Raw genomic sequence first — 113,235 nt, 5'->3', positions numbered from 1 at the left:
CCTCCGATGCGGGGGTCCGCGAACGGCTTGCACACCTCGTCCGCGACGTCCCGGGCCCAGATGGTGTCGGAGTCGACAAGCGCGACCAACTCGGTGCCGGCCGCCCGCCATCCCCGGCGCAACGCGTCCCGTTTTCCCGGTACGTCAGTGATCAGCACCTGTACCGGGTAGCGGGCGGCGACCTCCTGGCAGTCCTCGTCGGAGACATCGATGACGAGGATGACGTCGACCCTGTTCGCCAGCCAGGACTCGATCGCGGTGGCGAATACCTCCGGATCCTCCTGGTACACCGGTACGACCACGGTGATCGGCAGCCGGTGGTCGTTCAGCACCGGCTTGTACAGCACTGCGGGGACCCGCCGCACGAGCCAGCATCCCCACCGAACCAGGCCGAGCACACCGAGCGGTGTGCCCAGCACGTAGTAGTAGAAAGGGAGCGTCATGCCGTCGTGATGCCGGCTGCCGCCTTTCCGGCGGCTTCGACCTCCTGCTTGACCACGCTCTCGAGCCGGTCGTTCGTCTCGACCACGGCTCGCAGCAACGGCATGTCGACCCCGATCGTGCTGGAGTATCCGAGGAATCCGCAGGTGTCCTTGGGCAGGCAGACTCCGCCGTAGGGGGCGCCGCCGCGGATTCCGTACTGCGGGTTGGTCGAGCCTTCGGCGGACTTCGCGACCGTGGCCGCGATCGGGTCGAGGTCGAGGCCGAGCTTCCGGGCGACGAGCCACATCTCGTTCCAGAAGCTGATCTTCGTGGCGTTGAAGATGTTGTGCGCACATTTGACGAGCTCGGCCTCGGCCGGGTCGGAGAACGTGCGCATCTCGCCGCCGAACGGTGCGAGCAGTTCGCGCAGCCGAGCCACGGTCTGCGGGTCCCGGCTGGCGATGACGGTCATCCACGGGTGGCTGAAGTCCTCGGCCGCGGAGACGGCGCGCAGGAACTCCGGGTTCGAGGCCAGGCGGAACCCGTCACCGGCGGTCATACCGGAGTTCTCCTCGAGCACCGACCGCACCAGTCCTTCTGTGGTGCCGGGCTCCACCGTCGACCGCACGACGACGGTGTGCTGTGCGCTCGACGCGGCCAGGGCTCGACCGACGGCGGCGGAACCCGCCGTGAACGCCCCCAGGTCGTAGCCCCACCCCGCGTTCGGCGTGGGCAACGTCAGGAAGATGAAGGAGTCCGGCTCGGAGGTCAGGTCCAGCTCCGTCCGTGCGTCCAGGCCCTGAGCCCGCAGGTCACGCACCCGTGGCACCGAGGTGTCAATGAATGTCACTGTGTTTCCGGCGGCCAGGAACCCCATACCTGTCGCTGTTCCGACGACGCCGGACCCCACGACAAATACCCTCGACGGCTGCATTTCGCACGCCTCTCGCTCGCACCATGATCGATCACGTGATCGAGTAAGAGTGTGCAGACCGGATCGAACGTGTTGCACGCCGGTGCCGGGTCGCCACGGGCGCGCTCAATCGAACCGTGTGGCGACTCGACCGAGTTTTCCCAGCTCAAAGGCTTGTCTATATGTCGCTTTTAGCGCAGTGCTGTTACTCGATGACGAGGTGTATACCAGCGGCCTACGTCAAGAGTGACCAACGCCATTCGAAATCCGGCTCGTTCTGAGATGAAACTGTTCGGGATCGGAAACGCTTATGCGTCGATAGATCATTGCTGGGCAGATTTGTACCCCCTTTCTCATCTCATTGATCCGTGCGGAGCATTCCTCCCACGTTCGGAGGCGGTCTGCGTGTCGCGAAGGAAGGGGTGATCTGTCCGTGATCACGCAACGGGCTGTGGGATGTGCCTGATGTCCGGCCCGATCCTCCTCGGCCTCCCGCGGTGCCAGGACCTCGACGATCCCTCCGGCGGCCAGGACGGGACCGCTCCTGTGTCCGACGCCTCGTGGGCCCGCGCGATCTGCGATCGCACTCTGCGCCCCTCGCGATCCCCAAGTTCGCCCCATCCCTCTACCGGAGCCGGACGATGTTGCCGAGACGCGCGAATCCTCGCGATCCGGTCCGCGGTACAGCGCTGCTGTCGGCGGCTGTTGCTGACGTGCCCACCTCGGGCGCCTGCGGTGGCGACACCGGTCGACGAACCGCCCGAAGCGTGCATGGGGGCTATGACATCCACGCTGCCCAGGATTCCCGGTCAAATGCCTCACAGCGCACATATGGCGAAGGTTTTCGCACGCTTCAGGATCATTCGACAGCGTGGCATGTTTCGCCACCTCGAGAAGTGTCAGCGTTGATCACGAGTCGAATTCGGTGAATGTGCCGGCGGCTCGCCCGCAAGTTCTCCTCGCTCGACCACATCAGCGGTGGCCGCGCGATCTGGAATGTCGTGACCACCTCCTACCCGGGCGACGCCGTGAACTTCGGCGGCGCCTTTCCGGAGAAGACCGACCGCTACAAGCGTGCACGGGAGTTCGTCGAGGTCTGTAAGGGGCTGTGGGACAGCTGGGCCCACGACGCCTTCCCGCAGGACAAGACGACCGGCCAGTTCCTCGACTCCGGCCGGGTGCACACGCTGACCACCACGGCGACAACTTCACCGTGCGCGGTCCGCTGAACCTCGCGCGCAGCCCGCAGGGCTACCCGGTGCTGTTCATGGCGGGCCAGTCCGAGCCGGGGCGAGAGCTCGCCGCGCAGCTCGCCGACTGCCTGTTCTCCGTGGCGCAGACCAAGGAGGCGAGCATCGAGGTCGTCCGCGACATCAAGGGCAGGATGGCCGGGTACGGCCGCGAGCCGCACGAGCTGAAGATCATCCCGGGCGTCCGCGTCAAACGTCGCGCAGTCCCGCGACGAGGCACTCGCCCTCTACCGCGAGCTGAACGCTCTGGTGTCGCCCGCGCTCGGCGTCCAGTACCTGTCGAGCATGGTCAAGGAGGATCTGGCCCCGTATCCGCTCGACGGCCCGCTGCCCGACCTGTCCGCCGAGGTCGACGGGATCACGAGCCGCAGGCAGAGCGTGTGGGCGATGGCGTCACGGGAGGGCCTCGCGATCCGCCAGACCTACCAGCGGCTGCTCGCCGCCGGCGACACCCCGCCGTTCACGGGCACCGCGGCCGAGGTCGCCGACGAGTTGGAGGACTGGTTCCGCTCCGGGGCGTGCGACGGGTTCATGGTGAGGGTTCCGACGCTGCCGCTCGGGCTCGAACGGGTCGTCGACCTGCTCGTGCCCGAGCTGCAGCGACGCGGGATCTTCCATGACGACTACTCGGGGGCGACGCTGCGGGAGGAGCTCGGCCTGCGGGTGCCGGACAACCCGCACTTCACGCCTCGGACGGCGGGCGCCGGGAGCGCCAGAGCAACCACGCGAAGTACGGCGTGCCGATCAGCGAGGTGAGTGCGCCCGCAGGCAGCTGGGCAGGCGCGATGACGGTGCGGCCGACGGCGTCGGCGAGCCCGACGAGCAGCGCGCCGAGCAGAGCGGCGACCGGGAGCACACGGGCGTGCCGGGCCCCGACGAGGGCGCGCGCCGCGTGCGGGGCGACGAGTCCGACGAACGCGAGCACGCCGATCGCGGCGACGGCGGTGGCGGTGAGCAGCGCCGCGGCGCCCAGCAGGAGCACCCGGGTCCGGGAGAGCCGGATGCCGAGCACCTGCGGGGTGTCGTCGTCGACCGCGAGGAGGTCGAGCTCGTTGCGCCGGCCGACGAACAGCGCGAGGAGCAGCACCAACGCGCCGACCACGGGCAGCACCTGCGGGAACGTGCGCCCGTACGTCGAGCCGGCCAGCCAGGTGAGCGCCTTCGTCTCGTTGAACGGGTCGGTGGACACGATCATCACGGTGATGAGCGCCATGGCCCCGTAGGAGACCCCGACGCCGATCAGGACGAGCCGGTCGGACGCCATGCCGCCACGCACGGCGAGCCCGAACACGAGGGCGGCGGCGAGCAGCGCACCGAGCGCGGCGCTGCCGGCGAGCGTCCAGACCCCGACGGCCGGGACGATCGTGATGACCGCGACGGCCGCGACCCCCGCACCGCCGCTGACGCCGAGCAGCGCGGGCTCGGCGAGCGGGTTGCGGCACACCGCCTGCACGGCCGTGCCCGCCACCGCGAGCGCGGCCCCCGCGAACAGGGCCGCGACCACGCGCGGCACCCGCGTGTCCAGCACGAACGTGGTGATCGGGCCCGCGCGACCGGTCAGCCAGTTGAGGACGTCGCCTGTGAGCAGCATCGTGTCGCCGAGCAGCAGCCCGCCCACCGCCACCACCGCGGTGGCCGCGAGCGTCACGGCCGTGACGACGAGGAATCCCGTGCGGTCGCGCAGCCGCCCCGAGTGTGCGGCGGCGACCTGCCGCACCGGGCCCGACTCGCGGAACCGGCGGGCCACGGCCACGAGGACGACCGCGCCGAAGAGGGTGGTCACCACCCCCGTCGGCACCTCGACGCCGCCCTGCCCGCCGAGCACGAGCCGCACCAGCACGTCGGCCGCGAGCACCACGCCGACCCCGGCGAGCGCTGCCATGGGCAGCAGTACCCGGTGCCGGCGCAGCCCGGGCACCAGCGGCGCGACGAGCCGGAGCACGGCAGGCGCGCACAGGCCCACGAAACCGACCGGGCCCGCCACCGTCACCGCGGAGGCGGAGAGCAGCACCGCGAGCACGTTCACGAGCACGCGGGTGCGGCGGACCGGGACGCCCAGCACCGCGGCGGTGTCGTCGCCGAGCCCGAGGACGTCGAGCCTGCGGCCGAGCACGACGAGACCGGCGAGGCCGAGCAGCACGACCGGGCTCATCCGGGCCACCGCATCGAGCCCGGTCTGCGCGAGCTGGCCGCTGCCCCAGGCGTAGAGCCCCGAGGTCTCCTGTGAGAACAGCAGCAGGAGCACGCTCGTGAGCGAGAAGAGCGCGAGTGCGACCGCGGACCCGGCCAGCACGAGCCGGGTCGGGCCCGTGCCGCCGCCCGACAGCGCGAACACGAGCGCCGCGGCGGCGAGACCGCCCGAGAACGCGACGAGCGCCGACAGTTCGATGGGCACGGCCAGGCCGAACGCCGCGACGGCGACGACCGCGAAGTACGCGCCCGCGTCGACCCCGAGGGTGTCCGGCGACGCGAGCGCGTTGCGGCTGACGGACTGCAGCGCGGCGCCTGCCGCACCCAGTGCCGCCCCGACCACGAGGGCGGCGAGCAGCCGGGGCACGCGCGAGGCGACCAGGACCGCGGCGGTGCCGTCGGTGCCCGACCCGGTGAGCAGCGCCAGCAACTGGCCGACACCGACACCCGATGTGCCCTGGGTGAGGTGCACGGCGCCGAGCAGCAGCACCGCACAGACACCCACCACGGCAGCGGCGGCGACGCGCGACGGCACCGCGCGCGGCGCCGGCAGCGGGTCGGCGGAGACCTCCGAGACCCCGGCCCTGCTCACCGCCTCAGCCGGCCAGTGCCGCGGTGACGGCGTCGACGTACTGCCTCATCGACGCAGGCCCGCCGAACATCCAGATCCCGTCCGGAAGCCGGGTGACGTTGCCGGCCTGCACGAACGGCAGCGACGCCCACACCGCGTTGCCCGCGAGTCCGTCCACGAAGGGATCGGGGCCGTCGGCGTCGTTGGCGTAGTAGATGAACTCGACGTCCCCGAGCGTGGTCAGCCCTTCGACGTCGGTGGTCGCGAGGCCGTAGTCGCTGTCGCCGGTGAGCGGCCACGCGTTGACGAGGCCGAGCTCCTGCGACACGGACTCGACCAGCGATCCCTCGGTGAACGGGCGGATCGAGAGACGCCCGCCGTCGAGGTAGCCGTCGGCGAAGGCGAACCGGCGCCCGCCCAGCCCGGCCGCCGTCAGCCGCGCGGCGCCGTCTCCGAGCGCGGTGTCGAAGTCGGCGAGCTGGCGCTGCGCGGCAGCCTGGGTGCCGGTCAGCGTGGCGACCAGCTCGACGTTGCGGCGCATCTGGCCGATGCTGTCGGAGGCGTCGGCCGGACGCACGAGCACCACGGGCGCGATCGCCTCCAGCTGCGTGACGGCGCCTTCGGGCAGGTCGGTGGTGGCGAGGACGAGGTCGGGACGCAGGCCGGCGATCGCCTCGACGCTCGGCTCACCCCGCACCCCGACGTCGGTGACCTCGCCCTGCAGCGGTGCGGCCTTCACCCAGTCCGTGTAGCCCTTGACGTCCGCAACGCCGACCGGCTTCACGCCCAGCGAGACCAGGTGCTCGACGACGTTCCACTCGAGCCCGACCGGCCTGGTCGCCGGGCCGTCGAGGGTGACCTGCCTGCCGCGCCCGTCGGTGACGGTGATGGGTGCACCGCCGCCCGCGGTGGGTGCGGAGCCCGCGTCGTCCGGTGCCTCCGTGGTGCCGCAACCGGCGAGGAGCAGTGCGACCAGGCCGGTCACCGCCACCCATGGACCGCGCCGCCAGGATCGTCTCATCTGGTGTCCTCCCCACTTCCCGCTGTCGCGGTTCCCTTCCTGCGCGTGCTGTGCCGGCCCACCGGCCGGATGCGCAGGGACTCCGTCACCGGGTCGTGGTCGACCGCGACCTCGATCCCGTAGGCCGCCGTGAGGATCTCGCCGGTGAGCACCGCCTCCGGTGGGCCGGCGGCGCACACCCGCCCGTCGGCGAGCAGCGCGACCTCGTCGGCGACGGCCGCGGCGTGCTCCAGGTCGTGCAACACCACGCCGATCGCCACCTGGTCGTCGTCGGCGAGATCGCGCAGCAGTTCGAGCATCTCGACCTGGTAGCGCAGGTCGAGGTGGTTGGTCGGCTCGTCGAGCAGCAGGACGCCCGTGTCCTGGGCCAGGCAGCAGGCGAGCCAGACGCGCTGCAGCTGGCCGCCGGACAGCTCGTCGACGGGACGGTCGGCGATGCCGGCCACCCCGGTCGCCTCCATCGCTCGCGCCACCACGGCCGGGCCGGCGATGTCCTCGCGGCCGAACCGGCCACGGTAGGGATGGCGGCCGAAGCCGACCACGTCACGTACCGAAAGCCCGACCGGCACCGGCCGGCTCTGCGCGAGCAGCGTGACGCGGCGGGCGAACTCGCGGCGGGTCAGGGCGAGCGCGTCCAGCGCTTCGGGACCCTCGGGGTCGCCGCCGATCAGGATCTGCCCGCTCCGGGGCGGGTGCAGCCGGGCGAGCGCCCGCAGCAGCGTCGACTTGCCGCTGCCGTTCGGACCCACCAGCGCCGTGACGAAACCGGAGCGCAGCCGGACGCCGGCCCCGTGCACGACGTCGACGCCGTGGTAGCCGAGGTCGAGGTCGACGCCACGCAGCTCAGTGGCCGGCCGGGGAGCGGGGAGCACGAACAGAGGATAGGCTACCTTTACTTGGACGCAAGGGGGGAGTGACCAGGATGCGCACGATCCGTAGTGAGTCCGAGCTCCGCGAGTACGTACGGGATCCCTCGGCCGCGATCGCAGGCAAGGCGATCGATCACATCGACGACGCCTCCGCGCGGTTCATCGCGGCCAGCCCGATGTTCATCCTCGCCACCAGCGGGGCCGACGGCTCGTGCGACGTCTCGCCGCGCGGCGACCCTGCAGGCAGCGTGCTCGTGGTCGACGACAGGACGCTGGCATTCGGCGACCGCAAGGGCAACCGCCGCCTCGACAGCATGCGCAACATCCTCGGCAACCCCGCCGTCGGAATGCTCTTCGTCGTCCCCGGGGTCGGCGACACACTCCGGGTGAACGGCACGGCCCGGGTGGTCGCGGATGCCGCCTACCTCCCCCGGCTGACGGTCGCAGGCGTCACCCCGGACCTCGCGATCGAGGTCACCGTCGACGAGCTGTTCCTGCACTGCACGAAGGCGTTCGCGCGTTCGGCGCTCTGGGATCCGGAGACGTGGCCCGCCGAGAACGACGTGCCGTCGGCCGGGCAGATCGTGCGAAGCCAGCACGGCATTCCGGCCCCGGCCCGGGTCATCGACGCGGCCTTGCGCCACGACGCCCGCGTCAACCGATACTGAGCGGATGGATCACCACGGGAGCGGCGAGCTCCTGCTGCGCTCGGCCCGGGTGGCCGGCCGGATCGTGGACATCACGATCGAGGCGGGCCTCGTGACCGCACTCGGCCCGGAGCTGACCGCATCCCGTGCTGCCGAGGTGGTGCCGCTCGACGGACGGCTCGTCCTGCCCGGGTTGTGGGACAACCACGTGCACTTCGACCAGTGGACGCTGGCGCGCCGCCGGCTCGATCTCGGCTCGGCGCGGTCGGCAGGCGCGGTCGTGGAGCTGGTGGCCCAGCGGATGCGCACCGATCCGCCGGAACCGGACACCGCACTCGTCGGCGTCGGGTTCCGGGACGCGCTCTGGCCCGACGTCCCGCACCGAACCCTGCTCGACCCGGTGACCGGAGCGACGCCCGTCGTGCTCGTCTCCGCCGATCTCCACTGCTGCTGGCTGAACTCCGCCGCCGCGCGGACATACGGATGGGCCGCCCATCCCACCGGGGTGCTCCGGGAGACCGACTGGCACCCCATCATGGAAGACACGAGGAAGGTGCCGGCGCACCTGCTCGACGCCTGGGCGCGGGAGGCCGCGCAGGAGGCGGCGGCGCGCGGAGCGGTCGGCGTCGTCGACTTCGAGGCACCGTGGCAGCTCGACGCCTGGGCCGGCCGGATCTCCCGCGGCTGCACCTCCCTGCGGGTCGTGTCGTCGGTGTGGCCGTCCCATCTCGACGAGGCGATCTCACGCGGGCTGCGCACCGGCGACCCGATCCCCGGATCGGCCGGGCTCCTCACCATGGGCCCGCTCAAGGTCGTCAGCGACGGGTCCCTCAACACACGCACGGCCTACTGCCAGGACCCCTACCCCGGACTCGAGGGAACGGCGCACCCGTGTGGCGTCCTGCTCGTCGCGCCCGAGGATCTCGTGCCGCTGCTGCGCAGGGCCACGGCAGCCGGTATCGACGCCGCGGTGCATGCGATCGGCGACCGGGCCAACACCCTCGCGCTCGATGCGTTCGCCGCGAGCGGCGCACGCGGCCGTATCGAGCACGCCCAGTTGCTGTCCACACCGGACGTCGTCCGGTTCGCCGAGCTCGGGGTCGTCGCGAGCGTGCAGCCCGAGCACGTCGTCGACGATCGTGACGTCGCCGACCGCTACTGGAAGGGCCGGACCAACCGCGCCTTCCCCTACCGGTCGCTGCGGGACGCCGGGGCCGAGCTCGTGCTCGGGTCGGACGCCCCGGTCGCCCCCCTCGACCCGTGGGTCAGCATCGCCGCCGCCGTCCGGCGCAGCGCGGACGATCGCCCGAGCTGGCACGGCGAGCAGGAGATTCCCTTCGACGTCGCGCTCGCCGCGTCGACCGGGCCGGACGGACCGGTCCGTGTCGGCAGACGGGCCGACCTGATCGTCACCGAGGACGACCCCGCGGAACTGGATGCCACGGCGCTCCGCACCTTCCCGGTGGTGGGGACGATGATCGGCGGCCGCTGGACGCACCAGATGGGCCTGGAGCCGCGGTGACCCGGCGCTACGTCCGGCCCTGACCGTCTCCGCCCGCCATGGTCATGAGCCGGACACCGCGGCAGCCTCCGCGTGAGCGGCGCGAGGGTCGTCGGCCGTGGATTCGATGGTGGTACCCGGCGTGTAGAACATCTCGACGACGTCGTGCACCTCGACGTGCCGGTGCCAGTGGCCCTTGGGCACGATGGCGAACTGACCGGCGGTGAGTGGCAGGCGATGGTGCTCGGTGTCGGTGAGGATCTCGACGGTGACGCTGCCGGAGAGGACCATCAGCAGCTCGTCGGTATCGGGGTGGAGCTCCCAGTCGGACCGGTCGAGCCGATCGCCGTAGTACATGCAGAACGCGCCGCCGTTGAACGACGCGAGTTCCCGGAAATCGAATGGCGAGAGGTTTCCGGCGAGGGCAACGGGGTCGTGGCTACGCATTGCCCGATGGTGGGGTGTCTGACGACCGTACGTCTTGTACGAATGTTCCGCAGTGAACCCGGGGCCAGGCTGTGGACGGGCGGCCGGGTGCCGACGGTCGTACGACATCCCCCAGAACCGCAGCGTCCGGCCTGCGCAGCGGGTCGCGTCGTCCATTTCCCGCGCCGGAGGGGCGGAACATTCGTCCAAGGCCCAGACGCGAACTGACGGCGACGGTGGGTCCATGAGTGCCACGGGGCCCGAGGAACGAATCCGGGCGGTGGAAAGGCGCGTCTCGGCCGCCTATGGGCTGTCGATGACGGAGCACGTGATTTCGCTCGAGAACCCAGCGGTTCAGTTGCGGGTTCAGGCCACGGGCTCGGGCCTGCCCGTGATCTACGTCAACGGGATCTCGGCTCCGGGCATGGGGTTCGCACCCCTCGTCGCCCAGCTGCCCGGGCACCGCCACCTTCTGCTCGACCTGCCTGGGCACGGTCTCGCACCGCCCTACCAGTGGCAGGGCCGATCTCTCCGCGAGCTGGCGGTGCAGGTGCTGACGCGGACGGTGGACGAACTCGGACTCGAACGCGCGGCCGTCGTCGGCAGCTCCCTGGGTGGCTTGTTCACGTTGTGGACGGCGATCGACGCACCGGCGCGCCTGTCGCGAGCCGTGATCGTCGGCGCGCCCGCGACAGCGCTTCCCGGAACCCGTGTGACCGCCTCGATGGCGGCGATGGCGTCCCCGGTGCGGGGCCGGGTCGCGCAGCTGGCGATGCGGCTGCCGTCGCCGAGGTTCGTGGCCCGCGCCGCCCTTGCGGAGGCGATCGGGACCCCGGCGGCGCACTGCATGTCCGACGATCTCGTCGACCTCCACCGCCTTCCGCTCCGCCTGCGCGGGCAGGCCGCCTCGTACCGCGCGTTGCTGCGCCGCCTGATGAACGGACCCACCCCGTGCCCCGAGAACGTCCTCACCGATGGGGAACTGGCGTCGATCACGACGCCGCTCCTCTTCGTCTGGGGCGAGCAGGAGAGGTTTCGCTCACCCCAGCTGGGTCGTCCGAGCGTGGCGAAGATCCCTCGGGCGCGGTTGGCGGTCGTACCCGGCGGGCACAACCCCTGGTTCGACGACGTCGCCCGGACCGCGGCGCCGATCTGCGCGTTCCTCACGGCGCCGGAGGAATGAACTGCCCGGTCCAGGCCCGCCCTCACCCCGTGGCGGCTGTTCGACGAGTGAGGACGGACCCGTTCAGCCGGCCGTCGAGGGGAGGTTGCACGACTCGCGCGACACCAGGGCACGGTCGCGGTTCTTGAAGATGCCGATCGTCTCCCGGGTGAACAGCGCCATGAGGATCGCGGCCAGCAACTGGAGGGCGGCGAGGAAGTAGAGGCCGTAGTCGAAGCCTCGGACGCTGGAGAAACCCCCGCCGAAAGCGATCAGCGCGCCCAGCAGGATGGGGGACAGGCCGCCGATGCCCTGGCCGACCATCTGCAGCCCGTTGCCGATGGCCACCGCGCCCTTCTCGCTGGAGTCCGAGGACAGCGAGTACAGCACCGGGTAGATGGCGTTGGTGGCCATACCCAGGAACAGCTGCACGCCGATGAGCCAGCCGAGGCTGATGCCGGTCTGCTGCAGCAGGAGCACTGCCACGGTCAGCCACAGGAAGCAGATGATCAGCGTGTACTTGCGCCCGAGGCGGTCGGAGACCGTCCCCCAGAGGACCTGGCCGATACCACCGGTGATGGTGAAGATCACGCTGTAGGCAGCCACCTGGGCGAAGTCGTAGTGCGCGACGAACGCGAGATACAGCGGGATCCAGAAGTTGATCCCGGTGTAGATCGCCAGTCCGAGGCCGGACGCTATCGCGCTGACCAGCACGTTCGGGTTGCGCAGCGCGCGGCCGACCGCCCCGGGCGCGGACCCGGCCCCGTCCTGGTCGGCCGCGCCGCCGGTGACCGGGACGGTGAGGCCACGGGCGCGGGTGTCCGCCACGAACGCGTCGAACCGGCCCCTGCTCGACGCCCACCAGTAGAAGATCAGGATCGGGACGGTGATCAGCGGCACCAGCAGGAACACCAGGCGCCAGTTCTGGCTGCCGAAGCCGGCCAGGATGACGGCCACCGCCCAGCCGCCGATCAGCGATCCCCACGGGAACGCCGTGTGGTGCAGTCCCTGGGCGAAGCCTCGCCGCTCCACCGGCCACCACTCCGCCACCGCGGTGACCTCGAGCGACTCGCCGGTCCCGCTGAACGCGTTCTTGATCGCCTGCAGGGTGAACAGGCCGGCGAAGCTGTGGGTCAGGATGCCGATCCCGGTGAGCAGGGAGAACACCAGGTAGCCGAGAGCCACCGGCAACTCGCGGAACTTCCGCGCCCAGCCGTGCCCACCCTTGTCGGACCAGACCGACAGGGGCAGGACCAGGACGGACTGGGCAAGGGTGAGGAATCCGGTGAACAGCCCGAGCTCGCCGGGAGTGACCCGGAACTCCTGAACGATGGAAGGTTGGACCAAAAACACCAAGTTCCGCATGATGCCGTTCATGGCGTAAACGAGCCACAACGCGACGAGCACGAGCCAGGAGTATTTGAAACCGATTTTTGCGCGCCGGCGTGAAGGCGCGATCTCGTCAAGTGCCATGCATGCAACCCCTATGTGACATGCCGCGGACAACCCCCCGGCGTCGAGCCGGGGTCGGAGCGTCGCTGCGACGTGGACTTCAAAATAAGCGCGGCGTTCTGCGGCTTGCAATCCCGTACCGCATGGCGAAACGACCTCGGGAAAGGCGTGAACCGCCCGGCACGCTCCGTGCTCGGAATTGCCGGATTTCTCCGTGTCTCAGCCGGCTTGGGTGGTGGGTCGCCTGCCGAGCCGGTGGCTCGCCCGTTCAGCCACGGCGCGCACGGTCCGGCTGAGTGCCTCCACCCCGGTGGCGCGTAGGCGGAACTCGGGGAGCATCACCGACAGCGCGGCCACCGCTTCGCCGGAGGGCTTGCGCACCACCGCGCCGACCGCGCACACCCCCGGGCGGAGGTAGCTGTGGTTCACCGCGTAGCCGGCCTCGCGTGCCTCGACGAGGACCCTCCGGAGCGCCGACGGATCGGTGATCGTGTCAGGGGAGTGACTGGTCAGCTGACCGGTCAGGTACTCGTCGCGCAGTTCCTCGTCCGCGGCCAGGATGGCCAGCCCCCCGGCGACCGCGTGCGGCGGCCAGACCGTGCCGATCTGCGCCACGGTCACGACCGGATGGGACGACGGGATCGAGTCCAGGCAGACCGCGAACCGGCCGGCCAGAACCGTCAGCAGGACCGTCTCCTGGGTTCTGGCGTGCAGTTCCTCCACCGCCCCGCGCAGTTCCTGGCGCAGGTCGATCTCGCTGGATGCTCGCGCACCGGGGATCAGGCAGCGCGAGCCGAGCCGGTAGCGCGAGTCCTCCAGCTGTTCCAGGTAGCCGTTGGCCTGGAGGGTGCGGGCCAGGCGGAACGCGGTGGCCTTCGAGGTGGTGAGCCGGGCGGCGAGCTCGGTGACGCCCAGGGGCGGCCCTTCCGCGACGGCTTCGAGCATCCGGAGGGCGCGCTCAACGGACGACAGGCCCGCCTCGGTTGACGGTGGCACCCCGTCCAGGCTACTCGGGCCGGTAACGGTTGTGGTTAAGCTGCTTGGGACACTTTTAGCATACCGAAGTATGTGAAAGCGGGTGAAATGGACGACTTGCGGCAACTCGTCGGAAAACGCGTGGTTCTCACGGGTGGCGCCACCAACATCGGCCGAGCGACCGCGTTGTTGATCGCCAAGCACGGTGCGCGTCTGGTGATCGGTGATCTCAATGCCGAGGGCGCCGAAGAGACAGTTCGCGCCATCGCCGACAAGGGTGGTGAGGCATCCTTCGTGCACACCGACGTCACGGACGAAGATTCGGTGGCCCGGCTGATCGAGACGAGCGCGGAGCGTCTCGGCGGGGTCGACGTGGCCTTCTTCAACGCGGGAATGCAGCGTTCCGGCCCGGTCACGGAGTTCAGCGCCGAGGACTGGGACGCGCTGTTCCGGGTCAATCCCCGGCACTGCTTCCTGGGGGCCAAGCACGTGGTGCCCCACCTGAGGGCCGCGGGCGGCGGCGTGATCGTCTTCACGGCCTCGCTGGCCGCGGTGAAGGGCGGTCCGGGGCTCACCGCGTACTCGGCCTCCAAGGGAGCGATCGTCGCGTTCGGCAGGGCACTGGCCACTGAGCTGGCCCCGGACGGGATCCGGGTGAACACCATCTGCCCCGGCTGGGTGGACACCCCGTTCAACGATCCCGCCGTCGACTTCATGGGCGGGCGCGAAGCCCAGGACGAGGTCGTCAAGCGGATCGTGCCGCTGGGCAGGCAGGCGACGCCGGACGAGATCGCGTCGGGCGTGCTCTACCTGGCCTCGGACGCGTCCTCGTACATGACCGGCCAGATCCTGCTGGTGGACGGCGGTGTGGCGTAGCGGCCCCCGGGATTGCAGGGGCCGGTGTCGGCCGTGCCCTCAGTTGCCTGCGCCGAGGCTCGACATGAACGCTGGCGGGTAACGGTCGCCGCGCGCCGCGCCCGCCGGCACCGCCTTCTCGATCTCGGCGAGGTCGTCCGCGGTGAGGTTCAGCTCCGCCGCGGGGAGTGCCTCGGCCAGCCGCTCGCGGGTGCGGGCGCCGACCAGCGGCACGATGGTCTCGCCCTGCGCGGCCACCCAGGCGATGGCCAGCTGGGCGACGGTGCAGCCCTTCGTCTCGGCGACCCGGCGCAGCGCCTCCACCAGGGCGAGGTTGTGCTCCACGTTCCCGTTCGAGAACCGCGGGCTGGAGCCGCGGAGGTCGCCGGGGCCGGCAGAGTGGCCGGCGCTCCAGTGCCCCGAGATGTGGCCGCGGCTGAGGACCCCGTACGCGGTCAGGCCAATGCCGAGCTCCCGCAGCGTAGGCAGGATGTCCGCCTCCACCGCGCGGGACACGAGCGAGTACTCGATCTGCAGATCGGCGATCGGGTGCACGGCGTGCGCCCGGCGGATCGTCGCGGAGTCGACCTCCGACAGGCCGACGTGCCGCACGTGCCCGGCGTCGATCATCTCCTTGATCGCGCCCACCGTGTCCTCGATCGGCACCGCCGGGTCCAGCCGGGCGGGACGGTAGATGTCGATGTGGTCGGTGCCCAGCCGGGTCAACGAGTAGGCCAGGAAGTTCTTCACCGCCTCGGGCCGGGTGTCCATCCCGCCGAACTCGGGGCCCGGCCCCCGCCGCACGCCGAACTTGACGCTCAGCGCGTAGCTGTCCCGATCCCGGCCGCGCAGCGCATCGGCGAGCAGCAGCTCGTTGTGGCCCATCGCGTAGAAGTCGCCGGTGTCGATCAGCGTGACGCCTGCCTCCATCGCGGCGTGCACGGTGGCGATGCTCTCCGTGCGGTCGGCCGCGCCGTAAGCGCCCGACATGCCCATCGCGCCCAGGCCCAACACGGAAACGGCCGGTCCGGTGCTGCCCAGGGTTCGTGTCTGCATCGCGTGCTCCTTCGTCGTCGATGTCGACACCCACCCTGTGCCTGCGGCGGGACGTGCGGGAGCGGAGCGTTCATCGTGGGAGAGCCGCTCCCTGGATCAGCTCGCGGGCCGCGAGGAGCATGAGGCCATGGAGCGTGACCAGCTCGCCGACTTCCTGCGCCGCCGCCGCGAGGCGATCCGCCCGGCCGAGGTCGGCATCGCCGACGGCCCTCGCCGCCGAGCCCCCGGCCTGCGCCGGGAAGAGGTGGCCATGCTCGCCGGCATGTCGGTCGACTACGTCGTGCGCCTCGAGCAGGGCCGCAGCAGCCAGCCCTCGACCCAGCTGCTCGGCGCGCTGGCCCGGGCCCTGCGCCTCTCCGACGACGAGCGCGCCCACCTGTTCCACCTGGCCGGCCACCGGCCTCCGCCCGCCGACGGGCTGGCCCGGCTGGCCCGCGCCGGCCTGCTGCGCATGCTCGACCTGCTCGGCGACACCCCGGCCATGGTGCTCTCCGACCTGGGTGAGGTCCTCGCGCAGAACCGGGCAGGCGTCCTGCTGATGGGTGACCACTCCGGTTTCTCCGGCGACCGGCGCTACCTCATATACCGCTGGTTCACCGACCCCGCCGCGCGCGCCATCGGGCCGCCCGACGAACAGGAGTACCGCGGCCGTCAGCTCGTGGCCGACCTGCGCGCGGCGGTCGGCCGCCGATCCGGCGACGCAGAGGTCGCCGGGCTCGTCGACCGGTTGCAGGCCGCGAGCGCCGACTTCCGCCGGCTCTGGGCCGAGCACGAGGTGGCGGTCCGGCGCTCCGACCGCAAGACGTTGGTGCACCCGCGGGTGGGCAGGCTGCTGATGGACTGCGAGACCCTGGTCACCCCCGACCAGGGCCAGCAGCTGCTGGTGCTCACGCCGGCGGACGACGATGCCCGCGAGCGGCTGGAGCTGCTGCGGGTGCTCGGCGTCGAGGAGTTCCCGACCGGGTCTGCGGGCGCGCCGGTGCGGTGACACGGCCGTCGGTGGCGCGACCGGGTGTCACGCGGGCCAGTTCCGCAGGAGGGCATCGAGGGCGTCGAGGATCCGGGACCAGGTCTCCTGGGTGTCGGGGGCGCTGTGGCTGAACCCTCCGCCCATCTCCAGGCTGACGTAGCCGTGGACGAGGCTGCCGAGCAGCCGGACCGCGGCGGTGTGATCCGGTTCCGCAAGGTCGTAGCCGCGCAGGATCGCGCGTGCCATATCCGCGTGCCTGCCGCCTGCGCTGGCCGCCGCCGTCTCCGGGTCGAGCCGCAGCTGGGCGGCGGCGTAGCGGCCGGGGTGCTGCCGGGCGTAGTCGCGGTAGACGTTCGCGTAGGCCGTCAGGGCGTCCTTCCCGGCCCGGCCGGCAAGGGCTGCGGCGAGCAGGTCCGCCAGCTCCTCCAGCGCGAGCAGGGCGATCCTGGTCTTGAGGTCGTGGGAGCTCGTCACGTGCGAGTAGAGGCTCGCGACCTTGACGTCGAACCGCCGGGCGAGCGCCGAGGCGGTGACCTGGTCGAAGCCTGATTCGTCGGCGAGGTCGGCTCCGGCCCGGACCAGACGTTCGATGGTGAGCCCGACGCGTGCCATGGCTGCCCTTTCACGTGGTGTACGCTACCTAAAGCATTTAGGCAAAATACCACGATCTATAGGCAGCCATGAAGCCGCTCACTGAGTCCGACATCCGCTCGTCCTTCGTCAACTGCTCCAAGGGGGAGGCCCAGCGGCTGAAGCTGCCCGTCGGCCTCGACGAGCTGCCCTGGCCGGATCTGGACTTCCTGGGCTGGCGCGATCCGGGCGCTCCCGAACGCGCCTACCTCGTCGCCGAGCACGGCGGCCGCGTGGCCGGCGTCGCCCTGCGTGCCGCGTCCGCGGGTGCGCGTGGTTTCACGGCGCGCAGTATCTGCTCGCTGTGCCTGACCACGCGGACGGCGGGCGGAGTGGTGCTGATGACCGCCCGCCGCTCCGGTGCGGCCGGCCGCGGGGGCAACTCGGTCGGGCAGTACCTGTGCTCCGACCTGGCCTGCTCCCTCTACATCCGGGGACGGAAGCAGTCGGTGGGTGGAGTGGTCCGCGAGACCCTCTCCCGGGACGAGAAGATCGCCCGCACGCTGGCGAACCTCGACGCCTTCCTCGCCACGATCACCCGGTAGGCAGCCCGCGCCCACACTTCTGCACCTTTCGATGGCATCGGGGATCTTCGATCCTTCGCATCTCGTGACAGACCCCGCCGGATCACAGACTTCGGTACATGACGATCTCGGACAGGAGCACACCGGAAACCGACCGAGGGACGCTGCCCGGCGCGCCGCCACGAACGCCCGCGCGGGGCGGGGGAGTGCTCGGGCCGGTGCGGCGCCACCCGCTGCTCAGCTTCTTCGTGCTGGCCAACCTGATGAGCTGGCTGGCCTGGCTGCCGTACATCCTGTCGCAGAACGGGCTCGGGATCTGGAGCTACCGCTACCCCGACGCCCTGGGAGCCAGCCAACTCCTGGGGGTGCTGCCCGGCGCCTACCTCGGCCCGATCGCCTCGGCGCTGTTCGTCACCGCCGTCGCCGACGGGCGGCCCGGGTTGCGGCGCTGGCTCGGCCGGATGTGGCGCTGGCGCGTCCGGTGGCACTGGTACGCGATCACCCTGCTCGGGGTCCCCGCGTTCATGCTGGCCTCCGGGTACGCCTTCTCCGGCGGGCAGATCACCGCGCCGTCGGTGATGGTCATCGCCGCCTACGTTCCCGGCCTGCTCATCCAGATGGTCACGACCGGACTCGCCGAGGAGCCGGGCTGGCGCGACTTCGCGCTGCCCCGCATGCAGCGCCGCTTCGGACCGCTGGCCGGCACCATGATCCTGGGGCCGCTCTGGGCGGTCTGGCACCTGCCGCTGTTCCTCACCGAGTGGGGCGGCTGGCCGGACGCGGACTGGAGCCGCCCGGTGGTCTTCGCCGGGTTCTGCGTCGCCTTCAACATCGTCATGACCTGGGTGTTCAACCGCACCGGCGAGAGCCTGCCGCTGGCGATGCTGCTGCACGTCAGCGTGAACAACTTCGCCTCGATCGTGTGGTCGGAGGTGTTCCCGACCATCGACATCGACCGGGCCCAGCAGGCCATGGCGAGCGGCGCGGTCGTGGCCGCCGTGCTGGTCCTGGTCGGGACCCGTGGGCGCCTCGGGTACCGGGCGCCGGATGCCGACTGAGGCGGCGGTCCCCCGGGGCGGGCGCCGGGCTCAGGCGCTCGGCCCGGAGACGGCGACGACGTGGTTCTGGTAGGCCCAGACGACCGCCTGCAGCCGGGACTGCACGCCGAGCTTGGGCAGCATCCGCGCCAGGTGCGACTTCACCGTCGACACCTCGACGACGAGAGTGCGGGCGATCTCGTCGTTCGACATGCCCTGGGCGAGCAGCAGCAGGATCTCGTGCTCCCGCGGAGTGAGCAGGTCCTCGACGCGCCGGGCCGTCACCGGCTGCAGGCGGCGGCGATGGACGAACTCCTGCAGGATGCGCCGGGTGAGCGTCTGGTCGATGGTGCCCTGACCGGCGGCGACCTGGCGGACCGCGTGGACGATGGCCTCCGGCGGCGCGTCCTTGAGCAGGAACCCCGACGCCCCGGCCTCGAGCGCACCGAAGACGTAGTCGTCGAGGTCGAACGTCGTCAGGACGAGGACCGGCACCTGCGGGTCGGCGTCGGGTGTGCACAGCTCGCGGGCCACCTCGATCCCGTTGCGGCCGGGCATCCGGATGTCGAGGCAGGCGACGTCGGGCACCAGGTCGCGCGCCATCGCCAGTGCCTCGGCGCCGTCGCGGGCCACGCCGACCACCTCGATGTCGGGCTCGGCTCCCAGCAACGCCGACAGGCCGGCGCGCACCAGGTGCTGGTCGTCGGCGATGAGCACGCGGATCATGCAGGGTCCTCCGGGGGCGGCGCGGGCGCGCGCATCGTACTGATCATGTCGTCGACCGGGAGCGTCAGGCGTACCTCCCAGCCGCCGTCCGCGGTGGCGCCGTAGCTGAGGTCGGCTCCCACCAACTGGGCCCGCTCTGCCATCCCGACCAGCCCGAACCCGCCGCCGGGACCCGGGTCGGGGGCGGAGGGAGCGCCGTTGCGCACGATGATCGTGAGCCGGGGGCCCTGCGGGTCGCCGATCTCGACCGTGCACCGGGCACCCGGTGCGTGCGCCGCGGCGTTGGCCAGCGACTCCTGCACCATCCGGTAGGCGACGAGCTGAGCGAGCGGGCCCACTCCCGCGCCGGGCTCGGTGCCCCGCTCGGGCACGACGAGGTCGATCTCGGATCCCGTCGCCCGGCGGGCCTCGACGAGCGCGACCACGGCGTCGAGGCTCTCCACCGGCCGGGTGGCGTCGGCGTCGTCGCGCAGCAGGCCGACCAGCCGCCGCAGGTCGTCCAGGACGGCCCTGCTCTGCTCGCGGACCTGGCGCGCCGACTGTTTCGCCGTGGCGGGGTCGGAGTCGATCTGCCGGTCCATCGCCGCGGCCATCAGCGCGATGCCGGACATGTGGTGGGCGGCGATGTCGTGCAGTTCCCGCGACATCGCCATCCGCTCCTGTGACACCGCGGCCTGCAGCAGCGCGTCCTGCTCACGTCGCAGTGCCTGCACCTCGTGGTGACGGGCTTCGCGGGCGTCCCGCTGAGCGGCGACCACCAGCCCGAACAGCAGTGGCAGCCCGACGACGACGAGGCCCTGCAGCAGCGCAGCGCCGGCCATCATGCCGATGCCCGGTGTGCCGCTGCGGACCTCGTTGAGGAACTGCGCGGTCGCCAGCAGCAGCGCGGTGACCACCAGCGTCACCCACAGCCGGCGGGACGGGCGGGCGACGACGGCGAGGAACACCCCGGCCAGCACGGCGACCGCCGTCAGGCTGAAGGCCCCACCCGGCACCGCCCAGGCCGGCACCAGCGGCACCGCGGCCAGGCCCGGTAGGACCGTCGCGGGGAACCGGCCGACCCACGCCACCGCCACGGCCTGCAGCACCAGCACCGCAGCCACCGTCCACCACCCGGGACCGCCGAGCGGGGGCAGCAGGCCGGCGTCCGGCTCCCCGGCCGTGACGATGGGCAGCGCGAACAGCAGGCAGATCGAGACCAGCCCGCACACCGTGGCGGGCACCGGGTGGAGCGGGGCATGCCGGCCTGGTGCCTGCGCGGGTCGGGACACGGTCGGCCTCCGCGGTGCTGCTCGTCGTCGCCGGGTGGCGCCGTCCGTGATCATCCGGTACGGCGCGTGAACGCTACCCGCCACCTGCCCGCCTCCACCGAAAGTTGGAGACAGGGAACTGCGTACCTCGGACCGATGTGTCCCAGGAGCGTGGCGGACAGGCTGGATCACATCGGACAGCAACGGGGGACACCGTCCCCACGACGAGAGGTACCTCTCATGACCAGCGATCCCGCCACTCCCGGTACGCACAGCAAGGCCTCGGCAGCCCCGGCGCGCGGACTCCCTCGCCCGCTCCTGTGGGTGCTCCTGGTCGTCGCCGTCGCGGCCAACGGCATCACGTCGCTCTCGTCGCTGCCGGTCGCCGTCGGGGCGACGTTCGGCGTGATCGCCCTCGCTCTCGCCGCGCTGCTGGTGCGTGACCACTACCGCCCCTGAACCTGGCGGACGACGAGCGGGCGACGAGATCAACGCAGGCACTACTGCGGTCGGTCGGCGGCGACGTGGAAAAATGCCGTTCGTCGCCTTACCGGGCTGCTCGCGGCCGTTGTCCGCGGCACTCCGCGCGCCACTCGTGCCCCATCCGAAGGAGAATCCCGTGCGTCGCACGTTCCTCGCCGCAGCCGTCGCGCTGCTGTCCGCCGCCATGATCGTCGGCTGCAGCGGCGGCTCCGACGCCACCACACTGCGGGTCGGGACCGAGGGCACGTACAGCCCGTTCAGCTTCCAGGGCCCCGACGGCAAGCTCACCGGCTACGACGTGGAGGTCGCCCAGGCCGTCGGGTCGAAGCTCGGGCGCACCGTCGAGTTCGTCCAGACCCCGTGGGACGCGATCTTCGCCGGGCTGGAGGCGAAGCGCTTCGACCTGGTCGCCAACCAGGTGACGATCACTGACGAGCGCAGGGCCAGGTACGACCTCTCGGAGCCCTACACGGTGTCCGAGGGCGTGATCGTCACCCGCGCCGACAACACCGGCATCACCAGCCTCGCCGACCTGCGAGGCAGGACGACCGCGCAGTCCGCGACCAGCAACTGGGCCGCCGTCGCCCGCGAGGCCGGGGCGAACGTGGAGGCCGTCGAGGGCTTCGTGCAGGCTGTCCGGCTGCTCAAGGACGGCCGGGTCGACGCCACGGTGAACGACACGCTCGCGGTGGGCGAGTACCAGAAGACCACCGGCGACACCGGCGTGAAGGTCGCCGGGAGTACCGGCGACACCAGCGAGCAGGCTTTCGCGGCGCGCAAGGACAGCGGTCTGATCCCCGAGGTCAACCGCGCCCTGGACGAGCTGCGCGCGGACGGCACGCTCGCGCGGATCTCGGAGAAGTACTTCGGTTCCGACGTGAGTGGGCAGTAGTTGGATGCCTCGACCTGGGCGCTGATCGGGCGCAACCTGTGGCCGATGCTGGTCGCCACCGTCACCCAGACGCTCCCGCTGACGGCGATCAGCTTCGCGCTCGGACTGGTGCTCGCATTGTTCGTCGCGCTGGCCCGGATCTCGAAGGTCGTGCCGCTGTCGGCGCTGGCCCGCGCCTACATCTCCGTCATCCGCGGCACCCCGCTGCTGGTCCAGCTGTTCATCGTGTTCTACGCGCTGCCGCAGCTCGGACTGGTGATCGACCCGTTCCCGTCGGCGGTGATCGCGTTCAGCCTCAACGTCGGCGGTTATGCGGCCGAGGTGATCCGGGCGGCGATCCTGAGCATCCCGAAGGGCCAGTGGGAGGCGGCGCAGACCATCGGCATGGGTTACGCGACGACGCTGCAGCGGGTGATCCTCCCGCAGGCGGCGCGCACCGCGGTGCCGCCGCTGTCCAACACGCTGATCTCGCTGGTCAAGGACACCTCGCTGGCCTCGACCATCCTGGTCACCGAGCTGCTGCGGGTCGCCCAGCTGGCGGCGGCGCCGACGTTCGACTTCTTCGCGCTCTACGGGGTCGCCGCCGTCTACTACTGGATCATCTGCCTGGCCCTGTCGTCCGTGCAGAACAGGGTGGAAGCGCGACTGGAGAGGTACGTGGCGCGATGACCGACCTGCTGACCGTGCGGGGTCTGCGCAAGTCGTTCGGCGACCTGCAGGTCCTGCGCGACATCTCGTTCGACGTGCCGGAGGGCACGGTCACCACGGTGATCGGGTCGTCGGGCTCGGGCAAGACCACGATGCTGCGGACGCTCAACGCCCTGGACCGGGCCGACGCCGGCGTGATCGACATCGGATCCGTCTCGGTCGACTTCGCCCAGCCCGTCGACCGCGCGACGCTCGCCCGGTTCCGCTCCCAGAGCGGCATGGTCTTCCAGTCGCACAACCTGTTCCCGCACCGGACGGTGCTGCAGAACGTCATCGAGGGCCCGGTGATCGTGCAGAAGCGGCCCAAGGCCGAGGCGATCGAGGACGCGAAGGTGTTGCTGGAACAGGTCGGGCTGGGGGAGAAGGCCGACCAGTACCCGTACCAGCTCTCCGGCGGCCAGCAGCAACGGGTCGGGATCGCCCGGGCACTCGCCCTCCGGCCCACGCTGATGCTCTTCGACGAGCCGACCTCGGCGCTCGACCCGGAGCTCGTCGGCGACGTGCTCCGGGTGATCAAGGACCTGGCCGCGGACGGCTGGACGATGGTGATCGTCACCCACGAGATCCGGTTCGCCCAGCAGGTGGCCGACCAGGTGCTGTTCATCGACGGCGGGGTGGTGCTGGAGTCGGGGCCACCTGCGCAGGTGCTGGGCAAGCCGTCCCACGCGCGCACCCGGCAGTTCCTGCAGCGGATCCTGGACCCGATCTAGTGTCCCGCGCCGGAAGTCTGGTGCGTATATCGGCGGATCCAGGTTTCTGCCGGGTGCGCCGGTGGACGGTCCTCGTACCGGGTGTACTCGGGCCGGTCGCCGGTGCGGCCGGCGGGGAGCTGGGCCGTCGAGATATGTGGTGGACTTGCGGCGCGGGACACTAGCCGGTCAGCTCCGTTCCGATGTGCGTCGGGACCGCCGAGAGCGCGTCGGTCAGCAACGCGACGAGCGCCTCGTGCTGCACGTCGGCCGACGACCCGACCTCCTCCTCCGACCCGTCGAGCGCCTGGGCGGCGAGGCCGGCCTTGCTGTCGATCAGCTCGGCGATCCGGGCGTCGATCGTCTGCGCGGCGATGATGCGCCACGCGGTGACGGGCTGCGCCTGCCCGATGCGGTGGCTGCGGTCGATGGCCTGGGTCTGCTCCGCCGCGGTCCAGGAGAGCTCGGCGAGCACCAGGTTGGAGGCGACCTGCAGGTTGAGGCCCACGCCGGCCGCGGTCAGCGAACAGACCGCCACGGCCACGTCGGGGTCGTTGACGAAGGCGTCGATGTTCCGCTGCCGCACCGCGGGGGTCTGGTCGCCGCGGATCGACGAGAAGCGGACCCCCTGCTTGGTGAACGTCTCCTCGGCGACGTCCATGACGTCGACGTGCTTGGCGAAGAAGACCACCTTGCCCGCGCTGCGCGCGAGCTGGGCCGCGTAGTCCGCGGCGAGACCGGCCTTCGCCTGGCCGATGCGCCGCATCATGCTGAAGACGTTCTCACCGGTCGTCGAGGTGGTCGCGTCCTTCTGTTCCCACCTGGCCACCTGGCGCACGAGATCGTGGTCGATGCCGTCCACGACGGCACCGGACCGGCGGCCGGCCAGTGCCTCCTCGTACCGCGCCACCATCCGGCGAGCGAGGTCGCGCTCGGCCGCTCGGATGGACCGACCGGCCGGCCCGTCGAGCTCGACGGGGAGGTCGGCGATGCGGCGGGCGGGGATGTCCGCCGCCACGTCGACCTTGCGGCGCCGGACGATGCCGAGATCGACGACGCACTGGCGCGTCGCGGAGTAGAAGCCCGGGTCGGCGGGTGTCAGGCCGGTCTCGTCGAGCGCGGTCATCAGCTCGGCGAGGGGCTTCGTCTCGTCGATCCAGCCGAGGAACTGCCAGATCGCCCGGAAGTCTTCGATGTCGTTGATCAGCGGGGTGCCGGTGAGGGCCATCAGCAGCGGGCGCGCGGTGAAGGACCGGATGCGCTCGGAGAGCGCCAGTACGTTCCTCGACCGTTGGGAAGCCTTGTTCTTGATGAAGTGCGCCTCGTCGACGACCATGCCGCGCAGGCCGAACTTGCCGAGCCATCCCACGTGGCGGTCGAGCACCTCGTAGTTGACGACGACGATGTCGGCGAACCCGTCGATCGAGTCACCGTCGCCGTGGATCACGGTGGCCGAGCGGTGGGGTGTCCACATCCCGGCCTCGCGCGCCCAGTTGGTCTTGACCACGTTCGGCACGACGACGAGCAGCGGGTAGGCGTTGGCGGCCTCCGCGGCGAGCAGCGCCTGGGCCGTCTTGCCCAGCCCCGGCTCGTCGGCGAGCAGGAAGGTCCGGTGGCCTGCTGCGGCCGCGGCGACCACCGAAGCCTGATGGGGCATCAGCTCCAGGTTGCGCGGCGTGTACCGGGAGGTCGGCGCGGGCAGGGCCATGCAGGCCGGGGCTCCGCTGCCGGCGCGCTCGAACGAGCTGAGCAGCGGGCCGATCAGCTCCCACGTGGCCAGCCGGGTCCTACGGGGTGCGCTCGGCCGGGCCGCGGAGGCGTCGGGGGCGAGGAAGGGGTTGGCCAGCTGCCGCGAGATGACCGACCGCGGCATCACGCGGGGCTCGGTGGCGGCGGGCGTCGGGGGCTCCACCGGCGGGAGGTCGTCGGCGCCCGGCTCGATGCCCGCGGTCCTCAGCATCTCCACCTTGAGTGACCGGGCCTCGTCGGAGACGACGGCGTCCTCGGCGAGAAGCGCCAGGAGCGCTGAGTCGCGGACGGCGCTCTTCGCGAGGATCGTGGCGATGCCGTCGAGGCGCTTGAGCTGCTCGGTCCGGTGCGAGTCGCTGCTGTTCTGCTCCGTCCGGACCCGGGCGCGCTCGTCACGCAGCAGCAGCGCGACGGCCTGGAACTTCGTGCGCGTCGCGGGCGTGACCCGACCGCTGCGGAGGGCGGATTCGACCTCCCGGACGGCGCGGGCGAGCACCGAGTTGACGTCGTCGCGACCCTGGCCGCGACGACGGTCGCGCGGGGCGGTACGGCGAGCCCTGGTTTGGGGCTGGCCTCGTCGAGCCACTAACTCCTCCTTCGGGGTGCCCGGCACGGCCACCGTGGCAGCCGTGCCCCGCACAGGCGTGCGGGCGGGCGATGGGCGTCGCGGGGAGTGAGCCGAAGCTGCTCCTCCGTGACGCGACCCGGAACCACGGATCTGCGGGAGATCGATGCCCCGGGGAGTCCGCCCGCGTACGGGAAGGCATGGCCACTGATCATCCACCAGTCGACGGCTGCGGCAGCACCGACCGCGCTGAGCCGGCTGTCGCCGGACGAGCGGCGTCCGCCGGGTCGGTTCTCGTCTCCATCGTAGCCCCTCGCGGGCGGGAGGAGGCGGCGAGCACTCAGGCGAGCGCGACGAGCACGGCAGGGTCACCCTCGAACCAGGCGTTGTCGATGACCAGCCGACGGATCCGCCGGCACTCCCCGTCGCGGACCACGTGTTGCCGAGAGAGCTGACCGTGACGATCGTCGCCCGAAGGGGAATGCGGTCCGAATCGATAGGATGGCGTTGTGAGATATGCGATTGCGATTCCCCAATTCTACTCGGATGGTTCGTTCGACCCGGGTGCTTTCCGGGAGTACCTGGTGCGCGCGGAGGAGGCCGGGTTTCACAGTGCGTGGACCCAGGAGGCCGTGTTCGGCACGCGTCCGCTGCTCAGCCCGATGGAGGTGATGACGTTCGCCGCCGCGTGCACCGACACCCTCCGGCTGGGCTGCACGGTGTTCGTGTCCACGCAACACATTCCGGCGCAGCTGGCGAAGAGCACGAGCAGCGTGGACCAGCTGTCCCGGGGCCGGCTGGAGGTCGGGGTCGGGTCGGGGGGAAAGAACCGGCCGTACCCGGCGTTCGGCATGCGGCCGGAGCGGTACCTGGCCCGTTTCACCGAGGGCGTCCAGCTGATCAAGCAGCTCTGGACGGAGGAGGGCGTCGAGCACGACGGCGAGTTCTGGCAGCTCTCCGGCGCGACCATCTCGCCCAGGCCGTTCCAGAAACCGCACCCGCCGCTGTGGTTCGGCGGCAGCGGGCCGACGGCGCTGCGCCGGGCCGTCGAACTGGGTACCGGGTTCTTCGGCGCCGGCTCGACCCCGACCGCGGTGTTCGCCGACCAGGTGCGGTCCGTCCGGTCGCAGACCGAACGGCCGGACTTCGAGATCGCCAAGCGTGTCTACATCGCCATCGACGCCGACGCGGGCCGGGCGCGGGAGCGGGTCAACGCCGAGCTGACGGCGCTGTACGGCAGCCTGTCGCCCGCCGTCGAAGCGGCCGCGATCGCCGGTACTCCGGCGGACTGCGTGCGCGCGGTGCGCGACGTGATCGAGGCCGGCGCCGAGCTCATCCTGTTCACCCCGCTGTACGACCAGCCCGAACAAGCGGACCTGATCGCCAAGGAGATCATCCCCGCACTGGCCTGAGCCTGGAGCAACCCCACAGGGTGGCCGGCTGCTGCGGCTGCCCGATCGTGTTGGTCAACGTCCCGATCCCCTCGATCTCGAGACGCACCACGTCCCCGGCCTTCGGGAACCGGCGCAACTCCAGCCCGCAACAACCGGGCAGGGTCCCGGTGGACAACACGTCGCCCGGGCCGAGCGACTCCCCGCGAGCGGCGTAGGCCACCGTGGCACCGAGGCCGTGCAGCGGCCCGGCCGTGCTGCTCTGCGCCCACTGCTCGCCGTTGACGAACACGCGCCCGGTCAGCTGCTCGAAGCGGGGCAGCACCTCGTCGGCGGTGACCACGGCCGCTGCGGCCGGGCGAGCACGACGCCGATCTCCAGCTCGAAGTCCAGCACCCGGGTGAACGACGGCCAGGGAACCGTCTCCCGTCGGCGAGCACCGACCGGTGGTTTCCGACGTAGAACTGCGGGTCGCGGTAGTAGTTCGCCTTCGGCCTCAGCGCCGGTAAGGGTTTGCCGGTGAGCTTCTCGAACCCGACGGCCATTGCCCGCAGGGCCGTGATGCCGGTGATCAACCGGCGGTCGCGTTGGCGGCCTCGCCGATCAACTCCGCGACGGCGTCGGGCTGGGAGACGGTGACGGCGTGGGAGGCCTTGATCTCCACGTTGTGCGACTTCGCCCGCTCGCCCATGAAGCGCATGGACTCGGCCGGGATGGCGAGATCCTCGGTGGTGATCAGGTTCCAGGAGGGGATGGTCTTCCAGGCGGTCTTCGTGGCCGGCTCCTCCAGTGCCGCGGCGGCGATGGGCCGCTGGGTGGCTGCCAACAGGGCGGTGACGTCCCGGGGAACGTCGGCGGCGAACACCTTCTGGAACTCGTCCGGCTTGATGTAGAGGTCATTGCCCGTGCCGCGGTCGGCGAGCGGGAAGGGCACGGTGTCGAGGGCGGCGCCGAGCTGGGCTCCGGGGAACTTGCCGGCCAGCTGCGCGGTGCTCTCACCCTGATCCGGGAGGAAGCTGGCGGCGTACACCAGCGCCTTGACGTTCGGGTGACCGTCGGCGGCCTCGCTCATCACCGACCCGCCGTAGGAGTGGCCGGCCAGCACCACCGGGCCGGACACGCTGTCCACGACGCTGCGCACGTACTCGGCGTCGGTGTGCAGGCCGCGCAGCGGGTTGGCGGCGGCGATGACCCGGTAGCCGTCGCCCGCGAGATTCTTGATCACGCCGTTCCAACTGGAGGAGTCGGCGAACGCGCCGTGGACCAGCACCACCGTGGGCTTGTTCGCCTGCGGGGGCTGCTCGGCCACAGCCGGCGGGTTCGGCTGCCGGTCGAGGGTTCTCGGCTGCCGCACCGCCGCAGCCCGTCGTGAGCGCGGCCAGCGCCACACCCGCGGTCAGCGCGGTGAGCACGGATCTGATCATCATCGTGTCGTCTCCGGGTTCGGGACGGCCCTCTGAGCCATCGCGGATGTCGAACGGGTACGGCCTTGCAGCCGGGCGCTGCGGTTCGGCCAGACAGCGACCGCGGGCTCGTCGCGCACGACCCGAGTGCCACACCGGCGCCGTCCCGCTTCCAATGTGCGATATGTTGCATATCGCTGCCCCAGCTTGTCAAGCGGGGTGTCGCGTTCAGAAGCGCCGCCGGGTCCGGACTCCGTTGACCCGAGCCGTCAGTGCCCGGTGGGCGGGTCAGCGCGGTCGTCGGTGAGGACACGGCTGTAGTCGTCGGCGGCCACCCAGGGGCTGACCGCGGCGTGCCGGGTGCCGACCGCGAGATCGCGCCAGAACCGGCCCAGCGGGTTCCCCGGGGCGAAAGCGCTGGAGCCGTTCAGGTCGAGGAGCTTCTCTACCGCGAGTCGGCAGTCCTGCACCGCGGCCATCAGTTGCATCCGTGCGTGGGCGAACTCGACGGGTGAGACGGGACGGCCCCGCTCGGCGGTGTCCAGCACGTCGGCCACGCCGAGCGTGCGTTGTTCCGCGGTGCGGACGAGGTGGGAGGCGTCGGCGAAGGTCTGGCGTGCCGACGGTGACTCGGTCCGGCGCCGGTAGGGGGTGCCGAACACCGGACGTTCGGCCGTCATCAGGGGCTCGACCACCCCGAGCGCCCCCATTGCCGCGCCGAGCAGCGGGGAGACGGTGTGCAGCGAGACCTGCATCCGGCGCGCCGGGGGAGGCGGGAGCGGTGTGCCGTCCGGACCTCGTGGTGGGGTCAACAGGAAGGCGTCCGGCACGAACACGTCGTCGGCCACGAGGGTGTGACTGCCCGTGCCCCGCAGGCCGGTGGCCCCGTCCCAGGTGTGTTCGATCGTCAGTTCGTCCGTGGGCAGCAGCACCAGGTGTGGCCGGCCGGCCGGTTCGTCGTCGAGTACGGCTGTTCCGACCATCGTCCAGGGGGAGTCCAGGCAGCCCGAGGCGTAGGACCAGCGTCCGGTGATACGGGTTCCACCGGGGACCGTCCGGGCGTGTCCGGAGGGTCTGGCGGTGCCGCAGATCGACACGTGCGGATCGGTGTAGAAGGCCTTCTGCGCGTCTGCGGTCATCCACTCGGTGAACATCGACTTGGCGGTCGCCGACACGGCCGCGAGCCACGACGTCGACGGGCATCCGGCGCCCAGCTCAGCGAACACCCGCACCATCGTCCGGTTGTCGGCATCGAGGCCGCCGAACCTGGCCGGAGTGGTCACGGCGAACGCGCCCACCCCGCGCGCCGCGGCGACGCCCTCCGTCGTGGGTCTGCCGCGCTCCTCTGTGGCCGCCGCGTTCGCGGCGAGGACCGCGCGAGCCGTCCGGGCCCGTTCCCACGGATCAGCGGTATCCGCGGTATGGGTGACATGCAGGTCAGTTGACACAATTCTCCTTCAGAAAGAACAGGTCGTGATCGATCACGATCTCGACCAAACCAGCAGTCGGGGGCACGGGACCATGCGTGAGCTGCCCCGGTTCATACGAGTCCGTGCACGTTGCGACGGCACGACCCTGCGATGTCGGTCCCTGCGATGTCGGTTGCCGGCCGGGTGTGCACCTGGGACGCTCGCTCTCCGAATTGATCCGATCGCAGGTACGGAGGGTCCGGCGGACACCGCGCCCGAGCTGTGTGGTCGCCGGGGCTCGGGTGGGGGACTGCTGATGCGCGAGCGGATCTTCGCCCCGCTGCGCGCCCGCGCGTTCCGGTGGGTATGGGGCGGCGAGGGCCTGTCGATGCTCGGCGATTGCGCCTTCGAGGTCGCCTTCATCTGGCTGGTGCTGCAGGAGACCGGTTCGCCCGCGGCCCTGGCCGGGGTCATGCTGGCGCAGGCCGTCCCGCGGGCCGTGCTGATGCTGCTCGGCGGCGCGATCACCGACCGGTTCTCGCCGCGCACGGTGATGCTGGTGTCGCACCTGACCCGCGGGGCCGCGGTCGCCGGGCTGGGCCTCATCGCCGCCGGCGGAGGAGTGGCGGTCTGGCAGCTGTTCGTGCTCGCCGCCGTGATGGGCGCGGCCGAGGCGTTCTTCTGGCCGGCCAGCGGCAGCATCCTGCCGTCGCTGGTGGCCGAGCGCGACCTGCCGCGGGCCAACGCGCTGGTCGGCCTGGCCGAGCAGGTGGCCCGGCTGGCCGGTCCGGTACTGGGTGGCCTCGCGGTCGCCGTGGCGAGCCCGGCGCTGGTGTTCCTGCTCAACGCCGTGACCTTCTTCGTGGCGGCGGCGACGCTGCGGGCCGTGCCGCATGCCCCGCGCGACCCGGCCGGAACGGCGACGTCGGTGGCGGCGATCCGCGACGAGATCGTCTCCGGGTTCCGGTACGCCGGGCGGAGCTGGGAGATCCGGGTCGTGCTGCTGCTGATCAGCGCGGCCACGCTGAGCTACAGCGGGCTGTTCGCGGTGGGCCTGCCGGCGCTGGCCGACACCTTCCCGCAGGGTGCGCTGGCGCTGGGCCTGTTGTTGTCCGCCTGGGGCCTCGGGCAGCTGCTCGGCACGGTGGGAGCCAGCGTCACAGGGCTCCCCGCCCGATGGGGCGTTCTGATCATCGGTGTGACCCTGTGCGAGGGGGCCGCTTTCGCCGGACTGGGCTTCCTGCCCAACCCGTGGGCCGCTGCCGCCCTGCTGGTGGTGCTCGGCATCGGCGTCGCGTACTCCACCGACGTCGCGCTGCCCACGTTCGTCCAGATCCGGACCCCGGGCGAGCTGCTCGGCCGGGTGAACAGCATCCTCAACGCGCCGCGGGTGGTCCTCGAGCCGCTGTCGCTGGCGCTGATGGGGGTTGTGGTCGCGATCGACGTCCGGTGGGGTTTCGCGATGGCTGCCGTGCCGATGCTGGCGGTCGGCTTCACCCTGCTGGCCAGCCGGAACGCCCGGCAGCTGCGCATGCCGGCCGGGCGAACAGGGGCGGCCGCGCCCCCCGTTCCCGTCGAGTCCGAGACGTAGTCGCCGCGAACGCGAACTCCCCTCGCGCGGCTAGCGTTGCGCTGGACAGATGTCGAGCGAGCAAGGGGTCGGTCATCACCGTTATCGCGATCGAGGAGCACTGGACCACGCCGGAGCTGACGGCAGCGCTCGAGGGCCTCCCGGAGGAGCAGCGGGACGACAGCCTGGTGCTCAACGGGATGGGCGACGCCCGCGCCCGGCTCGAGGACATCGGCGACGCACGGATCGCAGCGATGGACGAGCAGGGCATCGACGTCCAGGTCATCTCCCTCGCTCCCCCGGCGACCGGCCCCCTGCGTCCTGCCGACGCGGTCGCGCTCAGCCGGAGAGCGAACGACATCGCGGCAGAGGCGGTCCACCGCCACCCGTCGCGCCTGCGGGCCATGGCCACGCTGCCGATGGCCGACCCGAGCGTCGTCGTGGGAGAGCTCGAGCGTGCGGCCGGGCTCGGTCTCGTCGGCGCCATGGTCTACGGCCGTACGGGTGCGACGGCACTCGACGATCCCGGTTACGACGACCTGTTCGCGGCCGCCGCGGCGCTCCGCCTGCCGATCTTCATCCACCCGCAGATCCCACCGCGCGCGGTCCGCGAGGCCGCGTACTCCGGTTTCGACGAGATGACCGAGCTCGGCCTTGCGACGTTCGGCTGGGGATGGCACCTCGAGGCGGCGGTCGCGGCGCTACGCCTGATCGTCCGCGGCACGTTCGACCGCCACCCCGACCTGCAGGTCGTGCTCGGACACTGGGGCGAGCTCCTGCCCTTCTGGTCCGAACGGACGAACAGCCTGGCTCGCATCGCAGGGCTGCAGCGACCGGTGTCGGAGACCATCCGATCGAACATCCACCTCACGTGCTCCGGCATGCTGAGTCCCGCGCTCCTGCATCACGCGCTCGAGGTCACCACGATCGATCGGCTCCTGTTCTCGACCGACTACCCGTTCCAGCACCCGACTGCGGCGGACCTGTCGCAGTTCCTGGGTGAGTTCGCGAGCGATGAGGACCGGCAGAAGTTCACCGACGGGAACGCGCGGCAGCTGTTCGACATCCAGCTCTGACGAACGGGAATCCGGACGCTCGCCTCATCAGCTGTGTCCGGAGGTGACGCCGGCGAGCAGGTGCGAGAGCAGCTGTGCGGGGGCGTCTTCCTGCAGGAGGTGGCCCGCATCGTCGATCCAGTGCAACTCGGCGTGGGGGATCCGTTCCTGCAACCAGGTGCCGTACTCCGGAGGCAGGATGCGGTCCTCGCGTCCCCAGAGCAGCTTCACCGGCACGGCGATCTCGGCGAGCTTGGCCTCATACGGTTTCGTGTCGGACTCGGAGAGCTGGCGGTACTGCCGGTAGTACGCCGCCTGTCCTTCCGGCCCGAGCCAGGGGGCGAGGTGGGCCTTGAGCACTTCGGGACGGAACCCCAGGTGGGTCGCGTTGTCGAGGTGGCTGGTGACGAGGGACTCGTGCGCGTAGCCGGGGAGCTCGTCGAAGACCTCGGGGTGGGTGCGGATGAGCGCGAACAGACCCCGTTCCCACGCCCCGCCGCTGACCGCGTCGAAGATGGTGAGGTCGCGGTACGTGGCCCCCTCGAGGAGCAGGGCGCGCAGGACGATGGCGCCGCCGATGTCGTTGGCGACAACGCTGGGGCCGCTCAGCTCCCAGTGGGCGAGGAGCTCCACGAATCGTCGAGACTGCGCGGCCAGCGTGAGGTCCTGGCCCTCTCTCTGGTCGGACTGCCCGTAGCCGAGGTGGTCGAAGACGAAGACGGTGCGCTCCAGAGCGAGTGCCGGTGCGATGTCTCGCCAGAGAAACGAGGAGTACGGCGTGCCGTGCACCAGGACCATCGGGTCTCGCCCGTCGCCGAGCCGTGCCCACCGGATGACTCCGCCATCTGTCTCGAACTCCTCGGACAATGTCCAGGTCACCGTGGCTCCTCCCGCCGACAGCGACCGACGCGCTGCTCGTCGAGCACATACCCGCCCGCTCCGCGAACGACACTGGCCCGAGCACCCCCTCAGCGGTCTCGCCGGACGAGCAGGCGTGCGAGCTCGTGCAGGTCGCTGACGGCCGTCGGTTCGGTGCCCGCCCCGCGGCCCAGGACTACGCGATCCTCCTCAACGACCTGTTCTCCTACCAGAAGGAGATCGAGTACGAGGGCGAGATGCACAACATGGTGCAGGTCGTGGAGACGTTCCTGAACGTCGACCGGCACCGCGCTGCCGCGCTCGTCGCCGAGCTGATGAAGGCGCGGATGGAGGAGTTCGAGCTACTCGTCGAGCACGACCTGCCGGCGATGTTCGACGAGCTCGACCTCGACGCAACCGCCCGTGCCGTCCTGGTCGACCGCGTCGCCGGCCTGAAGGACTGGGTCTCCGGCGTCCTCGAGTGGCACCGCCGGTGTCCGCGCTACACGGAGGCCGAGCTGCAGCGCAGCCGCGTGCCGACCACACCGTCCGGTCTCCCGCTCGCGCCGGTCGGGCTGGGCACGTCGGCGGCGCGGGTCTTCGCCGGCAGCGGCAGGTGATCCGGCCGCACACCGAGCGCGGGGTACCGGCGGCCGCCGGGCCGCCGGTACCGCGATCAGGCCGGGCGCTACATCCGGTACCGGAACAGGATCCGGCCCCGGTTCAGGTCGTACGGGCTGAGCTCGACGAGCACCCGGTCGAGCAGCACGATCTTGATGTAGTGCTTCCGGATCTTCCCGCTGATGTGCGCGAGCACCTTGTGCCCGTTCTCGAGCTCCACCCGGAAGGTGGCGTTGGGCAGGCAGTCGACGACGGTGCCCTCGACCTCGATGGCTCCTGCTGCCTTGGTCATGCGCCACGCACCATTTCCACGGCGCTGCTCACGTGCTGCGCGCCGATGCCCTCGAACAGCGCCGTCGCCGCGCTGTTGCGCTCGTCCACCTCGGCCGACGCCGTCTCGACCCCGCCGCGGTGCAGCGCACCGAGCACCTCGCCCAGCATCGCCCGGGCGATGCCGCGACGGCGCAGTCCCTCGCGGACCGCGACCAACCCGATCCGCGCGTGCCGGCGCCGCGCCACCACCCGGACCAGCCCCACGTACCGATCGGCAGCCTCGGCCACCGCGTACCTCGACGGGTCCAGGGGAGCCCCGCCCGGCCGGGCCGGCACCTCGACCGGCATCGAGTCCCAGCCCACGCGGGCGTCGACCTCGGCGCGGACCGCTTCGTACACCTCGCGCAGCGCGGGCTCCCGCGCCGCACCGAGGCCCAGGATCGTCACGTCCGACGGCGCCGGCGCGGCGTCGAGCCCGGTGACCAGGGGGTCGGTGGCGACGAGGTACTCCCGTTCCCGGCGCCGGACGGTGAGCCCTGCCCGCTCCCAGCGGGCCGTCAGGTCGTGGTCGGCCTCGTCGACCATCGTGTACAGCGGGCTCGGTAGGTCCGCCAGCATCGCGGTCGCGAGCCGGTCGAAGACCGCGGCGTGCCAGGTGTCGATGCTGAGGAAGATCCGGCCGTCGGGTCGGCGGGATGCCTCGCCGTGGCCGATCTCCAGGTCGTCCTCCACGGCCCGCCACTGCAGGTCGTCGACCCGGGCGATCACCGCGAGTGTGCCGACGGTCGGGGGTGCGCCCGCACTGAAATGCACGGAGTCCATAGGTTGTGCCCTCTCAGAAGTGCCTGGTGGGAGGCGCTCCTGGCGACACCTACGTCAATCGCCCGATCGGGACGGAGAGGGGAGCACCCACGTGCGTACAGCGAGCATGGGTCTCACCTCCAACGGCCGGGTCGCGATCGCCCGCACGGTATCAGCGCGGGCATCCTCGCCCGCCACGGATTTTTCCGAAGAAAGTTCGGACCGGTCGTCGAAATCCGGTGGGGTCACCCGAAGGACGGGTTGAGGGCCGGATCGACCGGCCCACCGGCAGAGGGACCAGCATGCGACGCATCATCGCCTCGACCTACACGACGCTCGACGGATTCATCGACAACCCGCACGAGTGGTCGCTGTCGTACAACGACCCCGGCGCCCAGCAGTTCGCCCTGGATCTCACTCTCGGCGCGGATGCACTCCTGCTCGGCCGGGTGACGTACGCGGGGATGGCACAGGCGTGGCCGCAGATGGGCGGCAACCCGTACGCCGACCACGTCAACAAGATCGAGAAGTACGTCGTCGCCTCGGAGCCGGTGGACGTCGAGGCCTGGGGTCCGACCAGCGTCATCGCAGGCGATGACGTCCTCGCAGCGGTCGAGCGGCTGAAGCGGGGCGCCGGCGGGGACATCCTGATCTGGGGCAACGGTCGACTGACCGACGCCCTGGCCACAGCCGGGTTGCTCGACGAGTACCGGGTCTGGGTCTACCCCGTCATCAAGGGCAGCGGCGAGCCGCTGTTCCGGCCCGAGAGCCGCACCGGCCTCAACCACGTCGACACCAGGACCTTCGAGTCCGGTGTGGTCGTGCTGTCCTACCGCGTCAACGCAGCCTGAAGGAGAACGAGATGAACACCGAGGTCACCGCCTACATCGCCGGCACGAAGCCCTGGCAGGCAGAGGTCTGCAACGCCCTGCGCGAGACCGTCCACAGTGGTCTGGCGGTCGAGGAGGTACTGCAGTACGGGAAGCCGCATTTCGTGCGTGATGGGCGGAACGTCGCGGTGCTGCACGTTGCCGCCGCTAAGGTCTCGTTCATGGTCTTCGACGCGGGTGACGTCGAACCGGTACCGGGCGTGCTGCGCTCCCTGGGATCCGGCGACCGCAAGGTCGTCGACATCCGGGAGGGCGAGTCCGCCGATCTCCCGTTCATCGCCGATCTGCTGCGCCGCACTGCCGGCCACGACTAGTAGGAGCAACCAACTGTGCGCGTGATGGTGATGACCAAGGGCGACGGTGCCGACGAGAGCAAGGGGCAGCCGACGCCGGAGATGTTCGAGAAGATGCGGGCCTTCAACGAGCAGCTGGTGAACGCCGGCATCATGCTCGGCGGCGAAGGCCTCAAGCCCAGCGGCGACGGAGCGAGGGTCGCATTCTCGAACGAGGGGACCTCGGTCGTCGACGGCCCGTTCACCGAGTCGAAGGAAGTCATCGCCGGCTACTGGATCTGGGAGGTCAGCTCCCTGGCGGAGGCTGTCGAGTGGGCCAGGCGCTGCCCGTTCGACGCCGCGTACGGCGAGACGCAGGTGCTGGAGATCCGGCCGCTGTTCGACATGGCCGACTTCGCCGAAATCGTGGACGGCGAGACCCTCGCCCGCAGCGAGGAGCTGCACGACCGGGCCTCGACCGAGTCGAGGGCATCCCACGGCTGACCGATGGAACTCCGGGATTCGGTCGAGGCGCTCTGGCGGATCGAGGCGCCGCAGCTGATCGCCACGCTCGCCCGACGCATCGGAGACCTCGACATCGCCGAGGACATCGCCTCCGAGGCGTTCGTCGCAGCCCTGGCGCAATGGCCCGTCGAGGGGGTGCCACCCCGACCGGGCGCGTGGTTGATGACGACGGCATGGCACAAGGCGATCGACCGGGCCCGGCGCGAGGAGACGGCACGCACGAAGGCGCCGCTCCTCGTCGCCGGGCAGGACGGCGCGCTTCCCGACGTCAGCGCCGAGGCCCTCGACCCGATCCCGGACGACCTGCTCACCATGGTGTTCACCACCTGCCACCCGGTGCTGTCGCCGGAGGCGCGGGTCGCCCTGACCCTGCGGCTGTTCGGAGGCCTGACCACCGACGAGATCGCCCGCGCGTTCCTCGCTCCCTCGTCGACCATCGGCCAGCGGATCTCCCGCGCGAAACGCACGCTGGCCGGGGCCCGGGTGCCGATCGAGGCACCATCGGCCGACGAACTGCCCGGGCGCCTCCGCGCCGTTCTCGAGGTGCTGTACCTGGTCTTCAACGAGGGCTACTCGGCCTCCTCCGGCGAGAGCGTCGTCCGCGCGGACCTCGCGGTGGAAGCCATGCGGATGGGACGGGTCCTGGCCGGGCTGCTGCCGTCCGAAGCCGAGGTCTTCGGCCTGGTCGCGCTCATGGAACTGCAGGCCTCGCGGTTCCGTACCCGCACCGACGAGAACGGCATCCCGATCCAGCTCGAGCTCCAGGACAGGCGGCGCTGGGACCGCACCCTCATCGATCACGGCCTCGGCATGCTCGACCGCGCGTTCGAGCTGGCCCGGCCGCTCGGGCCCTACTCCCTGCAGGCCGCGATCTCCGCCTGCCACGCCCGCGCCCCCAGTTTCGCCGATACCGACTGGGTGGCGATCCTCGCGCTCTACGACGCACTCGCCCAGATCACCGCCTCACCGGTGGTCGAGCTGAACCGCACCGTGGCAGTTCTCCACGTCGACGGCCCCGAAGCCGCACTCATCGCCACCGAGCCGCTCACCTCCGACCGCAGAATGGCCGGCTACCACCTCCTGGGCGCCGTCCGCGGCGACCTCCTCACCCGCCTCGGCCGCCATCACGAAGCAGCCGCCGAACTCGAGCGAGCCGCCGAACTCGCACCCACGAAGCAAGAGCGACAACTCCTCCTCGACCGCATGGCTGCAGCACTCAGCGTCAACAGTGACTGAGCCCGGCGTCAGGGACGGCCTCGGCCCGGACGAGCTGCGCCGCGCGTTCGCCGATGGCATAACGGCACGAGCGTCGGACCGACGCACCGGTGCGCCGGAACGCTAGGAGCGGAATGTCGTCAGCAGCTGCCGCACCTCCCGGCTGACGCGGTCCGGGTCGACGCCCAGCCCGACCAGGGCCTGCGTTGCGACCGTCTCGCCGTCGCCCTCACGCACGAGGCTGAGCAGGACGTGCTCGGTGCCGACGTAGCTCTGGCCGATCCGCTGGGCCTCGTCCAGCGAGCGCTGCAGCACCTCCCTGGCCCGCGCCCCGAGCGGGACGTCCCCACTCGGCGCCCCCTGTCCCCGGCGGACGATCCGCTCCACCTGCTCGCGCACACCCTCAAGGGTGATCCCGAGTGATTCGAGGACCTGAGGGGCGATCCCGTTGCCCTCGCGCAGGAGGGCGAGGAGGACGTGCTCGGTGCCGACGTGGTCGTGGTCGAGCATCCGGGCCTCGTCCTGGGCCAGAGCGACGACGCGCTGGGCCCGGTCGGTGAACCTGTCCACCCCCTCGAACCCCTCGATCATGGGGAACTCCTCCTCATCCACTGGCACCGAGCGCACGAACAGTTCGAACGCGTCGTCGTGCACGACGAGCCGCGGCCCTCCAGGACCCAGGTCGGGGAACACGCCGTCGAGGTGGTGGGTGACAAGCCGGCTGAGCGCCATGCTGTACTTCGCCGTCGTGGCCGGTCCGGGCATGCGGATCCCGAGCTCGTCGCGGCCGGGCCAGGACTGGACCTCGACGCCCGGTGGCAGCGCGCCCGCCACCGAGTCGGCGTCGGCCATGAGGACCGGGAGCTTCGCGAGCCAGTGCGGCCCGTCCGCGGTCATGCTGTCGGCCGACTGTCGGGGCGTCTCGGCGGCCGGGGTCTTCCAGGCGGTGCCGGCCTGCTCCAGGCCGCGCGCGGCGGCCACTCCGCGCAGCCGGCGCACGGTGTCGTGGAACGACCGGTGCGCCCGGTCCCAGTCGTACCACCGCTCGTCGACGACGTGGCCCTCCCGGGTCTCGGCCTGGGCGTGCGGCACCAGGGCCGACAGCACAACCTGGCCGGCGAAGCGATGGGTGCGCACCTCGGGCCAGGACGTGAGCAGGCTGCGGGCCTCGTCGATCGCCTGGTCCTCGCGGCGGCGCCGGCGCTCCACCGCCTCCGCATGGTCGTGCAGCATCGCCCCGGCGCGATCGAGGTCGTCGAGCGCCCGTAGGACGTCGCGGACACCGAGACCGGCCTGGCGCAGGGTCGTCACGAGCACGGCCTGCTTCACCTGGTGCATCCCATAGGAGCGGTACCCGGTCTGCTCGTCGACCGAAGCCGGTACGAGCAGGCCTTGGGAGTGGTAGAAGCGCAGCGTCTGCGCCGGCAGGCCGGACACGGCGCTGAACTCGCCGATGGAGAAGTCCACGGCTCCCAGCATGGGGCTTGCAGCAACTGCAAGGTCAAGGCGGTGGTGCCGCCGAACTCGCACCACGAAGCAAGAACGACAACTCCTCCTCGACCGCATGCTGCCGCACTCAACGTCACCAGTGACTGAGCGAATCTGCTGACATCTACGAAGGGTGCGCGCCGACGGGGTCACCAGCCGGCCTCGGCCCGGACGAGCTGCGCCGCGCGTTCGGCGATGGCATAGACGGTTGCGTTGGTGTTGGCGGATACCGGGGACGGCATCACGGACGCATCCGCCACCCGCAGTCCGCTCAGGCCGTGCACCCGCAGTTCGGTGTCGACCACGGCGTCGGCGTCGGTCCCGATTCGGCACGTGCCCGCGTAGTGGAAGTAGCTGCTGGTGGTGTCGAGGACGTAGGCGCCGAGGTCCTCGTCACGCCGCCGGTCGGCACCGGGCTCCCACTCCTCGCCCCGCCAGGGGGCGAAGGCGGGCATCTGTCCGAGCTCACGGGCGACGTGCAGGCCGGCGACCACGGCGTCCACGTCGCGGGTGTCGGTGTAGAAGCGCGGGTCGATCAGCGGTGGGGCGCCGGGGACGGCGGAGACCAGCCATATCGAGCCACGGCTGAACGGCGTCATGAGCGACCGCGATCTCGTAACCCTCGCCCCGTCCGGGGCCCGGCGCCGGCTGCTGATGGAGCGGCAGCGATACGGCCATGATCTGCAGGTCCGGACCGGCAAGACCGTCCCTGCTGCGGATCAGGCCCTTGATCTCTCCGTCGTTGCCGTTGGATGGCGGGACGGCCCGGGCCGACCGGTAGACGACACCGGACACCGGATGGTCGTGCAGGTTGGCGCCCACGCCGGGAAGATCGGCAGCCACCGTGATCCCGATGTCTTTCAGGTGGTGCTGCGGACCGATCCCCGATGTCAGCAACACCTGCGGCGCACCGATGGCTCCGGCGGTGAGGACGACCTCGCCATCGCACGGGGCGACGAATGTCTGCGGCCCGACGCTGTACTCGACTCCGAGGCACCGATCGCCGTTCAGGACGACGCGGTGCACCAGTGCGTCGGTGACCAGGTCGAGGTTGGGCCGGTCGAGCGCCGGAATCAGGTAGGCGTCGGCTGCGCTCTGTCGCCTGCCCTCGACGATGGTCATGTCGGTGACGCCGAAGCCTTCTTCTACACCGCTGTTGACGTCGCCGACGATCCGGTGGCCTGCCTGCCGGGCCGCCTCGAGCGCGGCTTCCGCGATCGGGTGCGGCGGAGCTGTCGGCCCGGGCCGCAGCGGCCCGCTGCAGCCGCGTACGGCGGGGTCGCGCCCGACGAAGTGTTCGGTGCGCCTGAAGTAGGGCAGCAGGTCGTCGAACCCCCAGCCCTGCGCCCCGGCGGTGACCCACGCGTCGTAGCTCGACCGGTGCCCCCGCAGAAACGCCATGGCGTTGATCGCCGACGAGCCGCCCAGCCCACGGCCGCGCGGTAACTCCAGGGCTCGTCCGGTGCTCGGCAGGACAACGGTCTTGTCCTGCCAGTCCATCGACGAGCCGATGAGTGCCGACCAGGACTCGGCCGGGCCAACCGCCTCCAGCGGCGTACGGGAACCGGCCTCCAGCAGGAGGACGCGGGCGTGGGGGTTCTCCGAGAGGCGCGCGGCGAGCACACAGCCCGCGGTCCCCGCACCGACGACGATGAAGTCATGACAAGGGGCCAGGGAGTCCACGTATCGGGGCTTTCTGTTCGAGCGCCGGCGAGTGCGTGTCTCCGCGTTCGGGAGGACGAGATTCGTCGACGGCGACACCCGGATGGTCTCCTGACGAGCCTCGGCTCCTTCCCGTCAGACGGCAATAACCCCGGAGAGGTATCTGGCCAGCTCCGGACCGCGCACCGGTCGCAGGTGCCGGCGCCGCTGAGTCGGCAACCGACCTGCTCGGGTCGGCGAGGCCGTTCGCCGGGTCCTTCACGTGGCGATGGATGCGCTCGGTCGGTCGCATCAGGCGGTGGACACAGGGCTCGGTCATCGTCCGCGCGGGCGAGCCTGGGGCGACGGCGCGGTCGGTGTACCGGCAGTCGAGGCCTTCGCCGTTGGTGCGTCCCATCGCGGCCGCGGTGCCGTTCGGCGTGAACCGGTAACAACTCGACGACGCTCCGCGAGTGTGGAGCCGATCACCGAGATAGGAGACACCCCGATGTCCCACCCGAACTACCCGCCTGGGCACCCGCAGAGCGGTTCGGAGCAGCGGTACGGGCTGCCCGACGCGCTCACACCCGAGGAGCGGGCGGCTGCCGAGGCCGCGGTGGCTCGTTTACGCGCCGAGCGGGAGGTCGCCGAAGCGGACGCCAGGGGCCGCGCCGTTGCCGACCCGTACGGGATCGCGCCGCGGCATGGCGGCACTTCGCCGCTGCCGCAGCCTGCGGCGCCGTCGGCGAGGAATGGCCTCGGCTTGGCCGCCGCGATCATCGCGCCCATCGGCATCTTGTTCGGTCTCGTCCCGCTGACCGGGTTCATCGCCGTGATCTGCGCCCTGGTCGCCATCCCGCTCGCCCTTGTCGGCCGGTCCCGCGTCCGCAGGGGCAGGGCCACCAACCGCAAAACCGCGGTGACCGGTCTGGTGCTGGGTGCGGGTGCGTTGGCGCTCGGTGTCTGGGGGATCACCATCGTGTTCGGTGCGGTGGACCGGCTCGGTGATGACCTATCCGGACCGGCGCGCATCGCGGCCCCCGCGGTGCGCGGCCCGGAGCGAGAGCAGCCAACGATCGAGGCCGAGCAGCCCGCCGGCGTCGCTGCGCCGGCGGTCGCAGAGTTCGGACAGCGAGTCACATTCGACGACGGGATCGCCGTCGAGGTCACTGCACCTCAGCCGTACAAGCCGAGCCGGTATGCGGCGGGCAACGACGGCGACCGCGCCGTCACGTTCGACATCACGGTGGTCAATGGATCCGGCGAGCCCTACGACGCCGTGGCGACGGTGGTGAACGCCACGCACGGTGGGCGCCAGGTGTCGAGGATCTTCGACAGCGCGAATGGTGGCAGCGAGAACCCCGCTGGGACGGTGCTGCCCGGCAAGTCGACCACGTTCACCATCGCGTTGTCGCTCGGGGAGGCCGTGGGCGATCTGCAGCTCGAGGTCACCCCCGGTTTCCTTGGCGAGCCGGCCATCTTCACCGCGCAGGTGTGATGTAGCTATAAGGCGACGGCGTGGATCGGCGTCTTCGGGTTCTCGTGGTCGTGGGCTCGTGCCAGAACGCGCTCCACGACGATGACGATCTGCCGGGAAACCTGTTGCTCAGAGAATTGATCTGGTGTCCGAGGGGGGACTTGAACCCCCACGCCCGTTAAAGGGCACTAGCACCTCAAGCTAGCGCGTCTGCCATTCCGCCACTCGGACAAGCTGCGTGACCTCCCGGTCGCGCGAGGAAGAGGATAGCTCACGCGCGCCGAGGCTCCGCGCCGGGACCTCCGGTGGTAGGAAGATCGGCGTGACCAGCCATATCGCAGCCGAGGACGAGGTCGTCGAGCTGGCTTCGGAACTCATCCGGATCGACACCACCAACACCGCCGACCCCGCGACGACGGTCGGGGAGCGGGAAGCCGCGGAGTACGTGGCCGCGAAGCTCACCGAGGTCGGCTTCGAGGTCGAGGTGGTCGAGTCGGGTGGGCCGCGGCGCGACAACGTGATCTGCCGGCTCAAGGGCGCCGACCCGGAGCGGGGGGCGCTGCTCGTGCACGGGCACCTCGACGTGGTGCCTGCCGATCCGTCCGAGTGGTCGGTGCACCCGTTCTCCGGCGCCGTGCAGGACGGCTACGTGTGGGGGCGCGGGGCCGTCGACATGAAGGACATGGTGGCGATGACGATCGCGGTCGCGCGCCGGTTCAAGCGCGACGGCGTGGTGCCGCCCCGGGACATCGTGTTCGCATTCCTGGCCGACGAGGAAGCAGGCGGGAAGCTCGGTGCCGGGTGGCTCACCGCGAACCGGCCCGACCTGTTCGAGGGCTGCACGGAGGCCGTCGGTGAGGTGGGCGGGTTCTCCCTGACCCTCGCCGAGGACCGGCGCGTGTACCTCATCGAGGCCGCCGAGAAGGGCATCGCCTGGATGCGGCTGCAGGCCCGCGGGAGGCCCGGCCACGGGTCGTTCCTCCACGACGACAACGCCGTCACCAAGGTCGCGGAAGCCGTCGCCCGGCTGGGCAACCACAAGTTCCCGCTGGTGCTCACCGACACCGTCCGCGCGTTCCTCGAGCAGATGGCCGAGCTCACCGGGCTGGAGTTCCCGGAGGACGACCTGGAGGGGGCGATCGCGAAGCTCGGGCCGCTCTCCCGGATCGTCGGCGCCACGATCCGCGACACCGCCAACCCGACGATGCTCTCGGCCGGCTACAAGGCCAACGTCATCCCCTCGTCGGCGGAGGCCGTGGTCGACTGCCGCGTGCTGCCGGGGCGTGAGGAGGCGTTCCTCCGCGAGGTGGACGAACTCCTCGGCCCGGACGTGACCCGGGAGTGGGTGACCAACCTGCCCGCGGTGGAGACGCCGTTCGGTGGGCCGCTCACCGACGCGATGGCCGCCGCGCTGCGCACCGAGGACCCCGGCGCCGTGACCGTGCCGTACATGCTCTCCGGCGGCACCGACGCCAAGTCGTTCCAGGACCTCGGCATGAACTGCTACGGCTTCGCCCCGCTGCGGCTGCCACCGGACCTGGACTTCGCCTCGCTATTCCACGGCATCGACGAGCGGGTGCCGGTCGACTCGCTGAAGTTCGGCTGCCGCGTGCTCGACACCTTCCTGAGGAGCTGCTGATGGACCTGACGGGCAAAGCGGCGCTGGTCACCGGGGGGGCGTCGGGGATCGGCGCCGCCGCGGTGCGCAGGCTCGCCGCCGCGGGAGCCGTCGTCGCGGTCGCCGACCGGGACGAGGCCGGGGCGCGTGCGCTCGCCGAGGAGGTGGGCGGGCTCGCCCTGCCCGGAGACGCGTCCGACCCGGACACGATGACGATGGCCGTCGACGTGGCCGAGGACGCGTTCGGGCGGCTCAACATCGTGCTGCTCAACGCGGGGATCACAGCGGGCCAGTCGGGCATCGAGAACCTCGACCTGGCCGCGTACCGCCGGATCGTCGGGATCAACATCGACCACGTCGTCTTCGGGCTGACGGCGGCCGTGCCGGCGCTGCGCCGGGCCGGCGGGGGCACCATCGTCGCCACGGCGTCGCTGGCCGGGCTGGTCGCCATGCCCGGCGACGCGCTCTACACGATGACGAAGCACGCCGTGGTCGGGTACGTCCGCTCGGCGGCACCCACGCTGGCGCCGGAGGGGATCCGGGTGAACGCGGTGTGCCCAGGCTTCGCCGACACCCCGCTGATCGCGAAGGCGAAGGACCGGTTCGGGGACTTCCCGCTGCTCAGCGCGGAGGACGTCGCCGCGGCGATCGAGGCGATCCTCGAGCGCGGGGAGCCGGGGGAGTGCTGGTTCGTGCAGCCCGGCCGCGAGCCCGCGCCGTACGCCTTCCGTGGGGTGCCGGGGCCGAAGAGCGGCACCCCGCCCCCCGAAGACGTGACGTGGAAGGACCACTAGGTAGCCAGGGGAGCACCCCGAGGTTCAGGAAAGCCACTTTCAGGCCCTCCCAGTACAGGAAAGTGGCTTTCCTGAACCGATCGGACCGGGCCGGACCGGGTCAGACCGAGAGTTCGGGGAGCATCCTCGAACTGCGCCGCCGCCGTAGCCACACCTTGCGGACGCCTCCCGGGTAGAGCCGCACGCGCGAGAGCTCCCAGCCGCCGAACTCGGCCTGGATCGCCAGTCGCACCGCCGCGGTCATCCGGGACACGTCACCGGGTAGCTGGACCGGGCGGTACTCCCAGTCCCCGTCGATCGAATCCTCCTCGACCATGCCGGTCGGGCCGCCTCGCTCCACCGGCTCACCTCCCGCCAGCTCGTCCGTCCGACACCCCCACGCCGCGGTGAACACCGGGTGGAATTCCCACACCATAGGCGCGGCCGCCATGCCGTGCCAGGTCCCTGCGACGAGCCGCTGCGGCCCCTCCGCCGGTCATGCAGGCGCGCTCACGTCGTCGAGTGCGGAGCGGATCTCCGCGGGCAGCACGACCGACTCTGCGGCCAGCGACGCCGACAGCTGCGCGGCGTCCCGGGCCCCGACGACGGCGGCGGCCACGCCGGGCCGGTCGCGCACCCAGGCCAGTGCCACCGAGAGCGGGGAGGTGCCGAGCCCGTCGGCCGCCGTGAGAACGGCCTGGACGATCCGGGCCGAGCGCTCGTTGCGCCGCGCCTCCACGTAGGGCGCCAGCGTGGGTGAGGCGGCGCGGGAGTCGGCCGGGGTGCCGTCGGCGTACTTGCCGGTGAGGACGCCGCGGCCGAGCGGCGCCCAGGCCATCAGCCCGACGCCGTGGTGCTGCGCCGCGGGGAGCAGTTCGGCCTCGACCTCCCGGGCCAGCAGCGAGTACTCGACCTGCGCCGACACGGGCACCGTGATGCTGCCCAGCGCGCGCCCGCGCTCCGCCACCGTGGCGAGCTGCCACCCCTTGGGCGCGACGAGCCCGCAGTAGCGGGCCTTCCCGGCCATGACGGCCACCTGCACCGCGGAGAGCGTCTCCTCCAGCGGGACGTCGGCGTCGAAGCCGGGCAGCTGCCACAGGTCGAGGTGGTCGATGCCGATGCGCGCGAGGGTGGCGTCGAGCCCCGCGAGCAGCGCGCCGCGGGCGGCGCCGTCCCCGAGGGGGCCACCGGGCAGTGTCGCGCGGCCGGCGATGACCAGGTCGTCGCGCGGCACGGCGGAGGTGAGCACCTCGCCCAGCGTGGCCTGCGCGGCGCCGTCGCCGTAGCCGTCGGCGGTCTCGACGAGGGTGCCGCCCGCATCGACGAACGTGGCGAGCTGTGCGACCGCGCCGTCGACATCGGTGTCGGCACCCCAGGTCATGGTGCCGAGGCCGATCTGCGACACCTCCAGTCCGCTGCCCCCGACCCGTCGCCGCCGCACGGTAAGAGCCTAGGCGGGGCGCCCAACAGGGTGTCGGTACGGTCCGCGCGTGACTTGGCTCGAAGTGCTCGTTCTCGGTGTTGTGCAGGGTTTGACGGAGTTCCTCCCGATCTCTTCTTCAGCCCACCTCAGGATCATCTCGGAGGTTTTCTTCGGGCGTGATGCCGGTGCAGCGTTCACGGCAGTGACGCAGCTGGGCACCGAGGCCGCCGTGATCGTCTACTTCGCCAAGGACATCGGTCACCTGGTCGTCACCTGGTTCCGGGGCCTGCGCGACCCGTCGGTCCGCAAGACCCCGGACTACCGGATGGCCTGGCTCGTGATCATCGGCACGATCCCGATCGGCCTGCTCGGGGTGCTCCTGGAGGACCAGATCCAGACCGCGGCCCGCAACCTCTGGCTCATCGCCACCACCCTCATCGTCTTCGGGCTGCTGCTCGGCCTGGCCGAGCGGGTGGGCAAGCAGCGCTACGAGCTGAAGCACATGGGCGTGACGGACGGCGTCGTGCTCGGGTTCGCGCAGGCGATGGCACTGGTCCCCGGGGTCTCCCGGTCCGGCGGCACGATCACCGCCGGACTCTTCCTCGGCTACACCCGGCCCGCCGCCGTGCGCTACTCGTTCCTGCTCGCGATCCCGGCCGTCGTCGCGTCCGGCCTGTTCCAGATCCCCGACGTGTTCTCCGGTGACGGGCCGAGCCCGCTGCAGATGACCGTGGCCACCGTCATCGCGTTCGTCATCGGCTACGCGACGATCGCCTGGCTGCTGCGCTATGTGGAGCGTCACAGCATCTACGTGTTCGTCTGGTACCGGGTGGCGTTGGGCGCGGTGCTGTTCGTCGCGCTGAGTGCCGGTTGGCTCGCGGCAACCTGAGAGCCGGCGGCTGTTCCACGTAGGCTCGCTGATCGTGACCACCCTCATCCTGCTCCGCCACGGCCGGTCGGCGGCCAACGCCGCCGGTGTCCTCGCCGGCCGCACCCCCGGCGTGGAGCTGGACGAGGTCGGCCAGACGCAGGCGCAGAAGATGGTCGACCGGCTTGCGGGCGTGCCGCTGGCGGAGATCGTCTGCTCACCGATGGTGCGCTGCGAGCAGACGGTCGCGCCGCTGGCGAAGGACCGCGGGCTCACGCCCGTCTCGGAGCCCGAGCTCGCGGAGGTCGACTACGGCTCGTGGACCGGCGCCGAGCTGAAGACGCTCTTCAAGGAGCCGTTGTGGAAGGTGGTGCAGTCGCACCCCTCCGCCGCGGTGTTCCCCGGAGGCGAGGGCCTCGCGGGGATGCAGGCCCGCGCGGTGGCCGCCGTGCGCAGGCACGGGGCGCGAATCGCCGCCGAGCACGGTCCCACCGCGGTCTGGCTGGCCTGCACCCACGGTGACGTGATCAAGGCGGTGCTGGCCGACGCGCTGGCCACCCACCTCGACAACTTCCAGCGCATCGTCGTCGACCCGAGCTCGATCAGTGTCGTGCATTACACCGACACCCGCCCGTTCGTCGCGCGCGTCAACGACCTCGGCGGCGACGTGGCCGGGCTGATCCCGCCCAAGCCCAAGCGCAGGCGCAAAACGGCCCCCCGCAGCTCCGACGCGGTGGTGGGCGGGACCACCGGCGGCTGAACCCCCGAGGAGGTGCCGAGTGCGCCGCCGTGGCCTACTCTCGATGTCGCCATGTCACGCGTCATCCATGTCTTCCGCCAGCCCGAGCGCTTCGTCGCCGGGACCGTTGGTGAACCCGGCGACCGCTCCTTCTACCTGCAGGCCATCGAGGACGCGCGCACCATCAGCGTCCTCCTGGAGAAACAGCAGGTGTCGGTGCTCGCCGACCGCATCAGCGCGTTGCTCCAGGAGGTGGCTCGCCGCTTCGGCGACGAGGTACCCGACGAGGCGGGCGGCGGCAGCGACCTCGACCCACTCGCGGTGCCGTTGGAGGAGGAGTTCCGCGTCGGCACCATGGGCCTGGGCTGGGACGCCGACTCCCGCTCCATCGTCGTCGAACTGCTCGCCGTCACCGATGAGGAGATCGACGAGTCCGTCGTCCTCGACGACACCGAGGAGGGCCCCGACGCGCTCCGCGTGTTCCTCTCGCCGGTGCAGGCCCGCGCGTTCGCCGACCGCGCCGAGCGGGTCGTGTCCGCCGGCCGGCCGCCGTGCCCCCTCTGCGCCGAGCCGCTCGACCCCGAGGGCCACGTGTGTGTGCGGCTCAACGGCTACCACGAGCGGTCCCCGGTAGCGGACTGACGAAGAGACCGACCTGACGCACGTGGAACCTCGTGACCCCGCTGTGCCGGAACTGCTCCGGCGAGGCCGGATAGAGATCACCGGACGGCTCGTCGACGCCTCCAACGCCACCCTGTTCGGCACGATCACCACCAACGGGCTCGAGGCGCAGTGCGTCTACAAGCCGGTGCGTGGCGAGCGCCCGCTCTGGGACTTCCCGGACGGCACGCTCGCCGGACGCGAGGTGGCGACGTACCTGGTGTCCGAGGCCGCCGGTCTGCACGTCGTGCCGCCCACGGTGCTGCGCGACGGCCCGTTCGGGCCGGGCATGGTGCAGATCTGGGTGGACACCGACGAGGAGCGCGAGCTCGTCGACGTCTGCGCTCCGAAGGACGTGCCGCCGGGCTGGCTGGGGGTGCTGCGGGCCCGCGGTGACCGCGGCGAGCCCGCGGTGCTCGTGCACGCCGACACACCGGAGCTGCAGGCGATGGCCGCGTTGGACGTGGTCACCAACAACGCGGACCGCAAGGGCGGGCACGTCCTCGCCGGCGTCGACGGCAACGTCTACGGCGTCGACCACGGGCTGTGCCTGCACACCGAGGAGAAGCTCCGCACCGTGCTGTGGGGCTGGGTGGGCAAGCGGCTTCCCGAGCGGGTGGTCGAGGCGCTGCAGCGGCTGCGTTCCGAACTCGACGACGGGCTGTGCGACGTGCTCGGCGAGCACATCACCCGGCGTGAGATGCGCACCCTGTCGGCGCGGGTGGACGGGCTGCTGGACGACCCCTCCTACCCCGAGCCCTCCGGCTACGGCCCGGCCATCCCCTGGCCCGCCTTCTGATCACGCGTCCCCGGCGCTCGTCGGCCGAGGACCGATCGTGTCACCGTCGCGGGGCGCCGGAGCGGGTGTCGGGGACTAGCGTCGGGGACGTCCCGGACGGCGGTCTCATCGAGGAGTCATCGTGGATCTCGGCCTCCACCTCGCAGACTTCACGTTCCCGGCGGGTCCTCCCGGGCTCGCCGACGACCTGACGCGGATCGTCATGACGGCCGAGGAGGTCGGCTTCGCGCGCATCAGCGTGATGGACCACGTCTGGCAGATCGGGACGATCGGGCCGCCCGAGCACGACATGCTGGAGGCCTACACCACGCTGGGGTTCCTCGCGGCGCGCACGTCGCAGGTGCAGCTGCTGGCCTGGGTCACGGCCGCCACCTACCGGGAGCCCGGGATGCTGGCGAAGCTGGTCAGCACCGTCGACGTGCTCTCCGGCGGACGCGCCTGGCTAGGCATCGGTGCCGGCTGGAACGCCGAGGAGGCGCGCGGCCTGGGACTGCCGTTCCCGTCCACCGGCGAGCGGTTCGAGCGTCTGGAGGAGGCCCTGCAGATCTGCCTGCAGATGTGGGGGCCCGACGACGGCCCCTACGAGGGCCGGCACTACCGGCTCGAGAAGACGCTCAACGCTCCGCAGTCGCTGCGCCGCCCCCACCCGCCCATCCTGATCGGCGGCGGCGGGGAGCGGAAGACACTGCGCCTGGTCGCCCAGTACGCGCAGGCCTGCAACCTGCTCGCCAGCGCCGACGTCGAGCACAAGCTCGGCGTGCTGCGGGAGCACTGCGAGGCACTCGGCCGCCCGTACGACGAGATCGAGAAGACCGTGATGTTCCACCTCGACCCGGGGGAGAGGGGCGAGAACGTCGACGCGATCCTCGAGCAGCTCCACCGCTACGCCGAGCTCGGGGTCGGCGAGGTCCACGGCCGGGTCGACCGCGTGTGGGAGCTGGAGCCGCTGAAGCTCCTCGGACGTGAGGTCGTGCCGATCGCGGCGCAGCTCTGACGGCCGGTCGGGCGAACCGTCCACGGCGTTCGCGTCCCCGGCGGAATGCGGGGGCGGCGGGCATGGTCGTGGTGGTGGAGGCGACGAGCCGGGCTGCCCGCTCCGGCGGTACCGTCGCCAGGGGCTGAGTGAGGGAGAACGATGACCGTGGCAGACGCGAAGAGCCGCATCGGGGTGACCGGGCTGGCCGTGATGGGGGCGAACCTGGCCCGCAACATCGCGCGGCGGGGCACGCCGGTCGCTGTGCACAACCGGACGTCGGCGCGCACCCGCGAGTTCATGGAGGCCTACGGCGACGAGGGCGCGTTCACGGCCACGGAGAGCCTCGAGGACTTCGTGGCCGCCCTGGAGAAGCCGCGCCGCATCCTCGTCATGGTGAAGGCCGGCGCCCCGGTGGACGCGGTGATCGAGGAGATCTCGCCGCTGCTCGACGAGGGCGACATCATCATCGACGGCGGCAACTCGCACTTCCCCGACACGACGCGCCGCACGCGGGCCTGCGCGGAGCGCGGGCTGCGGTTCATGGGCGTCGGGGTGTCCGGCGGCGAGGAGGGCGCGCTCAACGGGCCGAGCATCATGCCCGGCGGCGACGCCGAGGCCTATGCCGAGGTCGAGGACATCTTCACCACCATCGCCGCGCAGGTGGACGACACGCCCTGCTGCGTGCACGTCGGGCCGGACGGCGCCGGGCACTACGTGAAGATGGTGCACAACGGCATCGAGTACGCCGACATCCAGCTCATCGCCGAGGCGTACGACCTGCTCACCCACGTTGCCGGGCTGGACGCCCCGGCGATCGGCAAGATCTTCGAGGAGTGGAACGCGGGCGACCTCGAGTCGTACCTCATCGAGATCACCGGCGAGGTCCTCCAGAAGACCGACGCCCGCACCGGCGGCCCTCTCGTCGACGTGATCGTCGACGAGGCCGAGCAGAAGGGCACCGGCCGCTGGACCTCGCAGGACGCCCTGGAGCTCGGCGTCCCGCTGACCGGCATCACCGAGGCCGTGTTCGCCCGCACGCTCTCCTCGCTGCGAGGCGAGCGCAAGGCCGCGGCCACCACGCTGGGCGGCCCCGTCCCCGGCGCGGGGGAGGACCGCACCGACCTCGTCGAGGACATCCGCCAGGCCCTCTACGCCAGCAAGGTGGTGGCCTACGCGCAGGGCTTCGCGCAGATGCGCGCCGCGTCGAAGGCCAACGACTGGGACGTCGACCTCGGAGCCATGGCCACGATCTGGCGGGGCGGCTGCATCATCCGGGCCCGGTTCCTCAACCGGATCCGGGACGCGTACGCCGAGCACGGTGACATCGAGAACCTGCTGATGGTGCCGTACTTCACCGAGGCCGTGGCCAACGCGCAGGACTCGTGGCGGCGGGTCGTGGTCACCGCCACGCAGCAGGGTGTGGCGATCCCGGCGTTCTCGTCGTCGCTGTCGTACTACGACGGCTACCGCCGCGAGCGCGGCCCGGCCAACCTGATCCAGGGCCTGCGCGACTACTTCGGCGCCCACACCTACCGGCGCATCGACGCGGACGGCTCGTTCCACACCCGGTGGGGCCAGGACGGCACCGAGGTGCGCACCGACGCCTGACGGACCCGTCCGAACAGCAGTACGTATCCGCAACGCTGCGGGTGGGTGCGGGCCGCCCGGCCCTCTGCAGCGTTGTGGTCACATGTTGCTGTTCTGACGGCCTCCCGAGCGCGTTATGTGTCCATGACGCGGTGGTCGCCGGGCCCTGTTCGTCCCGGTTACCCGTATCTGCGCTCATGGAAGCGGGATTGATCCGCAGGTGCGGATATCCTGACTGTCGTGAGTGTCTTCGACGGTGACGCCCCGGCCGCGGTGCGCCGATGGGCGTGACGCGGCGGGCGGCCACCGGGAAGCTCGCGACCCCGCTCCCGTGGCTGGCGGCACTGCTGGTGGCCTACCTGCTGGTGCCCATCGGGGCGTTCGTCGTGCGGCTGGCGGGGGCGTCGGCGGAGCAGCTGACCGTGCCCGGCATCGTCGACGCCCTGGGCGTCTCGCTGCTGAGCGCGAGCATCGCCACGGTGGTCATCGCCGTGGCCGGGATCCCGCTGGGCTACCTGCTCGCGCGGGCCCGGGGTCGCGCCGCCGAGCTGCTGGGCGTGGCGGTGCAGCTGCCGCTGGCGCTCCCACCGCTGATCAGCGGCCTGCTGCTGGTGTACGTCATCGGGCCCTACACCTCGCTCGGGCAGCTGTTCGACGGCCGGCTGACCGACGACCTCACCGGCGTGGTGCTGGCGCAGATCTTCGTGGCGGCCCCGTTCCTGATCATCGCCGCCCGCTCCGCGTTCGCGGCGCTGGATCCCGAGCTGGCCGACGTGGCCGCCACCCTCGGGCACGGCCCGTGGTCGCGGTTCGCGCGGGTGGCCATGCCCGGTGCCTGGGCGGGCATCCGGGCGGGGCTGCTGCTGGCCTGGCTGCGCGCCTTCGGGGAGTTCGGGGCCACGGTGGTGCTCGCCTACCACCCGTACTCGCTGCCGGTCTTCACCTACGTCGAGTTCGGCAGCTCCGGGGTCGACACGACGATGATCCCGGTCGCGGCGGCGCTGCTCGCCGCCGTGCTCGTGCTGGCTCTGAGCGGCGGAGCGGGACGACGGCACCACCGCCGCGCGGCCCGGATGACGCTCCCGGCGCCGCAGGCCCCGAGCGCCCGGCCTCCCGCCCACCTCGGGTTCGAGGTCGACGCCCGGCTGGGCGTGTTCCACCTCCGCGTGGGCCACACCGCCCAGGGCAGGCACCTCGCCGTGCTCGGGCCGTCCGGAGCGGGGAAGTCGCTGCTGCTCAAGCTGCTGGCCGGGCTGGCGCCGCTGCACGAGGGGAGCGTGCGGCTCGGTGGGCACGACCTGACGGCGCTCGACCCCGAGTCCCGCGACGTCGGCTATGTGCCGCAGGACTCCTGCCTGCTCCCGCACCTGCCGGTGTGGCGCCAGGTCACCTTCGGTGTCGGCACCGATCCGGCGGTGGCCGCCCACTGGCTCACCCGCCTGCACCTCGACGGCCTCGAGGACCGGCTGCCCCACCAGCTGTCCGGCGGCCAGCGTCGCCGGGTTGCGCTGGCGAGGGCGCTGGCCCGGCAACCGCGGCTGCTGCTCCTCGACGAACCCTTCACCGGGCTGGACACGCCGGTGCGCGACGAGCTCCGGCGGGAGCTACGGCGCGTGCAGCGCGACACGGCGGTCACCACGGTGCTGGTCACCCATGACCCCGAGGAGGCTGCGCTGCTGGCCGACGAGGTGCTGCTGGTCATCGACGGGGCGCTGGTGCAGGGAGGCGGTCAGCCCGAGGTCTTCTCCCGGCCGGCGAGCCCGGCAGCGGCGCGCCTGCTGGGCATCCGCAACCTCCACACGGGACGGATGCGCGACAGCGACACGCTCGAGTCCGCCGGCTCCCTCATCGCCGCCGGTCCCGGCGGGGTTCCCGCCGGGACGGAGCTGGCGTGGTGCATCCGGCCCGAACATGTGGAACTCGACCCGGCACCGCCGCGCACCGGCGAGGAGCACCACGCGACGATCATCGACGTCGTGCACATGGGCGCGGTCGCCGAGTTGCTGGTCGTCCTCGACGGGGGCTGTGAGCTCACCGTCGTCACCGCCGATGACGGGGTGGCGGCGGTCGGCACGCGGTGCCGGGTGCGGCTCCCTCCGGAGCGGCTCGTCGTCTGGCCGGTGCCCACGCGCCCCGGGAGCCCGGAGCCTGCGGTAGCGACCCGGGCGTGACGCCGGGCCTCAGGGGGCCGGGATCAGCGGGTGGAGCCCAGCAGGGACCGCGCCCTCGTCCCCGGACACGGTGGGCGGCGACGCCACCTGGAACCCGTCGGCCGTGAGCGTCGAGGAGCCGTCGCGGCCGAGCAGGTAGTTGACGAACGCGACCGCTCCGGCCTGGTTCGGCGCCTGGTTGAGCACGGTGACCGTGTAGGCGGCCCCCAGCGCCACCGGTGGGATCTTGATCGTCGGGATCTTGTCCGGGACGGCCTCGGCCGAGTAGAAGAACCCGGCGTCGAGCTGACCGGACTGCAACCGTCCGACGAGGTCCGTCTCGGGGAACACGCCCGACTGGTCCGAGGCCAGGCTCGTCAGCCCCACCCGGTCGAGCGCCTGCACCGCCAGCTTTCCCTTCGGGTCCGTGGTGGGGTCGGTGCGGCCCAGCCGGAATCCGGGCTCGGCCAGCACCTGCTGCCACGGCTTCGACGTCAGGTCAGCGGCGAAGCGGCTCTTCGGGTTGTACCCGATCACGAGCGGGGACGACGCGAACGTCGCGAACCACGACTCCGCGTTGCCGCCCGCCGCGCCCTGCAGGGTCGAGTTGGGCTGCGGGCTCGCGCTGATGAACACGTCGGCCTGCTTGACCTTGCCCGTGATCTCGTTGGCCAGTGCATCGGACCCGCCGCCCTCGCCCTGGAACCGGTAGCCCTGCGCCGCCGTGAACTTCGGCCCGATGTCGCGTTCCATCAGGTTCACCAGCGAGCCCGCGTAGAGCACGCGCACCGGTTGCCCGTTCGCGCCGGCAGGGCTCGGGCTCGCCGTGCTCGGGCTCGGGCTCGGGTTGGTGCTCGGGCTCGAACATGCCGCCAGCGCCACTCCGGCCGCCGCCAGGGCGCCCACCACTCGCCACGACCTCATCAGATCCTCCGGCTCGTTCCTGCCACGGCGCGAATTCGCCACGGAGCCCCACCATATGCTCCGCAGCTGCGGACAGAATTGCGCCCAGTAACCGCACCCAAGGAGAAGATTCGCGGTTATGTCCGGACCTGCCGCTATCCACGGCGGCCCTGGACGCCGTCGGACCAGTCCGAACGGTCCGGAGGACCGCCCGCTACGCCCAGCCGGAGGAACGCGTCGGCCTCAGATCCGCGACGCCGCGATCTCGGCCTCCGCGATGTCGGCCGCGGCGCCGGCACCCCCCGCCGCGCGCAACTCGTCGCGGAGCACGGCGAGCCGGTCCCGCACGTCGGCCGACCCCACGAGTGCGAGCAACGCCTCCCGCAACGTGCCGGGCGTGGCGGCCTCCGTCGGGACGTACACGCCGGCCCCGAGCTGTTCCAGCATCGCCGCGTTCCCGAACTGGTCCACCGCCTGCGGCACGGCGATCATCGGAACCCCGTGGTACAGCCCCTCGGCGCAGCCGCCCATCCCCGCGTGCGTCACGAAGGCCTGGGCGCGGGCGAGCACCGCGAGCTGCGGGACCCAGCGATGCACCTCGACGTTCGGCGGCAGCTCGCCGATCGCGGCCGGGTCGACGTGGGAGCCGATCGCGATGACGACCTGCCAGTTCAGCGGCCCGAACGCCGCCACGCAGGCGCGGTAGAACGCCACTCGGTCCGTGTAGGCGGAGCCGAGGGACACCAGCAGGACGGGCCGGTCCGACGGCGGCCAGTCCTCCTGGTGCGGGCGTCGGTCCAGCGACGGTCCGACGAACGTGTAGACGTCGTCGTCGACGCGCTCGGCGTTGGGTTGCATCGCCCGCGGGATCAGCACGATGCAGCGCGGCGGCCTCCCGCTGAACGTGTCGACGTCGATGTCGATCCCCAGTTCGGCGAGCCAGCGGGCGAACCGCTCCTGGTAGCGCTCGTACTCCGGCTCGCGCAGGAACGTCAGTGCCTCGGCCATGTCCTCCTCGTAGCCCCGCCAGGCCACCATCGAGGGGGAGAGCTGCACGAGCGGGAGCCCCCAGCGGTGGGCGAGTGCCCGGCCCGGGTAGCCCGCGATGTCGTAGAGGACGAGGTCCGGCCGGTCGTCCGTGAGCGCGGCCTCCAGCTGCGGCAACACCCGAACGGCGTCGTCGAGGAAGATCGACATGCCGTCGACGGGGTCGCCGGGCCACTGCTCCCCGCGGGTCTCGTCGGGCAGGCCCGAGAGGTAGACGAGCGGCGTGGCGCCGGTCGAGCGGACAGTGTCGGCGAAGGACTCGGGGATCGCGTAGGTGACGCGGTGGCCGCGGTCGACGAGCTCGGCGATCACCGGCAGGCTGGGGTTGACGTGGCCGTGTGCGCCGACGCTCACCATCAGGATGTGGGACACGAGGACTCTCCAGGTCTGCGGTAAACGGATGAGGACACGCCGCGGACCCGCCCTGCATGCGGGCGGGTCCGGGAAGAGCCGCTCAGCCGTACAGCTGCTTCTGGATCACGACCGGGACTGTAGCCGAGCCCCGTGCCGCCCCGGGTGGCGGTCAGGAATGGAAGAGCCTGGTCAGAGCCCCGTACTCTCCGACTGATGGATGGTGCGACGGGCGCACGGTGGCCGGGGGACCGCGTCCCGGCCGCACGTGGCGCGTCCCGGATCCGGGCGTCGCTCCCGGCCCTGGCCGCTCTGCTGGCCGTGCTCGCGGCGTGCGCCGGCCCGGGGCCCGCGCCCATCCCGGCCCCTCCGCCGCCCGCTGCGGTGGTCGACGGGCTCCCCGGGATGCCGCCCGTGACCGACCCGCACAACGTCTACGCCGCCACCGGGCCGGCGATGCTCTCCGAACCCGCGAAGGCCGCCGTGCCCCGGGTGTACGTGCCTCACACGAAGACCGGCGAGGTCTGGGTGATCGACCCCGCCACGTTCACCGTGGTCGGCAGGCACCGCCTGGGCGGCGAGCTGCAGCACGTGGTGCCGTCCTACGACATGACCACGCTCTACGCCACCGACGACACCGGATACCGGGTGACGCCCTTCGACCCGAGGACGGGCGAGCCGGGCCAGAGCATCCCGGTGACCGACCCGTACAACATGTACTTCACACCGGACGGGCGCTCGGCCATCTCCGTGGCCGAGGAGCGCAAGGAGCTGGTGTTCTACGACCCGCACACCTGGCAGCAGCAGGACGTCCTGCCGACGCCCGACTGCGCGGGCATCGACCACGCCGACTTCACCGCCGACGGGCGCACGGCCGTGTTCAGCTGCGAGTTCGCCGGTCGGGTCGCGGTGGTCGACGTGGCGTCGCACCGCCTGCTGCGCATGATCGACATGCCCGTGCGGAACACGACGATGGGTCCGCAAGACGTCAAGCTCGCCCCGGACGGCTCGGTGTTCTACATCGCGGACAGCGAGCAGAACGGGCTCTGGGTGCTCGACGGCGCGGCCACCACCGTGCTGCGCCAGATCCCCACCGGGCACGGCGCGCACGGGCTCTACCTCTCCCGCGACGCCAGGAGGCTCTTCGTCACCAACCGGCACGCGGGCAGCATCAGCGTGCTGGACCCCTACACCGGCGCCGTGCTCACGACGTGGCCGATCCCCGGGGGCGGGAGCCCCGACATGGGCAACATCACCGCCGACGGCACGCAGCTGTGGCTGTCGGGCCGCTACGACCGCGCGGTGTACGTCCTCGACACCACCGACGGGCGCCTCATCCACAAGTTCGACGTGGGCGCGGGGCCGCACGGGTTGTGCGTGTGGCCGCAGCCGGGCCGCTACTCGCTCGGCCACACCGGCATCACGCGCTGAGCGGCCCGACCTCCGAAGCCACCAGGGGCAGCACCGTCAGTCAATGACACCTCTTCGGGTACGACCGCCGATCATCCGGTGCGCTAGCGGTCCAGGGCTCTTGGCCAGCGCGATGGCCAGACGCTGAGCTTGCGAAGCGGTTGCGGGTGTCCTCGCGCACGATCCAGCGGTGGCGCAACGAGGGCTGGATCAAGCCGGAGTGGACCACGATCGGTGGCCAGGCCAGGTGGATCGAGGAGGACGTCCGGGGGCAGGTTCGGCAGTACCAGGGGCAGATCGAGGCTGAGCAGGACGGCGGCTAGGTGTAATGCCCAGGCGGGTTGTTGACGCGGCTGATGGGTGGGTGGCCGCGGTGGGCTTTCTCGTCGGGCCGGATCGCGGCGTAGGCCACGCGGGGGTGGTCGTCGATGGCGGCGTGGACGGAGTTGAACCCGACCCGTGGGCTGGTGCGGGACTGGTCGCTGTCGCGGCCGTGCACCTGCCGGCCCCCTCCGTCGCGCAGCCGAGCTTCTTCACATCCACGTGCACCAGCTCGCCCGGGGCTGGGGCGTTCGCGGCGGCGGATCACCGTGCCGGTGGGGCGGTCGAGCCGGTCGGCCGGGCGAGTCCGTGGCGGGTCGGACGGCGTGGAGCGAGGCGAGTCCGGCAGGCCACCGCCACGGGCGCTGAAAGGCCGTTGACCTGCGACGACGAACATCGATTCGAACATGTGTTCGGTTATGATGAGGGGGTGTCGGACAGCCCGCTCACCACCGCGCACCGCCTCCTGGTCGAGGCGATCGACACGCTGTCCGCCGCCGCCGAGTCCGGCGCCACCGACGACGACCTGCTGTCGGTGCTCACCCTGTGCGAAGGCACCAGCAGGCGGCTGGACCGGGTCACTGTTGCCGCCGTGTCCACGCTGGAGCGGCGCGGGACGTTCGCCGAGCGGGGCTACAAGTCCACTCCGGCCGCGTTGGGCGATCTGCTCGGCTGGGAGCGGTTCGAAGCCCGTCACCGGGTGGTCGCCACCGAGCAGGTGTGCCCGCGGGTGAGCCTCGACGGCACCGCACTACCCGCGAAGCTGCCTGCCACCGCCACAGTGTTCGCCGCCGGGCACACCGGCCTGCGGCACGTCGCGGTGATCGCGCGGGTGCTCGCGAGCCCGGCCGCGCAGCGGCTCACACCGCAGGTGTGGGCCGGCGCCGAAGCGCAACTCGCCGAGAAAGCCGCCGTCTACACCCCCTCAGAACTGCAGACCTGGGGTGTCGCGCTGATCGAGGCCCTCGACGCCGACGGGCCCGAGCCTGATGACCGCCCCCCCGCGCCGGTCAACGAGTTGCACCTGGTCCGTCACCGCGGGAAGGCGGGCGGCACCCTGAAGGGTCAGTTCGACGACGCGGCGATGTTCGATGCCATCGCCACCGTGATCGACGCCCACGCCCGGCCGGTCAGCGGCGACGAGCAGCGCAGCCCCGCGCAGCGGCAGGCCGAAGCGCTGGCTGATGTGTGCGGGTACGTGCTCGACCACGGCGACGTCCCCGAATGCGGCGGGCGGCGCCCGCACCTGAGCGTGCTGATCCGCCTCGAAGACCTGGAGAACCGGGCCCGCGCCGCCTGCCTCGACTTCGGCGGCACGCTGTCGCCGGAGTCGCTGCGGATGCTGGCCTGCGACGCCGCCGTCGTCCCGGTCGTGCTCAACGGGACGGGCCAACCCCTCGACGTCGGGCGGGCCACCCGCACCATCCCCGACGGGTTACGTCGCGCCATCGCCGCCCGCGACCGTGGCTGCGCCGGTTGCGGGCGGCCACCGTCGTGGTGCGAGGTCCACCACATCACGGCCTGGCAGGACGGCGGTGACACGGCCCTGCACAACTGCGTGATGCTCTGCCGGGCGTGTCACCGGCTCCAGCATCATTCCGAGTGGGAAGTCCGTATCCGTGACGGGCTCCCCGAGTTGATCCCCCCGGCCTGGATCGATCCGCAGCGAAGACCCCGCCGGAAACCGCTTCTGCACCTCGCCGCGTAAGAACGGTCGAGCAGATGGGCGCGGTCGGCTGAGCCTCTGTGATCACTGGGGAGACCTGTGCCCTCGCCCGAAGGTCTCCTCATGTTCAGGCCGACACGCCGTCAACAACGCTCATGGGCACTACAGCTGGGCGCGCCGCGGCTCAGCTGAGTCGAATGGCTGGCACTGAGGGGCCGGCCACGTTCATGCCCGGCCGGCTTCGGGAGCACGAGGCTGCGCCGTTCACGCGGTGAGCGGCTCCCGCAGCAGCGACACCACCTCGCGGGCGGCCGCGCGGCCCGCGCGGTTGGCCCCGATCGTGCTCGCGCTGGGGCCGTAGCCCACCAGGTGGATCCGCGGGTCGGACCGCACGCGGGTGCCGTCGACCGCGATCCCGCCGCCCGGCCCGCGCAGGTGCAGCGGGGTGAGATGCCCGAGCGCGGCCCGCCACCCGGTGGCCCACAGGATCACGTCGGCAGGCGCCGTGGAGCCGTCGGCCCACGCCACCCCGTCCGGGGTGATCCGCTCGAACATGGGCAGCCGGCGCAGCACCCCCGACTCCTGCGCAGCCCGGGCCTGCGGGGTGAGCATCAGCCCGGTCACACCGACGACGCTCTGCGGGGGTAGACCGGCCCGCACCCGCTCCTCCACGCGCGCCACCGCCGCACGTCCCGCGTCCTCGTCGAACGGTCCCTCGTGGAAGTGCGGAGGCCGCCTGGTCACCCACGTCGTGGCCGCCGCGACGCCGGCGATCTCCATCAGCAGCTGCACCGCGGACGTCCCGCCGCCGACCACCACCACCCGCAGGCCGGCGAACTCGGCAGGCCCGCGGTACTCGGCCGGGTGCAGCTGGCGCCCGAGGAAGCGCTCCTGTCCCGGGTAGCGGGGACGGAAGGGGTGCGTCCAGGTGCCGGTCGCGTTGATGAGCGCGCGGGTGGTCCACGTGCCGGAGCCGGTCTCGACGAGCAGGTCGGGCGCGGCGTCGCGGACGGCCGTGACGCGCACCGGACGGCGCACCTGCAGGTCGAAGGTGTGCTCGTACTCGTCGAAGTAGGCAGGCACCACCTCGGCCGCCGGTCGCGACGGGTCGGCCGGCGCGAACGGCAGGCCGGGCAGGTCGTTGATCCGGTGGGTCGTGTCGACGCGCAGCGTCGGCCAGCGATGGCGCCACGCGCCGCCAGGGCCGTCCTCGCCGTCGAGCACCACGAAACCCGCACCCGGCTCGAGCCCGGCCCGGCGCAGCCCGTACGCCGCCGACAACCCGGCCTGACCGGCTCCGATCACGACGACATCAGTGAGCACGGTCCTGAAACGCCGGACGCCCCGCCGAGCTTCCACTCCGGTGGGGTGCGGGTCAGGGCCGCCGGCTCAGGGCACTGCCGGCGCGGGACGACGGGGGAGGGGGACGGCTCCGAACCGCTGCACCCACCCCGTCAGGTCCGCGGCGGTGACGTTCCCGCCGCAGACCACCAGACCGAGCCGGACGTCCGGGCCGACCCGGTCGAGCACCTGGTGGGCGGCCGGGAGCAGGCAGCCTGCCGCGGGCTCGGCCCAGACCTTCCCCTCCTCGGCGAGGGCGAGGGTGCCGGCCACGGCATCGGCGTCGGACACCACGATGACGTCCTCGACGAGGGCCTGCACGTGGTCGAGCGTCAGCTGCGACACGTACGGCGCGCTCAGCGTGGTGACGACCGAGGTCGGCGTGATCCCCGTCGGGGTACCGGCGGCAGTGGCGCAGGTCATCGCATCGGCGCCCTCGGTCTCGACGCCCCAGACGCGGACGCCGGGCACGAGCGCCCGCATCGCCGCGGCGATGCCGGAGATCAGGGCACCCCCGCCGACACTGACCAGCACATCGGTGACGTCGGGCGCGTCGGTGGCGAACTCCAGGCCGACGGTGCCCTGGGCGGCGAGCACGATCGGGTCGTCGAACGGGTGGACGAGGGTGAGCCCGTCGGCCACCAGTTCGTCGAGCAGCGCGAAGGCGCCAGCCATGTCGGGGGTGAGCCGCACCGTGGCTCCGGACGTGCGACAGGTGGCGATCGAGCGCTGTGGGGCCGACTCCGGCATGACGACCGTGGCCGCGATGTCCAGCGACCCGGCGGCGTCGGCCAGTGCGAGCGCGTGGTTGCCGCCGCTGACCGCCACGACCCCGGCGGCGCGCTCCGCGGGGGTGAGACCGAGCAGCTTGTGGAACGCGCCGCGCGGCTTGAACGAGCCGGACCGCTGGAGGAGCTCCAGCTTGAGGGTGACCGGCACGCCGAGGTAGGCGGCGAGGCCCGGGCTCGCGACCGTGGGTGTACGCAGGACGTACCCCGCGATCCGTTCCGCTGCTGCGGTGATGTCGTCGATGGTGATCAGGTCGCTCACCACGTCACGCTAACCCGGCAGAGGAGTCACGGGGATGGCGGATCCGCGGCAGGGGTGGTGGGGTGTGCGCGTGCTACGCGCGTCGCGGATGGGGCTGCTGAGCACCCGATACGAGATCACCCAGGACGGCGCGCAGCTCTGTGTCTGGAAGCCGTCGGCGTTCTTCGGCGGGGGTTCCTTCGTGCTCGACGGCCGCCGCTACGACGTGGCCCGCGGCGGATGGTCGTGGCGCCGGTTCCGGTTGGTCGACGAGCGGGGCGAGCTCGTCGCGCTCGCTGACGGGGTGGGCCGGGGGGAGTGGACACTCGACACCGGCGGCGTCACACATGCCTTCGAGCGTCCGTCGCTGATCCGCCATGAACATGTGTTGATGAGGGCCGACAGCCCGGTCGGGACAGTGCATCGGGTCAGCGCATGGCGGGGCGATGCGGAAGCGGATCTGCCGGGGCTGCCGGTGCCGGTGCAGGTGTTCGTGCTGGTCAGCCTGTTGGGTGTCTGGGACGAGGACTAGTCGGCCGCCGCGTCGCACACCAATCCTGATGGCCTGGTTCGGCGGATATATCCATTCTGTCAATTCTCTGGGTTAATTCTCGTAGGATGAATCACCGGCCCGGTCCGGCAATTTCGAGTACCGTGGGATCGGACGTTTCGGGGAGAGCCTGGGGGATTTCCTATGTCATACTTTACCATTCGTGCGCCGGGTGAAACTGCGCAGGAATATCGCAGCGCCGGGATCTGGCGGGACTCGACGCCGGTCGGAGATCTGCGTCGGTGGTGCCGCGAGGCGCCCGAGGCCGTCGCGGTCCGGGCGTATCGGGCGGAGAGCGGGCCCACGCAGATGAGCTCGGTGGAGCTGAGCTACGCCGACTACGGACGGTACGTGGAGCGGTTCGCCGGAGCGCTGTACGAGCTGGGTGTGCGGCCGGGCCAGGTGGTGTCCTACCAGCTGCCGAACTGGTGGCAGGCCGGCGCGCTCCAGCTGGCGGCCATGCAGTTGCAGGCCGTGGTGGCCCCGGTCATGACCACCATCCGTCCCCGCGAGCTGGAGCGGGTGCTGGCTCGGGTGGGCGCGAGTGTCTTCGTCACGGTGGACGAGTGGGCGGGGTTCGACCACGCCGCGGCACTGCGGGAGATCGCTCCCCGGCTGCCGCGGCTGCGCCACCGCGTCGTCCTCGGGAAAGCGGACGACGGCGAGGTCGAGTTCGGCCCGTTCTTCGAGGACACCCCGTGGGAGGAGCGTCATCCGGTCGCCGTGGACGACGCGGTGGAAGACCCGGACCAGGTCGCCGCGCTCTTCTTCACGTCGGGCACCTCCGGCGATCCGAAAGGCGCGCTCCACACCCACAACACGGTGTACGCCACGGTCTCGGCGGTAGCCGAGCAGGAGCGGGTCGGACCTCCGGACGTGATCTTCACCCCGCACTCGTCGATGCACATCGGGGGGCACATGTTCGCCCTTCTCCCGCTTTTCACCGGAGCGTGCAGCGTCCTGCTCGACTCCTGGTCGGGTGAGCGGGGTGCCGCCGTTCTCTCCGAGACCGGGAGCACGATCCTGCTCTCCGCACCCGCCTTCGTCGACGACCTGATCGCGGCCGGGAACGGGCAGCCTCAGCACCTGCCCGCGCTCCGCATGGTCGGGTGCGGTGCCACCACCGTCCCGCGGCCGCTGGTCGCGGAGGTGCCGCGGGTGTTCGGGGTGGCGCTGCAGAGCGGGTGGGGGATGACCGAGCTCGGAATCGGCACGCTGACCAGCAGAGAGGATCCCCCGGACTGGTCCGCCCACAGCGACGGACGACCGCTCTCCTGGGCGGAGCTCGACCTGCGGTCGGACACCGAGATCACCGCGGACCGGCCGGGGCGGCTGTTCGCCCGCGGCGGCGGCCTGTGCCTGGCGACACTCGGGCGGGACAGCGGCGCGGTCACCGTCATCGCCGAGCACGACGACGGCTGGTTCGACACGGGCGACCTCGCCATCCCGGACGGGCGTGACGGAATCCGGCTGATGGGCCGGGCCGGCGACCGCATCGGCGGTGCGTTCATGATCCCGGTCAACGATGTCGAGTCCGAGCTGCTCACCCACCCGGCCGTCGCCGACGTCGCCCTGGTCGGCTACCCCGACGGGCACGGTGGCGAGCTCGCCTGTGCGGTCGTGGTCGCGGCCGGCCCGTCCCCGGTCACCCTAGAGGAGCTGCGCTCCTACCTGACCGGCAAGGGCATGACCGACTGGTACCTGCCCAGCAGGCTGGAACTGGTCGCGCGACTGCCCCGCAACGACAACGGCAAGGTGCGCAAGGAACTGCTGCGGCGCGAGCTGCAGAGCGCGGGCGCGCTCACCGCGGAGTGACCGTCCCGGGGCGCGCCACCTTCGAGGGTGGCGCGTCCCGGAACCGGGTCACCGGACCGGCACGACCTCCGGTGCGCCCATCCGGGCGGCGTCGGCGGTCTCGTCGTCGGGCATCTTCTGGCTCTCCAGCTCGGCCTCCACGCGCTTGCGGTAGTGCTCCACCTCGCGCTCGATCTGCTCGCCGCTCCAGCCCAGTACCGGTGCGACGAGCCGGGCGGCCTCCTCGACGGCCCCGATGCCCCGGTCGAAGGTCTCGATCGAGATCCGGGTGCGGCGGGCGAGCACGTCGTCGAGATGCCGGGCGCCCTCGTGCGACGCCGCGTAGACGATCTCGGCCCGCAGGTGGTCGGGCGCACCGGTGAGCGGCTCGCCCAGCGAGGGGTCCTGCTCCACCAGGTCGAGTACCTCGTGGATGAGCGACCCGTACCGGCCGAGCAGGTGCTGGATGCGCGCCTCGTGCAGCCCGTAGCGTTCGGCCAGCACATGTGCGGAGTTCTTCAGCGCCGTGAAGCCCTCGGCCCCCAGCAGGGGCACGTCCTCCGTGACCGACGGCGGAACCTTCTGGTAGAGCCCGTGCACCGCGGCGTCGACGGCGTCCTTTGCCATCACGCGGTAGGTGGTGTACTTGCCGCCCGCCACCACCACCAGACCGGGCACCGCGTGTGACACCGCGTGCTCCCGCGAGAGCATCGACGTCGACTCGGACTCGCCCGACAGCAGGGGCCGCAGCCCGGCGTAGACGCCTTCCACGTCGGCATGGGTGAGGGGCTGTTCCAGCACCTTGTTGACGTGGTCGAGCAGGTAGTCGATGTCGGCGGCACTCGCCGCCGGATGGGCCAGCCCGAGTGTCCAGTCCGTGTCGGTGGTGCCGATGATCCAGTGCCGGCCCCACGGGATGACGAACAGCACGGACTTCTCCGTGCGCAGGATCAGCCCGGAGTCGCCACGGATCCGGTCGTGCGGCACGACGAGGTGGATGCCCTTGCTCGCCCGGACGTGGAACTGCCCGCGCTCGCCCGCCAGGCTCTGGGTCTCGTCGGTCCACACGCCCGTGGCGTTGACGACCTGCCGCGCCTGCACCTTGATGGTGCGGCCGGACTCGAGGTCGTGCACCTCCGCCCCGGTGACCCGCTCGCCCTCGCGCAGCAGCCCGGTGACCCGCGCCCTGGACGCGATATGGGCCCCGTAGGCCGCCGCCGTGCGGGCGACGAACATCGTGTGCCGGGCGTCGTCGACCTGCGCGTCGTAGTACTCCAGCGCCCCGACGAGAGCGTCCTTGCGGAGCGACGGGAACACGCGCCGCGCTCCGCGCCTGGTCAGGTGGCGGTGGTGGGGCACACCCCTGGCCCGCCCGGACAGCAGCGCCAGCGTGTCGTACAGCGCCACACCGGCACCGGCGTACATCCGCTCCCACACGTGGTGGTTCAGCGGATAGATGAACGGCACCGGACGGACCAGGTGCGGTGCCAGCTTCTGGATGAGCAGACCCCGTTCCTGCAACGCCTCGGCGACGAGTCGGAAGTCCAGCATCTCCAGGTAGCGCAGGCCACCGTGGATGAGCTTGCTCGACCTGCTGGACGTGCCGGACGCGAAGTCACGAGCCTCGACGAGCCCGACGGTGAGGCCGCGGGTGGCGGCGTCGAGGGCAGACCCACTGCCCACGACACCGCCCCCGACGACCAGCACGTCGAGTTCGGTAGAGCTCATGGCCTCCAGTGCGGCCTCGCGGGCCTGCGGAGAGAGCGCAACCGATCTCATGGTTTTCCTCTCATCGTCGTCGTGCACGAGACGTCCGGGCGGAGAACCGCTCAGTCGACGTCCACCCAGTCCAACGTCCTGGTGACGGCCTTCTTCCAGCGCTCGTACCCGGTGGAGCGCTGCTCGTCGCTCCACCGGGGCTCCCAGCGCTTCGACTCGTTCCAGTTGGTGCGTAGCTCGTCGGTGTTCTTCCAGAACCCGACGGCCAGCCCCGCCGCATACGCGGCTCCCAGTGCCGTGGTCTCCGCGACGACCGGCCGGCTGACCGGCACGCCGAGCACGTCGGCCTGGATCTGCATGCACAGCTCGTTGGCGGTGACACCGCCGTCGACCTTGAGCACCTCCAGGTGGACTCCGGAGTCCTTCTCCATCGCCTCGGCCACGTCGCGGCTCTGGTAGCAGATCGCTTCCAGCGTGGCCCTGGCCAGGTGGGCGTTGGTGTTGTACCGGGAGAGCCCGACGATCGCGCCGCGGGCGTCGGAGCGCCAGTACGGGGCGAAGAGCCCCGAGAACGCCGGGACGAAGTAGACGCCGCCGTTGTCCTCCACCTGACGGGCCAGCGACTCGCTCTCCGCCGCGCCCGAGATGATCCCCAGCTGGTCACGCAGCCACTGCACGGCCGACCCCGTGACGGCGATCGAGCCCTCCAGTGCGTAGACCACCGGCTCGTCACCGAACTTGTAGCAGACGGTGGAGAGCAGCCCGGCCTTCGAGCGCACCAGCTCCGTGCCCGTGTTGAGCAGCATGAAGTTGCCGGTGCCGTAGGTGTTCTTCGCCTCGCCGGGGGCGAAGCACACCTGGCCGACGGTGGCCGCCTGCTGGTCGCCGAGGTCGCCGGTGATCGGGACCTCACCGGCCAGCGGACCCTTCGTGAGCGTGGTGCCGTAGCACTCCGGGCACGAGCTCGGCTTGATCTCGGGCAGCATCGACCGCGGGATGTTGAAGAAGCCGAGCAGCTCGTCGTCCCAGTCGAGCGTCTCGAGGTTCATCAGCATCGTGCGGCTGGCGTTCGTCGGGTCGGTGACGTGGACGCCGCCGTCCTTGCCGCCCGTGAGGTTCCACATCAGCCAGGTGTCGGTGTTGCCGAAGATCGCGTTGCCGCTCTCCGCCGCCTCCCGGGCCCCGTCGACGTTCTCCAGGATCCACTGGACCTTGCCGCCGGAGAAGTAGGTGGCAGGCGGCAGCCCGGCCTTCTGCCGGATGACGTCGCCGCGCCCGTCCCTGTCGAGCGCCGAGGCGATCCGGTCGGTGCGGGTGTCCTGCCAGACGATCGCGTTGTACAGCGGGCGTCCCGTGCGCTTGTCCCACACGACGGCTGTCTCGCGCTGGTTGGTGATGCCCAGTGACACCAGATCCGATGACGAGAGCCCGGACCTGTTGAGTGCGGTCTGGACCACCGCCGACGTGCGTTCCCAGATCTCGACGGGATTGTGCTCGACCCAGCCGGCCTGCGGCAGGATCTGGTCGTGTTCGAGCTGGTGGCGACCCACCTCGTTGCCCGAGTGGTCGAAGATCATGAAGCGGGTGCTGGTGGTGCCCTGGTCGATGGCACCGACGAACTCGGCCATGAGTTGTCTCCGCTGGTGTTGGTGGGTCTTACCGAGGGACGTCGCGGCCCACGGGAGTGGGATCGGAGGCCTCTTCGGCGGCGACGATGAAGCGGTTGATGCAGAGCTGGAACAGCCCGCCACCGATGAGGCCACCGATGATCGGTGCCACGATCGGCAGCCACCAATATGGTGTGCCGTTCTGGTCGGTCCAGGCGGTCGAGTATCCGGTGATGTACGACGCGAGCCGGGGCCCGAAGTCACGGGCCGGGTTGATGGCGTAGCCCGCGTTCGCCCCCCAGGCCATGCCGATGCCCACCACGAGCAGCCCGATGACCACCGGGCCGAGGTTGGACAATGGCGGGTTGTTCCTCGCGTTGACCAGCGCGAAGACCACGAAGACCAGGATCGCGGTGCCGATGATCTGGTCGAAGAACGCGGTCGTGAGGCTGATGCCGGCTGCGCCGTTACCCGGGAGCGTGGAGAAGATGATCTGCGTCGTGTAGGTGTGGCCCGGGTCGATCATGTCGATGTAGTTGGCGTAGTTGAACCGGACGATCAGGGCTGCGACGAACGCCCCTGCCGTCTGCGCGACCACGTAGGGCACGACCTTGCGCCACGGGAACCCTTGGAACGTGGCCAGCGCGATCGTCACTGCCGGGTTGATGTGGCCGCCGCTGAGACGACCCGACACGTAGACACCGAGCATCACGCCGATGCCCCACGCCCAGGCGATGGAGTCGTGGTCGCCCAGGCCGCTGCCGCCTGCCACGACCTGCGCGACCACACCTGCGCCGAACAACAAGAGGATCATGGTGCCGAAGAATTCGGCCGCCAGCTCCCCGATATACGAGTTCTTCGCCATCGAAGCCCTCCTTGGAAGGGTGCCGCTCGAATCGGCGGCTCCTGAACGCTAGGAACGGGTGTGACCTGCGGTCAACGGTTATGGTTCGGCATTGTCGAACCACCGATCGGACGAACATCACATTGTGGGCGACGGGAAGCATCGAGACGGGGAGTCCGTGCAGGGGGTGTCGCGTTGCGTGGACAGGCCGTGCACGGGTCGTACAGTCGGTCCGTGCCGGGGTTCATCCAGTCCATCGAGCGAGCAGCGGCGGTGCTGCGGCTCCTCGGGAGCACGGACCGGCCGCTCGGGCTGAAGGAGATCGCAGCGGCCCTGGACCTCCCGCCTCCCACGGCCCACGGCATCGTCCGGACCCTGCGGGAGGTCGGGTTCGTCGAACAGGACGTGGAGACCTCCCGCTACCGGCTCGGTCCGGGGCTGCGCGAGCTGGGCGGCGGAGGCTGGGACCCGCACGACCTGCGCGCCCGGGCGATGAACTGGGCGGACTCCCTGGCGGGCAGCACGGGGATGGCGGTGCAGGTGGGCATCGCGGCGTCGAAGTCGGTCCGGCTCGTCCACCACGTGTTCCGGCCGGACGGATCACCCCAGCGGATCCGGACGGGGGAGGAGCGACCCCTGCACGCCACCGCGCTGGGCAAGTGCCTGCTCGCGTTCGCGCCGGTGGCCACCCCGCACGCCCGGGAGCTCGACCTGCAGCGCTGGACCGGCCGCACGTGTTCCACCGTGGCTGCGCTGGAGGCCCATCTCGCGGTGGCCCGGCGCCGGGGCTGGGCGAGCGACACCGGCGAGTACGAGACGGGGGTGGGCGGGGCGGCCGCCCCGTTGCGGTCCAGCGGCGGGATGGTCGTCGCGGCGATCGCCGTGGTCGGTCCGGTGGAGGAGCTCTTCGGCCTGGGCGGGGAGTTGCGGCCGTGGATGCTCGAGCAGATGGTGGGCGCTGCGCGGGAGATCTCGGCGGCGCTGATGGAGGGTCGATGACGGGGCGGAGGGGGCAGTCATGACCGAGCGCGTCGTCGCCGCGATCGACCAGGGCACCACGTCCACCCGGTGCCTGCTGTTCAACCGGTCCGGGCGGATGGTCGCCGTGGCCCAGCGCGAGCACCGCCAGTACTACCCGCGGCCCGGGCTCGTCGAGCACGACGCGGCGGAGATCTGGCGCAACGTCACGAGGGTCGTCCCGGCCGCGCTGCGCAACGCGGGCCTCACCCCGGACAACATCGTCGGGCTCGGGATCGCGAACCAGCGCGAGACCACCGTGATCTGGAACCGGCACACCGGCGTCCCCCTCGCGCCCGCGATCACCTGGCAGGACACCCGCACCGACGGCATCGTCGCCCGCCTGGCCGACGACGGGCACGCCGCCCTGATCAAGGACATCTGCGGGCTACCGCCCGCCACCTACTTCGCCGGCCCACGGCTGCGCTGGCTGCTGGACCACGTGCCGGGCGCCCGTGAGGGCGCCGACGCGGGCGACGTCCTGTTCGGCACGATGGAGAGCTGGCTCATCTGGCGGCTCACCGGCGGCCCTCACGGCGGCAGGCACGTCAGCGACGTCACCAACGCCAGCCGCACGATGCTGATGGACGTCCGGACTCTCGAGTGGTCGGAGAAGTTGCTGGAAGTGCTGGCGGTGCCGCGGCGGATGCTGCCCGAGATCCGCCCGAACGCCGAGGTGTACGGCACGTGCACCGCCGTGCTGCCCGGCGTGCCGGTGGCCGGGGCGCTCGGCGACCAGCAGGCCGCGCTCGTCGGGCAGGCGTGCTTCTCGCCAGGCGAGATCAAGTGCACCTACGGCACCGGCGCGTTCCTGCTGATGAACACCGGGCCGCGGCTGGCCGAGTCGGCCCACGGGCTGATCCCGACGGTCGGGTACGTGCTCGGCGACAAGCCCGTCTACGCGCTGGAGGGCGCGATCGCCATGACGGGGTCGCTCGTGCAGTGGTTCCGCGACTCGCTCGGGATGATCGCGACGGCCGCCCAGATCGAGACGCTCGCCAGTTCCGTCCCCGACAACGGCGGTTGCTACATCGTCCCCGCGTTCTCCGGGCTGTACTCACCGCGCTGGCACCCGGACGCGCGTGGCGTGATGGTCGGGCTGACGTCGTTCATCAACCGCGGCCACCTCGCCAGAGCCGTGCTCGAGGCCACCGGCTGGCAGACGCGCGAGGTGATCGACGCGATGAACGCCGACTCCGGGGTGCCGGTCACCCGGCTCAAGGTCGACGGCGGCATGACCGCCAACCACCTGCTGATGCAGTTCGTCGCCGACGTCCTCGACGTGCCGGTGGAGCGGCCGCTGGTGTCCGAGGCCGTCTCGCTGGGCGCCGCGTACGCGGCCGGACTCGCGGTCGGGCACTGGTCCGACCTGGAGGTGCTGCGCGCGAACTGGCACCGCGCGGCCGCCTGGGAGCCCGCGATGGACGCCGCCCTGCGCAGGCGCGAGCACGAGAACTGGGGCCGCGCGGTGAACCGCAGCTACGGCTGGGTGCAGACGCCCGCAGGCGACTGACACCGCATCGCGACCGGCACCGCGTCAGCCGTTCGCCGGGACCGGGGCAACGGGTCCGTCGGGGTCGCGCTCCGACCAGCCCACCCCGCGCCGGACACCGGCGATCACCAGCACGACGGTGCCGAGCGCGATCGGGAAGAACCACAGCGCCACCACGTCCAGGGTCCCCCGCCCGTCGACGACGAAGGCGCCGTCGGGGGCCCCCAGGTACTGCGACACCCACTGGAACACGACGTGGAACCCGATGGGCGCCCAGACGCTGCCCGCCACCACGCGCAGCGCACCGAGCGCCAGGCTGAACGAGAAGAACAGGAGTACCCGGTCCACCGAGCCGGCCGCTCCCAGCAGCGTGCCCCAGACGGTGAACAGCGCCGCCTGCCCGAGGACGGCCGTCCAGCGCGTGAAGCGGTCGGCGAGGTTGCGGTAGAGGTAGCCGCGGAAGACGAGCTCCTCGGGAAGGGCCTCGAACAGCAGCACCAGCACCGGGAGGTAGAGGGCGAGGAGCAACGCGTGGGTGTCGACGTCGACGGCGGCGATCGTGGCCCAGCCCGCCCCGATGGTCACGGCCGTCCCGATGGCTGCCGCGCCGAGCCAGAACGCGGCCCCGTACAGCAGGGACCGCAGCCCGCCGCTGCGCAGCGGCGTGAGGGCCAGCCCCTCCCACGGGCGCGCGTCGAGGTAGCGGCGGGCCACCACCACCAGGGGCACGGCCAGCACCGCCGTCAGCACGGCGCGGAGCGCGTGACCGGGCCGGTCGTCGGGCGGGTTGCCGAAGAACGGGTCGAGCCCGGCGTCGACGGCGATCCAGATCAGGGCGACGGCCGCGAGAACGATGACCGTCCGGACGGCGAGGGACGGGCGCCACCGGAGCGGCCGGGATGCGGACGGGACGAACGGTACGGCCGAGCCCTCGTCTCCCATGGTCGTCGAGTCTGGGGGCGGGAGCCGCGGCCGGTCGTCATCCCTTCGTCGGATCTCCGGGCCCCGTCATCGAGGCGGTGGTGTCGGGGTTGACGACCAGGATCCGCATGGTGGTCAGTGGCGTGGCGCGGGCGCCACGGTGGACCAGACCTCGTCACCGCGCAGCGCGTCCGCCAGTGCCTCGACGTCGGGGACCACCAGCCGGGCACCGTCCAGCTCGCCCGGCTCTGCGTACCCCCACGCCACGCCGACCGTCGGGATGCCGTGCTCCGCCGCGCCGTCGACGTCGTGGTGGCGGTCGCCGACCATCACCACCGGCTGCCGGGCCGGGTCGAGGGCCAGCCGCTCGATCACCGACCGGACGACGGCCGCCTTGCCCACCCGGCCACCCACGTGGTCGGCCCCTCCCACGAGGTCCAGGAACCCGGCGAGCCCGACACCCGCGACGATCTTGCGTGCGAGCTCCTCGGGCTTCGAGGTGGCGACCGCCAGCCGCAGGTCCGCCTCCCGCAGGCGCTCCAGCAGCGCGGGGACGCCCGGGTAGACGGGGGTGACCGTGGCGGCCACCGCGTCGTAGGAGGAGCGGTACGCGGTGATGGCGGCGGAGGTCTGCTCGTCGGTCAGCCCGAGCTCCGGCAACGCGGTCTCGAACGGTGGCCCGACCAGCCGGCGCAACCGTTCCGCGTCCGGTACCGGGAAGCCGACCTCGGTCAGCGCCGCCGCGAGATGCTCGGTGATCGTGCTGGCGGAGTCGACGAGGGTGCCGTCAAGGTCGAGCAGGACAGTGCGCACCGACCCGACCCTACGGACCCGGCGTCCTCCCGGGCCGTGGGGAGCCACCGGTGAGCCGGGTGACGCTGCGCGAGGTGACCCCGCGGTGGCAGCGCTGCACCGGGTGCGGTAGCCCTTCTCCCGTGACGGACTGGGGCAAGCTGATCATCACGGTGGCACTGCGGGTGGAAGATCTCGCCGAGTCGGTGGTCGCCGCGTTGGCCCGCCTGCGCGGCCGCCGGCACCCGGTGATCATCCCGTTCATCGGCCACGGCACCACCCGGCGCGCCAGGGTGGGTGCCCGGCTCGTACTCGGACGGGAGGCCGCCGCGCCGTCGGTGCTGGCCACGGCCTCGGGGGAGGGTCCGGCGACGCCGCGCTCGCGCCGCGCGGTGCTGCGGGCGAGCATCGCGCGGTTCCTCACCATCGAGGTGCCGGGCGCCGAGGTGACGATCCATCTCCCCGGCGGTGCCGTCGTCGTCCGGACCGACCGCGACGGGTACGTCGACCACGAGGTCGAGCTGACGGACGTCGCGCCGGGGTGGCTGGAGGTCGAGCTGACCGGGCCGGCGGGATCCACCGCCACGGCGCGCGTGCTGGTGACCGACCCGGATGCGGGCATCGGGCTGGTCAGTGACGTGGACGACACGATCGTCGACACCGGGATCACGCGGGGCCTGGACTTCCTGCGGGTCACCCTGCTCACCGACGTCGAGGACCGCACCCCCCTGCCCGGCGCCGCGGCCCTCTACCGCGCGCTCGTCACCACCCCCGTCGGCAAGCCTGCGCGTCCGGTCTTCTACGTCTCCACGAGCCCGTGGAACCTGCACGAGATGCTCCTGCAGTTCGTGGGGCTGCGCGGGTTCCCGCTCGGCCCGCTGCTCCTGACCGACTGGGGCCCCTCCCACACCGGGCTGTTCCGCATCGGGGCGCAGGCCCACAAGCTGGGACTGGTGCGGCGGTTGCTCGACGAGCACCCGCACCTGCGGCTGATCCTGATCGGCGACAGCGGGCAGGAGGATCCCGAGATCTACGCGACGCTCGCCCGCGCGACTCCCGACCGGGTGGCCGCCGTGTACATCCGCCGCACCACGGGAGCCGATCCGGTTCGGGTGCGCCAGGTCGACGACCTCGCCGCCGAGATCACCGCCATCGGGGTCCCGATGCTCGCCGTGGACGACAGCGCGCAGATCGCCGCCCATGCCGCCACGCTGGGACTGCTCGACCAGGCCGCGGTGGCCTCGGTCCGCGCAGAGCTCGCCCACTGAACCGGCGTCTCAGGTCTCCATGTCGCGCTGGGCGCCGCGGGCGCTGGTCGCGGGCCTGACCTCGACCAGTTCGAACACGCGCATCCAGCCGGGGACCGTGGCCGCGCAGGTCAGCGGCCGTCCGGTCTCCACCCGCCGCTCACGCAGCCGGACCGAGCAGGCGGGGTCGGCCAGCTCGACCCGCCACCCGGGGCTGCCGTCCGCCTGCTGTTCGGCCACGAAGTCGACGGGCCGCAGCGCATCGACGCCCGTCGCTCCGGTGACCGCGCGCGCATGGTGCTGCGCGGCCTGGACGGCAGGTGGCAGCGACGAGCGCCCGCGCATCCAGAGCGGGTCCAGCCGCCCGGCCGCGTAGTCGCGCACGACAGTGGGAGCGTCCTCCGCCGTCAGGCCGCCGAGCACGTAGCCGTGGGGGAGCAGTACCAGCGCCGGGGCGAAGCGGCAGCCGCCGATGTGGCTGCACTCCCAGACGTGGGCGGGGTCGATGGCGGCGAGCGCGGCGGCGAGGGGGCGTCCGCGTACCGCGCAGCAGGTGTCGTGCCGGCCGTGGGTGCAGACGAGGTGCAGTGGCCCCGCGTACGGCTCACCGGGAGCGTGCACGGCCGCCACCAGCTCAGCCTCGTCGACGAAGGTCCCGGTGCGGATCGACTCGTGCCCGGGGCGTGAGTCGACGCGGAACCAGCGGCGCGGCCTGCCGGGGATGTCGCCGGGGACGACGTCGTCCGTGCGGACCGCGGCCCGGCCGGGCCGACGCACGAGGACCACCCGCCCGGCCTCGGTGGCCACCCAGGCCGAGATCGCGGCGACCGCCGCGGGATGTATCCCCGACTGCGAGAGCGGGACCCGGCCCCACGGTCCACCGTGTTCGATCAGGAACCAGCGGTCGGCCGGGGGTGCCGTGCCCTCACGTGGGTCGTGTGCGGCGTCGGCGACGAACGAACAGCGCGGCCAGGGTCCCGCCGGTGTCATGCGTGAGTGGCCGGCACCAGCACGCCCTCCCGAAGCAGGCGGCGCACCAGCACGAGCTGATCGGCCTCGTCCATTCCCCTGAGGCTACCCACCGTGCAGGTCGTCCCGCTCAGCAGCGCGCGCACCGCGGCCTCCGTGGTTGCGGGGAGCGTGATGTGCCGGTCGGGCAGGCTCAGCACGACCTGCTCGCCCCGCCGGGTGACCCGGTGCCGCAGCCCCACCCGCCGCCGGACGCCGTCCCCGGTGGCGAGGTGCTCGATGAACGTCGCCACGGCCACCGGGCGCACCGGTTCGGGCCGCCCACCCGTCCAGACCCGGCCACGGACGCGGCGTGCCACATCCTCGGCGCTCACCTGGTGGAGGGCCTCGGTGAGGGCCGAGCGCACGGCGGCGAGATGCGGCGCGAGCTGCTCGGGGTCGGACACGTCGATGCCCAGGGGCAACGATGCCCGCAGCTGCGGATCGTCGGCCACGAGCGCGGTCAGCGCCTCCACCAGCGCATAGCGCGTGACGACGTGGACGCCGACGGTCAGGTGCGCCGAGACGTCGCCCAGGGCGGTGGCGGCGTGCAGCCAGCCCCGCGGCAGGTACATCACGTCGCCGGGCTCCAGCACCGTGTCGATGACGGGGGTGTCGTCACGTGCCCGGGCGACCACCGCCGTGGCGTGCGCGTTCCACGGCTGGTCGCGCAACGGGTCGGGGTGCACCGGAGCGTGCACCGTCCAGTGCTTGCGCCCCGCGAGCTGCAGGACGAAGACGTCGTGCACGTCGTAGTGGGCCGAGAACCCGTGCGAGGACGGGGGAGTCACGTACGCGTTGGCCTGGACGGGATGACCGAGCTCGCCGGACAGCAGCGTCGCGAAGTCGATCACTGCGGGCCACGTGCGGTGCAGCGCCTGCAGCACCACGGTGGTGCCGTCGGCGAAGAGCGCCGCGACCTTGTCGTCCTGCACCTGGTCGCCGATCTCCGCGCCGGCGCCGCCCGGGCCGGTGAACGAACTGGAGTCGACCACGGACCCGTTGCGCGCCAGGCGCAGGAACGGGGTGCGCAGGCCGCGCCGCGAGAGCAGTTCGTCCACGCCGTCGAGGTCGAGCAGGTCGCGGAAGCCGTCGCTGTCGGCGCCGCGCACGAGCCGTGGCTCCCGGCCCCAGTGCCGGGCGCCGAAGGTGGCGGCGTCGAGACCGGTGACCCGGGCGACGGCTCCGCGGGGCGTCGCGGTGGGCGCCGGCCGCCCCAGCACGGGACGTCCGGCACCACCGGGTCGGGTGACCTCAGCGGGCACCGCTGTCCGCTCCGCCGTCCGCTCCGCCGTCGTGCACGCCGGCCTTGCCGCCGCCTGCGCCGGAGTCGGCCGGGCCCTCGGCACCGGAGTCGGCCCCGCCGTCGGCTCCACCGTCGTGGACGCCCGGGGTGCCGCCGGCTCCCGAGTCGGCGGGCCCCTCAGCCCCCGAGTCGGCTCCGCCGTCCGCGCCACCGTCAGCTCCGCCGTCGTGCACGCCGGGGGTGCCCCCGCCTGCGCCGGAGTCGGCCGGCCCCTCGGCGCCGGAGTCGGCGCCACCGTCGGCTCCGCCGTCGTGGACGCCCGGGGTGCCGCCGCCTGCGCCGGAGTCGGCCGGGCCCTCGTTTCCGCCGCCTGCGGTCGTCGTCATGTCGTCGTCGTCGAGCGCCATCGAGTCCTCCTCTGCTGGTGCGTCACCACTGCGATGACGGCCCGGGACTACCCGGTTCCCGCCGGTTATAGGCCGATGCGGGATCGGTCACCCTCCCGCCCGTCGGGAGCCACCCGGTTGTCGGTGGAACCCCACAGGTACTCCCAGCGTTGGGTAAAGCGTTCGTAATGCCATGGGCGACGTTGGAGGACCACGTGCTGGAGATCAGCGGGCTCACCTGGGCGGTGACGATCGGACTGGTCGTCGCGCTCCTGGCGCTCGACCTCGTGTTGGCGGCGGTACGGCCGCACCGCATCGGTTTCCGGGAGGCCACGGCGTGGTCGGTGTTCTACATCGGGGTCGCCGTCGCGTTCGGAGTGTGGTTCACCATGGCCTACGGCGGTGACTTCGGCACGCAGTACTTCGCCGGGTACATCGTCGAGAAGAGCCTGTCGGTCGACAACCTCTTCGTCTTCGTGATCATCATGACGACGTTCGCGGTGCCGGAGGAGCACCAGCACAAGGTCCTGACCTTCGGGATCGTGCTCGCGCTGATCATGCGGGCGATCTTCATCGCGCTCGGCGCCACGCTGCTCTCGTTGTTCTCGTTCATGTTCCTGCTGTTCGGCCTGCTGCTGGTCTACACCGCCGTGCAGATGTTCCGGCACCGCAACGAGGATCCGGACGTGGAGGACAATGCGGTGATCCGCAGCGCCCGGCGCATTCTGCCGATCACCGACGAGTACGTCGGCGGCCGGATCGTCACGCGGGTCGACGGCCGCCGCATGCTGACGCCGCTGTTCATCGTGCTGATCGCGATCGGCAGCATCGACCTGCTGTTCGCGCTCGACTCGATCCCCGCCGTGTTCGGGGTGACCGAGGAGGCCTACATCGTCCTCGCCGCCAACGCCTTCGCCCTGCTCGGCCTGCGGGCATTGTTCTTCCTGGTGAAGGGCCTGCTCGACCGGCTGGTGTACCTGTCGATGGGCCTGTCGATCATCCTGGCCTTCATCGGGGCCAAGCTGATCCTGCACTGGGCGCACGTGGACCTGAGCCCGAGCGTCCCGGAGATCTCCACGCCGGTGAGCCTCGCCGTGATCGTGGTGGTGCTCGCCGTGGTCACCGTGGCGAGCCTGCTCAAGACCAGGAGTGACCCGACGGCGAAGGCTCACGCCGGTTCGTTGCGTGCCCGTAAGCACACAGTTGCCGAGCGGGAGCGCGGCGGGGCCTGACCGCGCCGGTTCTCCGAGCATGATGTCCGCCGCCGAGCGCTGGATCCGAATCCCGATCCAGCCCGGCGGTGGATAGGTCGATTATGTCGTTTCTCCCGGTTTCGTCGTGTGGGAACGCTCACCTTGCGGGGGCCGATCCCGTGATAGAGATTAGACGTAATCTAACGCGGTTCGCATTTCTGCCATGCCGCTGACCACGGAGAACGGGCGACTCTGCATGACTTCCTTCACGGCCGGCTATGACGTCATCGTCGTGGGCGCCGGCTCGGCCGGTTGCGTCCTCGCGGCCAGGCTGTCGCAGGACGAGGGCGCGCGCGTACTCCTGCTCGAAGCCGGCAATGGGCAACGCACGGAGGCCATGGCCCTGCCGTCCTCGTGGCCGACGCTGATCGGATCGTCCGTGGACTGGGGTGACGCCACGGTCGTGCAGGCGGCGAACGGGATGGCCATCCCCTTTCCGAGGGGGAAGGCGCTCGGCGGGTCGTCGGCCGTCAACGCGATGTTCTTCGCCCGCGGCCACCGATCGAGCTACGACGCGTGGCCGGCAGCCGGAGCGACGGGCTGGGGGTTCGACGATCTGCTCCCGTACTTCCAGCGCACCGAACGGGCGGACGGCCGTGATCCGGCGGTGCGCGGGGACGACGGGCCCGTGGTGGTCACGCCGATGGAGCCGGACCCTTTCATGGAGGCGGGGCTGCAGGCGGCACTCGAGGTCGGTCACCCCGCGGCGGCCGACGTCAGCAGCGGCCTGGAGGAGGGCTTCGGCTGGATGGACCGGAGCATCCGCGACGGCCGGCGGTGGGATGCCGTCGCCGCGTATCTCGGCCCGGAGGTCCTGAGCAGGCCCAACCTGACGGTGGTCACCGACGCCCTGGTGCACCGTGTGCGAGTGCACGACGGGCGCTGCACCGGGGTCGAGTACAGCACGGCCGCCGAGGTGCTCGTCGCGGAGTGCCGGGAGGAGGTCGTGCTCACCGCCGGCGCCGTGGGTTCCGCGCAGTTGCTGATGCTCTCCGGTATCGGCCCGCAGGCCCACCTCGGTGCGAGGGGAATCGAGGTGGTCCTGGACCTGCCCGGGGTGGGAGCGAACTTCCATGATCATCCCCTGTCCATGGTGGCTTACACCCCGGTGCAGCCCGTGCCGACCGGACTCGGCAACCACAGCGGCGTGATCGGCCTGATGAGCAGCGCCGACGCTGTGGACGGGCCCGACCTCCAGCTGATCATCTCGGACATGCCGCTGTACGGGCCCGGGCTGAGTGGCCCGGACCACGTGTACGCCATCGTCTTCGCGGCCATGCGGCCGTACAGCCGCGGCACGGTCCGTCTGAGTAGCGCCGAACCCGGGGCGGCGCCGCTCATCGACCCGAACTACTACGCCGACCCCCGTGACCTCGACGTCATGGCGGCCGGCCTGCACGCGGCCCGGACGATCGGTCGCACGCTCGCCCTGGACCCGTGGCGTGGCGAGGAGGTCGTGCCCGGGCCCGACGTGCGGGATGACGAGGGCGTGCGCGACTACCTGCGCAGGAGCCTCGGTACCTACTTCCACCCGGTGGGCACGTGCAGGATCGGCGCGGACGGCGACGGCATGGCCGTGGTCGATCCCGATCTGCGCGTCCACGGGATCAGCGGGCTCAGGGTGGCGGACGCGTCCGTGATGCCCTCGATCGTGTCGGCGAATACGAACTCGACCGTCTATGCCATCGCCGAACGCGCCGCGGACCTGATCCGGCGGTAGCAGCCGCCGCTCTCGCTCGGTGGTGTCGTCGTCACCGGGGCGCACCCCGCCGGCTCGGCACCCCGAGCGAGCCCCCTGCGGGCACCACCATGACCAGCACCAGGGAACGGAGCACTTCCTTGTCACGCCCTCGAGAGGCATCGGACACCGGCCCGGCTCACCCGGGCGAGCGGGCGACACCGTCGGGAGGGCGCACCGACGCCGTGACGGTGGCGGCCCGCCTGGACCGGTTGCCGATCACGCGTACCCATCGGCTGATCACGGTCACGATCGGCGTCGGCATGTTCTTCGACATCTACGAGGTGTTCCTGACCAGCGCCGTGTCGGGCGCACTGACCAGCGAGTTCCACCTCACGAGCGCCGTGCTGGCCCCGGTTCTGGCCTCGACGTTCGTCGGCATGTTCATCGGTGCGATCGTGCTGGGCCGGATGGCCGACCGGGTCGGACGCCGCCGGGCGTTCCTGATCAACCTGGCGCTGTACTCGGTGGCCTCACTGGCCGGTGCCTTCAGCCCGAACGCGGTCTGGCTGATGATCAGCCGGTTCGTCGCGGGCCTCGGCGTCGGTGCCGAGCTTCCGCTGGCTGACGCCTACCTCTCGGACATGCTCCCGGCCCGCCGGCGCGGCCGCTACACGGCGTGGGCGTACACCATCTCGTTCGTCGCCGTGCCGGTCGTCGGGTTCCTGGCCCGCGGTTCGGTCGGCCACCTCGCCGGCATCGCCGGGTGGCGGTGGATCTTCGCGCTCGGTGCCCTCGGGTCCGCCGTCGTCTTCCTTCTCCGCACCACGCTTCCGGAGTCGCCGCGCTGGCTGGAGGCAGTCGGGCGCGGCCCCGAGGCGGACCGCATCACGTCCCGGCTCGAGGCGGAGGCCCGCCAGGGCGGTCACCGGCTCGCCGAACCGACGCGGCGGGACCCGGACGCCCCGGCCCGTCCCGCTCGTGCCGGAGTGCGCGCGCTGCTGACGCCCCCGCTCCGGCGGCGCACGCTGATGATGGCCGTGTTCCAGGTGTTCCAGGTGTTCGGCTACTACGGGTTCGGCACGCTGGTCCCCCTGATCCTGGCCGCGAAGGGCTACCCGCTGAGCACGTCGTTGCTGTTCACGGCGCTGACCTTCCTCGGCTACCCCGTGGGTTCCCTGCTGTCGCTCCCGGTGGTGGAGCGATGCGAGCGAAAGAACCTCGTGGTGGGGTCGGTGATCGCGATGGCCGTGTTCGGGCTGGCGTTCGGCTTCTCGAACTCGATGGTGCCGATCGTGATATTCGGGTTCCTCTACACCGCCGCCAGCAACGTCTTCTCCAACGGCTACCACATCTACCAGGCGGAGATCTTCCCGACGGCCGTCCGTTCGACCGCGGCGAGCGGCACGTACGCGATCTCCCGGCTGGCCACCGGTGCCATGCCGTTCGTACTGCTGCCGGTACTGGCGACGGCGGGGGCGGGCTGGGTGTTCGTCGTCATCTGCGGTGCGCTCGTGGTCGTCGCCCTCGACATCGGTCTCGTCGGGCCACGGACCACCGGTCTGTCCACCGAGGACGTCGTGGTCGCCTGAGTGGGCGCGAGCTCAGTCGGTGGCGAGGCCGGTGCCCCCGAGGGGGCGCAGGTCCACCAGTTCCGGTGGGCCGGCCAGCAGTTCGAGCACCTCGCCGATGCCGACCTCGCCGAGGTCGGCGGACAGGGCCCGGTCGGACGCCTCCTCGTCGGCCCACACCTCGGTGACCCAGACGGTGTCGGGCTCGTCGGCCGACAGGTTGATCACGTACAGCTCGCAGCCGGGTGCGCCACGCAGTCCCTCGGCCACACGGAGCAGGGTGTCGGCCAGCGCCGCTCCCCGGCCCGGCTGCGCGACCATGCGCACATAGCGTCCGACACGCCCCGGGTCCTGCACGGATGACATCCGACGACCGTAGCGGCGCCGCCTGCGCCGGGTCGGGCCGGGTCGGTGCAGCCGCGGTTTCGACAGCGGACGCCGGGACAAATGCCACAAGCGTGTGATGTGTCTTTTCAGCGGCGCTGCCAGGGTGCATGACGACGGATCACGACGAGGGAGTCTCACGATCATGAGCGACCTGCTGCAACTGGCTGTGCAAGCCCACGGCGGCGAGCGGCGCTGGGCGGAGGTCACCCGGTTCACCACCGCAGCCTCGATCACCGGCGCGATCTGGGCCCTCAAGGGCAAGGCGGACGTACTCGCCGAGGTGGTACTCGCGGGAGAGACCACCGAGCAGCGGCTGACCATCAGCGGGTTTCCCGGCGCAGGTCGGCGTACGTCCTGGACCCCGGGGCGCGAGACGATCGAAACCCTCGACGGCGAGGTGCTCGACCAGCGGAACGACCCCGCGTCCTCCTTCGCCGGCCATACCCGCCAGACCCCGTGGGACGACTTCCACGTCGCCTACTTCGCCGGCGAGGCCAACTGGAACTACTTCGTCGCACCGTTCCTGTTCACCCGCCCCGACTTCACGACCAGGGAGACCGAGCCCTGGGTCGAGGACGGCGAGAAATGGCGAGCGCTCGTGGTGACCTACCCCGATGCCGTCGTCGCGCACTCCCGGGAACAGACGTACTACTTCGACCAGGAAGGACTCCTGCGCCGGCTCGACTACCGGGTGGACATCCTGGGCGGCGGCCCGGCAGTGCACTACCCGAGCGAGTACCGGGAGTTCGACGGGATCATGGTGCCGACCCGTCGTCGGGTGTACGTGCGGAACCCCGACGGCTCGCCCAACCGCGAGTCGGTTTCGATCGCCATCGACTTCTCCGACGTCCGGTTCCGCTGAGCATTCGGGGTACCGAGCGGGTTGGCTGACGCGGAGTACGGCGGGTGACGTGGGACCGACCGGGGCGCCGCGCGGCTACTCCCCGGTGAGGCCGTCCACCGACTGACGCAGGAGGTCGGCGTGACCGTTGTGCCGCGCGTACTCCTCGACGAGGTGGCACAGGATCCACCGCAGGCTGGGTGCCCGGCCGTCGGGCCACGTGCGCCGGGCCAACTGTTCCAGGCCGCCGTCGGCCAGCGCCTCCGCGACCCCGGAACGGGACCGGTCCACGGCGTCCTGCCACAGCGCACGGAGCTGCTCGGGGGTGTCGTCGGCGGCCGAGTGCCAGTCCCAGTCGGGGTCGCCCTTCCAGTCCACCGTGTCCCACGGCGGGTGCGGGTCCCGCCCGTGCAGGGCCCGGGAGCACCAGTGGTCCTCGACGTAGGCCAGGTGCTTGAGCATCCCGCCGAGGGTCATCGACGAGGCGGCGACCGTGGCCCCCAGGCCGGCCGCGTCGAGCCCCGCGCACTTCCACGCCAGGGTTGCCCGCTGGAACTCCAGGAACCCCAGGAGGGTGGCGGTCTCGTCGGCCGCGAGCGGAGGCTCGGGGCGGCCCTGCTCGTCACGATCGGTCATGGACGGCGAACTTACGGGGGGCCGAGCGGCGAGATCGACAGGAGCGTGGTCCCTCATGAGGGAAAACCACGCTCCTGTCGATCTCACCGTGGAACATTTGTCCAAGCCACCGGGGCGCGTGGACGGCGACTGTGGCCTCATGAGCCAAGGCCGTCCACGGCGCCGGGTTGTCGCGTCAGCCACCGTCCTCGCGGTCGTCGGGCTGCTCCTGGTGAACGCGGTGGTGGTGGCGCGCCAGGACGCCGAGGCTGCCGGCGATCCGACCCTGTCTCTCGACGGCGGGAACGTCCACGTGCGTCAGGACGGCCCCCGCGATGCCCCGGCACTCGTCCTGATCCACGGCTTCGCCGGGTCGACCAGCTGGTGGGACGCGCTGGTTCCGATGCTGGCGAGGTCCTATCGCGTCATCCGGATCGACCTGCTCGGGCACGGCCGGTCCGCGAAACCGGTCGGCGGCGGCTACGAGATCCCCGAGCAGGGAGCCCGGGTCGGGGCGGCACTGGACCGGCTCGGCATGACGCACGCCGTCGTGGTCGGCCATTCCACCGGCGGCTCCGTCGCCACCGCCCTCGCCGAGCAACGACCCGACCTGGTGACCGCGCTCGCGCTCGTCAACACCGGACCCCGCCTGGACGCCTTCATCTCGAACGGGCTCGCCGGCGAGCTCATGTTCACCCCGGTCGTCGGGCACCTGCTGTGGCGTTTTCGGACCGACAGCCTGCTCCGTCAGGGTCTGAGCACCGGGTTCAGCCGCGCCGGCTACGAGATCCCTCAACAGCTCGTCGACGATGTGCGCGGCACGACGTACGACGCGTTCACCGCGACATCGCAGGCGGTCGACGACTACCTGGAGCAGCGCGCGCTCCCCGAGAGGCTGACGGCCGTCGGTAAGCCGCTGCTGGTGATCTTCGGCGAGGACGACAAGAGATGGCGATCCTCATCCGCCGCCGAGTACCGCGCCGTCCCGGGCGCGAGAGTCGAGTTGCTGCCCGGTGTCGGACACTCGCCCATGCTCGAGGATCCGCCACGGACCGCTGACCTTCTCCTGGCCTTCACCGGGATGCACGCGCTGTCGTGAGGGTCGTTGCTGTCACAGAAAGGAGTCAGGTGCCCGGTACGAAGACCGGCTCCTACCCTGAGCTGGCGCGCCGCGAGGGAATCCAACGCCCAACCCGCTGATCAAGAGCCCGGAGTTCACCGTGTCGGAGTAGCGCTACCGACCCGGCTCGAGGTCGATTCCTACGCCGGGCGGGTGCTCGGGGAAGCAGGAGCCCGTGGGCGCGCGTCGACCGCGCAGCAGGACCCAGGTGCGATCTCCGACCGTGGTCTGATGGCGGGCCGCACCGGAGTGCCTACCGTGGTGGGCGTCATGCGTACTCCCGACCGCTCCACGCTGATCCGGGACGCCGGGCTCGCGCTGGGCGTCGCGATGGTGAGCCTCGTCTTCGCGTACCCGCGGCCGGGGGTCATGGCCGTCGTGCTCGGCATGTGTGCGCCGCTGGTGGTCAGCCGGAGGCACCCGCGGGTCGCGCTCGCGACGCTGACGGTCGCGGCGCTGGTCCACGTCGTCACGCAGGAGGACCCGACGGTCGCGGTGGTGGCCGTGCCGATCCTGGTGCACAGCCTCGCCCGCTGGTCGACGACGGCCGAAGCACGGGCCGGGTTGGCCTTCGCGCTGGTCGGCGCCGTTCTGGGGCCGGCCCGCTGGTTGACCAGCCGACCGGAGGAGGCGACCGCCGCCCTCTGGGTGACGACCGTCGCGGGGTACGCCGGGATCGTCGTCGCCGCGTTCATCGCCGGCCGGCGCGGCCGCGACCGCCAGGAGCAGGAGGCGGAGCGGGAGCGCGAGCGGGCCGAGCGGCGACGGCTGGAGCACGTCGAGCACCAACGCGCCGTGCAGGCGGCGGCGGCCGAGGAACGCATCGCGGTGGCCCGGGAGGTCCACGACATCGTCGCGCACTCGCTGTCGGTCGTCGCGGTCCACGCCGAGGGCGGCCGAGCGCTGACGGCGCGGTACCCGCAGCGTGCGCCGGAGATTCTGGAGACCATCGCGGAGACGGCCCGGGAAGCCCTGGACGACCTGCGGGAGCTGGTCGCGATGCTGCGCGGCGACGGACCGGCGGCGGCCGACCAGCCGGGAGCCGGCTACCGACCGGCGCCCGGGATCGGCGATCTCGACGAGCTGGTGTCCCGGCTCGACGGCCGGGTCCGGCTGCGGGTCGTCGGCTACCGGCGACGGGTCGGTCCGGTGGCCGGGATGACGGTGTACCGCCTGGTCCAGGAGAGCCTGACCAACGTGCTGCGGCACGCCGGACCCGAGGCCGCGGTCGACGTGCAGCTCGACATCGGCGAGCGGGCCATCGACCTCGTCGTCCGCGACGACGGGTACGGCGCGGCGTCGACCACCGACGGCCGGGGCACGGGCCTGGCGGCGATGCAGGAGCGGGTCCAGCTGCACGACGGCACCCTGTCCGCCGGCCCCCGTGCCGGCGGCGGCTTCGAGGTGCACGCGGTCCTGCCGCTGCACCACGCGACGGGATCGGCGGGCGGATGACGCTGCGCACCTTCCTCGTCGACGACCAGCGACTGGTCCGCGACGGGCTGCGGATGATGATCGAGGCGCAGGACGACCTGACCGTGGTGGGCGAGGCCGGTGACGGCAGGGAAGCAGTCGCCGAGCTGCAGGGCGTCGACGCCGACGTGGTGCTGATGGACGTCCGGATGCCAGTCATGGACGGCGTCGAGGCGACCAGGCGGTTGACCCGGCTCGGACACCCGGCGCGGGTACTCGTGCTGACCACGTTCGACCTGGACGAGTACGTCTTCGCGGCCCTGCGCGTCGGCGCGGCCGGGTTCCTGCTCAAGGACGCCCGCCAGGAGGAGCTGCTGGCCGCGGTCCGCGGCGTCGCCGCCGGCGGCTCGGTCGTCGCGCCGTCCGCGACCCGGCGGCTGATCGCCCACTTCGTCGACCGGCTGCCGGGCGGTCCGGCCGTCCCCGACGAGCGCCTCGGGCTGATCACGCCCCGGGAGGTCGAGGTGCTCGGCGCGATCGCGTCCGGCGCCACCAACGCCGAGATCGCGACCCGGCTGCACCTGGCCGAAGGCACGGTGAAGACCCACATCGGCAACCTGCTGTCGAAGCTGCAGTGCCGCGACCGGGTCGCCCTGGTGCTCTTCGCGTTCGAGGCCGGCGTGGCCACCCCGGACCGCCGCTAGTTCCCCCGCCACGTCCTCCCGCGATCGAGCCGCCCCCGAAGCCGCCCTACGACCACGGTCGGAGCCGCCGTTCCGAGCACCGGACCGCGGACCGATCCGGTCCGGCCGGGGGCTGCATACGTTGCGACGCGATGGAACCAGCAGCGACAGACAGGGCCCCCATGACCGCGCACAGCTCCGCCGCGCACCGTCGCGGGTCGCAGGACGCGACACCTGCGGCCGCCGCACGAAACCTCAGCAAGACCTACGGCACCGGCGACACGGCCGTCCCCGCTCTGCGTGGCGTCACGGCCGACTTCGGGCGCGAAACGTTCACCGCCGTCATGGGTCCGTCCGGTTCCGGCAAGTCCACGTTCATGCACTGCCTGGCCGGGCTGGACCGGCCCACCGACGGCCAGGCCCACATCGGCGGCCAGGACATCTCCGCGCTCGACGACCGGCAGCTGACCCGGGTCCGGCGCGACCGGATCGGCTTCGTGTTCCAGTCGTTCAACCTGCTCCCGACGTTGACCGCGGTGCAGAACATCCTGCTGCCGCTGGATCTCGCGGGCCGTGCGGCGGACCCGGCGCGGCTCGCTTCCGTCATCGACTCGCTGCGCCTGGGAGACCGCCTGGCCCACCGCCCCGCCGAGCTGTCCGGTGGGCAGCAGCAGCGGGTCGCGATCGCGCGTGCCCTGGTGACCGGTCCGGAGGTGGTCTTCGCCGACGAGCCGACCGGCGCCCTCGACTCCCAGAGCGCGGCGGCCCTGCTGGGCTTCCTGCGCCGCTCCTGCCGCGAGCTGGGCCAGACGATCGTGATGGTCACCCACGACCCGATCGCCGCGTCTTACGCCGACCGGGCGCTGCTGCTCAGCGACGGTCGGATCGTGAACGAGCTGGACGACCCCACGGCAGATGCGGTCCTGGGAGCGATGCGGAGCCTGGCCCCATGACCACCGGTGCTGCGACCCGCTTCCCGATGGCCCGCAACGCGCTCGCCGAGTTGCGGCTCAACCCGCGCCGGGTGGTGGCCGTCATCATCGCCATCATGATCAGCGTCGGTTACCTCACTGCCTCCTTGAGCGTCCTCGCCGGCGAGACGGCGGCGTTCGAGCGCGGCCTCATCGCCCGGGTCGCCGAGGCCGACGTCGTGGTCACCGTGGGCACCGGCGACCCGGCCGCGCACGCCGACCTGGTCGCCGGGGTCACGGACGTGGCCGGGGTCGCCTCGGCCGACCTCAGCTTCCTCTCCCGCGGCTGGGTGACCGGCACCTCCGACTGGGTCCAGCAGCAGTCGGTCCCGGCCAACCCGGTGCTGCGCTGGACCGACCTGGCCGAGGGGCGCTGGCCCGACGGGCCCGCGGAGATCGCCCTCGGCGCGGTCACCGCACGGCAGCTCAACCTGGGCGTCGGCGACCGGATCACGATCAACGACAGGGTGTCGTCCGCGACGCTGACCGTCAGCGGCCTCACCCACCAGGGCGACTCGCTGCTGGCGGGGCTGACGCTGAACTCCTTCGTCGCGCCGTCGTTCTACACCGCCGCGGACTCGATCCACACGTCGGGGCAGACGGAGATCCTCGTCATCGGCGACGGCACGGTCTCGCCGGAGCGGCTCGCCGAGCGGGTCGCGGCGGTGGCCGGCGGCGACCGGGTGGAGACGTCCTCGGGGATGGTCCTGCGCATCATCTCCCAGCGGACCCAGGGTCTGTTCATCTTCGAGCTGCTGCTGCTGGTCTTCGGCGCGGTCGCCCTGCTGGTCGGCGGCATCATGATCGTGAACACCTTCCTGATCCTGGTCACGCAGCGGCGCCGGCAGATCGGACTGCTCCGGGCGGTCGGCGCCCAACGCCGCCAGATCCGGAGGGGACTGCTCGTCGAGGCGACCGCGATCGGCGTCACCGGCTCGCTGCTCGGCGTCGGGCTCGGCGTGGCGCTCGCGGCTGTCGTCGCGGTCGTGTTGGGCCAGCCGCTCTCCGTGCCGGTCGGGCAGGTGATCGCCGTCGCCGTCACCGGGGTCGCAATCGCGGTGCTGTCGGTGCTGGTGTCGGCGCAGCGGGCGGCCAGGATCGCGCCGCTGGAGGCGCTCCGCACCGTCGCCGGCGACGCGATCGGGCGCCGGACGTCGCTCGTCCGCCGTGCCGCGCCGCTGGCCCTGGTCGCCCTCGGGCTGGCCGCCATCGGCCTCGGCTCCACCGACACGGCCTTCGCGCTGCCGTACTCCCTCGCCGGGTCGTTCGTGTGCGCCGTCGGGCTGCTCTCCGCCGTCGGGCTGTACCTGCCCCCGCTGCTGCGCGGCCTGGGCTCGGCCCTGCGCCGCACGGGCCCGACCGCGCGGCTGGCCACCGACAACGCGGTGCGCAACCCCGGCCGGGCGGCCGCGACCGGTGCCGCGCTGATCCTCGCCGTCGGGCTGGTCGTCGCCCTCCAGGTCGGCGCCGCGAGCATGAAGGCGACGGCCGACGGCAACCTCGACGCCCGCTTCCCGATCGACGTCACCGTGTCGATGTTCGACGGGCAGCTGCCGACCCGCACGGTGGACGACATCGCCGCGGTCGCCGGGATCGCCGGCGCCGCGGGGGTGCGCTCGACGGGCGTCACCGTCGAAGGCCGCGAGGGACCGAAGCCCGTCCGGGCGCTGAGTCCCGACACTGAGGCGATGGCCGTGTCGTCGGCACCGCACCCGCCGATCACCGCCGATGTCGTCCTCGCCGACCCGTACCTGCTCGAGGACGAGGGCATCCGGGACGGCAGTCCGGTCACCGTCACCGGCCGGTCGGGGTCGGTCACCCTGCAGATCCGGGCCGATCACCTCGCAGGCGCCGACTCGCTGATCGTCGCGCCCCAGGTGCTTTCGATGCTCGACGGCGATGCCGCGGTCGGCACGGTGTGGGCGAAGGCCCGACCGGGGGCCGACATCACCGAGCTGCGGTCGCAGCTGCGCACCGTCGCCGAACCCCTCACCGGCGCGGAGGTCGGCGGTGGGCTGACGGGCAAGCTGATCTACCACACGGCCCTGGACCGGCTGTTGGCGATGACCACCATGCTGCTCGCGGTAGCGGTCCTGATCGCGCTCGTCGGCGTCGGCAACACCCTCGGTCTGTCGGTACTCGAGCGCACCCGCGAGTCCGCGCTGCTGCACGCCCTGGGACTGCAGCGCCGGCAGCTGCGCTGGATGCTCGCCATCGAGGCGGCCCTGCTCAGCCTGGCCGGTGCCGCCGTCGGCATTGCTATCGGGGCGTTCTTCGGCTGGGTCGGCAACCACGCGGTCAGCGGCGAACTGAACATGGCGAACCCGCAGTTCGCCATGTCGGTGTCGCAGACGCTCGGGGTGGCCGTCGTGGCCGTCGTGGCCGGCGTCCTGGCTTCGGTCCTGCCCGGCCGGCGGGCGGCCCGGGCGACGCCGGTGGACGCTCTTGCCGAGACGTGAGCCGGCCCTGCGGTCGACACCGGGGACCGTGTCGAGCACGCCGTGCACCTTCGCGACAGCGGCCACACCATCGCCGAGATCGTCACCAGGAGCGGGGGCGCTCAGTGAGCTCGCGGTCAACGGCGGGGTGATCACCGCCGAGCAGCTGGCGGAGGCGGAGGCGTTCGAGGCCGAGCCGGAGCCGACCACCGAAGAGGCGTACGCGGAGGCGCTGGACGACGAGATCGCGTGGGAGCTGGCCCGCCACGGCGTCGACATGCGCGAGCGGGGAGAGCGGGAAGAAGCGCAGCGCGAGCACGACAAGGGACCGGACCGGCGCTGGCGCTGGCACCCGCCGGACCTGCTCGAAGACCTGGCGGACGCCGTGGAGGCCGCCGAGCGGCGCGTGCGCGCTGGCTACAAGCGCAGCTCAGGCCCCGCGACCAGTACCGCGGTGGGTTCGCCACCAAGCGCGAGGCCGCCGCCCCGCTCGACGAGGTGCTGCAGCGCCGGGACCTGCGCGTCACCGAGAACCACAAGATTACGCTGGGGGAGTTCCTGGACGGCTGGCTCGACGAGCAGCGCCACGAACTGAAGCCGACGACCATGCACCACTACGAGCGCTACGCCCGGCGTGGCCTCATGCCCGCCCTCGGCACGGTGCCGCTGCAGTAGCTCCACCACGAGCATGTGCGCCTCCTGATCTCCGACCTGGTGGCTGCGGGCCGCGGTGCCACGACGATCCCCCGCATCGTGGCGGTCCTGTCGAGCGTGCTCGGTGACGCGGTGCGCCAGCGCCGGATCGCCCACAACCCGGCCCTGACCGCGACGCTGCCGAAGATCGAGAAGGCGGAGCTGCCCACCTGGTCGCTGGCCGAGACGGTGCAGTTCCTCGACCACGTCGCCGAGGACCGCCTGGGCCTGCTGTTCGACGTGCTGATCGGCTGTGGCCTGCGCTGGGGCGAGGCGCTGGCGTTGCAGTGGGCCGACGTGTACCTGGACCTGGGGACCCTCGTCGTGCGCCGCACGCTGTGTGGGGCGACGCCTACGCCGATGGTGATCTCGTGTTCGCGCGCGAGTCGGGCGAGCCGATCTGGCCGGACTACGTGACGAAGCGCCTCGGGCCGGTGTGCAAGGCGGCCGGGGTGCCGCGGATCCGCATTCATGATCTACGGCACACGGCGGCCACGCTGATGCTCGGCTCGGGCGTCCCGCTGCCTCTGGTGAGCAAGGTGCTGCGCCACTCGCAGCTGTCGATCACGTCTGACCTCTACGGGCACCTGACGCCGGAGATCACGCGGGGTGCTGCCGACACGTTCGGTGCGGCACTGGACGCGGCTCGGGCGGAGCGTGCTGCGGAGCAGGCGATCACCGCCGCCGACGGCCAAGATCAACTCCGGTGCGCCCAATCTGCGCCCAAATGATCTAGAAAACGACGAAGCGGGCCTCCCCGGTGAGGGAGACCCGCTGGTCAATGGTGGTGCGCCGCGAGGGAATCGAACCCCCAACCCGCTGATTAAGAGTCAGCTGCTCTGCCTATTGAGCTAGCGGCGCCTGCCGTGGCGCCCTACCGCCCGGCACCGAGGAAGAACGTTACACGTTCATCCAGACGCGCCGTGCGGCGGGGGCCGCGGCATGGGGTGAGTGACGGGACTTGAACCCGCGACTTCCTGGACCACAACCAGGTGCTCTACCAGCTGAGCTACACCCACCATGGATCCCGGCCTCGGCCGGGACCTTCAACAGCTTAGCGTGGCCGTTGAGCCGGATCGAAGCGGGTTGCCAGGGGGCCTGCGACCTGCGCGGCAGCGGCTTGGGCCGCCTCCGACGTGGGTCCGGGCTGCGGGACGAACAGGGTGCGGCGGTAGTACTCGAGCTCCCGGATCGACTCCTCGATGTCGGCGAGCGCCCGGTGTGCCAGACCCTTCTCGGGCTTCGCGTAGAACACCCGGGGGAACCAGCGACGGCACAGCTCCTTCACCGAGCTGACGTCCACCATCCGGTAGTGCAGGTGGGTGTCGAGGGCCGGCATGTCGCGGGCCAGGAACCCACGGTCGGTGGCGATGGAGTTGCCGGCGAGCGGGGCCGTTCGTGGCTCCGGGACGTGCTGGCGGATGTAGTCCAGCGCCAGTTGCTCGGCCTCGGCGAGGGTGACGGTCGACGCCCGCACGGCCTCGGTCAGCCCCGAGTGCGCGTGCATCTCGCGGACGATGTCGGGCATCCCGGCCAGAGCCTCGTCGTCGGCATGGATGACCACGTCGACCCCGTCGCCGAGAACGGTCAGGTCGGCATCGGTCACCAGCACGGCGATCTCGATGAGGGCATCGCGCTGGAGGTCCAGCCCGGTCATCTCGCAGTCGATCCATACCAGACGGTCGTTCATCCCCGAAACATTAGGCCCGGCGCCGCCACCCTCGCCCGCCGCGCGGCGTGAGTCGCGCTTCATCCGTCCGGGAACGGGTGACCCGGCTACGCTCCGGCCGCGTGGAGAACACCGTCGGTGCTGACCAGAGCCCTGCAGCCCGCGAGATCGCGGCCGGGTACGCCACCGAGGGGGCTGCCCTCGAGCTGGGCGCGGTCGTCCTCGACGGGGTGGTCGACCCGGCCGCCCGGGTGCGCATCCCGTTCGCCACGCTCAACCGGCACGGCCTCGTGGCGGGCGCCACCGGCACCGGGAAGACCAAGACGCTGCAGGGGATCGCCGAGCAGCTGTCCGCAGCCGGGGTCCCGGTGCTCCTGGCCGACATCAAGGGCGACGTGTCCGGGATGGCGCGGCCCGGCGAGCCCGGCCCGAAGATCGAGTCGCGGGCGCGGGACACCGGCGACGACTGGACGCCCACCGCGTACCCCGTCGAGTTCCTGTCGCTCGGCGGCACCAGCTCGGCCGTCCCGATCCGGGCGACGCTCACCCAGTTCGGCCCGATCCTGCTGTCGAAGGTGCTGGACCTCAACGACACCCAGGAGTCCACGCTCGGGCTGATCTTCCACTGGGCCGACAAGCGCGGCCTGCCGCTGCTGGACACCAAGGACCTGCGCGCCGTCGTCCAGCACCTGATCAGCGACGAGGGCAAGGCCGACCTGAAGGGCGTCGGCGGGGTCTCCTCGGCCACGGCAGGGGTGATCCTGAGGGCGCTGGTGAACCTCGAGGCCCAGGGCGGGGAGGACTTCTTCGGCGAACCGGAGTTCGAGCCGGCCGACCTGATCCGCCACGTCGACGGCCGGGGCGTCGTCACGCTGCTGGAACTGTCGGACCAGGCAGCCAACCCGCGCCTGTACTCCACGTTCCTCATGTGGCTGCTCGCCGAGCTGTTCGAGGATCTTCCCGAGGCGGGTGACCTCGACAAGCCGAAGCTCGTGTTCTTCTTCGACGAGGCGCACCTGCTGTTCTCCGACGCGTCCAAGGCGTTCCTGGAACGCATCGAGCAGACCGTGAAGCTGATCCGCTCGAAGGGTGTCGGTGTCTTCTTCTGCACGCAGCTACCGACCGACGTCCCGAACGCGGTGCTGTCCCAGCTCGGTGCGCGGGTGCAGCACGCGCTGCGGGCGTTCACCCCCGACGACCAGGCCGCGTTGGTCAAGACCGTCCGGACCTACCCGAACACGAAGCACTACGACATGGAGGAGGCGCTCACCTCGCTGGGCACCGGTGAGGCGATCGTCACGGTGCTCTCCGAGCGGGGGGCACCCACCCCCGTGGCGTGGGCCCGGATGCGCGCGCCGCGCTCGCTGATGGGCGCCATCGGCGTCGACGCCGTCACCGCCGCGGCGAAGGCGTCGCCGCTCTACGGGAAGTACGGGCAGACGGTCGACCGCGAGTCGGCCTACGAGCGCCTCACCGCCAAGATCGCCGAGCAGCCCCCGGCCCCCGAGGCCGCGCCCGTCGACGTCCCGCCGCCCCCGGCGCCCGAGCGGCGCCCGGAACGCGAGGAGCCGGGCATGGTGGCCGAGGTGTTCGCCTCGCCCGTGGTGAAGTCGTTCCTGCGGTCCGCGGCGAGTGCGCTGGGCCGCGAGATCACCCGCGGCCTCTTCGGCACCCGCACCCGCAGGCGTCGCTGACGGGACCCTGGCTCAGGGCCGGGGCGCGGGCGGCGTCTCGAGGAACGGCGTGAGCAGGTGCGGGACGGCGGCGTCGGCGAGCGCCGCGCCGTCGGGGGCGGCCACGTCGAGCACGGTGTAGCCGCCTGCGCCGGCCGCCGTGATCGCCTCCACCGAGACCACCCCCGCCCGTCGCTGGAAGATGCTCTGCCGGAACGTCCAGCCGATCACGCCGGCCCGCTGCAGGGCGACGGTCCGCCGCTGGACGGAGCCATGGCGGCTCACCAGGTGGCGGCCGGTGAGCTCGTGGCCCAGGTTGCGGTAGCGGTCGATACCGAGCAGCGCCGCGAGCGGGAGCAGCACCAGGCTCGGCGGCCCGAGCCACGCCAGGGCCGGCACGGCCGCCCCGGCGGCGAAGACGCCGGCCACCAGCACCGCGGTGGGCACGAGCGCCCGGGTCATGCGGCGGACCAGCGCCGCCCGCGGATGCCGGCGCAGCGGGGCGAGCGTGATCTCCTGCGGGTGCTCGCGCAGCGCCGCCGACGCCACGCGGTGGGCCTCGTCGCGTGGGCACGGCGGCTGCAACGCCCCGCCCTGCGCGTCGCGGGACAGGCCGGCCGACAGCGCCTTGCACTGCGCGCCCCGTCCGGCGCGCAGCAGCAGCGACTCCACCACCTCCGCACCCCGCAGCCGCTGCTCCGACACCGACAGCGAGCGCCGGGTGAGCAACCCGCGCCGGACGTGCAGGGTGCCGGTGCCGATGCCCGCGCCACCGGACGTGGTGCCGGCGGACCCGTCCGCTGCGCCCTCGCGGGTGAGCCGGTAGTCGTACCAGCGTTCCGCGAACAGCAGCATGGACCCGACCACCGCGACCGCCACCAGGATCGCCGCGAGCACCGCGATGGCCAGCCAGATCGGGGTGTGGGTCAGCCGCTCGGTGGCGTCGTCGACCGCCGTGATGTCGCGCGGGCTCAGGCCGAGGTCGTCGAACAGGTTGAACACGGCGGCGGCGATCGCGCCGACGCCGGCGATCGCGGAGAACGTCAGTGGCGCGAAGCGCAGCCAGGACCAGTGCAGGCGGGCCAGCTCCGTGGCCGGTGGGCGCGGGGGTTCGACGACGGCGGATCCGGCCGGGGAGGCACCGGCGGCCCGTGACCGGTCCAGCAGTTCGTGCCGGAGCCGTTCGGCCTCCGCCATGCTCACCGCGTCCAGGCTCAGGCCGGAGGACTCCGCGGTGGACCCGGAGGCGGCGCCGATCTGCACGACGCTCAGCCCGAAGATGCGGTGCAGGAGCTTGGCGGTGAGGTCGACGGTGCGGATGCGGTCGCGCGGCACCGAGCGCTGCTGGCGGCGCAGCCACCCGCTGTGCAGCTCGACGCGCTCGGCGGTGATCCGGTACTGCGTGGTGCGCCAGCGCACCACCCCGGCGAGGACCGCCAGCACGCCGATCGCGAGGGGGAACCACAGCCGCATCGGATCGCCACCGCGTCCGGTGACGAGCACGATCAGCGCGACCGGCAGCAGCCGCACCAGGCTGCCGATCGGGCCCACCACGAGCATCCGCTTGTCGAGGCGCCGCCAGGGCGTCTCGACGGCGGGGCGCGCGTCGGTGTCGGTGTCCGACGTCATGTCGCATCACCCGGGGTGGCCTGGGTGGTCTCGGTGAGCATGCGGGCCAGCTCGGCCGCGGCGTGGTCCTCCAGGCCGTGGATCTTCACCGGGCCGCGCGCCGACGCCGTGGTCACGGTGACACTGGCCAGCTTGAGCAGCTGCTGCAGCGGCCCGTGCTCGGTGTCGACGGTCTGCACGCGCGAGATGGGGGCGATCCGCCACTCCCGCACCAGCCAGCCCGACAGGGTGTACACGGCCTCCGGCGTGACCTCCCAGCGGTGGATCCGGTAGAGCAACGGCGGCACGACGACCGTGTAGGCCAGCGTCACCACCGCGGTGGCGCCGGCGGTGTAGGCGAGCCATCCCGGGGCGCTCCCGCCCATCGCGAGCAGCACGATCACCTGCGGCGCGACGAGCACCACCAGTGTCACCAGCGCCCGCAGCTGCCACCACCGCACGGCGCGCGGGCTCACCTGGTGGGCAGGCGGGCGAAGGGGGAGAGCGAGGGGGACGGCGGTGGCCATGGCAGGAGTCTGCCGGTGATCGCCACCCGGACGCGAGCACGGTGCGGCCACGACGTTGCCGTGGTGGTCGGTCGGCGGAAGGGCTCAGGGGTGGCCGAAGGCCGCGAGCTGGGCCGTGCGGACCCCGGCGGTCTGCGCCTGGATCAGGTGGAACGCCGCTTCGCGGGCCCAGCGTTGCTCCGGGCTGGTCAGGAGGAGCGCGCTGCCCGAACGGGCCGCGATCAGCGCGTTCGCGGTGCGGACGGCCAGCTCGGTGACCTCGGCGCGCACCGCGGTGCGCTCGGGCACCCGCTCCGCCACCGGCTCGGTGAGCAGGGCGTAGGCCTCGCCGCGGAGGTGGGCGGCGCGCTCGGCGAGTGCCATGGCCAGCTCGACCGCCGCCGGCCGGTCCTTCGCGGTCCCGAGCTCGGCCAGCGCGACGAGGAGGCGGCGCAGCAGGCCGAGGGAGGCGGGAGTGGTGTTCGCGGTGCGCGCGGTGTCGTGGGCCCGCCAGGCCGGGACGTCGAGGGTGGCGAGCACGTCGTCGGCGGCGATCTCGAGGCCGTCGATCTCGAGCGCGACGGTGCGCGTCCCACCCATGACGGCCAGCGGCAGCGGCGCCCCGGCCCGCAGGCCGGGACGCCCGGCGGCGGGCAGCAGGGCCAGCACGAACCGGTCGTCCGCGGTGGCCGCGGCGATCATGACGACGTCGATCAGGCCCCAGCCGGTGCACCAGTCGGCCGTGCCGGAGAACGTCCACCCGCTGCCCCGGGGCTCGGCCCGCACCGCGGGTGGGCCCGGCCGCCGGATGTGGGCGATCGCGATACCGGCACCGGTGCTCGCCGCCGCCAGGCCGGCTCGGTGGCGGTCGGCGGCGGGACCCAGCGCGATGGCCTCCGGCGCGAGCCCGGGGAGCGGGCCGCGCGACAGCGCCTGCGGGAAGCGGTGCTGGGTGGTGACGAACCAGGTGGCCCCGCACGCTCCGCTGGTCAGCTCGACGGTCTCGGCGTCCACCCGCTCGTCGGCGCCGTGGCCACCCTCGGCCACCGGGATCCGCACCGACAGCAGCCCGTGTCGGGCGAGGAGCGTGCGGTGCGCGGGATCGACCCCGCGGGCCGGGTCGTCGGCGGCCACGGCGTGCGGAGCGAGCACGTCGGCCGCGATGCGGGCGGCGGAGCGCACGGCGGGATGCTCGGCCACCCGCGGTTCCGGCGCGAACAACGCCTCCACGGCCGCGGCCGCAGCGCACATCACGGAGACCGACGCTACCGCCCGTCGAGCGGGCGCACCCCCGTGGCGCGCAGGGCGGTGTAGGGCAGCGCGTCGGCTCCGCAGGACGCCGGTCGCGGAACCCTCCGCGGCGGCGACGTCGACGGCCCAGCGCCGCCCGTCCCGCGCGGTGACGACGACGGTGCCGGCGCCGTTGTCGGTGACCTCGAGTGCCTGCGCGTCCCGCATCCCGGTGGCGCCGCGCACCGCCAACTCGGCCACCTGGCCCGCCTCCGACCACGTCGAGCGGCCCCGGCACAGCGCCGTCTCGACCTCCCCGGAGCCCGCGGCCTTGTGCGCCGCGACCGCTGCCGCCGGGTCGAGACGCCCGTAGGCGTAACCCGTGGGGAGCACGAGCGCGGTCGGGGCGAACCGGTGGCCGCCGAGATGGCTGCACTCCCAGACGTCCACGCCGCCCAGTTCCAGCAACCCGAGCGCGAGCGCCCGCCCGTCGAGGGCGCAGCAGCGGTCGCGCCTGCCGTGGGTGCACACCATCAGGAGGGGATCGGTGACCGTGCCGCCCGGGAGCGGCGCACCCGCGGCCGGCAGGACCACGTCCGAGAGCTCCGACGGGCCGGCCACCGTCAGCAGCGTGGTGCGCGCGATGGCCGGAGCGGTGTCGGTGAGGTACACCCGCGCGGGGCCGTCACCTCGCCTGCCCGGGCGCCGCACCAGGAGCAGGCGCCATCCGGTGGCGGCGGCGTGGGCGGCGAACGCGGCCACGGTGGGGTCGGGATGGTGCTCGACGCTCAGCGGCCACGCACCTCGATGCTCGACGCACACCCATCGGGGCGCGACCGGGGCCGTGCCCGCCAGTGGTTCGTCGAGGGAGCGGGCGAGTGCCGCGCACCGCTCTCCCGATTCCGTTCCCGCATCCATCGGGCCGACCATATCCAAGCCTGCCCTAACTCAGGCGGGTGACTCCCTCAAACGAGATCGGCGTCGTCCTTGTCGGGCCCGCGCAGCTCACGGTGCACGACCTTGCCCGTGGCGTTGCGCGGCAGCCCGTCCACGAACTCCACGTCCCGGGGCACGGAGAAGCGCCCGAGCTCGCCGCGCACCCAGGCGCGGACGTCGTGGGCATCGACGGAGGCCCCCGGCTCCAGCACCACGAAGGCGGCCAGCCGCTGGCCGTACTGCGCGTCCGGGACGCCCATCACGGCGGCCTCCCGCACCTCCGGCCGGGCCGCCAGCAGATCCTCCACCGGGCCAGGGTGCACGTTCTCCCCGCCGGAGACGATCATGTCGTCGGCGCGGCCGGTGAGCTGCAGCCTGCCGTCCTCGTCGAGCCTGCCGATGTCGCCGGTGCCGAGCATCCCGCCGGCCCGCTCGACGTCCGCGCCCTCGCGCGTGTAGCCCTCGAAGGGCATGTCGTTGCGGACGAAGACCCGCCCTTCCGTGCCCGTCGGCACCGGCCTGCCGTCCTCGTCGAGGATGACCAGCCGGGTGCCGGCCGGGGCCCGGCCCGCCGTGCCGGGTGCGGCGCGCAGGTCGGCGGGGGAGGCGATGCTGACCCACGACACCTCGGTCGAGCCGTAGAGGTTGTAGAGCACGTCGCCGAAGCGGTCCTGGAACGTGGTGGCCAGCTCGGCGGGCAGCGCCGACCCGCTGACGGCCACGATCCGCGGGCGGTGGTGCGTCCACGCGGCGTCCAGCTGCGCGGCGGGCAGCTCCAGCACCCGCTGCAGCATCACCGGCACCGCGAAGACGGCCTCGCAGCGCTGCTCCTCCACGACGCGCAGGAACTCCGCCGGGTCGAACTTGCGTCGCAGCACCACCGGCGACCCGTGCAACGCGGCCAGTTGCAGCGCGGCGTAGCCCCAGGTGTGCAGGAGCGGAGCGGCGATCAGCACCGGCTCGGCGGCACGCAGCGGGATCATCGAGAGGATCGCCGCCGCGGGGGCGAGGCTGCGCGGCGGCGGCCGGCGGGCGCCCTTCGGGGTGCCGGTGGTGCCGGAGGTCAGGACGATCGTGCGGCCCACGCGGGGACGCCGAGGCAGCGCACCGGTGCCGTCGAGCTGGGTCAGGTCGTGGATGACCGGGCAGTCGGCGGGGAGCCCGGCCAGCGCCGCGTCGAACTCCGCGTCGGCGACGACGGTGTGCAGCTCCAGCTCGGCCGCGACCTCCCGGAGCTGCCCTGCCGAGAGCCCCGTGTTGAGCAGCACCACGTCGGCGCCCAGCTTGCCCACCGCCACCTGGACCTCGATCGTGCCGCGGTGGTTGCGGCACAGGACCCCGACGCGCACGCCGGGGCCCACACCCGCATCGGCGAAACCCCGCGCCATCGCGTCGGTGCGCCGGTGCAGCTCGCCGAAGGTGACCGAGCCGTCCTCGTCGATGACCGCGATGTGATCGGGGTGGCGGGCGGCGCCCACCACGTACGCGGACGCGATCGTGAACCGGTAGCGCAGTAGGCCGAGGCTCATCCCGAACAGCCGGTCCGGCCGCTCGATCCGGACCACCCCGGAGCGTCTCAGGGCGACGATCGCCCGGCCCGAACCGGCCACCTGTTCGGCACCCGCCCGTATCGACCCCAGTACCCGCGTGAACACATCGATCACCGGCCCAGTCTGGCAGCGGCGGGGCCTGCCCCGCAGTCCGCCGTCAGGCCGATGCCGCTCGTGAAGACCTGTCCAAAGGGGACGATACGGATGGGTCGACGGAGGAGCGGCACGGGACGAACCTCCTCCTTCGGGCGATCAGTGCACGGGTCGGGTGAGGTCGTAGACCGTCTGGCCGCCGATGGTCCTGTGGGAGAAGTTGTCCTGCACCCACGTCGCGATCGGGGACCGGTCGCCGCCGAACCCGCCCGGGAAGAAGTAGTGCACCTGGCCTGCGGCGACGTAGCCCTGGAACTGTTCGAGGGTGGGAGCGGGGTCGATGCCGTAGAACCCGCCGACGGCCATCACGGTCGTCCCGCTCGCCAGCGCGAGCTGGGAGCTGCCCTGGGATCCGATGGAGGCAGCCGACCACGTGGTACCCGCGTGCTGCAGGAGCTCCACGAGCTCCGGGTCGGTCCGCTGCTCGGGCCCGCCGACCAGGCCGGCGACCCCCAGGGGGAGGGCATCCGGGCGCTTGTGCAGCTGGTCGAGGAAGTAGGCGGCGACACCGCTGGGAGGGCCCGCTGCCGGGAGGCTCCCGGTGTGGGGTGTCGCCGCGGTGTCCACGGCGTAGGCGGCGGGCGCGACGAGGACCGAGAGCGCCACGACCACTCCCGTGACGGTCCACCGGCGCCGTCCGGAGCCGGGCACCAGCAGCGCGAGCACGGCGAGGACGCCCAGTGCGGCCACCACCCAGCGCAGCCACGGCAGGAACTCCGGGGACCGGTCGAGCAGCACCACCGCCCACACCGCCGTGCCGGCCACGACCACCGCGAGCGCGAGTCGTCCCGGCCAGGAGCCCCGGCGGAGCCACAGCTCGTGGCCGCCGATCCCGACCAGCGCCGCGATCCCGGGGGCGAGCGCCACCGTGTAGTACGAGTGGAAGATCCCCTCGGCCAGGCTGAAGACCAGGACCGTCACGATCGTCCAGGTGCCCCACAGCACGAGGGAGGCGCGGGTGCGGTCGGTGCGCGCCGCCCGCCGGGTCACCCAGAGCCCGACCACCAGCAGCACCAGCGCGGCAGGCAGCAGCCACGACACCTGCGCGCCGACGTCGGTGCCGAACATGCGGGTGAGCCCGGCCCCGCCCCCGAAGCCGCCGAAACCACCTCCGCCGTGGGCGCCGTGGGCCATGTCCGCCCCGGGAGGCATGGCCCCACCGCCGCCGTGGGCCATCCGGTCCCGGACGGCATCGCCTGCGCCGGGAGCCTGCCCGGTACCGCCCCGGTGCCCGCCCGGGTCCCCGGAGCCACCGAAGATCCGGCCGAGGCCGTTGTAGCCGAGCGCCAGCTCGAGCACGCTGTTGGTCTGCGAACCGCCGACGTACGGGCGGTCGGCCGCCGGCCACAGCTCGACGGTCGCCACCCACCAGCCTGCCGCCACGACGATCGCGATCCCCGCCGCGAGGAGCTGCCGGATCCGGCGCCAGAAGCCGGTGGGCGCCGCCACGAGATAGGCCAGCGCCAGCGCCGGGACCACGACCAGGGCCTGGCCCATCTTGGCCAGGAACGCGAAGCCGACGAGCGCACCGGCCAGCACCAGCCACCGGGTGCCTGCGGCCTCGATGGCGCGGACGGTGGCGTACGCCGCGGCCACCATCAGCAGCACGAGCAGGGCGTCGGGGTTGTTGAACCGGAACATCAGTGCCGCGACCGGGGTCAGCGCCATCGCCGCGCCCGCGAACAGCCCGGCCCGATGACCGGACACCCGGCGTACCGCGGCGTAGAGGAGGGCCACCGTCGCGACGCCCATGAGCGCCTCCGGCACCAGCATGCTCCAGGAGGAGAAGCCGAAGATCCGGCCGGAGAGCGCCATGACCCAGAGCGAGGCGGGCGGCTTGTCGACCGTGACGATGTTGCCCGCGTCGAAGGACGCGAAGAAGAACGCCTTCCAGCTGCGCGTCATCGACTCGACGGCCGCGGCGTAGTAGCTGTTGGCGAAGCCGGACGCGCCCAGGTCCCACAGGTAGAGCACCGCGGTAGCGGCGAGCAGCACGCCCAGCCCGACCCACTCGTGCCGCCGCTCCGGAGGCACGGCCGCGACGGGTGCCGGGTCGGTGGGGGCCAGGGTGGCGGTCATGTCCGGATCTCCTCGACGGTGGGGGTTGCCGGGCGGCGCGAACGGAAGATCCACGAGCGGAACGCGACGAAACGCAGGATCGTCGCCGCCCCGTTCGCGGCGACGAGCACGATCAGCTCGGTGGTGTGGCTCGCCCCCGGCGCCCAGTGCGCCAGCGCGGCCAGCGCGGCGGTGGTGAGGACGAGCCCGAGGCCGAACACGATCAGGCCCTGGAGCTGGTGGGTGGCCCCGCTGCCGCCGCGTACGCCGAACGTCAGCCTGCGGTTGGCCGCGGTGTTGCCGACGGCGGTGACGACCAGGGCCACCAGGTTGGCGCCGAACGCACCGAGCGGGTCGCGCAGCAGCGCGTAGAGGATCAGGTAGGCCAGCGTGCTGACCACTCCGATCGCCGCGAACCGGATGAGCTGGCCCGGCAGTCCCCTCGGCACGCCTGCCACCTCCGGGCCGGAGAGCGCGCCCCGGCCGAGCTGCCCGCGCAGCTCCTGCACGGGCAGGCGCCCGGTCGCGAGCGCCCGGCCGAGCCGGGCCACGCCCCTGAGGTCGGCGAGCGCCGTCGCGACGATGTCGACCCGGCTGTCCGGGTCGTCGACCCAGTCGACGGGCACCTCGTGGATGCGCAGGCCGCTGCGCTCCGCGAGCACGAGCAGTTCGGTGTCGAAGAACCAGCCCGTGTCCTCCACCAGCGGCAGCAGTCGCTGCGCGACGTCGGCCCTGATCGCCTTGAAGCCGCACTGGGCGTCGGAGAACCGTGTGGCCAGCGCCCCGTGCAGGAGCAGGTTGTAGGCGCGCGAGATGAGCTCCCGCTTCGCGCCGCGCACCACCCGGGAGCCGCGGCCGAGCCGGGTGCCGATCGCGAGGTCGGAGTGCCCGGAGATCAGCGGCGCCACGAGCGGGAGCAGGGCCGCCAGGTCGGTGGAGAGGTCGACGTCGCAGTAGGCGAGCACCTGTGCGTCGGACGCCGTCCATGCGGCGTGCAGCGCCCGGCCACGGCCCTTCTGCGCCATCCGTAGTGCGGTCACGCCGGGCAGCCGTGCGGCGAGCTCGGCGGCGATCCGCGGGGTCGCGTCGGTGCTGGCGTTGTCGGCGATCGTGATCCGGAACCGGTAGGGGAACTGCTCGGTGAGGTGGGCGTGCAGCCGGTGGACCGACGGCGCCAGGTCGGATTCCTCGTTGAACACCGGGACGACCACGTCGAGCACGGGAGGAACAGGCTGTCCCGGAGGGGCGTGGTGCGGCGCACTGTCGACGCTCATGGTATCGACCGTCGGGGGAGGCGCTGTCCGAGTCTTGTGCCATTGATGTGGCAGAGCTGTGTGTCCGGTCGGTCCCGGAGTGACGGTGCTCATGGCGCCGCCGGGGCCGTGAGGTCGTAGAGCGTCGTGCCGTCCACGGTCGTCGCGGGGAAGGTGGCCGCCACCCACGCGGCGACCCGCCCGGCCTGGTCACTGCCCCCGCTCGCGGTGTCGTCCGTCCCGCGGCCGCCGATGAACCAGTGGACCTGTCCCTGCGCCACGAGCTGCTGGAAGTGTTCGAGCGTCGGCGAGGGGTCCGTGCCGTTGAAGCCGCCGACCGCCATCACGGGTGAGCCCGTGGCGAGCTGGTAGCCGGCGGCGCTGTTGGAGCCGACGGCGGCGGCCACCCAGGTGTGGGCCGCGGCGTCGCGCTGCAGGAGCGCCACCACGTCGGCGGGCGGTGTCGTCGTGCCCACCAGGGACGCCAGGCCGCCGAATCCGCCGAACCCGCCGGGCGGCGCGTCGCGGTGTGGCCGGGCCCGGTGAGCCGGACCTGCGTGCGCGGCACCCGGGCCGGGACCGGACCGGCCCGCCTCGGCCCCGAACCCGGGGAACTGTCCTGGTCGGCCGAACGCAGCCGGCCACCCGCCGCCGAAGCCGCGCAGCCCGGTGCCCACCGGGCCCGCCGAGGGAATGGCACCCGTGTGCGGGACGGCCGCCGTGATCAGGGAGTACGCGGCCGGCCCGGCGAGCGAGGCCAGCACGGCCACGGCCGCGACGCCCGTCGCGAGCGCTCGCGGTAGCCGGGGCACGGCGAGCAGACCCACCGTCGCGACCGCACCTGCCGCCAGGACCGTGGGCGCCAGCCACGGCTGCCACTCCGGAGCGCGCTCCAGGAGCACGAACGCCCACGCCGCCGTCAGCGCCACGACCGCGGCCAGCGTCACCCGCGGTGCGACCGTGGCCCGCTCCCGCCACAGCACCCCCGCCCCGATCCCGACGAGCGCCGCGATGGCCGGCGCGATGGCGACCAGGTAGTAGGGATGGAAGATCCCGGCCATCAGGCTGAACACGGCGCAGGTGACGACCAGCCACCCGCCCCAGACCACGGCCGCGGCCCGCAGCGGATCGGTGCGCGGTGCCCCGCGCGTCCGCCAGAGCAGCACGACGAGCAGCACCAGCGCCGCAGGCAGCAGCCACGACGCCTGGCCGCCGAGCTCGCCGTCGAACAGCCGGGTCAGGCCGGTCTCACCCCAGCCGCCCGTCCGCCCGCCCGCACCGCCGCCGACGCTGCCGACCTCGTCGCCGGTCAACCGTCCGAAGCCGTTGTAGCCCAGCACGAGCTCAAGCACGCTGTTGTTCTGCGAACCGCCGATGTAGGGCCGCGAGCCGGCAGGCCAGAGCTCGACGACCAGCACCCACCAGCCCGCCGTGACCACCAGCGCCACGGTGGCGAGCGCGAGGTCGCGGAACCGGCGCCCGATCCCGACCGGGGCGGCCAGCAGCCACACCGCCGCGAGGGCGGGCAGCACCAGGAACGCCTGCAGCATCTTGGTGAGGAAGCCGAGCCCGATCAGTGCCCCGGCGAGCACCAGCCACGGCGTCCGGCCGCCCTCGACCGCCCGGAGCGTGGCGTACGCCGCCCCGATGAGCAGGAGGGTTAGCAGGGCGTCGGGGTTGTTGAACCGGAACATCAGCACGGCCACCGGCGTGAGCGCGAGCGCCGCGCCGGCCAGCAGCCCGGCTGCGGTGCCCGCGGTGCGCCGCACCGTGGCGTACAGCAGCCCGACCGAGGCCACCCCCATCAGCGCCTGCGGGACGAGGACGCTCCAACTGCTCAGCCCGAAGATCCGCACGGACAGCCCGGTCACCCACAACGCCGCGGGCGTCTTGTCCACCGTGATCGAGTTGGCGGCGTCCGACGAGCCGAAGAACCACGCCTTCCAGCTCACGCCACCGGCCTGCGCCGCCGCGGCGTAGAACGCGTTGGCCCAGCCCGACTCGGACAGCCCCCAGAGATAGAGAACGGCGGTGGCGGCGAGCAGGACGGACACCGCCGCCCACCGGGCTCCGGACGCGGGACGCGAAGGGGGAGGCGCGGTGCGCGGTGGATCGACCGCGGTCGGAAGCGTCGTGGTCACATGGGCCGAGGGTGGTGTCCGGGGCTGTGCCGTCCTGGTGCTGCGCCTGTGTGGCAGCTGTGACTGGGCGGCCGCGGACAGCGTGCGGACCAGCGACGATCTGCCGTTCGGACGGCTGAGGGCGGCGACCCGCTCAGCGAGCGGGCGGGAGCGGGACCGGCATCGGGGCGGGACCGGGCTGCACCACGCGCAGCGGCGTGGTCCGGGCGGGCGGGACGCTCGGGAGGTGCACGGTGAACGCGGTGCGGCCCGGGACGCTCGACACCGACACGGATCCGCCGTGCGCGGCGACGACGGCGTGGACGATCGCGAGCCCCAGCCCACTGCTGCCGTTCGCCCGCGACCTGGAGGTGGAGCCGCGCGCGAACCGCTCGAACACGTGGGGCGCCAGTTCGGGCGGGATGCCCGGTCCGTCGTCCACCACGTCCAGCCGGGCGCCGTCGGGCTCCAGGGCGAGAGCGACGGTCACCGCCGTGCCGGGCGGCGTGTGGGCACGGGCGTTGGCCAGCAGGTTCGCCAGCACCTGGGCCAGCCGCGACGCGTCCCCCGGCACCGTCACCGGCTCCTCGGGGAGCGCGAGCTGCCACCGGTGGCCCGGACCGGCGGCATGCGCGTCGCTCACCGCGTCGACGACGAGCCGCGTGAGGTCGACCTCGCGGCGCTCCAGAGGGCGACCGGCGTCGAGCCGGGCGAGCAGGAGCAGGTCCTCGACGAGCGTGGTCATCCGCTCGGACTGGGCGGAGATCCGCACCAGTGCGTACTCCGCGTCGGCCGGCAGCTCTCCGCGCCTGCTCAGCTCGGCGTACCCACGGATCGCGGCCAGCGGGGTGCGTAGCTCGTGGCTGGCGTCGGCGACGAACTGGCGCAGCCGTGTCTCGCTGTCCTGGCGGGCCTCCAGGGCCGCGCCGACGTGGTCGAGCATGTGGTTGAGGGCCGCGCCGACCTGACCCACCTCGGTGCGCGGGTCGGCGGCAGGCACCCGCTCGACCAGCGAGACCTCGCCCCGGTCCAGCGGGAGCGTGCTCACCCGCCTCGCCGTGGCCGCCACCTTCTCCAGCGGCCGCAGCTCACGTCGCACCAGCACGGCCCCGGCGAGGCCCGCCCCCAGCAGCGTCACCGCGGCGACGATCAGCTCGGTCGTCACGAGCCGCGCCACGGTTTCCTTCACCTGGCGCTCGGAGAGGCCGGTGATGATCACGTTGCTGTCCGGGCCCGGCAACGCCTCGAGCCGGTAGACACCCAGCGAGCCCAGGTCGGCGCTCACCGGCGGATGGTCGACGACCACGGTGGTCAGGTCGGGGAACTCCGTCGCGGCCACCGGTTGCACCGCCCCGTCGCGGGTGTACACCCACGCCGAGACGACCTGGCCGTGGCGCAGCACGGCGCTGAGACTGTCGGGCGGCCGCAGGCCGGGCCGGTCCCCGAGGCTGGGCAGGGGCAGCGGCATGCCCGAGGAGTCGACGCGGGCGAGCACCCTGCTCGACACCCGCAGGTCCCCGTCGAGCCTGCCGATGAGGAAGCCGCGCAGCGTGAGGACGGTGACCAGCGCGACCACGGCCGTCGCAACGGCGAGGAGCAGCAGCAGCGTCGCGACCAGTCGCGTCCGCAGCGAGCGGCTCCTCACCCCCCGGCCGCCGGTTTGAGCACATAGCCCGCGCCGCGCACGGTGTGGATCATGGGCGAGCGGCCGGCGTCGATCTTCTTACGCAGGTAGGACACGTAGAGCTCGACCACGTTGGACTGGCCGCCGAAGTCGTAGTTCCACACGCGGTCCAGTATCTGCCCCTTGGACAGCACGCGCTTGGGGTTGCGCATGAGGTAGCGCAGCAGCTCGAACTCCGTGGCCGTGAGCTCAACGGGCGCGTCGCCCCGGCGCACCTCGTGGCTGTCCTCGTCCAGCACGAGGTCGCCCACCACGAGCTCGGAGCCCTGCCGGGCCGCCGCCATCCCGGAGCGGCGCAGCAGCCCGCGCAGCCGGGCCACCAGCTCCTCGAGGCTGAACGGCTTGGTGACGTAGTCGTCGCCACCCGCGGTGAGCCCGGCGATCCGGTCCTCGACGGCGTCCTTGGCCGTCAGGAACAGCACCGGCACGTCCGGGGTCTCCGCGCGCATCCGGCGCAGCACCTCGAGGCCGTCGAAGTCGGGCAGCATCACGTCGAGGACGACGGCGTCGGGCCGGAACTCCCGCGCGCCCCGGACGGCGGAGCTCCCGTCGGCGGCGGTGCGGACGTCCCAGCCCTCGTAGCGCAGGGCCATCGAGAGCAGGTCGGAGAGTGAGGCCTCGTCATCGACGACCAGGATCCGGATCGCGCTGCCGTCGGCCCGCCGCAATGCCGTGGCCTGGTCCCTCATCGTCGACATGCTAGCCAGCGTCGCGCGCCGGACTGTGGCGCCGATGGGCGAAGCCTGTGTGCCCGCTGTGGAACCGGAAGGGCCGTCGCGTCGTCCAAGTGCGCATCGATCACGTGCGATCGACCGTACCCGAGGAGGGCGAGATGGACGCGTTCGACGGCTGGCCTGCCGACGCCACCACGTTCCTGGCCGAGATCACCGCCGACAACGACCGGGAGTTCTGGGCGGCGCAGCGCCACCGGCACGCCGCCGCGGTGCACGCCCCGATGAAGGCGCTCGCCGCGGAGCTCGAACCCGAGTTCGGGCCGGTCCGCGTGTTGCGGCCGGTGGTCAACCGCAGGTTCCGGCCCGGCGTCCCGCCGTACCGCACCGACACCGGTGGGGTGGCCACCACCGCGGGTGGCTGCGCGCTCGCCGTCGTGCTGTCTGCCACGGTGTTGTCGGCGACGTCGGGGCACTGGTCGTTCGACGCAGGCCAGGTCCGGCGCTACCGCACCGCGGTGCAGGGCGCGGCGGGGGAGGAGCTCGCCGGGCTGCTCGCCGGCCTCGGCGAGGGTGCGCTCGATCCCGGCCGCCCCCTGGTCGGCGCGCCGCGCGGCGTCCGGGCCGACCACCCCCGGATCCACCTGCTGCGCAGGCGCGGACTGCAGCTCACCCGCTCCCGGCCGGTAGGCGAGTGGCTCACCACGCGCGAACCGCTGGAGTGGGTGCGGGCGTCGTGGCACGCGGCGGCACCGGTGGTCGCCTGGCTCGACGAACACGTCGGCGCCGCCGAACCCGTCGCGTCGCGGCCCCGGCCCGTGCAGCCGGTCCCCCGGTGACCGCGCAGCTCACGAGGGCGCCGTGGCGACGATCTCTGCGAGATCCGCGTGTGCGCCCTGCGGAGGGCGCATCGGTGCGTCTCGCAGCGATCGGGGCGTCAGCGGGCGCGCCAGTAGCCCGTGGCGTACACCCGGCGACGGTCCAGGCCGCGGTCGTCGAGCAGGTGCTTGCGCAGGTCGCGCACGCAGGCCGACTCGCCGGAGAGCCACGCCTGCCCGGAGCCCGCCGGGAACGTCGCAGCCCGCACGGCCTCGGTCAGCGGGGTGCCCGGCTCCCGGTCGCCGCGGTGCACCCACCGCACGTCGGCGGCGCCGGGCAGGTCCTGCTCCTCGCCTGCGTCGGCCACCTCGAGGAACGCGAGTGCTGGCACGCCGGCGGGCAGGGCGTCGAGCACCGTGGCCACGGCGGGCAGTGCCGTCTCGTCGCCGATCACCACGTGGAACTCGGCGGCCGGGTCGGGCTCGAACCGGCCGCCCGGCTCCGAGACACCCACCCACGAGCCGGGCCGCGCGTCACGGGCCCACGCCGCCGCCGGCCCGTGCCCTTCGTGGAGCACGAAGTCGACGTCGAGCTCGCCCGAGCCGGGGTCGAAGCGCCGCACGGTGTACGTGCGGATCGCGGGGCGCGGCTCGCCGGTCGGCCACAGCGGACCGCCCGACGTGGCCCGGGGCACCGCGGGCCGGTCCTGCCCTGGCACGGGGAAGAACATCTTGATCCGGCGGTCGGGCCCGTCGCCGCCGAAGCCGGCCAGCTCCTCGCCGCCGAGCGTCACGCGGACCATCCGGGGGGTGATCCGCTCGCTGCGCCGCACCTGCAGCAGCCGGGGTGCCGTCGTCGTCATCGCGACGATTGTGCCGCTGCGCCACCCACGGCAGCGAGCCCCGTCCAGACGAGGTCCATCAGGTACTCCGTGGCCTGCTCGCTGGTGACCGTCCGCGCGCTGCCGCGCCACAGGGCGAGCCGCTCACACGCGCCGACGATCACCTGCGCCCATCCGGTCAGCTGCTGCGGGTCGGCGTCGGGCGCCTGGGCCGCGAGCAGGGCGGCGATGAAGTCGGTCTGCTGCGCCCGGATGCCCTCCAGGGCATCGCCCGCCACCGTCGACTCCGAGTACAGGAACGTCCAGGCCGGCTCGCGCTGCTCCAGGTACTCGAAGAAGGCCAGCGTCCCGCTCCGGAGCATCTCCTCGGGGCCGTCCGCCGACGCCGCGGCCGTGGTGGTCACCTCGAGCAGCTCGGAGCGGGCGCGCGCGATGCACGCGAGGAGCAACCCGTCCTTGGAGCCGAAGTGGGCGTAGAGCACCGGCTTCGTCACGCCCACCCGCTCGGCCACCACGTCCATGGAGGCGGCCTGGTAGCCGCGCTCGCCGAACACCGCCACGGCCGCGTCCAGGATCTGCCGCTCACGCTCGGCGCGGCTCACCCGGCGGCGAGGTGTCCTGGGCTCCACGCTGCCAACCTACCGCAGGTAGGAAGGAACCTACCGACGGTAACTTACCCGTGGTAACTTCCGGGGGTCGCCGACCGAGAGGAAGAGGATGAGCGCGCCGACCGCTGACATCACCGTGGACATCGCGATCGTCGGCGCCGGGTTCGCCGGGTTGGGGGCCGCCGCACGGCTCGCCGCGGAGGGCCGCAACGACTTCCTCGTCCTCGAGAAGGCCGAGTCGGTGGGGGGTACCTGGCGCGACAACACCTATCCAGGGTGCACCTGCGACGTGCAGTCGGCCCTGTACTCGTTCTCGTTCGCGCCCAACCCCGGGTGGACCCACCGCTTCGCCCGGCAGCCGGAGATCCGCGCCTACCTGGAGGACATCGCAGACCGCTGCGGCCTGCGCTCCCGCATCCGGTTCGGAGCCCGCGTCACGTCGGCCACGTGGGAAGGAAAGGGCTGGACCCTGCGGATCGCCGACGGCTCCACCGTCAGCGCACGGGTGGTCGTCTGGGCCCCCGGGGGGCTGCGCGAGATGGCGGTCCCGGACATCGAGGGACTCGCGACGTTCCGGGGCACCACGTTCCACTCCGCCGACTGGAACCACGACCACGACCTGCGCGGACGCCGGGTCGCGGTGATCGGCACAGGTGCGAGCGCGATCCAGTTCGTCCCGGCGATCCAGCCCGACGTCGAGCACCTCACGCTCTTCCAGCGCACCGCCCCGTGGGTGGTGCCCAAGTCAGATGGAGAGGTCTCGCCCCTGCTACGCCGGCTCTACCGGGCCGTGCCGCTCCTGCAGAAGCTCAAGCGCGCGGCGGTCTACGCGCGCGGTGAGGCCGTGCTGGCGTTCTTCCTCCGCACGAGCCGCGCGAAGGTTCCGGAGAAGGTGGGCCGGACCTACATCGACCGGGTGTTCGCCGACCGGCCCGACCTCCGGGGGAAGGTCACACCCGACTTCGCGTTCGGCTGCAAGCGGGTGCTGCTCTCCGACGACTACTACCCGGCACTCAAGCAACCGAACGTCGCCGTGGTCACGGAGAAGATCGTCCGCGTCACGGAGGCGGGGGTGGTGACGGCCGACGGCGTCGAGCACGAGGTCGACACGATCATCCTCGGCACGGGGTTCAAGGTCGCGGCGAGCTTCCTCGACTCGATGGAGGTCACCGGCCGCGACGGCGTGAGCCTGGGCGAAGCGTGGCGCGACGGCATCGAGGGCTTCCTCGGCACCACGGTTGCCGGGTTTCCCAACCTGTTCCTCATGACCGGTCCCAACACTGCGATCGGGCACACGTCGCTGGTCGTCATGATCGAGGCGCAGCTGAACTACGTCCTGGACGCGTTGCGGCTGCTCGACCGCACCGGCGCCACGGCCCTGGACACCCGCCGCGACCGGCAGGTCGCCTACAACATCGCGACGCAGCGGAAGTTCGCCGGCACGGTGTGGACGGCCGGTGGTTGCAAGAGCTGGTACCTCGACGAGGACGGCCGCAACCGCACCATCTGGCCGAACTTCACGTTCGTCTTCCGGCGCCGCACCCGCAGGGTCCGCCCGGCCGACCACGAGCTGCTGGTGTGACTCTCCGGCCCCGCCTCCGTCAGGCTTAGGGTCGGACCGTGGTCGATGCCGCCGTCTATGCCATTCCCATGACCGCCCGGTTCCGCGGGATCACCGTGCGGGAGGGGATGCTGCTGCGGGGCCCTGCCGGCTGGGGCGAGTTCTGCCCGTTCACGGAGTACGACGACGCCGAGTCCGCCCCGTGGCTGGCCGCCGCGGTGGAGGCCGCCGAGGAGGGCTGGCCGGAGCCCGTCCGCGACCGGGTGCCGGTGAACTGCATCGTCCCGGCGGTCGGGCCGGAGCGCGCGCAGGAGATCGTGCGCGCGTCGGGCTGCACCACGGCGAAGGTGAAGGTCGCCGACACTCCCGACTCGCTGCCGGACGACCTCGAACGTGTGGCGGCGGTCCGCGACGCCCTCGGCACCCACGGCGCGGTGCGGGTGGACGCCAACGCGCGCTGGGACGTCGACGACGCCGTCACCGCGATCCGGGCGCTGGAGCGCGCGGCAGGCGGGCTGCAGTACGTCGAGCAGCCGTGCCTCACGATCGAGGAGCTCGCGGCGGTGCGCCGCCGGGTCGACGTGCCGATCGCGGCCGACGAGTCGATCCGCCGGGCCGAGGACCCGCTGCGGGTGGCGGTCGCGGGTGCGGCCGACATCGCCGTGCTCAAGTGCGCCCCGCTCGGCGGGGTGCGCCGGGCGCTGGCCGTCGCCGAGGCGTGCGGGCTGCCGTGCGTGGTGTCGTCCGCGCTGCAGACCAGCGTGGGGCTGGCGGGCGAGCTGGCGCTGGCGGGCGCGCTGCCCCACCTGGACCTCGCGTGCGGGTTCGGCACCGGAGCCCTGCTCGCCACCGACGTGGTCGCCGACCCGCTCCTGCCCCGCGACGGCTGGCTCCCCGTGCTGCGTCAGGCACCCGAACCGGTGCTCCGCGACGCCGTCGCCGCCGACCCCGAGCGCACGCGCTGGTGGCAGGACCGGCTGGCGCGGGTGACGGCCGGGGTGCACTGACCACCCGCCGCGAGGACTCACTTCGCGCTCCCGGCCGGCGCGGGCCGAAACCGGGCGACTCGCGGGCGCGAACCGGGCGACTCGCGCGCAGAAAACGGGCGACTCGCGGGCGTGAACCGGGCGACTCGCGGGGCGGGGGAGGCGGACCGCCCCGCGAGTCGGCCCGAATCCGTGCGCGAGTCGCCCGGAAACAGCCCGCGAGTCGCCCCGAACTCGTGCGCGAGTCGCCCGGAAACGGTGCGCGAGTCGCCTTCTCCGGTGGGTGACCGGGTGGCTCGCGCGGGTGGGGTCGGGCCAATACGGTTCGGGGCGTGTCGGTACTGGTGGTCGGAGCGGGGCTGGCGGGCGTGGCGTGCGCCGTGGAGCTCACCGTGGCCGGGGTGCCGGTGCAGGTGCTGGAGCGCGCCGCGCACGTCGGGGGCCGGATGGCCAGCAGAACGGTCCACGGTCGGCCCGTCGACGTCGGTGCGGCCTATTTCACCGTCCGCGATCCGGAGTTCGCCGAGGTCGTGGCCGGCTGGCGGACGGCGGGCCTGGCCCGGCCGTGGACGTCCGAGCTCGCGGTACTCGGCAACGGCAGCCGCGGCCGGTCGCCCGGTCCGGTCCGCTGGGCGGCGCCCCGCGGGCTGGCGAGCCTCGTAGCGGAGCTGGCGTCCGGACTGACCGTGGAGCTGGACCACGAGGTCCACCGCGTGGGCCCGGGACCCGTGGTGGACGGCGGGGCCGGCGACGTGGTCGTGCTCGCGATGCCCGACCCGCAGGCGCTGCGCCTGCTCGACCCGGCCTCGCCTGCCGTTCCCGAACTGGCCGGCCGGGAGTGGCGGCCGGTGATCACCGTCGTTGCGGGCTGGCCGTCGCGGGAGTGGCCGGAGATGGCCGCGGCGTTCGTCAACGACCACCCTGTCCTGTCGCTGATCG

General features: G+C 72.1%; 106 protein-coding genes, 3 tRNA genes and 3 pseudogenes (2 of these 112 running past the window's edge). 57 read left to right on the top strand and 55 right to left on the bottom strand.

From position 1 onward, the window contains the following. A protein-coding gene (locus tag AC5L35_RS19835) for a glycosyltransferase (RefSeq protein ID WP_495061144.1) crosses the window boundary here: on the bottom strand, positions 1–443 show its start. The gene continues 769 nt to the left of window position 1, outside the view; only the first 443 of its 1,212 coding nucleotides appear in the window; it begins with the start codon at positions 441–443; its stop codon lies off the left edge, out of view. Beyond that, complete coding sequence (locus AC5L35_RS19830; protein ID WP_495061143.1) at positions 440–1,273, bottom strand: Rossmann-fold NAD(P)-binding domain-containing protein; 834 nt, start codon at positions 1,271–1,273, stop codon at positions 440–442. Before AC5L35_RS19830 ends, AC5L35_RS19835 begins: the two co-directional genes overlap by 4 nt. Positions 1,274–2,265: 992 nt before the next feature. On the opposite strand from AC5L35_RS19830, the gene AC5L35_RS19825 reads away from it, so the two are divergent. The 3 genes and pseudogenes from AC5L35_RS19825 (at position 2,266) to AC5L35_RS19815 (ending at position 3,342) form a co-directional block, all read left to right on the top strand. Then, positions 2,266–2,565, top strand: a complete 300-nt coding sequence (locus AC5L35_RS19825; protein WP_495061142.1) for an LLM class flavin-dependent oxidoreductase — start codon at positions 2,266–2,268, stop codon at positions 2,563–2,565. Continuing rightward, positions 2,550–2,717, top strand: a pseudogene (locus AC5L35_RS19820) (LLM class flavin-dependent oxidoreductase); the annotation flags it as partial. The gene AC5L35_RS19825 and the pseudogene AC5L35_RS19820, both read left to right, overlap by 16 nt. Positions 2,718–2,835: 118 nt before the next feature. Then, complete coding sequence (locus tag AC5L35_RS19815; protein ID WP_495061301.1) at positions 2,836–3,342, top strand: hypothetical protein; 507 nt, start codon at positions 2,836–2,838, stop codon at positions 3,340–3,342. On the opposite strand, the gene AC5L35_RS19810 is transcribed toward AC5L35_RS19815, so the two are convergent. The 3 genes from AC5L35_RS19810 to AC5L35_RS19800 are packed head-to-tail and all read right to left on the bottom strand — an operon-like array spanning position 3,269 to position 7,240. Beyond that, positions 3,269–5,368, bottom strand: coding sequence for an iron ABC transporter permease (locus tag AC5L35_RS19810; protein WP_495061141.1), 2,100 nt, complete (start codon positions 5,366–5,368; stop codon positions 3,269–3,271). The genes AC5L35_RS19815 and AC5L35_RS19810 overlap by 74 nt on opposite strands. A gap of 4 nt (positions 5,369–5,372) precedes the next feature. Beyond that, complete coding sequence (locus AC5L35_RS19805) at positions 5,373–6,368, bottom strand: ABC transporter substrate-binding protein (protein ID WP_495061140.1); 996 nt, start codon at positions 6,366–6,368, stop codon at positions 5,373–5,375. Beyond that, positions 6,365–7,240, bottom strand: coding sequence for an ABC transporter ATP-binding protein (locus AC5L35_RS19800; RefSeq protein WP_495061139.1), 876 nt, complete (start codon positions 7,238–7,240; stop codon positions 6,365–6,367). The genes AC5L35_RS19805 and AC5L35_RS19800 overlap by 4 nt, the downstream gene beginning before the upstream one ends. A 50-nt stretch (positions 7,241–7,290) precedes the next feature. Here AC5L35_RS19800 and AC5L35_RS19795 point away from each other — a divergent pair, with 50 nt between their 5' ends. Both AC5L35_RS19795 and AC5L35_RS19790 read left to right on the top strand, forming a co-directional pair. After that, entirely contained in the window at positions 7,291–7,905 is a 615-nt protein-coding gene (locus AC5L35_RS19795; protein WP_495061138.1) for an MSMEG_1061 family FMN-dependent PPOX-type flavoprotein, read from the top strand. 4 nt (positions 7,906–7,909) lie between these two features. Next, positions 7,910–9,406 carry an amidohydrolase gene (locus tag AC5L35_RS19790; RefSeq protein WP_495061137.1) on the top strand — a complete coding sequence of 499 codons (1,497 nt, stop codon included), beginning with the start codon at positions 7,910–7,912 and terminating at the stop codon, positions 9,404–9,406. Between the two features lie 42 nt (positions 9,407–9,448). Here the strand turns inward: AC5L35_RS19790 and AC5L35_RS19785 are convergent, their stop codons facing one another. Next, entirely contained in the window at positions 9,449–9,832 is a 384-nt protein-coding gene (locus AC5L35_RS19785) for a cupin domain-containing protein (RefSeq protein ID WP_495061136.1), read from the bottom strand. A gap of 223 nt (positions 9,833–10,055) precedes the next feature. On the opposite strand from AC5L35_RS19785, the gene AC5L35_RS19780 reads away from it, so the two are divergent. Beyond that, positions 10,056–10,994, top strand: a complete 939-nt coding sequence (locus AC5L35_RS19780) for an alpha/beta fold hydrolase (RefSeq protein ID WP_495061135.1) — start codon at positions 10,056–10,058, stop codon at positions 10,992–10,994. Between the two features lie 63 nt (positions 10,995–11,057). On the opposite strand, the gene AC5L35_RS19775 is transcribed toward AC5L35_RS19780, so the two are convergent. Beyond that, positions 11,058–12,446 (bottom strand): MFS transporter, encoded by a 1,389-nt coding sequence (locus AC5L35_RS19775; protein WP_495061134.1) that lies wholly within the window; start codon positions 12,444–12,446, stop codon positions 11,058–11,060. A 198-nt stretch (positions 12,447–12,644) separates the two neighbouring features. Then, complete coding sequence (locus AC5L35_RS19770; RefSeq protein WP_495061133.1) at positions 12,645–13,421, bottom strand: IclR family transcriptional regulator; 777 nt, start codon at positions 13,419–13,421, stop codon at positions 12,645–12,647. 87 nt (positions 13,422–13,508) lie between these two features. Here AC5L35_RS19770 and AC5L35_RS19765 point away from each other — a divergent pair, with 87 nt between their 5' ends. Next, positions 13,509–14,276, top strand: coding sequence for an SDR family NAD(P)-dependent oxidoreductase (locus AC5L35_RS19765; protein WP_495061132.1), 768 nt, complete (start codon positions 13,509–13,511; stop codon positions 14,274–14,276). A gap of 39 nt (positions 14,277–14,315) precedes the next feature. On the opposite strand, the gene AC5L35_RS19760 is transcribed toward AC5L35_RS19765, so the two are convergent. After that, on the bottom strand, positions 14,316–15,311 hold the full coding sequence (locus tag AC5L35_RS19760) for an aldo/keto reductase (RefSeq protein ID WP_495061131.1): 996 nt from the start codon (positions 15,309–15,311) through the stop codon (positions 14,316–14,318). A 127-nt stretch (positions 15,312–15,438) separates the two neighbouring features. Between AC5L35_RS19760 and AC5L35_RS19755 the strand changes: the two genes are divergently transcribed. Beyond that, positions 15,439–16,299 (top strand): helix-turn-helix transcriptional regulator, encoded by an 861-nt coding sequence (locus tag AC5L35_RS19755; protein WP_495061130.1) that lies wholly within the window; start codon positions 15,439–15,441, stop codon positions 16,297–16,299. Positions 16,300–16,326: 27 nt separating this feature from the next. On the opposite strand, the gene AC5L35_RS19750 is transcribed toward AC5L35_RS19755, so the two are convergent. Further along, complete coding sequence (locus tag AC5L35_RS19750) at positions 16,327–16,893, bottom strand: TetR/AcrR family transcriptional regulator (protein WP_495061129.1); 567 nt, start codon at positions 16,891–16,893, stop codon at positions 16,327–16,329. 68 nt (positions 16,894–16,961) lie between these two features. Between AC5L35_RS19750 and AC5L35_RS19745 the strand changes: the two genes are divergently transcribed. Together AC5L35_RS19745 and AC5L35_RS19740 are read left to right on the top strand one after the other, a co-directional pair. Next, positions 16,962–17,456 (top strand): FBP domain-containing protein, encoded by a 495-nt coding sequence (locus AC5L35_RS19745; RefSeq protein WP_495061128.1) that lies wholly within the window; start codon positions 16,962–16,964, stop codon positions 17,454–17,456. A 98-nt stretch (positions 17,457–17,554) separates the two neighbouring features. Then, on the top strand, positions 17,555–18,493 hold the full coding sequence (locus AC5L35_RS19740; protein ID WP_495061127.1) for a CPBP family intramembrane glutamic endopeptidase: 939 nt from the start codon (positions 17,555–17,557) through the stop codon (positions 18,491–18,493). 30 nt (positions 18,494–18,523) lie between these two features. Here the strand turns inward: AC5L35_RS19740 and AC5L35_RS19735 are convergent, their stop codons facing one another. Together AC5L35_RS19735 and AC5L35_RS19730 are read right to left on the bottom strand one after the other, a co-directional pair. Further along, positions 18,524–19,198 (bottom strand): response regulator, encoded by a 675-nt coding sequence (locus tag AC5L35_RS19735; RefSeq protein ID WP_495061126.1) that lies wholly within the window; start codon positions 19,196–19,198, stop codon positions 18,524–18,526. Then, complete coding sequence (locus AC5L35_RS19730; protein ID WP_495061125.1) at positions 19,195–20,421, bottom strand: sensor histidine kinase; 1,227 nt, start codon at positions 20,419–20,421, stop codon at positions 19,195–19,197. Before AC5L35_RS19730 ends, AC5L35_RS19735 begins: the two co-directional genes overlap by 4 nt. A gap of 267 nt (positions 20,422–20,688) precedes the next feature. Between AC5L35_RS19730 and AC5L35_RS19725 the strand changes: the two genes are divergently transcribed. From AC5L35_RS19725 to AC5L35_RS19710, 4 genes are all read left to right on the top strand, one after another. After that, positions 20,689–20,907, top strand: a complete 219-nt coding sequence (locus tag AC5L35_RS19725; protein ID WP_495061124.1) for a hypothetical protein — start codon at positions 20,689–20,691, stop codon at positions 20,905–20,907. A 160-nt stretch (positions 20,908–21,067) separates the two neighbouring features. Then, entirely contained in the window at positions 21,068–21,823 is a 756-nt protein-coding gene (locus AC5L35_RS19720) for an amino acid ABC transporter substrate-binding protein (protein WP_495061123.1), read from the top strand. Beyond that, positions 21,824–22,492 carry an amino acid ABC transporter permease gene (locus tag AC5L35_RS19715; RefSeq protein WP_246266260.1) on the top strand — a complete coding sequence of 223 codons (669 nt, stop codon included), beginning with the start codon at positions 21,824–21,826 and terminating at the stop codon, positions 22,490–22,492. After that, a complete protein-coding gene (locus AC5L35_RS19710) occupies positions 22,489–23,241 on the top strand; it encodes an amino acid ABC transporter ATP-binding protein (protein WP_495061122.1) in 753 nt (250 codons plus the stop codon). Before AC5L35_RS19715 ends, AC5L35_RS19710 begins: the two co-directional genes overlap by 4 nt. A 160-nt stretch (positions 23,242–23,401) precedes the next feature. On the opposite strand, the gene AC5L35_RS19705 is transcribed toward AC5L35_RS19710, so the two are convergent. Next, the gene (locus tag AC5L35_RS19705; RefSeq protein WP_495061121.1) at positions 23,402–25,555 is read right to left on the bottom strand and encodes a DEAD/DEAH box helicase; all 2,154 of its coding nucleotides are present in this window, start codon (positions 25,553–25,555) and stop codon (positions 23,402–23,404) included. 488 nt (positions 25,556–26,043) lie between these two features. Between AC5L35_RS19705 and AC5L35_RS19700 the strand changes: the two genes are divergently transcribed. After that, positions 26,044–26,946: an LLM class flavin-dependent oxidoreductase gene (locus AC5L35_RS19700; RefSeq protein ID WP_495061120.1), complete on the top strand. Its 903-nt coding sequence runs from the start codon at positions 26,044–26,046 to the stop codon at positions 26,944–26,946. Here AC5L35_RS19700 and AC5L35_RS19695 read toward each other — a convergent pair. From AC5L35_RS19695 to AC5L35_RS19685, 3 genes are all read right to left on the bottom strand, one after another. Beyond that, the gene (locus AC5L35_RS19695) at positions 26,927–27,340 is read right to left on the bottom strand and encodes a fumarylacetoacetate hydrolase family protein (RefSeq protein ID WP_495061294.1); all 414 of its coding nucleotides are present in this window, start codon (positions 27,338–27,340) and stop codon (positions 26,927–26,929) included. The two genes, AC5L35_RS19700 and AC5L35_RS19695, sit on opposite strands and share 20 nt — an antisense overlap. A 156-nt stretch (positions 27,341–27,496) precedes the next feature. Next, positions 27,497–28,195, bottom strand: coding sequence for an alpha/beta fold hydrolase (locus AC5L35_RS19690; RefSeq protein ID WP_495061293.1), 699 nt, complete (start codon positions 28,193–28,195; stop codon positions 27,497–27,499). A 402-nt stretch (positions 28,196–28,597) separates the two neighbouring features. Beyond that, positions 28,598–29,776, bottom strand: a complete 1,179-nt coding sequence (locus tag AC5L35_RS19685; protein WP_495061119.1) for an acyl-CoA dehydrogenase family protein — start codon at positions 29,774–29,776, stop codon at positions 28,598–28,600. A 277-nt stretch (positions 29,777–30,053) separates the two neighbouring features. Here AC5L35_RS19685 and AC5L35_RS19680 point away from each other — a divergent pair, with 277 nt between their 5' ends. Next, on the top strand, positions 30,054–31,328 hold the full coding sequence (locus AC5L35_RS19680) for an MFS transporter (RefSeq protein WP_495061118.1): 1,275 nt from the start codon (positions 30,054–30,056) through the stop codon (positions 31,326–31,328). Positions 31,329–31,495: 167 nt separating this feature from the next. Beyond that, positions 31,496–32,383: an amidohydrolase family protein gene (locus AC5L35_RS19675; RefSeq protein WP_495061117.1), complete on the top strand. Its 888-nt coding sequence runs from the start codon at positions 31,496–31,498 to the stop codon at positions 32,381–32,383. 27 nt (positions 32,384–32,410) lie between these two features. Here AC5L35_RS19675 and AC5L35_RS19670 read toward each other — a convergent pair whose 3' ends face one another. After that, on the bottom strand, positions 32,411–33,241 hold the full coding sequence (locus AC5L35_RS19670) for an alpha/beta fold hydrolase (RefSeq protein ID WP_495061116.1): 831 nt from the start codon (positions 33,239–33,241) through the stop codon (positions 32,411–32,413). Here AC5L35_RS19670 and AC5L35_RS19665 point away from each other — a divergent pair. Then, complete coding sequence (locus AC5L35_RS19665) at positions 33,229–33,840, top strand: terpene synthase family protein (protein ID WP_495061115.1); 612 nt, start codon at positions 33,229–33,231, stop codon at positions 33,838–33,840. The two genes, AC5L35_RS19670 and AC5L35_RS19665, sit on opposite strands and share 13 nt — an antisense overlap. A 68-nt stretch (positions 33,841–33,908) precedes the next feature. Here the strand turns inward: AC5L35_RS19665 and infA are convergent, their stop codons facing one another. Both infA and AC5L35_RS19655 read right to left on the bottom strand, forming a co-directional pair. Continuing rightward, positions 33,909–34,133, bottom strand: coding sequence for a translation initiation factor IF-1 (infA, locus tag AC5L35_RS19660; protein WP_495061114.1), 225 nt, complete (start codon positions 34,131–34,133; stop codon positions 33,909–33,911). After that, a complete protein-coding gene (locus AC5L35_RS19655) occupies positions 34,130–34,936 on the bottom strand; it encodes a GNAT family N-acetyltransferase (RefSeq protein WP_495061113.1) in 807 nt (268 codons plus the stop codon). Before AC5L35_RS19655 ends, infA begins: the two co-directional genes overlap by 4 nt. A 281-nt stretch (positions 34,937–35,217) precedes the next feature. On the opposite strand from AC5L35_RS19655, the gene AC5L35_RS19650 reads away from it, so the two are divergent. From AC5L35_RS19650 to AC5L35_RS19635, 4 genes are read left to right on the top strand one after another with little or no spacing between them, the layout of a single operon-like run. After that, the gene (locus tag AC5L35_RS19650; protein ID WP_495061112.1) at positions 35,218–35,766 is read left to right on the top strand and encodes a dihydrofolate reductase family protein; all 549 of its coding nucleotides are present in this window, start codon (positions 35,218–35,220) and stop codon (positions 35,764–35,766) included. Between the two features lie 11 nt (positions 35,767–35,777). After that, complete coding sequence (locus AC5L35_RS19645) at positions 35,778–36,119, top strand: DUF1801 domain-containing protein (RefSeq protein ID WP_495061111.1); 342 nt, start codon at positions 35,778–35,780, stop codon at positions 36,117–36,119. A gap of 24 nt (positions 36,120–36,143) precedes the next feature. Continuing rightward, positions 36,144–36,581: a YciI family protein gene (locus AC5L35_RS19640; RefSeq protein WP_495061292.1), complete on the top strand. Its 438-nt coding sequence runs from the start codon at positions 36,144–36,146 to the stop codon at positions 36,579–36,581. A gap of 3 nt (positions 36,582–36,584) precedes the next feature. After that, positions 36,585–37,838 carry an RNA polymerase sigma factor gene (locus AC5L35_RS19635; RefSeq protein ID WP_495061110.1) on the top strand — a complete coding sequence of 418 codons (1,254 nt, stop codon included), beginning with the start codon at positions 36,585–36,587 and terminating at the stop codon, positions 37,836–37,838. Positions 37,839–37,940: 102 nt separating this feature from the next. On the opposite strand, the gene AC5L35_RS19630 is transcribed toward AC5L35_RS19635, so the two are convergent. The 3 genes from AC5L35_RS19630 to AC5L35_RS19620 form a co-directional block, all read right to left on the bottom strand. Next, complete coding sequence (locus AC5L35_RS19630) at positions 37,941–39,284, bottom strand: Clp protease N-terminal domain-containing protein (RefSeq protein WP_495061109.1); 1,344 nt, start codon at positions 39,282–39,284, stop codon at positions 37,941–37,943. A gap of 170 nt (positions 39,285–39,454) precedes the next feature. Next, a complete protein-coding gene (locus tag AC5L35_RS19625) occupies positions 39,455–39,841 on the bottom strand; it encodes a GMC oxidoreductase (RefSeq protein ID WP_495061291.1) in 387 nt (128 codons plus the stop codon). Beyond that, positions 39,771–40,988 carry a GMC family oxidoreductase gene (locus tag AC5L35_RS19620; protein ID WP_495061108.1) on the bottom strand — a complete coding sequence of 406 codons (1,218 nt, stop codon included), beginning with the start codon at positions 40,986–40,988 and terminating at the stop codon, positions 39,771–39,773. Before AC5L35_RS19620 ends, AC5L35_RS19625 begins: the two co-directional genes overlap by 71 nt. A 241-nt stretch (positions 40,989–41,229) precedes the next feature. Between AC5L35_RS19620 and AC5L35_RS19615 the strand changes: the two genes are divergently transcribed. Then, on the top strand, positions 41,230–42,444 hold the full coding sequence (locus AC5L35_RS19615) for a hypothetical protein (RefSeq protein WP_495061107.1): 1,215 nt from the start codon (positions 41,230–41,232) through the stop codon (positions 42,442–42,444). Positions 42,445–42,566: 122 nt separating this feature from the next. Here the strand turns inward: AC5L35_RS19615 and AC5L35_RS19610 are convergent. Next, positions 42,567–42,654, bottom strand: a tRNA-Leu gene (locus AC5L35_RS19610). 91 nt (positions 42,655–42,745) lie between these two features. Between AC5L35_RS19610 and AC5L35_RS19605 the strand changes: the two genes are divergently transcribed. Both AC5L35_RS19605 and AC5L35_RS19600 read left to right on the top strand, forming a co-directional pair. Then, on the top strand, positions 42,746–44,062 hold the full coding sequence (locus AC5L35_RS19605) for a M20/M25/M40 family metallo-hydrolase (protein WP_495061106.1): 1,317 nt from the start codon (positions 42,746–42,748) through the stop codon (positions 44,060–44,062). Next, positions 44,062–44,835 carry an SDR family oxidoreductase gene (locus AC5L35_RS19600; RefSeq protein WP_495061105.1) on the top strand — a complete coding sequence of 258 codons (774 nt, stop codon included), beginning with the start codon at positions 44,062–44,064 and terminating at the stop codon, positions 44,833–44,835. The genes AC5L35_RS19605 and AC5L35_RS19600 overlap by 1 nt, the downstream gene beginning before the upstream one ends. 100 nt (positions 44,836–44,935) lie before the next feature. Here the strand turns inward: AC5L35_RS19600 and AC5L35_RS19595 are convergent, their stop codons facing one another. After that, on the bottom strand, positions 44,936–45,151 hold the full coding sequence (locus tag AC5L35_RS19595) for a DUF5703 family protein (protein ID WP_169395897.1): 216 nt from the start codon (positions 45,149–45,151) through the stop codon (positions 44,936–44,938). 159 nt (positions 45,152–45,310) lie between these two features. Further along, positions 45,311–46,255, bottom strand: a complete 945-nt coding sequence (locus AC5L35_RS19590; protein ID WP_495061104.1) for an aldo/keto reductase — start codon at positions 46,253–46,255, stop codon at positions 45,311–45,313. 49 nt (positions 46,256–46,304) lie between these two features. Between AC5L35_RS19590 and AC5L35_RS19585 the strand changes: the two genes are divergently transcribed. The 7 genes from AC5L35_RS19585 to AC5L35_RS19555 all read left to right on the top strand — a co-directional run bounded on the left by AC5L35_RS19585 (position 46,305) and on the right by AC5L35_RS19555 (position 54,037). Further along, positions 46,305–47,126 (top strand): undecaprenyl-diphosphate phosphatase, encoded by an 822-nt coding sequence (locus AC5L35_RS19585; RefSeq protein ID WP_495061103.1) that lies wholly within the window; start codon positions 46,305–46,307, stop codon positions 47,124–47,126. Positions 47,127–47,160: 34 nt separating this feature from the next. Next, positions 47,161–47,865 carry a histidine phosphatase family protein gene (locus AC5L35_RS19580; protein WP_495061102.1) on the top strand — a complete coding sequence of 235 codons (705 nt, stop codon included), beginning with the start codon at positions 47,161–47,163 and terminating at the stop codon, positions 47,863–47,865. 51 nt (positions 47,866–47,916) lie between these two features. After that, entirely contained in the window at positions 47,917–48,486 is a 570-nt protein-coding gene (locus tag AC5L35_RS19575; protein WP_495061101.1) for a DUF3090 domain-containing protein, read from the top strand. A gap of 22 nt (positions 48,487–48,508) precedes the next feature. Continuing rightward, positions 48,509–49,303 (top strand): SCO1664 family protein, encoded by a 795-nt coding sequence (locus tag AC5L35_RS19570; RefSeq protein WP_495061100.1) that lies wholly within the window; start codon positions 48,509–48,511, stop codon positions 49,301–49,303. 121 nt (positions 49,304–49,424) lie between these two features. Continuing rightward, positions 49,425–50,297 carry an LLM class F420-dependent oxidoreductase gene (locus AC5L35_RS19565; RefSeq protein WP_495061099.1) on the top strand — a complete coding sequence of 291 codons (873 nt, stop codon included), beginning with the start codon at positions 49,425–49,427 and terminating at the stop codon, positions 50,295–50,297. Positions 50,298–50,438: 141 nt separating this feature from the next. Continuing rightward, the gene (gene gnd, locus AC5L35_RS19560; protein WP_495061098.1) at positions 50,439–51,887 is read left to right on the top strand and encodes an NADP-dependent phosphogluconate dehydrogenase; all 1,449 of its coding nucleotides are present in this window, start codon (positions 50,439–50,441) and stop codon (positions 51,885–51,887) included. 260 nt (positions 51,888–52,147) lie between these two features. Beyond that, positions 52,148–54,037 (top strand): ABC transporter ATP-binding protein/permease, encoded by a 1,890-nt coding sequence (locus AC5L35_RS19555; protein WP_495061097.1) that lies wholly within the window; start codon positions 52,148–52,150, stop codon positions 54,035–54,037. A 9-nt stretch (positions 54,038–54,046) separates the two neighbouring features. On the opposite strand, the gene AC5L35_RS19550 is transcribed toward AC5L35_RS19555, so the two are convergent. Together AC5L35_RS19550 and AC5L35_RS19545 are read right to left on the bottom strand one after the other, a co-directional pair. Then, positions 54,047–54,940, bottom strand: coding sequence for an extracellular solute-binding protein (locus tag AC5L35_RS19550; protein WP_495061096.1), 894 nt, complete (start codon positions 54,938–54,940; stop codon positions 54,047–54,049). Positions 54,941–55,162: 222 nt separating this feature from the next. Beyond that, a complete protein-coding gene (locus AC5L35_RS19545) occupies positions 55,163–56,323 on the bottom strand; it encodes a macrolide family glycosyltransferase (RefSeq protein WP_495061290.1) in 1,161 nt (386 codons plus the stop codon). A gap of 210 nt (positions 56,324–56,533) precedes the next feature. Between AC5L35_RS19545 and AC5L35_RS19540 the strand changes: the two genes are divergently transcribed. Both AC5L35_RS19540 and AC5L35_RS19535 read left to right on the top strand, forming a co-directional pair. Next, a complete protein-coding gene (locus AC5L35_RS19540; protein ID WP_495061095.1) occupies positions 56,534–57,748 on the top strand; it encodes a YncE family protein in 1,215 nt (404 codons plus the stop codon). Between the two features lie 134 nt (positions 57,749–57,882). Beyond that, positions 57,883–58,050, top strand: a pseudogene (locus AC5L35_RS19535) (hypothetical protein); the annotation flags it as partial. A gap of 56 nt (positions 58,051–58,106) precedes the next feature. Here the strand turns inward: AC5L35_RS19535 and AC5L35_RS19530 are convergent. Next, a pseudogene (locus AC5L35_RS19530) lies at positions 58,107–58,288 on the bottom strand (IS481 family transposase); the annotation flags it as partial. Between the two features lie 190 nt (positions 58,289–58,478). Here AC5L35_RS19530 and AC5L35_RS19525 point away from each other — a divergent pair. Next, positions 58,479–59,756, top strand: coding sequence for an HNH endonuclease signature motif containing protein (locus AC5L35_RS19525; protein WP_495061094.1), 1,278 nt, complete (start codon positions 58,479–58,481; stop codon positions 59,754–59,756). A gap of 222 nt (positions 59,757–59,978) precedes the next feature. On the opposite strand, the gene AC5L35_RS19520 is transcribed toward AC5L35_RS19525, so the two are convergent. Together AC5L35_RS19520 and AC5L35_RS19515 are read right to left on the bottom strand one after the other, a co-directional pair. After that, complete coding sequence (locus tag AC5L35_RS19520; protein WP_495061093.1) at positions 59,979–61,037, bottom strand: NAD(P)-binding domain-containing protein; 1,059 nt, start codon at positions 61,035–61,037, stop codon at positions 59,979–59,981. 66 nt (positions 61,038–61,103) lie between these two features. Next, positions 61,104–62,105: a threonine ammonia-lyase gene (locus AC5L35_RS19515; protein ID WP_495061092.1), complete on the bottom strand. Its 1,002-nt coding sequence runs from the start codon at positions 62,103–62,105 to the stop codon at positions 61,104–61,106. Positions 62,106–62,139: 34 nt separating this feature from the next. On the opposite strand from AC5L35_RS19515, the gene AC5L35_RS19510 reads away from it, so the two are divergent. Together AC5L35_RS19510 and AC5L35_RS19505 are read left to right on the top strand one after the other, a co-directional pair. Then, positions 62,140–62,616 (top strand): hypothetical protein, encoded by a 477-nt coding sequence (locus tag AC5L35_RS19510; protein WP_495061091.1) that lies wholly within the window; start codon positions 62,140–62,142, stop codon positions 62,614–62,616. A 162-nt stretch (positions 62,617–62,778) separates the two neighbouring features. Further along, positions 62,779–64,449 (top strand): AMP-binding protein, encoded by a 1,671-nt coding sequence (locus tag AC5L35_RS19505; RefSeq protein ID WP_495061090.1) that lies wholly within the window; start codon positions 62,779–62,781, stop codon positions 64,447–64,449. 48 nt (positions 64,450–64,497) lie between these two features. On the opposite strand, the gene AC5L35_RS19500 is transcribed toward AC5L35_RS19505, so the two are convergent. The 3 genes from AC5L35_RS19500 to AC5L35_RS19490 are packed head-to-tail and all read right to left on the bottom strand — an operon-like array spanning position 64,498 to position 68,619. Continuing rightward, the gene (locus AC5L35_RS19500) at positions 64,498–66,207 is read right to left on the bottom strand and encodes a glycerol-3-phosphate dehydrogenase/oxidase (RefSeq protein ID WP_495061089.1); all 1,710 of its coding nucleotides are present in this window, start codon (positions 66,205–66,207) and stop codon (positions 64,498–64,500) included. 50 nt (positions 66,208–66,257) lie between these two features. Beyond that, positions 66,258–67,775 carry a glycerol kinase GlpK gene (glpK, locus tag AC5L35_RS19495; RefSeq protein WP_495061088.1) on the bottom strand — a complete coding sequence of 506 codons (1,518 nt, stop codon included), beginning with the start codon at positions 67,773–67,775 and terminating at the stop codon, positions 66,258–66,260. 28 nt (positions 67,776–67,803) lie between these two features. Continuing rightward, positions 67,804–68,619: an MIP/aquaporin family protein gene (locus AC5L35_RS19490; RefSeq protein WP_495061087.1), complete on the bottom strand. Its 816-nt coding sequence runs from the start codon at positions 68,617–68,619 to the stop codon at positions 67,804–67,806. 213 nt (positions 68,620–68,832) lie between these two features. Between AC5L35_RS19490 and AC5L35_RS19485 the strand changes: the two genes are divergently transcribed. Together AC5L35_RS19485 and glpK (AC5L35_RS19480) are read left to right on the top strand one after the other, a co-directional pair. Next, entirely contained in the window at positions 68,833–69,597 is a 765-nt protein-coding gene (locus AC5L35_RS19485; RefSeq protein WP_495061086.1) for an IclR family transcriptional regulator, read from the top strand. A 19-nt stretch (positions 69,598–69,616) separates the two neighbouring features. Further along, positions 69,617–71,128 carry a glycerol kinase GlpK gene (gene glpK / locus AC5L35_RS19480; RefSeq protein WP_495061085.1) on the top strand — a complete coding sequence of 504 codons (1,512 nt, stop codon included), beginning with the start codon at positions 69,617–69,619 and terminating at the stop codon, positions 71,126–71,128. A gap of 24 nt (positions 71,129–71,152) precedes the next feature. On the opposite strand, the gene AC5L35_RS19475 is transcribed toward glpK (AC5L35_RS19480), so the two are convergent. Further along, on the bottom strand, positions 71,153–72,049 hold the full coding sequence (locus AC5L35_RS19475; RefSeq protein WP_495061084.1) for a CPBP family intramembrane glutamic endopeptidase: 897 nt from the start codon (positions 72,047–72,049) through the stop codon (positions 71,153–71,155). 114 nt (positions 72,050–72,163) lie between these two features. Next, entirely contained in the window at positions 72,164–72,841 is a 678-nt protein-coding gene (locus tag AC5L35_RS19470; RefSeq protein WP_495061083.1) for an HAD hydrolase-like protein, read from the bottom strand. A 50-nt stretch (positions 72,842–72,891) separates the two neighbouring features. Here AC5L35_RS19470 and AC5L35_RS19465 point away from each other — a divergent pair, with 50 nt between their 5' ends. Further along, positions 72,892–74,088, top strand: a complete 1,197-nt coding sequence (locus AC5L35_RS19465; protein ID WP_495061082.1) for an App1 family protein phosphatidate phosphatase — start codon at positions 72,892–72,894, stop codon at positions 74,086–74,088. 9 nt (positions 74,089–74,097) lie between these two features. Here AC5L35_RS19465 and AC5L35_RS19460 read toward each other — a convergent pair whose 3' ends face one another. The 3 genes from AC5L35_RS19460 to AC5L35_RS19450 are packed head-to-tail and all read right to left on the bottom strand — an operon-like array spanning position 74,098 to position 76,728. After that, positions 74,098–75,057 carry a ferredoxin family protein gene (locus tag AC5L35_RS19460; protein WP_495061081.1) on the bottom strand — a complete coding sequence of 320 codons (960 nt, stop codon included), beginning with the start codon at positions 75,055–75,057 and terminating at the stop codon, positions 74,098–74,100. Continuing rightward, entirely contained in the window at positions 75,054–76,340 is a 1,287-nt protein-coding gene (locus tag AC5L35_RS19455) for a cupin domain-containing protein (protein ID WP_495061080.1), read from the bottom strand. The genes AC5L35_RS19460 and AC5L35_RS19455 overlap by 4 nt, the downstream gene beginning before the upstream one ends. Beyond that, positions 76,330–76,728, bottom strand: coding sequence for a BatC protein (locus AC5L35_RS19450; protein WP_495061079.1), 399 nt, complete (start codon positions 76,726–76,728; stop codon positions 76,330–76,332). The genes AC5L35_RS19455 and AC5L35_RS19450 overlap by 11 nt, the downstream gene beginning before the upstream one ends. Before the next feature lie 194 nt (positions 76,729–76,922). Here AC5L35_RS19450 and AC5L35_RS19445 point away from each other — a divergent pair, with 194 nt between their 5' ends. The 3 genes from AC5L35_RS19445 to AC5L35_RS19435 all read left to right on the top strand — a co-directional run bounded on the left by AC5L35_RS19445 (position 76,923) and on the right by AC5L35_RS19435 (position 81,230). Beyond that, a complete protein-coding gene (locus AC5L35_RS19445) occupies positions 76,923–77,939 on the top strand; it encodes a TerC/Alx family metal homeostasis membrane protein (RefSeq protein ID WP_495061289.1) in 1,017 nt (338 codons plus the stop codon). A 217-nt stretch (positions 77,940–78,156) separates the two neighbouring features. Then, positions 78,157–79,680, top strand: coding sequence for a GMC family oxidoreductase (locus tag AC5L35_RS19440; RefSeq protein WP_495061078.1), 1,524 nt, complete (start codon positions 78,157–78,159; stop codon positions 79,678–79,680). A gap of 119 nt (positions 79,681–79,799) precedes the next feature. After that, positions 79,800–81,230 carry an MFS transporter gene (locus AC5L35_RS19435; protein ID WP_495061077.1) on the top strand — a complete coding sequence of 477 codons (1,431 nt, stop codon included), beginning with the start codon at positions 79,800–79,802 and terminating at the stop codon, positions 81,228–81,230. A gap of 12 nt (positions 81,231–81,242) precedes the next feature. Here the strand turns inward: AC5L35_RS19435 and AC5L35_RS19430 are convergent, their stop codons facing one another. Continuing rightward, positions 81,243–81,575, bottom strand: a complete 333-nt coding sequence (locus tag AC5L35_RS19430) for a putative quinol monooxygenase (RefSeq protein ID WP_433279597.1) — start codon at positions 81,573–81,575, stop codon at positions 81,243–81,245. 163 nt (positions 81,576–81,738) lie between these two features. Between AC5L35_RS19430 and AC5L35_RS19425 the strand changes: the two genes are divergently transcribed. Further along, positions 81,739–82,458 (top strand): hypothetical protein, encoded by a 720-nt coding sequence (locus tag AC5L35_RS19425; protein ID WP_495061076.1) that lies wholly within the window; start codon positions 81,739–81,741, stop codon positions 82,456–82,458. A gap of 75 nt (positions 82,459–82,533) precedes the next feature. Here AC5L35_RS19425 and AC5L35_RS19420 read toward each other — a convergent pair whose 3' ends face one another. After that, a complete protein-coding gene (locus tag AC5L35_RS19420) occupies positions 82,534–83,073 on the bottom strand; it encodes a DinB family protein (protein WP_495061075.1) in 540 nt (179 codons plus the stop codon). A gap of 55 nt (positions 83,074–83,128) precedes the next feature. Between AC5L35_RS19420 and AC5L35_RS19415 the strand changes: the two genes are divergently transcribed. The 5 genes from AC5L35_RS19415 (at position 83,129) to AC5L35_RS19395 (ending at position 89,698) form a co-directional block, all read left to right on the top strand. Further along, positions 83,129–84,151 (top strand): alpha/beta fold hydrolase, encoded by a 1,023-nt coding sequence (locus tag AC5L35_RS19415; RefSeq protein ID WP_495061074.1) that lies wholly within the window; start codon positions 83,129–83,131, stop codon positions 84,149–84,151. Between the two features lie 291 nt (positions 84,152–84,442). Further along, the gene (locus AC5L35_RS19410) at positions 84,443–85,627 is read left to right on the top strand and encodes a sensor histidine kinase (RefSeq protein WP_495061073.1); all 1,185 of its coding nucleotides are present in this window, start codon (positions 84,443–84,445) and stop codon (positions 85,625–85,627) included. After that, positions 85,624–86,289, top strand: a complete 666-nt coding sequence (locus AC5L35_RS19405) for a response regulator (protein ID WP_495061072.1) — start codon at positions 85,624–85,626, stop codon at positions 86,287–86,289. The genes AC5L35_RS19410 and AC5L35_RS19405 overlap by 4 nt, the downstream gene beginning before the upstream one ends. Positions 86,290–86,450: 161 nt before the next feature. After that, positions 86,451–87,221, top strand: coding sequence for an ABC transporter ATP-binding protein (locus tag AC5L35_RS19400; protein ID WP_495061071.1), 771 nt, complete (start codon positions 86,451–86,453; stop codon positions 87,219–87,221). Beyond that, on the top strand, positions 87,218–89,698 hold the full coding sequence (locus AC5L35_RS19395; protein ID WP_495061070.1) for an FtsX-like permease family protein: 2,481 nt from the start codon (positions 87,218–87,220) through the stop codon (positions 89,696–89,698). The genes AC5L35_RS19400 and AC5L35_RS19395 overlap by 4 nt, the downstream gene beginning before the upstream one ends. A gap of 82 nt (positions 89,699–89,780) precedes the next feature. On the opposite strand, the gene AC5L35_RS19390 is transcribed toward AC5L35_RS19395, so the two are convergent. After that, positions 89,781–90,029 (bottom strand): hypothetical protein, encoded by a 249-nt coding sequence (locus AC5L35_RS19390; protein WP_495061069.1) that lies wholly within the window; start codon positions 90,027–90,029, stop codon positions 89,781–89,783. Positions 90,030–90,175: 146 nt separating this feature from the next. Here AC5L35_RS19390 and AC5L35_RS19385 point away from each other — a divergent pair, with 146 nt between their 5' ends. From AC5L35_RS19385 to AC5L35_RS19375, 3 genes are read left to right on the top strand one after another with little or no spacing between them, the layout of a single operon-like run. Further along, positions 90,176–90,352, top strand: a complete 177-nt coding sequence (locus AC5L35_RS19385; RefSeq protein WP_495061068.1) for a tyrosine-type recombinase/integrase — start codon at positions 90,176–90,178, stop codon at positions 90,350–90,352. Between the two features lie 15 nt (positions 90,353–90,367). Beyond that, the gene (locus AC5L35_RS19380) at positions 90,368–90,787 is read left to right on the top strand and encodes a tyrosine-type recombinase/integrase (RefSeq protein ID WP_495061067.1); all 420 of its coding nucleotides are present in this window, start codon (positions 90,368–90,370) and stop codon (positions 90,785–90,787) included. Then, positions 90,742–91,101, top strand: a complete 360-nt coding sequence (locus AC5L35_RS19375) for a tyrosine-type recombinase/integrase (protein ID WP_495061066.1) — start codon at positions 90,742–90,744, stop codon at positions 91,099–91,101. Before AC5L35_RS19380 ends, AC5L35_RS19375 begins: the two co-directional genes overlap by 46 nt. Before the next feature lie 54 nt (positions 91,102–91,155). On the opposite strand, the gene AC5L35_RS19370 is transcribed toward AC5L35_RS19375, so the two are convergent. From AC5L35_RS19370 to orn, 3 genes are all read right to left on the bottom strand, one after another. Continuing rightward, positions 91,156–91,231 (bottom strand) — tRNA-Lys (locus tag AC5L35_RS19370). 82 nt (positions 91,232–91,313) lie between these two features. Next, a tRNA-His gene (locus AC5L35_RS19365) sits at positions 91,314–91,389 on the bottom strand. A 35-nt stretch (positions 91,390–91,424) separates the two neighbouring features. Beyond that, complete coding sequence (gene orn, locus AC5L35_RS19360) at positions 91,425–92,060, bottom strand: oligoribonuclease (protein ID WP_495061065.1); 636 nt, start codon at positions 92,058–92,060, stop codon at positions 91,425–91,427. Between the two features lie 101 nt (positions 92,061–92,161). On the opposite strand from orn, the gene AC5L35_RS19355 reads away from it, so the two are divergent. Beyond that, complete coding sequence (locus AC5L35_RS19355; protein WP_495061064.1) at positions 92,162–93,733, top strand: helicase HerA-like domain-containing protein; 1,572 nt, start codon at positions 92,162–92,164, stop codon at positions 93,731–93,733. 12 nt (positions 93,734–93,745) lie between these two features. Here the strand turns inward: AC5L35_RS19355 and AC5L35_RS19350 are convergent, their stop codons facing one another. The 9 genes from AC5L35_RS19350 to AC5L35_RS19310 all read right to left on the bottom strand — a co-directional run bounded on the left by AC5L35_RS19350 (position 93,746) and on the right by AC5L35_RS19310 (position 107,499). Then, positions 93,746–95,341, bottom strand: coding sequence for a PH domain-containing protein (locus AC5L35_RS19350; protein WP_495061063.1), 1,596 nt, complete (start codon positions 95,339–95,341; stop codon positions 93,746–93,748). Further along, on the bottom strand, positions 95,338–95,847 hold the full coding sequence (locus tag AC5L35_RS19345; RefSeq protein WP_495061062.1) for a PH domain-containing protein: 510 nt from the start codon (positions 95,845–95,847) through the stop codon (positions 95,338–95,340). Before AC5L35_RS19345 ends, AC5L35_RS19350 begins: the two co-directional genes overlap by 4 nt. An 84-nt stretch (positions 95,848–95,931) precedes the next feature. Further along, positions 95,932–97,974, bottom strand: a complete 2,043-nt coding sequence (locus AC5L35_RS19340) for a sucrase ferredoxin (RefSeq protein ID WP_495061061.1) — start codon at positions 97,972–97,974, stop codon at positions 95,932–95,934. A 47-nt stretch (positions 97,975–98,021) separates the two neighbouring features. Next, positions 98,022–99,656, bottom strand: coding sequence for an AMP-binding protein (locus AC5L35_RS19335; protein WP_495061060.1), 1,635 nt, complete (start codon positions 99,654–99,656; stop codon positions 98,022–98,024). Positions 99,657–99,794: 138 nt separating this feature from the next. Continuing rightward, on the bottom strand, positions 99,795–101,774 hold the full coding sequence (locus AC5L35_RS19330) for an ArnT family glycosyltransferase (RefSeq protein WP_495061059.1): 1,980 nt from the start codon (positions 101,772–101,774) through the stop codon (positions 99,795–99,797). Further along, positions 101,771–103,027 (bottom strand): bifunctional glycosyltransferase family 2/GtrA family protein, encoded by a 1,257-nt coding sequence (locus AC5L35_RS19325; RefSeq protein ID WP_495061058.1) that lies wholly within the window; start codon positions 103,025–103,027, stop codon positions 101,771–101,773. Before AC5L35_RS19325 ends, AC5L35_RS19330 begins: the two co-directional genes overlap by 4 nt. Before the next feature lie 89 nt (positions 103,028–103,116). Next, positions 103,117–105,147, bottom strand: a complete 2,031-nt coding sequence (locus AC5L35_RS19320) for a glycosyltransferase family 39 protein (RefSeq protein WP_495061057.1) — start codon at positions 105,145–105,147, stop codon at positions 103,117–103,119. A gap of 133 nt (positions 105,148–105,280) precedes the next feature. Further along, positions 105,281–106,771 carry a sensor histidine kinase gene (locus AC5L35_RS19315; protein WP_495061056.1) on the bottom strand — a complete coding sequence of 497 codons (1,491 nt, stop codon included), beginning with the start codon at positions 106,769–106,771 and terminating at the stop codon, positions 105,281–105,283. Next, positions 106,768–107,499, bottom strand: a complete 732-nt coding sequence (locus AC5L35_RS19310) for a response regulator transcription factor (protein WP_495061055.1) — start codon at positions 107,497–107,499, stop codon at positions 106,768–106,770. Before AC5L35_RS19310 ends, AC5L35_RS19315 begins: the two co-directional genes overlap by 4 nt. A gap of 143 nt (positions 107,500–107,642) precedes the next feature. Between AC5L35_RS19310 and AC5L35_RS19305 the strand changes: the two genes are divergently transcribed. Continuing rightward, positions 107,643–108,320 (top strand): DUF2461 family protein, encoded by a 678-nt coding sequence (locus tag AC5L35_RS19305; protein ID WP_495061054.1) that lies wholly within the window; start codon positions 107,643–107,645, stop codon positions 108,318–108,320. Between the two features lie 98 nt (positions 108,321–108,418). On the opposite strand, the gene AC5L35_RS19300 is transcribed toward AC5L35_RS19305, so the two are convergent. Together AC5L35_RS19300 and AC5L35_RS19295 are read right to left on the bottom strand one after the other, a co-directional pair. Next, entirely contained in the window at positions 108,419–109,162 is a 744-nt protein-coding gene (locus tag AC5L35_RS19300) for a siderophore-interacting protein (protein WP_495061053.1), read from the bottom strand. Next, positions 109,159–109,770 (bottom strand): TetR/AcrR family transcriptional regulator, encoded by a 612-nt coding sequence (locus AC5L35_RS19295; protein ID WP_495061052.1) that lies wholly within the window; start codon positions 109,768–109,770, stop codon positions 109,159–109,161. The genes AC5L35_RS19300 and AC5L35_RS19295 overlap by 4 nt, the downstream gene beginning before the upstream one ends. 88 nt (positions 109,771–109,858) lie before the next feature. On the opposite strand from AC5L35_RS19295, the gene AC5L35_RS19290 reads away from it, so the two are divergent. From AC5L35_RS19290 to AC5L35_RS19280, 3 genes are all read left to right on the top strand, one after another. Further along, on the top strand, positions 109,859–111,331 hold the full coding sequence (locus tag AC5L35_RS19290) for a flavin-containing monooxygenase (protein WP_495061051.1): 1,473 nt from the start codon (positions 109,859–109,861) through the stop codon (positions 111,329–111,331). 38 nt (positions 111,332–111,369) lie between these two features. Next, positions 111,370–112,317 (top strand): o-succinylbenzoate synthase, encoded by a 948-nt coding sequence (locus AC5L35_RS19285; RefSeq protein ID WP_495061050.1) that lies wholly within the window; start codon positions 111,370–111,372, stop codon positions 112,315–112,317. A 311-nt stretch (positions 112,318–112,628) separates the two neighbouring features. Further along, positions 112,629–113,235 carry the 5' portion of an NAD(P)/FAD-dependent oxidoreductase gene (locus AC5L35_RS19280; protein WP_495061049.1) on the top strand. The gene runs 344 nt beyond the window's last position, so only the first 607 of its 951 coding nucleotides appear in the window; it begins with the start codon at positions 112,629–112,631; the stop codon falls past the right edge of the window.

It is taken from the genome of Pseudonocardia sp. OZ21 (genome assembly GCF_059359135.1).
The sequence above is the reverse complement of the archived record's forward strand: the minus strand, read 5'-3'. Positions and strand labels throughout refer to the sequence as shown.

Coding starts and splice junctions, on each gene's coding strand:
- AC5L35_RS19790 (WP_495061137.1), top strand. CDS start 7,910: ATGGATCACCACGGGAGCGGCGAGCTCCTGCTGCGCTCGGCCCGGGTG.
- AC5L35_RS19555 (WP_495061097.1), top strand. CDS start 52,148: ATGGGCGTGACGCGGCGGGCGGCCACCGGGAAGCTCGCGACCCCGCTC.
- infA (WP_495061114.1), bottom strand. CDS start 34,133: ATGACCAAGGCAGCAGGAGCCATCGAGGTCGAGGGCACCGTCGTCGAC.
- AC5L35_RS19545 (WP_495061290.1), bottom strand. CDS start 56,323: ATGGTGAGCGTCGGCGCACACGGCCACGTCAACCCCAGCCTGCCGGTG.
- glpK (WP_495061088.1), bottom strand. CDS start 67,775: ATGGCCGAGTTCGTCGGTGCCATCGACCAGGGCACCACCAGCACCCGC.
- AC5L35_RS19325 (WP_495061058.1), bottom strand. CDS start 103,027: ATGAGCGTCGACAGTGCGCCGCACCACGCCCCTCCGGGACAGCCTGTT.
- AC5L35_RS19740 (WP_495061127.1), top strand. CDS start 17,555: ATGACGATCTCGGACAGGAGCACACCGGAAACCGACCGAGGGACGCTG.
- AC5L35_RS19460 (WP_495061081.1), bottom strand. CDS start 75,057: ATGACACCGGCGGGACCCTGGCCGCGCTGTTCGTTCGTCGCCGACGCC.
- glpK (WP_495061085.1), top strand. CDS start 69,617: ATGACCGAGCGCGTCGTCGCCGCGATCGACCAGGGCACCACGTCCACC.
- AC5L35_RS19645 (WP_495061111.1), top strand. CDS start 35,778: ATGAACACCGAGGTCACCGCCTACATCGCCGGCACGAAGCCCTGGCAG.
- AC5L35_RS19595 (WP_169395897.1), bottom strand. CDS start 45,151: ATGGTCGAGGAGGATTCGATCGACGGGGACTGGGAGTACCGCCCGGTC.
- AC5L35_RS19425 (WP_495061076.1), top strand. CDS start 81,739: ATGAGCGACCTGCTGCAACTGGCTGTGCAAGCCCACGGCGGCGAGCGG.
- AC5L35_RS19500 (WP_495061089.1), bottom strand. CDS start 66,207: ATGAGATCGGTTGCGCTCTCTCCGCAGGCCCGCGAGGCCGCACTGGAG.
- AC5L35_RS19510 (WP_495061091.1), top strand. CDS start 62,140: ATGGCGGATCCGCGGCAGGGGTGGTGGGGTGTGCGCGTGCTACGCGCG.
- AC5L35_RS19710 (WP_495061122.1), top strand. CDS start 22,489: ATGACCGACCTGCTGACCGTGCGGGGTCTGCGCAAGTCGTTCGGCGAC.
- AC5L35_RS19795 (WP_495061138.1), top strand. CDS start 7,291: ATGCGCACGATCCGTAGTGAGTCCGAGCTCCGCGAGTACGTACGGGAT.
- AC5L35_RS19305 (WP_495061054.1), top strand. CDS start 107,643: ATGGACGCGTTCGACGGCTGGCCTGCCGACGCCACCACGTTCCTGGCC.
- AC5L35_RS19440 (WP_495061078.1), top strand. CDS start 78,157: ATGACTTCCTTCACGGCCGGCTATGACGTCATCGTCGTGGGCGCCGGC.
- AC5L35_RS19475 (WP_495061084.1), bottom strand. CDS start 72,049: ATGGGAGACGAGGGCTCGGCCGTACCGTTCGTCCCGTCCGCATCCCGG.
- AC5L35_RS19410 (WP_495061073.1), top strand. CDS start 84,443: ATGCGTACTCCCGACCGCTCCACGCTGATCCGGGACGCCGGGCTCGCG.
- AC5L35_RS19635 (WP_495061110.1), top strand. CDS start 36,585: ATGGAACTCCGGGATTCGGTCGAGGCGCTCTGGCGGATCGAGGCGCCG.
- AC5L35_RS19735 (WP_495061126.1), bottom strand. CDS start 19,198: ATGATCCGCGTGCTCATCGCCGACGACCAGCACCTGGTGCGCGCCGGC.
- AC5L35_RS19405 (WP_495061072.1), top strand. CDS start 85,624: ATGACGCTGCGCACCTTCCTCGTCGACGACCAGCGACTGGTCCGCGAC.
- AC5L35_RS19655 (WP_495061113.1), bottom strand. CDS start 34,936: ATGGACTCCGTGCATTTCAGTGCGGGCGCACCCCCGACCGTCGGCACA.
- AC5L35_RS19745 (WP_495061128.1), top strand. CDS start 16,962: ATGAAGCCGCTCACTGAGTCCGACATCCGCTCGTCCTTCGTCAACTGC.
- AC5L35_RS19395 (WP_495061070.1), top strand. CDS start 87,218: ATGACCACCGGTGCTGCGACCCGCTTCCCGATGGCCCGCAACGCGCTC.
- AC5L35_RS19310 (WP_495061055.1), bottom strand. CDS start 107,499: ATGAGGGACCAGGCCACGGCATTGCGGCGGGCCGACGGCAGCGCGATC.
- AC5L35_RS19805 (WP_495061140.1), bottom strand. CDS start 6,368: ATGAGACGATCCTGGCGGCGCGGTCCATGGGTGGCGGTGACCGGCCTG.
- AC5L35_RS19765 (WP_495061132.1), top strand. CDS start 13,509: ATGGACGACTTGCGGCAACTCGTCGGAAAACGCGTGGTTCTCACGGGT.
- AC5L35_RS19600 (WP_495061105.1), top strand. CDS start 44,062: ATGGACCTGACGGGCAAAGCGGCGCTGGTCACCGGGGGGGCGTCGGGG.
- AC5L35_RS19780 (WP_495061135.1), top strand. CDS start 10,056: ATGAGTGCCACGGGGCCCGAGGAACGAATCCGGGCGGTGGAAAGGCGC.
- AC5L35_RS19450 (WP_495061079.1), bottom strand. CDS start 76,728: ATGGCGCTCGACGACGACGACATGACGACGACCGCAGGCGGCGGAAAC.
- AC5L35_RS19350 (WP_495061063.1), bottom strand. CDS start 95,341: ATGACGTCGGACACCGACACCGACGCGCGCCCCGCCGTCGAGACGCCC.
- AC5L35_RS19400 (WP_495061071.1), top strand. CDS start 86,451: ATGACCGCGCACAGCTCCGCCGCGCACCGTCGCGGGTCGCAGGACGCG.
- AC5L35_RS19340 (WP_495061061.1), bottom strand. CDS start 97,974: ATGGATGCGGGAACGGAATCGGGAGAGCGGTGCGCGGCACTCGCCCGC.
- AC5L35_RS19825 (WP_495061142.1), top strand. CDS start 2,266: ATGTGCCGGCGGCTCGCCCGCAAGTTCTCCTCGCTCGACCACATCAGC.
- AC5L35_RS19490 (WP_495061087.1), bottom strand. CDS start 68,619: ATGGCGAAGAACTCGTATATCGGGGAGCTGGCGGCCGAATTCTTCGGC.
- AC5L35_RS19665 (WP_495061115.1), top strand. CDS start 33,229: ATGTCCAGGTCACCGTGGCTCCTCCCGCCGACAGCGACCGACGCGCTG.
- AC5L35_RS19540 (WP_495061095.1), top strand. CDS start 56,534: ATGGATGGTGCGACGGGCGCACGGTGGCCGGGGGACCGCGTCCCGGCC.
- AC5L35_RS19775 (WP_495061134.1), bottom strand. CDS start 12,446: ATGGCACTTGACGAGATCGCGCCTTCACGCCGGCGCGCAAAAATCGGT.
- AC5L35_RS19760 (WP_495061131.1), bottom strand. CDS start 15,311: ATGCAGACACGAACCCTGGGCAGCACCGGACCGGCCGTTTCCGTGTTG.
- AC5L35_RS19680 (WP_495061118.1), top strand. CDS start 30,054: ATGCGCGAGCGGATCTTCGCCCCGCTGCGCGCCCGCGCGTTCCGGTGG.
- AC5L35_RS19505 (WP_495061090.1), top strand. CDS start 62,779: ATGTCATACTTTACCATTCGTGCGCCGGGTGAAACTGCGCAGGAATAT.
- AC5L35_RS19650 (WP_495061112.1), top strand. CDS start 35,218: ATGCGACGCATCATCGCCTCGACCTACACGACGCTCGACGGATTCATC.
- AC5L35_RS19290 (WP_495061051.1), top strand. CDS start 109,859: ATGAGCGCGCCGACCGCTGACATCACCGTGGACATCGCGATCGTCGGC.
- AC5L35_RS19725 (WP_495061124.1), top strand. CDS start 20,689: ATGACCAGCGATCCCGCCACTCCCGGTACGCACAGCAAGGCCTCGGCA.
- AC5L35_RS19550 (WP_495061096.1), bottom strand. CDS start 54,940: ATGAGGTCGTGGCGAGTGGTGGGCGCCCTGGCGGCGGCCGGAGTGGCG.
- orn (WP_495061065.1), bottom strand. CDS start 92,060: ATGAACGACCGTCTGGTATGGATCGACTGCGAGATGACCGGGCTGGAC.
- AC5L35_RS19430 (WP_433279597.1), bottom strand. CDS start 81,575: ATGTCATCCGTGCAGGACCCGGGGCGTGTCGGACGCTATGTGCGCATG.
- AC5L35_RS19755 (WP_495061130.1), top strand. CDS start 15,439: ATGGAGCGTGACCAGCTCGCCGACTTCCTGCGCCGCCGCCGCGAGGCG.
- AC5L35_RS19330 (WP_495061059.1), bottom strand. CDS start 101,774: ATGACCGCCACCCTGGCCCCCACCGACCCGGCACCCGTCGCGGCCGTG.
- gnd (WP_495061098.1), top strand. CDS start 50,439: ATGACCGTGGCAGACGCGAAGAGCCGCATCGGGGTGACCGGGCTGGCC.
- AC5L35_RS19345 (WP_495061062.1), bottom strand. CDS start 95,847: ATGGCCACCGCCGTCCCCCTCGCTCTCCCCCTTCGCCCGCCTGCCCAC.
- AC5L35_RS19415 (WP_495061074.1), top strand. CDS start 83,129: ATGAGGGAAAACCACGCTCCTGTCGATCTCACCGTGGAACATTTGTCC.
- AC5L35_RS19420 (WP_495061075.1), bottom strand. CDS start 83,073: ATGACCGATCGTGACGAGCAGGGCCGCCCCGAGCCTCCGCTCGCGGCC.
- AC5L35_RS19785 (WP_495061136.1), bottom strand. CDS start 9,832: ATGCGTAGCCACGACCCCGTTGCCCTCGCCGGAAACCTCTCGCCATTC.
- AC5L35_RS19300 (WP_495061053.1), bottom strand. CDS start 109,162: ATGACGACGACGGCACCCCGGCTGCTGCAGGTGCGGCGCAGCGAGCGG.
- AC5L35_RS19640 (WP_495061292.1), top strand. CDS start 36,144: ATGGTGATGACCAAGGGCGACGGTGCCGACGAGAGCAAGGGGCAGCCG.
- AC5L35_RS19750 (WP_495061129.1), bottom strand. CDS start 16,893: ATGGCACGCGTCGGGCTCACCATCGAACGTCTGGTCCGGGCCGGAGCC.
- AC5L35_RS19575 (WP_495061101.1), top strand. CDS start 47,917: ATGTCACGCGTCATCCATGTCTTCCGCCAGCCCGAGCGCTTCGTCGCC.